The sequence below is a fragment of the Enterococcus sp. OL5 genome, assembly GCF_006491895.1.
GTDB lineage: Bacteria > Bacillota > Bacilli > Lactobacillales > Enterococcaceae > Enterococcus_D > Enterococcus_D innesii.
On sequence record NZ_VHIL01000004.1, the window covers coordinates 1 to 115,343 of the forward strand.

The 115,343-nt window shown below is 43.0% G+C and carries 111 protein-coding genes, 12 tRNA genes, 1 rRNA gene, 4 pseudogenes and 1 riboswitch (1 of these 129 running past the window's edge); of the genes and pseudogenes, 101 read left to right on the plus strand and 27 right to left on the minus strand.

Features of this window, described 5'->3' with window-relative positions; translation table 11 throughout:
* From rrf to FJU10_RS05855, 14 genes and pseudogenes are all read left to right on the plus strand, one after another.
* Positions 1-99 (plus strand): 5S ribosomal RNA (gene rrf, locus FJU10_RS05790); the annotation flags it as partial.
* 11 nt (positions 100-110) lie between these two features.
* A tRNA-Asn gene (locus FJU10_RS05795) sits at positions 111-184 on the plus strand.
* Positions 185-232: 48 nt separating this feature from the next.
* A tRNA-Ser gene (locus FJU10_RS05800) sits at positions 233-321 on the plus strand.
* Between the two features lie 19 nt (positions 322-340).
* A tRNA-Glu gene (locus FJU10_RS05805) sits at positions 341-412 on the plus strand.
* A gap of 23 nt (positions 413-435) precedes the next feature.
* A tRNA-Val gene (locus FJU10_RS05810) sits at positions 436-508 on the plus strand.
* A gap of 4 nt (positions 509-512) precedes the next feature.
* A tRNA-Asp gene (locus FJU10_RS05815) sits at positions 513-586 on the plus strand.
* Between the two features lie 36 nt (positions 587-622).
* Positions 623-698: transfer RNA gene (locus tag FJU10_RS05820), tRNA-Phe, on the plus strand.
* 1 nt (position 699) lies between these two features.
* A tRNA-Tyr gene (locus FJU10_RS05825) sits at positions 700-780 on the plus strand.
* 5 nt (positions 781-785) lie between these two features.
* Positions 786-859: transfer RNA gene (locus FJU10_RS05830), tRNA-Trp, on the plus strand.
* Between the two features lie 27 nt (positions 860-886).
* Positions 887-959: transfer RNA gene (locus FJU10_RS05835), tRNA-His, on the plus strand.
* 10 nt (positions 960-969) lie between these two features.
* Positions 970-1,041 (plus strand) — tRNA-Gln (locus FJU10_RS05840).
* Positions 1,042-1,082: 41 nt separating this feature from the next.
* A tRNA-Cys gene (locus tag FJU10_RS05845) sits at positions 1,083-1,153 on the plus strand.
* 27 nt (positions 1,154-1,180) lie between these two features.
* Positions 1,181-1,265: transfer RNA gene (locus FJU10_RS05850), tRNA-Leu, on the plus strand.
* A gap of 149 nt (positions 1,266-1,414) precedes the next feature.
* Positions 1,415-1,856: pseudogene (locus tag FJU10_RS05855) on the plus strand (HIT family protein).
* Between the two features lie 65 nt (positions 1,857-1,921).
* Here FJU10_RS05855 and FJU10_RS05860 read toward each other — a convergent pair.
* The gene (locus FJU10_RS05860) at positions 1,922-3,919 is read right to left on the minus strand and encodes a beta-galactosidase (RefSeq protein ID WP_140965384.1); all 1,998 of its coding nucleotides are present in this window, start codon (positions 3,917-3,919) and stop codon (positions 1,922-1,924) included.
* 433 nt (positions 3,920-4,352) lie between these two features.
* Here FJU10_RS05860 and arcA point away from each other — a divergent pair, with 433 nt between their 5' ends.
* The 10 genes from arcA (at position 4,353) to FJU10_RS05910 (ending at position 14,483) form a co-directional block, all read left to right on the plus strand.
* Positions 4,353-5,570, plus strand: coding sequence for an arginine deiminase (arcA, locus tag FJU10_RS05865; RefSeq protein WP_140965385.1), 1,218 nt, complete (start codon positions 4,353-4,355; stop codon positions 5,568-5,570).
* A 384-nt stretch (positions 5,571-5,954) separates the two neighbouring features.
* The gene (locus tag FJU10_RS05870) at positions 5,955-6,266 is read left to right on the plus strand and encodes a hypothetical protein (protein WP_081118806.1); all 312 of its coding nucleotides are present in this window, start codon (positions 5,955-5,957) and stop codon (positions 6,264-6,266) included.
* Positions 6,267-8,258, plus strand: coding sequence for a V-type ATP synthase subunit I (locus tag FJU10_RS05875; protein ID WP_140965386.1), 1,992 nt, complete (start codon positions 6,267-6,269; stop codon positions 8,256-8,258).
* Positions 8,242-8,715, plus strand: a complete 474-nt coding sequence (locus tag FJU10_RS05880; protein WP_005237160.1) for a V-type ATP synthase subunit K — start codon at positions 8,242-8,244, stop codon at positions 8,713-8,715. The genes FJU10_RS05875 and FJU10_RS05880 overlap by 17 nt, the downstream gene beginning before the upstream one ends.
* Before the next feature lie 15 nt (positions 8,716-8,730).
* A complete protein-coding gene (locus tag FJU10_RS05885) occupies positions 8,731-9,321 on the plus strand; it encodes a V-type ATP synthase subunit E (protein ID WP_086292904.1) in 591 nt (196 codons plus the stop codon).
* A 14-nt stretch (positions 9,322-9,335) separates the two neighbouring features.
* Complete coding sequence (locus FJU10_RS05890) at positions 9,336-10,337, plus strand: V-type ATP synthase subunit C (RefSeq protein ID WP_140965387.1); 1,002 nt, start codon at positions 9,336-9,338, stop codon at positions 10,335-10,337.
* Entirely contained in the window at positions 10,330-10,644 is a 315-nt protein-coding gene (locus FJU10_RS05895) for a V-type ATP synthase subunit F (RefSeq protein WP_005229240.1), read from the plus strand. Before FJU10_RS05890 ends, FJU10_RS05895 begins: the two co-directional genes overlap by 8 nt.
* 31 nt (positions 10,645-10,675) lie before the next feature.
* Complete coding sequence (locus FJU10_RS05900) at positions 10,676-12,451, plus strand: V-type ATP synthase subunit A (protein ID WP_081118803.1); 1,776 nt, start codon at positions 10,676-10,678, stop codon at positions 12,449-12,451.
* Positions 12,451-13,839 carry a V-type ATP synthase subunit B gene (locus FJU10_RS05905; protein WP_005237151.1) on the plus strand — a complete coding sequence of 463 codons (1,389 nt, stop codon included), beginning with the start codon at positions 12,451-12,453 and terminating at the stop codon, positions 13,837-13,839. The genes FJU10_RS05900 and FJU10_RS05905 overlap by 1 nt, the downstream gene beginning before the upstream one ends.
* Positions 13,839-14,483 (plus strand): V-type ATP synthase subunit D, encoded by a 645-nt coding sequence (locus tag FJU10_RS05910; RefSeq protein ID WP_140965388.1) that lies wholly within the window; start codon positions 13,839-13,841, stop codon positions 14,481-14,483. Before FJU10_RS05905 ends, FJU10_RS05910 begins: the two co-directional genes overlap by 1 nt.
* Before the next feature lie 75 nt (positions 14,484-14,558).
* Here FJU10_RS05910 and FJU10_RS05915 read toward each other — a convergent pair whose 3' ends face one another.
* The 4 genes from FJU10_RS05915 to FJU10_RS05930 all read right to left on the minus strand — a co-directional run bounded on the left by FJU10_RS05915 (position 14,559) and on the right by FJU10_RS05930 (position 18,954).
* A complete protein-coding gene (locus FJU10_RS05915; protein ID WP_140965389.1) occupies positions 14,559-15,365 on the minus strand; it encodes an ABC transporter ATP-binding protein in 807 nt (268 codons plus the stop codon).
* On the minus strand, positions 15,365-16,285 hold the full coding sequence (locus FJU10_RS05920) for an ABC transporter permease (RefSeq protein ID WP_140965390.1): 921 nt from the start codon (positions 16,283-16,285) through the stop codon (positions 15,365-15,367). The genes FJU10_RS05915 and FJU10_RS05920 overlap by 1 nt, the downstream gene beginning before the upstream one ends.
* A gap of 29 nt (positions 16,286-16,314) precedes the next feature.
* Positions 16,315-17,292: an ABC transporter substrate-binding protein gene (locus FJU10_RS05925; protein WP_081118802.1), complete on the minus strand. Its 978-nt coding sequence runs from the start codon at positions 17,290-17,292 to the stop codon at positions 16,315-16,317.
* Between the two features lie 501 nt (positions 17,293-17,793).
* The gene (locus FJU10_RS05930; RefSeq protein ID WP_096742407.1) at positions 17,794-18,954 is read right to left on the minus strand and encodes a hydroxymethylglutaryl-CoA synthase; all 1,161 of its coding nucleotides are present in this window, start codon (positions 18,952-18,954) and stop codon (positions 17,794-17,796) included.
* A gap of 192 nt (positions 18,955-19,146) precedes the next feature.
* Between FJU10_RS05930 and FJU10_RS19005 the strand changes: the two are divergent.
* Positions 19,147-21,622, plus strand: a pseudogene (locus FJU10_RS19005) (hydroxymethylglutaryl-CoA reductase, degradative).
* A 37-nt stretch (positions 21,623-21,659) separates the two neighbouring features.
* On the opposite strand, the gene FJU10_RS05945 reads toward FJU10_RS19005, so the two are convergent.
* The 3 genes from FJU10_RS05945 to FJU10_RS05955 form a co-directional block, all read right to left on the minus strand.
* Positions 21,660-22,370 carry a hypothetical protein gene (locus tag FJU10_RS05945; RefSeq protein ID WP_140965393.1) on the minus strand — a complete coding sequence of 237 codons (711 nt, stop codon included), beginning with the start codon at positions 22,368-22,370 and terminating at the stop codon, positions 21,660-21,662.
* A 113-nt stretch (positions 22,371-22,483) separates the two neighbouring features.
* The gene (locus FJU10_RS05950; protein WP_140965394.1) at positions 22,484-22,765 is read right to left on the minus strand and encodes a hypothetical protein; all 282 of its coding nucleotides are present in this window, start codon (positions 22,763-22,765) and stop codon (positions 22,484-22,486) included.
* A 25-nt stretch (positions 22,766-22,790) separates the two neighbouring features.
* The gene (locus FJU10_RS05955; RefSeq protein ID WP_005229282.1) at positions 22,791-23,636 is read right to left on the minus strand and encodes an aldo/keto reductase; all 846 of its coding nucleotides are present in this window, start codon (positions 23,634-23,636) and stop codon (positions 22,791-22,793) included.
* A 163-nt stretch (positions 23,637-23,799) separates the two neighbouring features.
* Here FJU10_RS05955 and FJU10_RS05960 point away from each other — a divergent pair, with 163 nt between their 5' ends.
* Positions 23,800-24,804: a nucleoid-associated protein gene (locus FJU10_RS05960; RefSeq protein ID WP_140965395.1), complete on the plus strand. Its 1,005-nt coding sequence runs from the start codon at positions 23,800-23,802 to the stop codon at positions 24,802-24,804.
* 126 nt (positions 24,805-24,930) lie between these two features.
* Here the strand turns inward: FJU10_RS05960 and FJU10_RS05965 are convergent, their stop codons facing one another.
* Complete coding sequence (locus tag FJU10_RS05965; RefSeq protein WP_140965396.1) at positions 24,931-25,290, minus strand: YxeA family protein; 360 nt, start codon at positions 25,288-25,290, stop codon at positions 24,931-24,933.
* A gap of 246 nt (positions 25,291-25,536) precedes the next feature.
* On the opposite strand from FJU10_RS05965, the gene tuf reads away from it, so the two are divergent.
* From tuf to FJU10_RS06035, 14 genes are all read left to right on the plus strand, one after another.
* Complete coding sequence (gene tuf / locus FJU10_RS05970; protein WP_005237121.1) at positions 25,537-26,724, plus strand: elongation factor Tu; 1,188 nt, start codon at positions 25,537-25,539, stop codon at positions 26,722-26,724.
* Positions 26,725-26,939: 215 nt separating this feature from the next.
* Positions 26,940-27,569, plus strand: a complete 630-nt coding sequence (locus tag FJU10_RS05975) for a lysozyme family protein (RefSeq protein ID WP_077452682.1) — start codon at positions 26,940-26,942, stop codon at positions 27,567-27,569.
* Positions 27,570-27,727: 158 nt separating this feature from the next.
* The gene (dnaG, locus tag FJU10_RS05980; protein ID WP_140965397.1) at positions 27,728-29,563 is read left to right on the plus strand and encodes a DNA primase; all 1,836 of its coding nucleotides are present in this window, start codon (positions 27,728-27,730) and stop codon (positions 29,561-29,563) included.
* A gap of 23 nt (positions 29,564-29,586) precedes the next feature.
* Positions 29,587-30,693 (plus strand): RNA polymerase sigma factor RpoD, encoded by a 1,107-nt coding sequence (gene rpoD, locus FJU10_RS05985; protein WP_005229298.1) that lies wholly within the window; start codon positions 29,587-29,589, stop codon positions 30,691-30,693.
* 310 nt (positions 30,694-31,003) lie between these two features.
* On the plus strand, positions 31,004-32,890 hold the full coding sequence (locus tag FJU10_RS05990; protein WP_140965398.1) for a cell division site-positioning protein MapZ family protein: 1,887 nt from the start codon (positions 31,004-31,006) through the stop codon (positions 32,888-32,890).
* Positions 32,891-33,009: 119 nt separating this feature from the next.
* Entirely contained in the window at positions 33,010-33,717 is a 708-nt protein-coding gene (locus FJU10_RS05995; protein WP_081118793.1) for an AzlC family ABC transporter permease, read from the plus strand.
* Positions 33,710-34,027 (plus strand): AzlD domain-containing protein, encoded by a 318-nt coding sequence (locus FJU10_RS06000; RefSeq protein ID WP_081118792.1) that lies wholly within the window; start codon positions 33,710-33,712, stop codon positions 34,025-34,027. The genes FJU10_RS05995 and FJU10_RS06000 overlap by 8 nt, the downstream gene beginning before the upstream one ends.
* 34 nt (positions 34,028-34,061) lie before the next feature.
* Positions 34,062-34,925 carry a S1 RNA-binding domain-containing protein gene (locus FJU10_RS06005; protein WP_081118791.1) on the plus strand — a complete coding sequence of 288 codons (864 nt, stop codon included), beginning with the start codon at positions 34,062-34,064 and terminating at the stop codon, positions 34,923-34,925.
* A gap of 109 nt (positions 34,926-35,034) precedes the next feature.
* Positions 35,035-35,487, plus strand: a complete 453-nt coding sequence (locus FJU10_RS06010) for a Fur family transcriptional regulator (RefSeq protein ID WP_005237105.1) — start codon at positions 35,035-35,037, stop codon at positions 35,485-35,487.
* A 233-nt stretch (positions 35,488-35,720) separates the two neighbouring features.
* On the plus strand, positions 35,721-36,611 hold the full coding sequence (xerD, locus tag FJU10_RS06015; RefSeq protein WP_081118790.1) for a site-specific tyrosine recombinase XerD: 891 nt from the start codon (positions 35,721-35,723) through the stop codon (positions 36,609-36,611).
* A 14-nt stretch (positions 36,612-36,625) separates the two neighbouring features.
* Entirely contained in the window at positions 36,626-37,375 is a 750-nt protein-coding gene (locus FJU10_RS06020) for a segregation/condensation protein A (protein WP_005237103.1), read from the plus strand.
* Positions 37,368-37,952: an SMC-Scp complex subunit ScpB gene (gene scpB, locus FJU10_RS06025; RefSeq protein ID WP_005229316.1), complete on the plus strand. Its 585-nt coding sequence runs from the start codon at positions 37,368-37,370 to the stop codon at positions 37,950-37,952. Before FJU10_RS06020 ends, scpB begins: the two co-directional genes overlap by 8 nt.
* Before the next feature lie 2 nt (positions 37,953-37,954).
* A complete protein-coding gene (locus FJU10_RS06030) occupies positions 37,955-38,671 on the plus strand; it encodes a pseudouridine synthase (RefSeq protein WP_077452651.1) in 717 nt (238 codons plus the stop codon).
* Between the two features lie 79 nt (positions 38,672-38,750).
* Positions 38,751-38,875, plus strand: a riboswitch (FMN riboswitch).
* A gap of 149 nt (positions 38,876-39,024) precedes the next feature.
* A complete protein-coding gene (locus FJU10_RS06035; protein WP_016613081.1) occupies positions 39,025-39,618 on the plus strand; it encodes an ECF transporter S component in 594 nt (197 codons plus the stop codon).
* Positions 39,619-39,675: 57 nt separating this feature from the next.
* Here FJU10_RS06035 and FJU10_RS06040 read toward each other — a convergent pair whose 3' ends face one another.
* Positions 39,676-39,891 carry a ferredoxin gene (locus FJU10_RS06040; protein ID WP_077452650.1) on the minus strand — a complete coding sequence of 72 codons (216 nt, stop codon included), beginning with the start codon at positions 39,889-39,891 and terminating at the stop codon, positions 39,676-39,678.
* A gap of 26 nt (positions 39,892-39,917) precedes the next feature.
* Between FJU10_RS06040 and FJU10_RS06045 the strand changes: the two genes are divergently transcribed.
* From FJU10_RS06045 to FJU10_RS06115, 15 genes are all read left to right on the plus strand, one after another.
* On the plus strand, positions 39,918-40,913 hold the full coding sequence (locus FJU10_RS06045; protein ID WP_140965399.1) for a helix-turn-helix domain-containing protein: 996 nt from the start codon (positions 39,918-39,920) through the stop codon (positions 40,911-40,913).
* The gene (locus tag FJU10_RS06050) at positions 40,907-42,289 is read left to right on the plus strand and encodes a RecQ family ATP-dependent DNA helicase (protein WP_081118788.1); all 1,383 of its coding nucleotides are present in this window, start codon (positions 40,907-40,909) and stop codon (positions 42,287-42,289) included. Before FJU10_RS06045 ends, FJU10_RS06050 begins: the two co-directional genes overlap by 7 nt.
* Before the next feature lie 72 nt (positions 42,290-42,361).
* Entirely contained in the window at positions 42,362-42,988 is a 627-nt protein-coding gene (locus tag FJU10_RS06055) for an SAG1386/EF1546 family surface-associated protein (RefSeq protein WP_077452647.1), read from the plus strand.
* A 105-nt stretch (positions 42,989-43,093) separates the two neighbouring features.
* Entirely contained in the window at positions 43,094-43,765 is a 672-nt protein-coding gene (gene cmk, locus FJU10_RS06060; RefSeq protein WP_081118787.1) for a (d)CMP kinase, read from the plus strand.
* 212 nt (positions 43,766-43,977) lie between these two features.
* Positions 43,978-45,192: a 30S ribosomal protein S1 gene (gene rpsA / locus FJU10_RS06065; protein ID WP_005229333.1), complete on the plus strand. Its 1,215-nt coding sequence runs from the start codon at positions 43,978-43,980 to the stop codon at positions 45,190-45,192.
* A gap of 163 nt (positions 45,193-45,355) precedes the next feature.
* Entirely contained in the window at positions 45,356-46,666 is a 1,311-nt protein-coding gene (gene der / locus FJU10_RS06070) for a ribosome biogenesis GTPase Der (protein ID WP_005237082.1), read from the plus strand.
* 234 nt (positions 46,667-46,900) lie between these two features.
* Complete coding sequence (locus FJU10_RS06075) at positions 46,901-47,176, plus strand: HU family DNA-binding protein (RefSeq protein ID WP_003126821.1); 276 nt, start codon at positions 46,901-46,903, stop codon at positions 47,174-47,176.
* Between the two features lie 568 nt (positions 47,177-47,744).
* Positions 47,745-49,433: a dihydroxy-acid dehydratase gene (gene ilvD / locus FJU10_RS06080; protein ID WP_096742425.1), complete on the plus strand. Its 1,689-nt coding sequence runs from the start codon at positions 47,745-47,747 to the stop codon at positions 49,431-49,433.
* 2 nt (positions 49,434-49,435) lie between these two features.
* Positions 49,436-51,136, plus strand: coding sequence for a biosynthetic-type acetolactate synthase large subunit (gene ilvB, locus FJU10_RS06085; protein ID WP_081118785.1), 1,701 nt, complete (start codon positions 49,436-49,438; stop codon positions 51,134-51,136).
* Positions 51,137-51,140: 4 nt separating this feature from the next.
* Positions 51,141-51,617: an acetolactate synthase small subunit gene (gene ilvN, locus FJU10_RS06090; protein WP_077452643.1), complete on the plus strand. Its 477-nt coding sequence runs from the start codon at positions 51,141-51,143 to the stop codon at positions 51,615-51,617.
* A 50-nt stretch (positions 51,618-51,667) separates the two neighbouring features.
* A complete protein-coding gene (gene ilvC, locus FJU10_RS06095) occupies positions 51,668-52,657 on the plus strand; it encodes a ketol-acid reductoisomerase (RefSeq protein WP_140965400.1) in 990 nt (329 codons plus the stop codon).
* Positions 52,658-52,674: 17 nt separating this feature from the next.
* Positions 52,675-53,922: a threonine ammonia-lyase IlvA gene (gene ilvA / locus FJU10_RS06100; protein WP_081118821.1), complete on the plus strand. Its 1,248-nt coding sequence runs from the start codon at positions 52,675-52,677 to the stop codon at positions 53,920-53,922.
* Between the two features lie 168 nt (positions 53,923-54,090).
* On the plus strand, positions 54,091-55,140 hold the full coding sequence (locus FJU10_RS06105) for a hypothetical protein (RefSeq protein WP_140965401.1): 1,050 nt from the start codon (positions 54,091-54,093) through the stop codon (positions 55,138-55,140).
* Positions 55,141-56,400, plus strand: a complete 1,260-nt coding sequence (locus FJU10_RS06110) for a tetratricopeptide repeat protein (RefSeq protein WP_081118782.1) — start codon at positions 55,141-55,143, stop codon at positions 56,398-56,400.
* A 9-nt stretch (positions 56,401-56,409) separates the two neighbouring features.
* Complete coding sequence (locus FJU10_RS06115; RefSeq protein ID WP_081118781.1) at positions 56,410-56,967, plus strand: YpiB family protein; 558 nt, start codon at positions 56,410-56,412, stop codon at positions 56,965-56,967.
* 45 nt (positions 56,968-57,012) lie between these two features.
* Here FJU10_RS06115 and FJU10_RS06120 read toward each other — a convergent pair whose 3' ends face one another.
* Positions 57,013-57,918, minus strand: coding sequence for a YitT family protein (locus tag FJU10_RS06120; RefSeq protein WP_010749295.1), 906 nt, complete (start codon positions 57,916-57,918; stop codon positions 57,013-57,015).
* 136 nt (positions 57,919-58,054) lie between these two features.
* Between FJU10_RS06120 and FJU10_RS06125 the strand changes: the two genes are divergently transcribed.
* The 4 genes from FJU10_RS06125 (at position 58,055) to FJU10_RS06140 (ending at position 60,508) form a co-directional block, all read left to right on the plus strand.
* Entirely contained in the window at positions 58,055-58,405 is a 351-nt protein-coding gene (locus tag FJU10_RS06125) for a nucleotide pyrophosphohydrolase (protein ID WP_016621021.1), read from the plus strand.
* Positions 58,392-59,606: a CCA tRNA nucleotidyltransferase gene (locus FJU10_RS06130; RefSeq protein WP_081118780.1), complete on the plus strand. Its 1,215-nt coding sequence runs from the start codon at positions 58,392-58,394 to the stop codon at positions 59,604-59,606. Before FJU10_RS06125 ends, FJU10_RS06130 begins: the two co-directional genes overlap by 14 nt.
* A gap of 7 nt (positions 59,607-59,613) precedes the next feature.
* Positions 59,614-59,982, plus strand: coding sequence for a thioesterase family protein (locus FJU10_RS06135; protein WP_077452636.1), 369 nt, complete (start codon positions 59,614-59,616; stop codon positions 59,980-59,982).
* A 67-nt stretch (positions 59,983-60,049) separates the two neighbouring features.
* On the plus strand, positions 60,050-60,508 hold the full coding sequence (locus FJU10_RS06140) for a hypothetical protein (RefSeq protein ID WP_008381061.1): 459 nt from the start codon (positions 60,050-60,052) through the stop codon (positions 60,506-60,508).
* Between the two features lie 33 nt (positions 60,509-60,541).
* Here FJU10_RS06140 and FJU10_RS06145 read toward each other — a convergent pair whose 3' ends face one another.
* The 7 genes from FJU10_RS06145 to FJU10_RS06175 all read right to left on the minus strand — a co-directional run bounded on the left by FJU10_RS06145 (position 60,542) and on the right by FJU10_RS06175 (position 65,368).
* Complete coding sequence (locus tag FJU10_RS06145) at positions 60,542-60,817, minus strand: hypothetical protein (protein ID WP_074933093.1); 276 nt, start codon at positions 60,815-60,817, stop codon at positions 60,542-60,544.
* Positions 60,818-60,959: 142 nt separating this feature from the next.
* Positions 60,960-62,354 carry a Y-family DNA polymerase gene (locus tag FJU10_RS06150; RefSeq protein ID WP_081118779.1) on the minus strand — a complete coding sequence of 465 codons (1,395 nt, stop codon included), beginning with the start codon at positions 62,352-62,354 and terminating at the stop codon, positions 60,960-60,962.
* 254 nt (positions 62,355-62,608) lie between these two features.
* Positions 62,609-62,995 carry a VOC family protein gene (locus tag FJU10_RS06155; protein WP_077452634.1) on the minus strand — a complete coding sequence of 129 codons (387 nt, stop codon included), beginning with the start codon at positions 62,993-62,995 and terminating at the stop codon, positions 62,609-62,611.
* A gap of 64 nt (positions 62,996-63,059) precedes the next feature.
* On the minus strand, positions 63,060-63,470 hold the full coding sequence (gene fosX / locus FJU10_RS06160) for a FosX/FosE/FosI family fosfomycin resistance hydrolase (protein WP_081118778.1): 411 nt from the start codon (positions 63,468-63,470) through the stop codon (positions 63,060-63,062).
* A 70-nt stretch (positions 63,471-63,540) separates the two neighbouring features.
* Entirely contained in the window at positions 63,541-63,792 is a 252-nt protein-coding gene (locus FJU10_RS06165; RefSeq protein ID WP_074933086.1) for a hypothetical protein, read from the minus strand.
* 329 nt (positions 63,793-64,121) lie between these two features.
* Complete coding sequence (gene rpmG / locus FJU10_RS06170) at positions 64,122-64,271, minus strand: 50S ribosomal protein L33 (RefSeq protein ID WP_005229384.1); 150 nt, start codon at positions 64,269-64,271, stop codon at positions 64,122-64,124.
* 137 nt (positions 64,272-64,408) lie between these two features.
* On the minus strand, positions 64,409-65,368 hold the full coding sequence (locus tag FJU10_RS06175) for an ABC transporter substrate-binding protein (protein WP_081118777.1): 960 nt from the start codon (positions 65,366-65,368) through the stop codon (positions 64,409-64,411).
* A 202-nt stretch (positions 65,369-65,570) separates the two neighbouring features.
* Here FJU10_RS06175 and FJU10_RS06180 point away from each other — a divergent pair, with 202 nt between their 5' ends.
* From FJU10_RS06180 to FJU10_RS06220, 9 genes and pseudogenes are all read left to right on the plus strand, one after another.
* Entirely contained in the window at positions 65,571-66,362 is a 792-nt protein-coding gene (locus FJU10_RS06180) for an ABC transporter ATP-binding protein (protein ID WP_140965402.1), read from the plus strand.
* A complete protein-coding gene (locus FJU10_RS06185) occupies positions 66,359-67,339 on the plus strand; it encodes a FecCD family ABC transporter permease (RefSeq protein ID WP_077452629.1) in 981 nt (326 codons plus the stop codon). Before FJU10_RS06180 ends, FJU10_RS06185 begins: the two co-directional genes overlap by 4 nt.
* Positions 67,340-67,373: 34 nt before the next feature.
* Positions 67,374-68,314: pseudogene (locus FJU10_RS06190) on the plus strand (FecCD family ABC transporter permease).
* Between the two features lie 90 nt (positions 68,315-68,404).
* Complete coding sequence (locus tag FJU10_RS06195) at positions 68,405-68,944, plus strand: 5-formyltetrahydrofolate cyclo-ligase (protein ID WP_081118774.1); 540 nt, start codon at positions 68,405-68,407, stop codon at positions 68,942-68,944.
* Positions 68,945-68,956: 12 nt separating this feature from the next.
* A complete protein-coding gene (locus tag FJU10_RS06200; protein WP_005229393.1) occupies positions 68,957-69,625 on the plus strand; it encodes a rhomboid family intramembrane serine protease in 669 nt (222 codons plus the stop codon).
* A gap of 30 nt (positions 69,626-69,655) precedes the next feature.
* Positions 69,656-69,865, plus strand: coding sequence for a YqgQ family protein (locus FJU10_RS06205; protein WP_005229394.1), 210 nt, complete (start codon positions 69,656-69,658; stop codon positions 69,863-69,865).
* Positions 69,865-70,836 carry an ROK family glucokinase gene (locus FJU10_RS06210; RefSeq protein WP_005229395.1) on the plus strand — a complete coding sequence of 324 codons (972 nt, stop codon included), beginning with the start codon at positions 69,865-69,867 and terminating at the stop codon, positions 70,834-70,836. Before FJU10_RS06205 ends, FJU10_RS06210 begins: the two co-directional genes overlap by 1 nt.
* A gap of 83 nt (positions 70,837-70,919) precedes the next feature.
* Entirely contained in the window at positions 70,920-71,321 is a 402-nt protein-coding gene (locus tag FJU10_RS06215; RefSeq protein ID WP_016613157.1) for a rhodanese-like domain-containing protein, read from the plus strand.
* A gap of 151 nt (positions 71,322-71,472) precedes the next feature.
* On the plus strand, positions 71,473-71,829 hold the full coding sequence (locus FJU10_RS06220) for a DUF488 domain-containing protein (protein WP_077452625.1): 357 nt from the start codon (positions 71,473-71,475) through the stop codon (positions 71,827-71,829).
* 55 nt (positions 71,830-71,884) lie between these two features.
* Here the strand turns inward: FJU10_RS06220 and FJU10_RS06225 are convergent, their stop codons facing one another.
* On the minus strand, positions 71,885-72,052 hold the full coding sequence (locus tag FJU10_RS06225; protein ID WP_017144401.1) for a DUF3042 family protein: 168 nt from the start codon (positions 72,050-72,052) through the stop codon (positions 71,885-71,887).
* A 150-nt stretch (positions 72,053-72,202) separates the two neighbouring features.
* Here FJU10_RS06225 and FJU10_RS06230 point away from each other — a divergent pair, with 150 nt between their 5' ends.
* The 10 genes from FJU10_RS06230 to argS all read left to right on the plus strand — a co-directional run bounded on the left by FJU10_RS06230 (position 72,203) and on the right by argS (position 83,136).
* Positions 72,203-73,360, plus strand: a complete 1,158-nt coding sequence (locus FJU10_RS06230) for a galactokinase (protein WP_081118773.1) — start codon at positions 72,203-72,205, stop codon at positions 73,358-73,360.
* A 41-nt stretch (positions 73,361-73,401) separates the two neighbouring features.
* The gene (gene galE, locus FJU10_RS06235; RefSeq protein ID WP_081118772.1) at positions 73,402-74,400 is read left to right on the plus strand and encodes a UDP-glucose 4-epimerase GalE; all 999 of its coding nucleotides are present in this window, start codon (positions 73,402-73,404) and stop codon (positions 74,398-74,400) included.
* Positions 74,401-74,403: 3 nt separating this feature from the next.
* The gene (gene galT / locus FJU10_RS06240) at positions 74,404-75,888 is read left to right on the plus strand and encodes a UDP-glucose--hexose-1-phosphate uridylyltransferase (RefSeq protein WP_081118771.1); all 1,485 of its coding nucleotides are present in this window, start codon (positions 74,404-74,406) and stop codon (positions 75,886-75,888) included.
* 32 nt (positions 75,889-75,920) lie between these two features.
* Positions 75,921-76,901 (plus strand): LacI family DNA-binding transcriptional regulator, encoded by a 981-nt coding sequence (locus FJU10_RS06245; protein WP_081118770.1) that lies wholly within the window; start codon positions 75,921-75,923, stop codon positions 76,899-76,901.
* Positions 76,902-77,164: 263 nt separating this feature from the next.
* Positions 77,165-77,890, plus strand: a complete 726-nt coding sequence (gene tsaB / locus FJU10_RS06250) for a tRNA (adenosine(37)-N6)-threonylcarbamoyltransferase complex dimerization subunit type 1 TsaB (RefSeq protein WP_081118769.1) — start codon at positions 77,165-77,167, stop codon at positions 77,888-77,890.
* The gene (rimI, locus tag FJU10_RS06255) at positions 77,874-78,416 is read left to right on the plus strand and encodes a ribosomal protein S18-alanine N-acetyltransferase (RefSeq protein WP_005237007.1); all 543 of its coding nucleotides are present in this window, start codon (positions 77,874-77,876) and stop codon (positions 78,414-78,416) included. Before tsaB ends, rimI (FJU10_RS06255) begins: the two co-directional genes overlap by 17 nt.
* Positions 78,409-78,882: a ribosomal protein S18-alanine N-acetyltransferase gene (gene rimI / locus FJU10_RS06260; RefSeq protein WP_081118768.1), complete on the plus strand. Its 474-nt coding sequence runs from the start codon at positions 78,409-78,411 to the stop codon at positions 78,880-78,882. Before rimI (FJU10_RS06255) ends, rimI (FJU10_RS06260) begins: the two co-directional genes overlap by 8 nt.
* Positions 78,875-79,894, plus strand: coding sequence for a tRNA (adenosine(37)-N6)-threonylcarbamoyltransferase complex transferase subunit TsaD (gene tsaD / locus FJU10_RS06265; RefSeq protein WP_077452619.1), 1,020 nt, complete (start codon positions 78,875-78,877; stop codon positions 79,892-79,894). Before rimI (FJU10_RS06260) ends, tsaD begins: the two co-directional genes overlap by 8 nt.
* Before the next feature lie 135 nt (positions 79,895-80,029).
* On the plus strand, positions 80,030-81,043 hold the full coding sequence (argF, locus tag FJU10_RS06270) for an ornithine carbamoyltransferase (protein WP_077452618.1): 1,014 nt from the start codon (positions 80,030-80,032) through the stop codon (positions 81,041-81,043).
* Between the two features lie 401 nt (positions 81,044-81,444).
* On the plus strand, positions 81,445-83,136 hold the full coding sequence (gene argS, locus FJU10_RS06275) for an arginine--tRNA ligase (protein ID WP_081118767.1): 1,692 nt from the start codon (positions 81,445-81,447) through the stop codon (positions 83,134-83,136).
* Between the two features lie 83 nt (positions 83,137-83,219).
* Here argS and FJU10_RS06280 read toward each other — a convergent pair whose 3' ends face one another.
* Entirely contained in the window at positions 83,220-83,690 is a 471-nt protein-coding gene (locus FJU10_RS06280) for an arginine repressor (RefSeq protein WP_005236999.1), read from the minus strand.
* A gap of 301 nt (positions 83,691-83,991) precedes the next feature.
* On the opposite strand from FJU10_RS06280, the gene rpsB reads away from it, so the two are divergent.
* From rpsB to FJU10_RS06325, 9 genes and pseudogenes are all read left to right on the plus strand, one after another.
* Positions 83,992-84,780: a 30S ribosomal protein S2 gene (gene rpsB, locus FJU10_RS06285; RefSeq protein WP_005229426.1), complete on the plus strand. Its 789-nt coding sequence runs from the start codon at positions 83,992-83,994 to the stop codon at positions 84,778-84,780.
* 110 nt (positions 84,781-84,890) lie between these two features.
* Positions 84,891-85,772, plus strand: coding sequence for a translation elongation factor Ts (gene tsf, locus FJU10_RS06290; protein WP_005229432.1), 882 nt, complete (start codon positions 84,891-84,893; stop codon positions 85,770-85,772).
* 147 nt (positions 85,773-85,919) lie between these two features.
* A complete protein-coding gene (gene pyrH, locus FJU10_RS06295) occupies positions 85,920-86,642 on the plus strand; it encodes a UMP kinase (RefSeq protein WP_005229433.1) in 723 nt (240 codons plus the stop codon).
* 1 nt (position 86,643) lies between these two features.
* Positions 86,644-87,201, plus strand: coding sequence for a ribosome recycling factor (frr, locus tag FJU10_RS06300; protein ID WP_077452616.1), 558 nt, complete (start codon positions 86,644-86,646; stop codon positions 87,199-87,201).
* A 191-nt stretch (positions 87,202-87,392) separates the two neighbouring features.
* Positions 87,393-88,193 carry an isoprenyl transferase gene (locus FJU10_RS06305; RefSeq protein ID WP_081118766.1) on the plus strand — a complete coding sequence of 267 codons (801 nt, stop codon included), beginning with the start codon at positions 87,393-87,395 and terminating at the stop codon, positions 88,191-88,193.
* Complete coding sequence (locus tag FJU10_RS06310) at positions 88,190-88,996, plus strand: phosphatidate cytidylyltransferase (protein ID WP_077452615.1); 807 nt, start codon at positions 88,190-88,192, stop codon at positions 88,994-88,996. The genes FJU10_RS06305 and FJU10_RS06310 overlap by 4 nt, the downstream gene beginning before the upstream one ends.
* A 150-nt stretch (positions 88,997-89,146) precedes the next feature.
* Complete coding sequence (gene rseP / locus FJU10_RS06315; protein ID WP_081118765.1) at positions 89,147-90,415, plus strand: RIP metalloprotease RseP; 1,269 nt, start codon at positions 89,147-89,149, stop codon at positions 90,413-90,415.
* A 69-nt stretch (positions 90,416-90,484) separates the two neighbouring features.
* Positions 90,485-92,194, plus strand: a complete 1,710-nt coding sequence (locus tag FJU10_RS06320) for a proline--tRNA ligase (protein ID WP_081118764.1) — start codon at positions 90,485-90,487, stop codon at positions 92,192-92,194.
* A gap of 107 nt (positions 92,195-92,301) precedes the next feature.
* A pseudogene (locus FJU10_RS06325) lies at positions 92,302-96,650 on the plus strand (PolC-type DNA polymerase III).
* Positions 96,651-96,933: 283 nt separating this feature from the next.
* Here FJU10_RS06325 and FJU10_RS06330 read toward each other — a convergent pair.
* The 3 genes from FJU10_RS06330 to FJU10_RS06340 all read right to left on the minus strand — a co-directional run bounded on the left by FJU10_RS06330 (position 96,934) and on the right by FJU10_RS06340 (position 99,314).
* The gene (locus tag FJU10_RS06330; RefSeq protein ID WP_034872197.1) at positions 96,934-97,875 is read right to left on the minus strand and encodes an AEC family transporter; all 942 of its coding nucleotides are present in this window, start codon (positions 97,873-97,875) and stop codon (positions 96,934-96,936) included.
* A 106-nt stretch (positions 97,876-97,981) separates the two neighbouring features.
* Positions 97,982-98,911: a membrane protein insertase YidC gene (yidC, locus tag FJU10_RS06335; RefSeq protein WP_010749323.1), complete on the minus strand. Its 930-nt coding sequence runs from the start codon at positions 98,909-98,911 to the stop codon at positions 97,982-97,984.
* A 124-nt stretch (positions 98,912-99,035) separates the two neighbouring features.
* Entirely contained in the window at positions 99,036-99,314 is a 279-nt protein-coding gene (locus FJU10_RS06340; protein WP_081118762.1) for an acylphosphatase, read from the minus strand.
* A 95-nt stretch (positions 99,315-99,409) separates the two neighbouring features.
* On the opposite strand from FJU10_RS06340, the gene FJU10_RS06345 reads away from it, so the two are divergent.
* The gene (locus tag FJU10_RS06345; RefSeq protein ID WP_081118761.1) at positions 99,410-100,171 is read left to right on the plus strand and encodes a TrmH family RNA methyltransferase; all 762 of its coding nucleotides are present in this window, start codon (positions 99,410-99,412) and stop codon (positions 100,169-100,171) included.
* 123 nt (positions 100,172-100,294) lie between these two features.
* Positions 100,295-100,804 (plus strand): HD domain-containing protein, encoded by a 510-nt coding sequence (locus FJU10_RS06350; RefSeq protein WP_005236965.1) that lies wholly within the window; start codon positions 100,295-100,297, stop codon positions 100,802-100,804.
* Positions 100,805-100,852: 48 nt separating this feature from the next.
* Here the strand turns inward: FJU10_RS06350 and FJU10_RS06355 are convergent, their stop codons facing one another.
* Positions 100,853-102,052: a YdcF family protein gene (locus tag FJU10_RS06355; protein WP_081118760.1), complete on the minus strand. Its 1,200-nt coding sequence runs from the start codon at positions 102,050-102,052 to the stop codon at positions 100,853-100,855.
* A gap of 124 nt (positions 102,053-102,176) precedes the next feature.
* Between FJU10_RS06355 and FJU10_RS06360 the strand changes: the two genes are divergently transcribed.
* Positions 102,177-102,689, plus strand: coding sequence for a GyrI-like domain-containing protein (locus FJU10_RS06360; RefSeq protein ID WP_140965403.1), 513 nt, complete (start codon positions 102,177-102,179; stop codon positions 102,687-102,689).
* Between the two features lie 57 nt (positions 102,690-102,746).
* Here FJU10_RS06360 and FJU10_RS06365 read toward each other — a convergent pair whose 3' ends face one another.
* From FJU10_RS06365 to FJU10_RS06370, 3 genes are all read right to left on the minus strand, one after another.
* Complete coding sequence (locus tag FJU10_RS06365) at positions 102,747-104,081, minus strand: serine hydrolase (protein ID WP_140965404.1); 1,335 nt, start codon at positions 104,079-104,081, stop codon at positions 102,747-102,749.
* A 239-nt stretch (positions 104,082-104,320) separates the two neighbouring features.
* Positions 104,321-104,485, minus strand: a complete 165-nt coding sequence (locus FJU10_RS19010; RefSeq protein ID WP_170920150.1) for a hypothetical protein — start codon at positions 104,483-104,485, stop codon at positions 104,321-104,323.
* Between the two features lie 214 nt (positions 104,486-104,699).
* Positions 104,700-105,044 carry a DUF4828 domain-containing protein gene (locus FJU10_RS06370; protein ID WP_077452604.1) on the minus strand — a complete coding sequence of 115 codons (345 nt, stop codon included), beginning with the start codon at positions 105,042-105,044 and terminating at the stop codon, positions 104,700-104,702.
* 182 nt (positions 105,045-105,226) lie between these two features.
* Here FJU10_RS06370 and sfsA point away from each other — a divergent pair, with 182 nt between their 5' ends.
* The 11 genes from sfsA to eis form a co-directional block, all read left to right on the plus strand.
* Complete coding sequence (sfsA, locus tag FJU10_RS06375) at positions 105,227-105,952, plus strand: DNA/RNA nuclease SfsA (RefSeq protein ID WP_140965405.1); 726 nt, start codon at positions 105,227-105,229, stop codon at positions 105,950-105,952.
* A gap of 18 nt (positions 105,953-105,970) precedes the next feature.
* Positions 105,971-106,972, plus strand: coding sequence for a Gfo/Idh/MocA family protein (locus tag FJU10_RS06380; protein ID WP_140965406.1), 1,002 nt, complete (start codon positions 105,971-105,973; stop codon positions 106,970-106,972).
* Between the two features lie 14 nt (positions 106,973-106,986).
* Entirely contained in the window at positions 106,987-108,261 is a 1,275-nt protein-coding gene (locus FJU10_RS06385; protein ID WP_140965407.1) for a DEAD/DEAH box helicase, read from the plus strand.
* Positions 108,262-108,327: 66 nt separating this feature from the next.
* A complete protein-coding gene (locus FJU10_RS06390; RefSeq protein ID WP_140965408.1) occupies positions 108,328-111,042 on the plus strand; it encodes a sigma 54-interacting transcriptional regulator in 2,715 nt (904 codons plus the stop codon).
* 133 nt (positions 111,043-111,175) lie between these two features.
* Positions 111,176-111,493, plus strand: a complete 318-nt coding sequence (locus FJU10_RS06395) for a PTS sugar transporter subunit IIB (RefSeq protein ID WP_005229471.1) — start codon at positions 111,176-111,178, stop codon at positions 111,491-111,493.
* 38 nt (positions 111,494-111,531) lie between these two features.
* The gene (locus FJU10_RS06400) at positions 111,532-111,849 is read left to right on the plus strand and encodes a PTS lactose/cellobiose transporter subunit IIA (protein ID WP_005229473.1); all 318 of its coding nucleotides are present in this window, start codon (positions 111,532-111,534) and stop codon (positions 111,847-111,849) included.
* A gap of 102 nt (positions 111,850-111,951) precedes the next feature.
* Positions 111,952-113,367, plus strand: a complete 1,416-nt coding sequence (locus FJU10_RS06405) for a PTS sugar transporter subunit IIC (RefSeq protein ID WP_371179804.1) — start codon at positions 111,952-111,954, stop codon at positions 113,365-113,367.
* A gap of 87 nt (positions 113,368-113,454) precedes the next feature.
* Positions 113,455-113,676: a hypothetical protein gene (locus tag FJU10_RS06410; protein WP_081118753.1), complete on the plus strand. Its 222-nt coding sequence runs from the start codon at positions 113,455-113,457 to the stop codon at positions 113,674-113,676.
* 42 nt (positions 113,677-113,718) lie between these two features.
* Positions 113,719-113,904 (plus strand): DUF3188 domain-containing protein, encoded by a 186-nt coding sequence (locus tag FJU10_RS06415; protein ID WP_010749336.1) that lies wholly within the window; start codon positions 113,719-113,721, stop codon positions 113,902-113,904.
* Positions 113,904-114,317 (plus strand): DUF3284 domain-containing protein, encoded by a 414-nt coding sequence (locus tag FJU10_RS06420; protein ID WP_140965409.1) that lies wholly within the window; start codon positions 113,904-113,906, stop codon positions 114,315-114,317. Before FJU10_RS06415 ends, FJU10_RS06420 begins: the two co-directional genes overlap by 1 nt.
* 77 nt (positions 114,318-114,394) lie before the next feature.
* Positions 114,395-115,343, plus strand: partial view of an enhanced intracellular survival protein Eis gene (gene eis / locus FJU10_RS06425; RefSeq protein WP_140965410.1) — the 5' portion only. 215 nt of this gene lie beyond the right edge of the window; the window shows 949 of its 1,164 coding nt (coding positions 1-949); its start codon is at positions 114,395-114,397; the stop codon falls past the right edge of the window.

The following is a 115,343-nucleotide window of genomic DNA, read 5'->3' on the forward strand; positions in this document are numbered from 1 at the left end:
GAAGGATACACCTGTAACCATGCCGAACACAGAAGTTAAGCTTCTTAGCGCCGATTGTAGTGAAGGGTTTCCCTTTGTGAGAGTAGGACGTCGCCACGCATTTCATTTTTTCCGGCATAGCTCAGTTGGTAGTAGCGCATGACTGTTAATCATGATGTCGTAGGTTCGAGTCCTACTGCCGGAGTTCTCTAATAAGAGAAAACAAGCAAGAGTAATGAGCTTCTTTTAGGCTGGAGAGTTGTCCGAGTGGCCGAAGGAGCATGATTGGAAATCATGTAGATGGCTATCGCTGTCTCAAGGGTTCGAATCCCTTACTCTCCGTTTCTCCGTTTTAAACTTAGGTCCGTTGGTCAAGTGGTTAAGACACCGCCCTTTCACGGCGGTAACACGGGTTCGAATCCCGTACGGATCATTACAATTTAATGAACAACCTTCGGGGGTTTAGCTCAGCTGGGAGAGCATCTGCCTTACAAGCAGAGGGTCAGCGGTTCGATCCCGTTAACCCCCATTACGGTTTGGTAGTTCAGTTGGTTAGAATGCCTGCCTGTCACGCAGGAGGTCGCGGGTTCGAGTCCCGTCCAGACCGTTTCATTAATTTTGTAAAACTTATATTTTCTTATATGGCTCGGTAGCTCAGTTGGTAGAGCAATGGATTGAAGCTCCATGTGTCGGCAGTTCGATTCTGTCCCGCGCCACCATGGAGGAGTAGCGAAGTGGCTAAACGCGACGGACTGTAAATCCGTTCCTTAGGGTTCAGTGGTTCGAATCCACTCTCCTCCATTCATAGGGGCATAGTTTAAAGGTAGAACAGCGGTCTCCAAAACCGTTAGTGTGGGTTCAATTCCTGCTGCCCCTGCCATTATATATTTAACAGTTTCTTATCACGGCGGGTGTGGCGAAGTGGTTAACGCACCGGATTGTGGCTCCGGCATTCGTGGGTTCGATTCCCATCACTCGCCCTTTCATTTTTGGGGTATAGCCAAGCGGTAAGGCAACGGACTTTGACTCCGTCATGCGTTGGTTCGAATCCAGCTACCCCAGTACAATCTTCACTTGATTGTAGATTGCAACAATAGTATAATGGCGGTATAGCCAAGTGGTAAGGCAGAGGTCTGCAAAACCTTCATCACCGGTTCAAATCCGGTTACCGCCTTAGTACTAAATACTAACCTTTCAACATGCCGGCGTGGCGGAATTGGCAGACGCGCTGGACTCAAAATCCAGTGCCCGTTGAGGGCGTGCCGGTTCGACCCCGGCCGCCGGTATCATTGATGTATCAGTCTTTTATAAGATTGATACATTTTTTTGTTTATAAAAGTCTACAAATACGATTTTGGAGGACAACTCATATAGCAAAGATTTTTTTTGTTTTGTTACTATTGAAAGCCTTCCCTTAATCTTTTATAGTTTTTACATGAATAGCTGCAAGGAACAGGAAAGAGGGGGGATCAAATTGAAGCAGTTTTGCTGTTTATGGCGATGTCCAATTTCTTCCTGGATATTGTGTATTATTACCTAAAAGAGAGGTGGCTTCTTTAAATGATCTAGATTTAAATGAGCGACAGGTTTTCTTAACTGATATGACTCTTTTAGGAGATGCTATAATACAGGCTTGTTCTCCATTAAGAATCAATTATGAACTATTAGGAAATACCGATAACTTTCTTCATGCACATCTTTTTCCTCGTTATGAATGGGAAACCGACGAAGCGAAAAAAATGCCTGTTTGGCTGTATGACAAATCCCATTGGAGTAATCCAGAGTATCACTATTCAGAAAAAAGAGATGGAAAGCTAAGACAAAAGATAGCCTCTTGTTTAGAAAATGCCTATCGTTTGTCTAATGAATCTTCTTGAATCTAGTAACGACTATAAAAAGAACCTCCATGAAGCGATCGCTTCATGGAGGTTCTTTCCTTAGATCAATCAATATACTTAAGAACTGCGACTTCTTTTGGTTTCAGAACTGCCAATTGTTTGGTTTCTTTGGTAAGAAGGTCTACTCCAGCGGCTTTCAGCTTCACTTCTGTTGTCTGCTCGGTGTGGTTTAAGAGAAAGACGAGTGTATAGCCATCACCTTTGCGGCAGGTAACAGAGACTCCAGTAGGAGCAGCCAAGAAGTGCTGGGCATGAGTCGTTATTTTGTATTTTTCTAAAATGGTCGCTAAAAATGTGGTCACCCCATCAAGAGACAATTCTGTTCCCAGGTAATACGCATACCCATCATCGATTTGATTCATAGTAATGGCCGGCTTATCGGATAAAAAACCGGATTGGAAGGTTGCTAAAGCTTCAGCACCATTTAGATGGATAACTTCCTCCCAGAGGGAATTGTCGTACCGACGACCTTGAAAGTCAATCTGATGGTAGGAAGCGGCTTTCATTGGGGAAAACTCTTCTACAAAGATCCCTAAGGTGTCTCTAAACAGTCCTGGATAGCCCCCAAGATAGACTTGGTCATATTCATTGACGATCCCACTAAAGAAATTCGTCAAGAAGATGCCGCCTTGTTGCACGTAATCATGGATCTTCTTGCCGAAGGCTTCGGGTGCTGAATAGAGATTCGGAGCGATCACTAAAGGATAGCCGTCTAGGGATTCGGAAGGATGGACAAAGTCTACGCTCAGATTTAACGCCCTTAGCGCGGCATACAGGCTGCGTAACTGATGAATGTACTTTAAGGTGCTTGGTTTGGCATCCAATTCCAGCGCCCACCAATTTTCCCAGTCGAAGACAACCGCGACATCAGCCAAGAAGCGCGTCCCAACGATTTCCGACAGTTGCGAAAATTCGTTGCCTAATTGTGCACATTCACGAAAGATACGGCTTGACTGAGGATCTCCGTGAGACACCATCGCACTATGGAATTTTTCCGCACCGCCACGAGACTGTCGCCATTGGAAGAACATGATACCATCAGCGCCATGAGCGAGCGCTTCATAACTCCAAAGACGCAACTGGTTGGGTGTTTTTGCCCCATTAATTTGCCGCCAATTAACGGCGCTGGTGGCTTGCTCCATGATCAAGAAAGGCTTTTTCTTCAAGCTGCGGGTTAAATCGTTAGCAAGAAATTGCGGGTAAGGAATTTTTTCAAAGGGATTCGGATACGAATTCCAACTGACCACATCCATTTCAGGGGCCCATTTAAATCCATCCACGTATTTGTGTAAGCCCATAAGATTGGTCATATAAGGGATGCCTTGCGAATATTTTGCAATCGCCGCCTTTTCGAGTTGATAAAGTTCCAGATTCATGTCGGAAAGAAACCGACGATAGTCTAATTGCTGCGCAGGATTTTTGAAGGTTGGCATTGCCTCAGGTAAAAAAATTTCCCCCCAGCTGCCATAGGATTGACTCCAAAACTTGGTTGACCAAGCATCATTCAATCCAGCGATCGTCTGATACTTCTCTGCTAACCATGTCTGAAATCTTTTCCGACAATGATCGCAATAACACTCGTGGATGTGACAGGTATATTCATTATTGATATGCCACATGACCAGCCCTGGATGATTAGCATAACGTTTTGCGACTGCTTCAGACAAATCGGCGGCATATTGACGATAGATAGGGGAAGTCGGACAGTAGTGCTGGCGCGCCCCATGAACCAGTCGATTGCCATGAATGGTCACAGGCAGCATCTCAGGATGTTTTTGAACAAGCCAAGCCGGTGGAGAAGCTGTACCATTGGCTAGGTCGATCATGACATTGTTTTTATATAAAAGATCCATCAACCAGTCCAGAAAGTCAAAATCATAGGTGGATTCATCTGGTTGTAGATTGACCCAGCCAAAAATATTGATACTCACATAGTTCACACCTGCTTCTTTCATTAAACGCATATCTTCAAGAATGACTTCTTTAGACCATTGTTCAGGATTGTAGTCGGCACCATAGTAAAGATGACGTTGCGTTTTCATCAAATCGCTCCTTTATAGACGTTTCGCTAGTAACAAGCTACTTGAATCATATCAAACAATCATGCTTTTGATAGCGTTATCATTAAACAAACATGAAATGATCCAAAAAAACAAAGATAGTTCAATCCTTTTTCAGAGCAGCGTCTATCGGCCAACAGTTCTTTTGTCTTGCTGTTTTTTTAACAAAAATATACAATTGAAAAAGGCGGTAAATTAAAACATCTAAACTTTATCTCTCTAATTAGTTGTTTTTTTTATTGATCGTTTCTTTATAAAAAATTGCATGTTTATAACCAACAGATCTAAAAAACTTTTAAACATTAGCAGAAGAACACTATGAGACAAAGAAATGAATAATTATGTGATGAGAAGTCATGAAAAAGGAATGACATAAGTTATTCTACAAAAAATGCGAAAAAGGAGAGACACGTCCATGAACCAGCCAATACAAATCTTTTCTGAGATTGCCCCTTTAAAGCGGGTGCTTTTGCATCGTCCAGGAGCAGAATTGGAAAACTTGATGCCGGATTATCTTGATCGCTTGTTGTTCGATGATATTCCCTTTCTAGACCAAGCGCAAAAAGAGCATGATTTTTTTGCCGAGACGTTAAGAAACAGAGGAGTGGAAGTTTTTTATTTGGAGGATCTAGCTGCTGAAACATTGACAACAACTGGTGCCAAAGAGGCCTTTTTAGAAGACTATTTAAATGAAACTACGATCCTTGATGAAGAGATTCGCAACGAAGTGCGCAATTTTTTCCTTTCGATCGAAGATAATCGCGCCTTTATCGATCATACGATGGCGGGCTTGAAAAAAAGTGAGGTAGAAATTTCAAAAGCCAGTAACTTAACGGCAATCGTTGAAACAGAATATCCTTTCTTGATCGATCCGATGCCAAACTTGTATTTCACGCGAGATCCGTTTGCAACGATTGGTCATAGTGTTTCCTTGAATCGAATGTATTCTGCAACGAGAAGACGGGAAACCCTCTACGGAAAACAAATTTTCACGCACCACCCGATGTTTGCCCGCAATGAGACGAACTTTTTGTATCATCGGGACGAAACGACGCGGATGGAAGGCGGCGATCAACTGATTTTATCTGATAAAATCGTAGCGATCGGGATTTCTCAACGAACCGAAGTTGCCTCAATCGAAAAAATTGCCGAAACGATTTTTGCCACAGAACCGAGTTTTGAACATATCTTGGCCTTTAATATTGGTGAAGAACGAAAATTTATGCACTTAGATACGGTCTTTACGATGGTGGATCATGATAAGTTCACGATCCATCCAGAAATCGAGGGAGAACTTTCGCTGTATTCAATCACTAAACACAAGGACAGTGTTCGGGTATTTGAGGAAAAAGATACATTGGAAAATATTCTTTGTCGTTATTTAGATCTGCCTGAAGTGCTCCTGATCCGCTGTGGTGGCGACGATTTGGCAGCAGCAGCTAGAGAGCAATGGAATGATGGCTCCAATACACTGGCGATCGCCCCAGGGGAGGTCGTGGTCTATGACCGCAACACCATTACCAACCGGCTGTTAAAAGAGGCTGGCGTTAAGTTGAATGAGATCTCCGGCAGCGAATTGGTTCGCGGACGTGGGGGTCCCCGCTGTATGAGTATGCCGTTTATTCGTGAGTAGGACAGTTCTTTGTTATTTAAAAATACGGCAACTTGCTTTGAAATTATGAAAGTTAAGAAATGGAAGAGAAAAAAATAAAAGGAAGATTTGAAACGGAATTCTGTTTCTAATCTTCCTTTTTTGTCCTCATTTAACCCACTTTAAATTGAAAAGGATTTCTTTTTGTGAAAATGTGTAATTTTTGTGACTTTTGTATGTAAAGACTATAAAAAAACGCTAGGAACCTTGTTCTATCGCTAGATTTATGTTACGGTTATATTAGAAAACGGAAATAGGTGAAGGTATTTGCCACTTATTGATTTTTGACACCCTACGATCAGCGAATGCCATATGCTTGATTTGTAGTGGTTTTTTTGCGGAAAAAAAGTGAAAGCAGGTGAGAAAATGACAGTAGATGCCATTCGATTATTACAAGAAGCAGAGCAATTTGCGGAAAATAAAAATAAAGAAGCAGAAGCAGAAAAAAAACAATTGGCACAAGCACGCGAAGAACGGTTGAAGGCGTTTAAAAAAGAGTTGGCAGAAAAAGAGGCCCAACAAAAAGAAGCAATCAATCAAAAAATCGCAGCTGAGTTGGTACAATCAAAAGAACCGCTCATGGCTAAAACGAAAGCAGAAGTAGAAACACTAAGAACGATCCCTAATGAGTTAAAAGAAGAAGCATTAGCAATAATAATAAATAAGGTTGTGACATAAATGGCAATTGCAAAAATGCAAAAGTTCAGTCTGTTGACCTTTTACGATCAGAAAGAAGCTGTTTTAGAGCAGCTGCAAGACTTTCAAGGCGTAGAACTGCTTTCTTCGGAAAAATATTATGATTCTGAAGAAACGACGGGTGTTTTGGCACCGGTTCGCGAGGAACAGTCTGAAGAAGAAATGGAGAACCAGTTTGGTCAAGTCAACTGGAGCTTAAATTTTTTAGAAGAATATGTACCCAAAAAAGGAATGCTGGCACAACTGCGGCAACCAATCAAAAAATATACCCTTCAAGAATTGGCTGAAACAGCCCACACCTATCCTTGGCAAGAATTATGCCAAACCCTTCGTAAACAAGACAAACGTCTTCGCTTGATTGATCAAGAAAAACGCGATGTATTAGCACAAGAAGCAGAGCTGTCGATCTGGAAGTACTTCAAAGAACGGCCGGCTGTTTTAAAAGAATTAAAAAAATCAGGTGGCATGTTAGGATCGATTCCTACTTCTGAAATGGCTGACTTTACGACCAACAGTGAAAAGCTGCCGCTTGTCTATGTCGAAACCATTTATCAATCGCAAACGACAACTTACTTGTTGGTGCTTTTCCATAAAGATGTAAAAGAAAAAGTAACTACTCTTCTAAAGAAAGCAGCCTTTGAGCAATACATCTACCCTTATGAGGGCATTCCAGAAGAAGATCTGCAAACGATGAAAGAAAAATCCCAACGTCTAATTGATGAAGAAAAAGAGATCAAAGCCGCTCTTCGCGCAATGACAAACGAGCAAGAAATGTTGCGGATCGTTGCCGAGTATTTAGATGGAGCGATCACCCGCTTAAAAAGCAATAAAATGCTTTTACGTTCAACTCATGCGGTCTCGATTTCTGGCTGGGTTCCTGTTGATGGGGCGACCGAATTAGAAAAACGTATCAAAAAAGGAACCACAGGTAACTATTACCTCGAATACCAAGAAGTGACGGAAAAAGAGATCGCTGATGTGCCGATTTTATTAGAAAACGCACGTTGGATCAAACCTTTTGAAGGACTTGTTCGGATGTACAGCTTGCCGCAATATGATGAGTTAGATCCGACACCATTTATGGCGCCTTTTTATATGGTGGCATTCGGGATGATGGTTGCCGATTTTGGCTATGGGTTGCTCTTGTTTCTGGCGACATTCCTGGGGAAAAAACTGTTTCACCTCAGCAAAGGGCTGGAACAAAATTTGACCCTCTTTCAGTTGTGCTCGATCCCTACGATTATCTGGGGCTTGATCTATGGCAACTTCTTCGGATTTGAATTCTCATTCCAACTGTTGTCTGCCCAGGATGATGTCAATCAGATCTTAGTCTTATCCGTGATCTTTGGGTACATTCAGATCATGTTTGGATTGGCGCTGAAATTTTATATTTTATGGAAGAAAAAAGACCAGAAACTGGCTGCGATGTTCCAAGCCGGTTCGTGGATCGTCTTTTTGATCAGTGTGGTTTTTGTTGCCGCAGGAATGCTGCTTTTCCCTGATACACCGTTGCAAACGATTGGGATCGTGATGATCGCTGCCAGTCTTTTAGCAGTGGCGATCGGCGGCAGTTTAGAAGGAAAGACCTTAGCTGGAAAAATCGGTTCTGGATTGTACGGATTGATGGATGTGACCAATTATGTTGGTGACTTGATCAGTTACACCCGTCTGATGGCGTTAGGGGTTGCCGGCGGAAGTATCGCCTCAGCCTTCAATTTGATCATCAGCTACCTACCGCCGGCAGCCCGGTTTACCGTTGGTATCTTATTATTTGTGGCATTGCATGGCCTAAATATTTTCTTAAGTTACCTTAGTGCGTATGTTCATGGTATCCGTTTGCAGTATTTAGAGTATTTTGGAAAATTCTTTACGGGGGGCGGACGTGCTTTTGCCCCCTTCAAATCAAATGAAAACTATGTAGAGATCATCTCAGAAGAGAAGTTACAGGAGGACAATAATGGAAAATTGGATTAGTTTCTTTTACGAAAATGGTGGAATTGTTTTTGCAGCTTTAGGTGTGGCGACCGCAACGATTTGCGGCGGTATCGGATCAACGATCGGTGTTGGGATGACCAGTGAAGCAGCGTCAGGCTTGATCTCTGAGCAGCCAGAGAAATTCGGGCAAGCGTTGATCTTGGAATTGCTGTCTAGTACTCAGGGATTATACGGGTTCGTAATTTCCTTTATGATCTTTGGTCAGATCAGCGGTTCGCTCTCATTCGATCGCGGATTGTACTTGTTTATTGCTTCACTGCCAATCGCATTAACAGCAATCGTAGCCGGAAAATGGCAAGGACGTGCCGCAAGTGCTGCGATGCAGATTTTAGCCAAAAAACCAGAACATGTGACCAAAGGAATTATCTTAGTAGCGATGATGGAAACGTATTGTATTTTAGGGTTCGTAATTTCCTTCTTGCTTGTCTTGAATTAAGAGGAGGGAAAGTGAATGTCTGATATTACACGTTTAACTGACAAAATAACCGCTGATGCGGAAAAGAAATACCAGTTGCAAATCAAAGAAGCAAAAAAAGAAAGTGAAAATCAAGAAAACTTAAAGCGAACGCAATTAGAAAAAGAGCTGAACGAACGACTAGCTTTCTACGAAAAAGAAAAACGTGCGGCGATGTATTTGGAAATCTCAGATGTGCATATCCAATCAAGAAACAAGGTCTTGGCAGCAAAGCAGTCTGTCTTAGATGAGCTGTTTTCTGAGGCTCTGACTCGATTAAATACAATGGATCAAGCAGCATTTTATGCGTTTATCGCTAAAGGCTTGGCGAATGCACGGTTAACTGGTGAGGTTGAGTTGCTTTTAGGTGAGAAGACCCGCCATTTAGTAGATGAGGAACTCCTTACTAAGTTGCAAGCATCGGTTCCAGAGGTTCAGCTGAAACTGGTAAATAAAACAATCCCTCGTAAGGGCGGCTTTTTGTTGCGACAAGAAGCGATTGAGTTGAATTTTACTTTTGATGCGCTGCTAGAAGCCAACAAAGAAGAGTTAAGCAATACGTTACTGCAATTGATTTTTGAACAGTAAGCAGGTGCAAACAGATGAATGACATCAAATACAATACCTTAAATACGAGAATTCGGACGTATGAATCGCAATTATTCGATCGCAGCCGCTATGAGCGGATGCTCTCGGCTGCTAGCGCAGAGGAAATCTACAGTATGTTGCAAGAAACGGTTTATGGTGACTTCATCAACGAGGATGATCGTGTACACGACTTTGAACATGTGTTGATGGCGGAGTTGAAACGGGTATACGACACGATGTATCAGCTGACACCGGAAAAAGCGATCGTTGATTTCTTTGCTTTGAAATATGACTATCAAAATCTGAAAGTCTTGGTAAAAGCGGCGTATATGCAGGAAGATTTTTCTGAATACCTTGTCCCAATCGGCACCCAGCCGCTTTCTGTCCTTAAGGATCTAGTCAAGACCAGAAAAAGCAATCTTGTTGCCAAAGAGATGGTTGATTGTGTGGAAGAAGTCTTCTCTTATATTGAGAACTACCATGAGGTCCAATCGATCGATATCATCTTTGATAACCATTATTGGGAACAATTGTGGACCATTGGCAAAGAATACGACGATGATCTGCTGCAAAGCTTGATTCGTCGACAGATCGATATCTTCAACATTTCAACAACGTTGCGCAGTTACGCGATGAAACGCAAGCGCGGCTTTATCAGCGCAGTTTTAGCCGATCATGGGAACCTACCTGCAAAAGAACTGTTAGCTGAGATCACGACTTCCCTTGAGGCATTTGTGGCATATTTGCAAGGAACTCCTTATAAAGAACTGATCAATCACAGCTATGAAGAGTTGGTAGAGAAGAAGACCTTGAATACCTTTGATATACGCAAAGACAATTTTCTGATGGCGAAGCTCAAAGAACATAAAATTGTTCCTTTTGGCCCTTCAGCATTGGCAGGGTACTTGTACGCCAAGGAAATTGAAAGCAAGAACTTGCGAATTCTCTTGATTGGGAAAATCAATAAGGTGCCGGAAGAGATTTTAAGAAGTCGGGTGCGTGATAGTTATGCATAAAAAAATAGCAATGATGGGTGGTAAGAACTCGATCTTGCCTTTCAAAGGGCTGGGGATCGACATCTTTCCAGTCAGCGATTTGGATGAAGCCGCCCAACAACTAGAAGAAATGGCTGAAGCCTATGGGGTGATCTTTTTGACTGAGCGACTGATCGAACAATTAGAACCGATCGTTCGCCGCTATGAAGAAGTACCGACACCAGCAATCATTCCGATCCCAAGTAGTACAGGTAGTCTAGGAATCGGTATGGCACGCATTCAGCAAAATGTGGAAAAAGCGGTAGGAATGAATATTTTAGATTCATAACAGACAAGTCAGCCAGCTAGGAGGAATAAATGTGGCATTTGGCACAATTGAAAAAGTATCGGGACCACTGGTCACCGCCTCAGGATTGAGTGGCGCAAAAATCCATGAAATCTGCAAAGTCAGTGACAAGGGCCTTATCGGTGAGATCATTGAGATCAAAAAAGGGCTGGTTTCGATCCAAGTATACGAAGAAACAGCGGGAATCGGACCAGGCGAACCCGTGGAAACGACAGGCGCACCATTGTCTGTCGAACTAGCACCAGGTTTGTTGACTCAGATGTTTGATGGGATCCAACGACCATTAGATACATTTATGTCGCAAACAGAAAGTGATTTTTTGGAACGAGGGGTCACCATCGATCCACTGAATCGCCAAAAGAAATGGACCTTTGTCCCTCAAGTACAAGTCGGTGATACCGTACAAGGCGGCGACATTTTAGGTTCAGTACAAGAAACGTCGGTGATCGAGCATAAAATCATGGTTCCACCAAACTATGAAGGAACCGTCAAAGAAATCATGGTAGGGAATTTTGCGATTACTGAAGTGATCTGTGTTTTAGAAACCATTGAGGGGGAAAAATCCTTGACGATGGTTCAGAAATGGCCAGTTCGTCAACCACGTCCCGTTACTGCTAAATTAAATCCAGGCGAACCGTTGGTCACTGGACAGCGAGTCATCGACACCTATTTTCCAGTAGCAAAAGGCGGCTCAGCTGCCGTTCCCGGACCATTTGGTGCCGGAAAAACGGTCGTTCAGCACCAAATTGCTAAATGGTCAGATGTGGATATCGTTGTCTATGTCGGCTGCGGCGAGCGAGGCAATGAAATGCGGGATGTTATGAATGAATTTCCTGAACTGATCGACCCAAATACCGGCAAGTCGATCATGGAACGAACGGTCTTGATCGCCAATACGTCGAATATGCCAGTTGCTGCTCGGGAAGCCTCAATCTATACAGGAATCACGATTGCAGAATATTACCGTGACATGGGCTATAGTGTGGCCATCATGGCAGACTCAACATCACGTTGGGCAGAAGCGCTGCGGGAAATGAGTGGCCGATTGCAAGAGATTCCCGGAGATGAAGGTTATCCGGCTTATCTTGGAAGTCGAATTGCGGAATACTATGAGCGAGCAGGGCGTTTCCATTCATTAGGCACGCAGCCTAGGGAAGGAAGCATTACCGCAATTGGCGCGGTTTCACCAGCTGGTGGAGACATCTCAGAACCAGTCACCCAAAATACCTTACGAATCGTGAAAGTTTTCTGGGCATTGGATAGCATGCTGGCGCAAAAACGGCATTTTCCCTCCATCAACTGGATGAATTCCTATTCCCTTTATGAAGATCAAATCAATTCTTATTTAGATCAATTATTAGGCGATCGCTGGTCGGAGCTAGTCAATGAATCAATGGCGATTCTCCAAGAAGAAAGCCGTTTAGAAGAGATCGTTCAATTGGTAGGGATGGATTCTCTTTCTCAAAGAGACCGTTTGACGATGATGACAGCCCGTTCTTTGAGACAAGATTACTTGCAGCAAAACGCCTTTGATGACGTTGACACGTATACATCTCGTAATAAGCAGTTCAAAATGTTAGAGAATATTCTTTACTTTAATGAACAAGCGCAACGTGCACTGCAGCTAGGTGCTTACTTAGATGAGATCACCAAAGGAACGGTTGATCTGCGTGAGCGCATCGCTCGCAGCAAATACATTCCTGAAGAAGAATTGACCCGCTTGGATACGATCAAGCATGACATCAAAGAAATGTTACAACGAATCATTGAAACTGGAGGTGTTCATTGATGTTAAAAGAATATCGTACAGTTTCCGAAATCGCCGGCCCCTTAATGGTGGTTGAGAACGTCAGAGGCGTTAAATTTGATGAACTCGTCGAAGTCCGCATGGACACGGGTGAGATCCGTCAAGGACAAGTACTGGAAGTCAGTGATGACAATGCCGTTGTCCAAGTTTTTGAAGGTACTAGCAACTTGAGTGCCGAAGAAAGTAAAGCAAGATTTCTAGGAACTGGTTTGACTTTGGGGGTTTCTCTAGATATGATGGGTCGAGTTTTTGATGGTTTAGGAAAACCCAAAGATAATGGCCCTAGAATTTTGCCAGAAAAACGCATCGATGTAAATGGTGAAGCTATCAATCCAATGGCACGGGACTTCCCGGATGAATTTATCCAAACGGGAATCTCAACTATCGATCATTTAAATACCCTAGTTCGTGGACAAAAACTACCAATCTTTTCCGCCTCCGGTTTGCCTCATAAAGAGATCGCTGCTCAAATTGCGCGACAAGCAACCGTACCCAGCCAAGAAGGTAATTTCGCGATCGTCTTTGCAGCTATCGGAATTCCATTTGAAGAAGCAGAATTTTTCGTAGATGAATTTCGTAAAACCGGTGCGTTAGACCGTTCTGTTTTGTTTATGAACCTTGCCAATGACCCGGCAATCGAACGGATCGCTACCCCTAAGATGGCATTGACCGCAGCAGAATATCTGGCTTTTGAAAAAGGCATGCACGTTTTAGTGATCATGACCGATATGACGAACTATTGCGAAGCATTGCGAGAAATCTCCGCTGCTCGCCGAGAAGTTCCAGGACGTCGTGGCTACCCAGGGTATCTGTACACCAATTTAGCGACGCTGTATGAACGTGCAGGACGTTTGATGGGCAAAGAAGGCTCGGTCACACAGATTCCAATCTTAACGATGCCTGATGGCGATAAAACCCACCCAATTCCTGATTTGACCGGCTATATCACGGAAGGACAAATCATTTTGTCGCGGGACCTTTACAAACGCAATATCAACCCGCCAGTGGATATTTTGCCAAGTCTTTCCCGGTTGAAGGACAAAGGAACGGGAGAAGGTAAGACCCGTGCCGATCATGCGGCAACGATGAATCAAATTTATGCCGCCTATTCCGATGGGAAAGCTGCCAAAGAGTTATCGATCGTTTTAGGAGAGTCTGCCTTGTCTGATCTTGATAAAAAGTACGCGCGTTTTGCTGATCTTTTCGAAAAAGAGTATGTCAACCAGGGATTTGAAACCAACCGGACGATTGAAGAAACGTTAGATTTAGGCTGGAAGCTATTAGCTACCTTGCCAAAACAAGAGTTGAGCCGTATCAAAGAAGAATTTATCGACGCCTATTACCCAACGGACGAGGATGTGAGTTCTTAATGGCGATCTTAAATGTCAATCCAACTCGGATGGAACTAAGTCGTTTGAAAAAACGGCTGACGACGGCAACCCGTGGTCACAAATTATTGAAAGACAAGCAAGATGAGCTGGTGCGCCAATTCATTCAGCTAGTAAAGAAAAACCAGGAACTTCGTAAAAAAATGGAAACTGCGCTGCAATCAGGGATGGAAGAGTATGTGCTGGCTTCTAGTAGTATTCCCGATGTCGTTTTGCAAGAAGCATTTATGATCCCTTTAAATAAAGTGACCCTAGATGTACAAAGTCGGACCATCATGAATATGGATGTGCCAGTGTTAAATCCTGTTTACGAAGAAGAAAGCTCTGATGATGACTTTTCCTATGGTTTTGTAAGTACCACCAGTGAGCTGGATCTCTCATTGTCTCATCTCGACCAAATGCTGCCAGTAATGCTGCAATTGGCAGAGATCGAGAAAACCTGTCAACTGATGGCCAATGAGATCGAGCGGACGAGACGAAGAGTCAATGCGTTAGAGTATATGACGATTCCCAAACTGACGGAAACCATTCAATACATTGAAAGCAATCTGGCAGAAGACGAACGAGCAACATTGACCCGCTTGATGAAGGTCACAGATATCATTGCGGAAAATGAAGCAAAGTGAGGCTTTTGCAAATCACTTGGAAAAATCAAAAAAGACACGTAGAAGGGGATTCCTTTCTACGTGTCTTTTTGCTTGTTAAGAGCGTAGGAGCAGTTGGTCATCTTTTAATTCAGCACCGCTATTTTGATGGAACATTTCCATCAATTCAGGGACTGTTAAATGTTGCTTTTGCTCACCGGCAATGTCCACGACGATCTTGCCTTGATGAAGCATGATCAGGCGATTGCCATAGCGAATGGCATCTTCCATATCATGAGTAACCATGAAGGCCGTCAACTGTTGTGAACGAATCAATTGATCGGTCAATGCCATGACAGTCAACGAGGTTTTTGGATCTAGGGCAGCGGTATGTTCATCTAATAAAATCAATTTGGGTTGTTGCAATGTAGCCATCAAGAGGGTAATCGCTTGACGCTGTCCGCCTGATAACAAACCGATCTCGGCAGAAAGTCGATTTTCTAAGCCTAAGTTTAGGCTGGCTAATTTCTCTTGGAAAAACGCGCGGTTTTTCGCTTTGACGCCTGTTGCAAACCCTCGGACTTGGCCACGTTTGTAAGCCAGTGCTAAGTTTTCTTCAACAGTCAAACGAACGGCTGTCCCCATACGTGGATCTTGAAAGACTCGGCTAATATCCTTTGAACGTTTCGTAACGGATAAACGGGTGATGTCTTTCCCATCTAAGGTAATTTTTCCTTGTTCTGTTGGGATCGTTCCTGCAATACTGTTTAAGAGGGTCGATTTTCCGGCACCATTGCCACCGATGATCGTAATAAAATCACCGGCATTCATCATCAGGTCAATGCCTCGCAAGACATGGTTCTCATTGATCGTTCCTTTTTCAAAGGTTTGGTGTAGATTTTCGATTGTTAAGACTGAAGTCATTAGGATTGGCCTCCTTTGGTTTTTGGCAGCATCTTTTTAAGTCCTAGTTTTGAACGAAGCTGCGGTAACGAGAGGCAGATGACTAAGACGATTGCGGATGCCAGTTTGATATCATTGGCTTCGACATTGAACTCGAAAACGACGGCCAGGATAAAGCGATAAACGATCGCTCCGATCACGATGGTGATCAACCGTAACAGCAAAGATTTATTGGCAAATAAAACTTCTGCAATAATGATCGATGCCAAGCCGATGACGATCGTACCGATTCCGGAGTTTAGGTCAGCAAAACCGTTGTTTTGGGCTAAAAGAGCACCTGAGAGGGCAATACAGCCGTTAGAGATCATGTAACCGATGATCTTCATGTTATCGGTGTTGATACCGTTGGCTTCACTCATAGCTAAATTGTCGCCCGTCGCTCGCAATGCTAAGCCAATCTCTGTACGGAAAAAGAGGAACAAGCACAAAATGACGACAGCTGCGAAGAGAAAGCCCGCAAGAATCACGGCATTGTTTTTGGTTAGACCCATTGCTTGAAATTGGGTGAAGACCGTGTCTTGTCCTAATAGGGCAATGTTGGGAGCACCCATTACACGATTCGTGATGGAATAAAGCCCAGTCATCGTGATGATCCCGGCCAACAAGGCTGGGATCTTTAGTTTTGTATGCAGTAGTCCGGATACCAAGCCAGCTAACATGCCGCCGCCAAAGCCCATCAAGCTGGATAATATGGGGGAGACGCCATTCGTAATACTGATTGCTGCGATCCCTGCACCCAAGGGAAAACTTCCTTCTGCAGTTAAATCAGCAATATCCAGAATACGGAAGGTCAAAAATACCCCGATCGCCAGCAATGCCCAAAGGATCCCTTGAGAGGTGGCAGATTGTAGTAAGAGCAAGAATGTGTCGACTAAATTCATATGTTTTCCTCAAATCTAAATTAGTATGGTTATTCTGGAGCAGTGATGCTGGCAGGATCAATTCCTAAAGCAGCAGCCATTTCTTCATTGACGACTAACTCTAAATTTTCTGCTGTTTCAACAGGCGTGGTTGCTGGTTGTGCATCACCATCCAAAATTTTCGCTGCTAGTTTCCCTGTTTGAATACCAAGGGATTTATAGTCAATACCATAAGTTGCTAGGGCGCCATCGTCTACTTGTTCCACGGAACCTGCGACGATCGGTGTTTTGGTCTCTTTGGCCACTTCACCAACGATTGCTGAAGCAGAGGCAAAAGTATTGTCTGTTGGGACATAAATGCCATCGACGTCTTTTGCCAGGCTAGTGGTCACTTGCTGCACGTCATTGGTTGTATTGGCTGTCAATACTTTAACATCAACCCCAGCAGCTCTTAAGGCTTCTTCTGCCAAGTCTGCTTGGATTTTTGAATTAGCTTCTCCTGCGTTATACATGATGCCAATCGTTTTGGCGTCAGGGACGATACTTAACAGCAAATTGATCTGCTGCTCGATAGGCACCATGTCTGAAGTACCTGTGATGTTGCGACCGGGTTCTTCATTTGAATCTGCTAATTTTGCTCCAACTAAGTCAGTAACTGCAGTAACCACGATTGGGATATCCGTAGTTTCATTTGCCAATGAAACAGCAGCAGGGGTAGCGATGCCTAATAGAAGATCAGGATCGGCATTCACTAAGCGTTCACTCATACTTTTTAAATTATCTTGGCTATTTTGGGCATTTTGGTATTCGATCGTCAGGTTTTCACCTTCTGTGTAGCCCGCTTCTGCTAAGCCTTCTTTGAACCCTTCATAGGCGGCATTCAAGGAGCCGTGTTCCACGAGTTGTAAAACACCGACTGTTTTTGTTCCATCGTTTTCCTCCGAAGCATTGTTTGATTCGCCACAAGCTGCTAATGCCAGCAAGGAAGCCGTAAGTAACCCAGTTGTGATCCATTTTTTCATTTTCATTGTAATTCCTCCTATAAACGTTTCTTTTTTTTATTGGGGTTTACCTGAACAAAAAAATCCATTCAGACAATCGTCTAAATGGATTCGATCCTATACTAAGCGTGAACGTATATTGGCAACCATTTAGAAGATTTTCTACATGGCTGCAAGTTCAAGTTAAAATGCTTTAGCCATCATAGATACAAACAAAACTTGTTTTGGGGTTTGCATCCATAATGTGATATGAATACAAACTATCTAAAGTAGCTAAAGTAAAAGATATTCAGTTGTGGGGATACGGTCGTTTTTTAACATAAATGTTCCTCCAAACTTGAATTGATTTTAGTATAGACAAAAAAAAACAGACTGTCAAATGTTTTTCCTGAATTATCTGAAAATATTTGAATAACAATCTGAAAAAAGACTGAAAATGCAGATTTGTTTCAATTTTATTGAACAAAAGAAAAAACTTTGTTCTATCAAGCTTTTTTTGCTTGAAAATAAACAAAGTTTTTCTTAGGATCACTCGTTTTCTTCTTTATAATAACGAATGGTATTTTTGATTTCACGAATGCTGTAGAGTAGATCATCCTCAAAGGATTGATCTTGATCAATATCGATGGTCTCATTGAACATCGCTTCGTATTCAGCGATCGTTAGTTTTTGCCGGTCATTGAGTAACGCTTGGTGGGCCGCTTGTGCTAACTGTTTTTCATAGCCAGGTACCAATATGCCGCTGAAAAATTCAGCAACCGCTCCTGAGCCGTAGCTAAATAATCCGATTCGATCATTGGCTTGCAAGCTGGAGGAATTTTCCAATAAAGAGATCAAGCCTAGGTACAATGAACCCGTATACAAGTTGCCGGTACGACGGCTGTAAACGATCGATTCTTCATAGCGAGCCATCAGGCGTTCTTGTTGCGTTTCTTCTTCTTCAGCAAAAACAGCCAACAAGGCTTTTTTACCCATTTTTGTATAAGGAATATGGAAGCTCAATGCAGCGTAATCTTTTGCTGTGCGTTGATTTTTTTCGCAATGGGCTTGCCAAACTTGTTTGAAGGAATCGATATAAACGGCATTTGACAAGTGGCCATCTACCATTGGATATTGATGGCCAACGGGACGCCAAAAATCATAAATGTCTTGTGTCAACATCAAGTTATCGTTATCAAGCTGCAAAATCGCTGGATCTGCAGAGATCAACATGGCAACTGCACCTACGCCTTGAGTTGGCTCTCCACCGGAGGCTAAGCCATAACGGGCGATATCTGAAGCCACCACCAACACTTTGCTTTTTGGATTGGCTTGTACGTGGGCTTTAGCAAACTGCAAGCCTGCTGTTGCGCCATAACACGCTTCTTTGATTTCAAAGGAGCGGGCAAATGGTTGGATACCTAATAGGCGATGCAAAACCACTGCCGAAGCTTTTGATTCATCGATGCCGGATTCTGTGCCGACGATCACCATATCAATTGCTTGTAAATCTTCTTTTGTGAGGATATCTTTTGCCGCATGCATGGCAAAGGTGACGATATCTTGTGTTTTTTTATTGACCGCCATTTGATCTTGACCGATCCCGATCGTAAATTTATTTGGGTCGACCTCTCGGGCGTGAGCTAGATCAACCATATCTATAAAATAGGGGGGGACATAAAAATTTATTTTATCAATACCAACGTTCATTCCGTCGCTCCTTTATGTTCTACGTACTTAGTAGGCTACACGTTCTAAGGTATCATATTTTTTGAAAAAAATGAAAAAGAATTGATTAGAATTTAAACTTTATTAAAGAAAGTAGAAAAGGGCGCAGCAAGCTGATGTGGGGTATTCTTTTTTGGAGGATTTAATGATATATTTCAAGAGGAGGTGACGTACGTGGAAGAAGTTGTCATTATCGACGCACTAAGAACGCCAATTGGCAAATACCATGGGTCATTAAAAGAATATTCAGCAGTAGAATTAGGAACAGTTGCTGCAAAAGCCTTGTTGGCAAGAAACCAACAAGCAAAAGAACATATCGCACAAGTGATTATCGGAAATGTCCTACAAGCAGGCAGTGGTCAAAATCCAAGCCGTCAAGTTTCCCTGCAAAGTGGACTTTCTTCAGATATCCCAGCCTCAACGATCAACGAAGTTTGCGGTTCGGGAATGAAAGCGATTCTAATGGGCATGGAGCAAATTCAGTTAAACAAGGCATCCGTCGTTTTGACTGGTGGGATTGAAAGTATGACGAATGCGCCGCTTTTCAGTTATTATAACAAGGCAGAAGATCAGTATTCAGCCCCAATATCAACAATGATGCATGATGGCTTAACGGATGCTTTTAGCAGCAAACCGATGGGCTTAACGGCTGAAACTGTTGCAGAAAGATACGGCATCACGCGACAAGAACAAGATGAATTTGCCTACCACTCCCAAATGAAAGCTGCCAAGGCACAAGCAGAAAAGAAATTTGAGCAAGAGATCGTACCTTTGACTGAAAAGTCAGGGACCGTTTTACAGGATGAAGGCATTCGCGCCGCTACGACGGTCGAAAAATTAGCTGAACTTAAAACGGTTTTCAAAAAGGACGGTACGGTGACTGCTGGGAATGCCTCAACCATCAATGATGGGGCTGCCATGGTCTTGATCGCCTCAAAAAGCTACTGTGAGGAGCATCAGGTTCCTTATCTGGCAGTGATCAAAGAGATCGTTGAAGTTGGCTTTGCTCCAGAGATCATGGGAATCTCACCAATCAAAGCAATCGATACTTTGCTGAAAAAGCAAGCACTGTCGATTGAAGAGATCGGTATTTTTGAAATCAATGAAGCCTTTGCAGCTTCCTCAATTGTAGTAGAACGTGAACTTGGTTTGGATCCCAAGAAAGTCAACCGTTACGGCGGGGGCATTTCTCTTGGCCATGCGATTGGCGCGACTGGCGCTCGGATCGCAACGACGGTCGCTTATCAGCTAAAAGACACCCAAGAGCGCTATGGGATCGCCTCTTTATGTGTCGGTGGTGGGTTAGGGCTAGCGATGCTGTTAGAAAACCCTTTGGTCACATCAAGTCAAACTGATTTTCATGAGGAGTCAGCATCAGAAAAAACAGAAAAAAAAAAAGTTCTACGCCCTTACGCCTAACGAACGGCTAGCCTTTCTCGAAGCACAAGGGGCGATCGCGGCAACCGAATCCTTGGTTTTTCAAGAAATGGCATTAGACAAGGAAACCGCCAATCACTTGATCGAAAACCAGATCAGTGAAGTGGAAATCCCCTTAGGCGTGGGGGTGAATCTGCAGGTGAATGGCAAGTTATACAATGTCCCGTTAGCCACAGAAGAACCCTCTGTGGTTGCAGCGATGAGCAACGGTGCCAAAATGGCTGGTCCCATTACAACAACTAGCCAAGAACGTTTGCTTCGAGGACAGATCGTCTTTATGGGTGTTCAAGACCCAGATGCCCTTTTGGCAAAAGTCAATACAGAGCAAGCAACGATTTTTGCAGTGGCGAACGAGGCATATCCCTCGATCGTAAAACGCGGCGGAGGACTGCGACGAGTGATTGGTCGGAACTTCTCCCCAGCAGAATCTGAATTAGCAACAACCTATGTCTCAATCGATTTGTTGGTTGATGTCAAAGATGCCATGGGCGCCAACATCATCAATTCGATTTTAGAAGGAGTAGCCGACCTCTTTCGGAAGTGGTTCCCAGAAGAAGAAATTCTCTTTAGTATTTTAAGCAATCTTGCTACGGAATCGTTAGTGACAGCCACTTGCTCCGTACCTTTTGATAAACTAAGCAAGACCGGAAATGGCAGACAAGTCGCAACAAAAATCGTTCATGCAGCTGATTTCGCTAAGATTGATCCGTATCGAGCGACTACCCATAACAAAGGGATCATGAATGGTGTCGAAGCACTGATTTTGGCTACCGGCAATGATACCCGCGCACTTTCCGCTGCTTGTCATGGGTATGCCGCACGTAACGGTCGGGTGCAAGGCTTAACTTCTTGGAAAATCGCTGAAGACCGACTGATCGGCAGTATTACACTGCCGTTGGCGATCGCCACGGTCGGGGGGGCGACGAAAGTATTGCCGAAAGCCCAAGCGGCGTTGGCACTGACTGGTGTTGAAACGGCGAGTGAGTTAGCTTCGCTGGCGGCAAGTGTCGGGTTGGTTCAGAATCTGGCAGCTTTGCGGGCATTGGTTTCAGAAGGGATTCAGCAAGGCCATATGAGCATGCAAGCCCGTTCATTAGCTATTTCAGTTGGGGCAAAAGGAAACGAGATCGAGCAGCTGGCAGCTAAGCTGCGAGCGGCGAGTCAAATGAATCAGGAGCAAGCCCGTAAATTTTTAACAGAAATACGCAACTAAAAAAGGTTCTCTAGGGAATTCCTAGAGAACCTTTTGTTTATCGTTTAGAAATCGCCGTGTGGGCATACGCCTCGATCAATGGAATGACTTCTAATTTTACTTTGTATTTGCGTTCTAGCGCGGTTTCGATAGTAAAAGTATCACTTTCTGTTTCAGAAATTGTTGCTAGAACACGATCTTCTTTCGGGGAAGCTTCGATTACGATCGTTTCTCCTGAAGATTGTTTTGCAGAAAATTTAGGGAATGCTGCGATTTTTTCGGCAAATGCTGAAAAAGTCATGGATTCGTCAGAATCATCAGCCGTTGATTCCGCTGATTTTTCTACTTCTTTAGTTGGTGCAGCCGTTTCGGTTGGTGTTGATTCTTCCTTCACTTCTGCTGTTTCTGTGACAGGAGCGGAAGCAGGCGTCGCACTTACTTGTGTATTGGTCGGCAACCAGTAGGCGGCGATTTCATCGACTAAGTTATCGCTGAAACGATCAAGTAAGCCAGCTTCTAAGCGTTGGATTCGTTTCACGACGATTTTGAAGTTCTCATCTAAAGGAACAGCGATTTTTTGTTCTTTTGGTGTTTCCTTCAACAATTCAATCAATAATTCCTCGTGATTTTTAGGATTGATATAAACAGTTGTCGGAAGGTCGAACTTATCTGCTGTTTTGCGCTCGATCGCTGTAAACAACTGTTGTCGAGCTGTTTCATAAGACGGGCGGAATTGTTGTTTCAATTTTGCTAATTGTTTCTTTTTCATAATCTTCTCCTCTCGATCACTATCGATTATAAGGAAAATTTGCAGAAAAGAACAGTGATTCTCATGAAAAATACAAAAAAAATTATATACTTCCTGAAAAAACGCCAGCGCTGCTAAAGAAGCGGCGCTGGCGTTTCTACTAGATCATTGATTTGATGGTACTTAGGCATCAGGATCAAAAGCTCCTTGTCTCCAGTGGCGACTAAGTAGTTTTCCCAAAGAAAAAAGCATATCTCTCCAGTGAGTTTCTCAGCTAGCATCTGCTGATAGTCGCTGGTTGACCATTGACGTGCCGGAAAATGTTGGACTTTGTCTGGCCATACAAGAAAAACAAAATCAGCATGTAAGGCTTTTTGAACAGCAGGGGAGAGGTGAATCAAATCAGTTGTCTTCATAGGCTTCTCCTTATAGAGAGTAAAATTAAAACCCTGTCGTATCTGGATTGGTCGCTTTCCCAACGACGCCATCTAATTGATCGATCGTTTTCATGTCTTCTTCAGATAGCTCAAAATCAAAGACATGGATGTTTTCTTCGATCCGACTTGGTGTGACTGATTTTGGTAATGGCAAGAAACCATGTTGTAAAGACCAGCGTAATGCAACTTGAGCGATTGATTTTTGATGCTTTTCAGCTAATGCTTTCATTTCTGGTACATCAAATATCTTCCCGGTACCTAATGGGCTATATGCTTCAAGCAATACATCGTGTTCTTGGCAATAGGTCACGACTTCTTCTTGTAACTCGCCAGGTGCAAGGAAAATCTGATTGACCATTGGGAAGATGGTCGCTGTTTTTTTCAATTCTTCAAAATGATGTGGTAAGAAGTTGCTGACGCCGATCGCTTTGATTTTGCCTGCTTGATACAATTCTTCAAAAGCGCGCCATGTTTCTGCATTCGCTGTTTGCCAGTTGTCACGAAAGGCTACTGGGTTTGGCCAATGGATTAAGAAAAGATCGATATAGTCTGTTTGTAGTTTTTCTAAGGACTCTTCAAAAGAAGACATCACAAGATCATAGGAATGGTTTGCATTCCACAATTTTGTAGTCAAGAAAAGCTCTTCGCGGGGAATGCCGCTTTCTTTGATCGCTTGACCAACACTGGCTTCATTTTTATAGCCTTGTGCTGTATCAATATGGCGGTAACCTACTTCCAGTGCTTTTTTGACTGATGCTACGGCAACGTCGCCGTCTGGTGTTTGCCATGTGCCAAAGCCTAGCTCAGGGATGGTCACATTGTTTGATAACGTATAGCTGTTCATGTTCATTCCTCCGTTTTCTGTGATACCTTTAGTTTAGCAGACGAGGCAGGAATTTCCAATGATTGCACCTTTTAAAAAGAAAGCGATTGTTGAAGGAAAATGCCGATTCGCTCTTGTCAGTTCGCCTATTTATTTTGTACACTAGACAAATGGATAAGGAGCGTAACCAATGGATATTTATTTGAAACATGCGATTTTACACATTGTGGACCGTCAAACAGGCGATCCGGTTTTTTCACAAGTTGAACTTGATTTAACAACGGAATACATTCGTGATTATTTGAAGAAAAAAATACAGAAACTTGCAACACCGCAAACCAAAACAGGGCGTTTACTCGAAACATCAACGATCGCTCAACTGGTCAAACAAGCACCTGATGATTTTGTCGCAGCCAGTGAAGCGATCGTCCAACGGTGGTATGAAGCCTACAAGGAAAGTGAAGATGCACCAAGTGCGGATGCCTTTGTCGTCTTGTATGAATTTGATACAAGAATGCAGTTGGCATTTTTGAAGGTCAACTATCAAGACGGCTATACGCATTTTATTGATAATGGGGAAGCTGGGATCGAAAACAATTTGATTTTGCATCGTGCTTTACTAGCAGGTAAAACCCAAAAGGCCGATGAAGGGATCACAATTGATGTGGAGAGCTTAGACTTTGAACTGATTGAAAAGAAATATAGCTTTTCAGGGGAAAAATATGCTTACTTTTCAACGAAAGTCATTGATGCCGAACCGATTCCTTCGTTAGAAGAAAACGTCAAAGTCATCAAAAAAGTGGCGGAAAAAATTGGGCAGAAGTTTGAAACACCTACCTATAACGTTGTTGCCGATTTAAAAGAAGCGGTCTACGACACGATCGAAGAATCTGGTCATATCGATGTCAGCGAAGTAGCGCAAAAAGTCTTTAAAGACAATATTACCGCTCAGCTTTCTTTTCAAGAAGAAGTGGCTGAAAAAGGATTCGTCAATCAGGCGCCAATGATGCGGGATGTCCGTGAGATTTCGGAGAAAAAATTTGGGAAACAAAAACTGAAATTATCTAACGGGATCGAATTGATCGTTCCTTTGGATGTCTACCGAGATCCAAATTTGATTGAATTTATCAATAACCCAGACGGAACGATTTCTGTAACGATCAAAAATGTAGAAGAAGTAATTAATCGGATGTAGGAGAAGAGGCTTCTGTGGGGATGATACGGAGCTAACAACATAGAACAACAAAAAAAAGCAGAGATTCCTCTTTAAGAAATGAGGAGTCTCTGCTTTTTTCTGGATATCTTTGATCAATATCAGCAATTATTGATCGGTCAGTTTCTCAAGGGCGGCTTTAGGAACGTCTTCTTCAGAAACTTCTTCCCAGCTCAGAACACCTTTATTAGGATTGACCAATAATTTTAAATAGGCACCTTCTCTTAAAGGAGCGGAACGGTGCTCATTCATTTTGACCCTTTTGACTTCTCCAGAGGAACTGTAAGCGTCTTGTGTGTAACGGTAGACATCTTCGGCAACCCCGTTATCACTAATTTCTGTATCGTGCTCGCCGGCATCCGTGATGACTGTATAGTACTCATTTCCACCATAGTAATAATGATAAGTAGCAAAACAGCCCCCAAGGAAAATTGCTGTAAAAACCAGCGCTGCCATGATTTTCTTCACATCTCTCACCTCATCTTCTATTATTCATAAAAATTGTCCTACGTCCAATAGATCGCTAAAAAGCAAAGAAATTCTTAGGGATTGGGAGCTGAGTCCTCTGACTTGACTTTGACTAATTTTGACCTATAATAAGAGTAGATTTAAACTTACAAAAAATAAGTTGAGGCTTATGAATTTGGAAGCGTAAATCGCAAAAATATGATTCGAGTCAAACAGCGACTCAACTTTCTCTAGGAGGGAAACAATATGGCAAAACAACATTATGATCGTAGCAAACCCCATGTCAACATCGGAACAATTGGACACGTTGACCATGGGAAAACAACCTTGACTGCTGCTATTACCACAGTTCTTGGGAAAAAAGGGCTTGCCAATCCGCAAGATTACGCAAGTATCGACGCGGCTCCTGAGGAACGCGAACGTGGTATCACTATCAATACTGCCCATGTAGAATATGAAACAGAAAAACGGCACTATGCCCATATCGATGCACCAGGACATGCGGACTATGTGAAAAATATGATTACAGGGGCTGCCCAAATGGACGGCGCAATCTTGGTCGTATCAGCGACAGATGGCCCAATGCCACAAACACGGGAACATATTTTGCTTTCTCGTCAAGTAGGTGTGAAACATTTGATCGTCTTTTTGAATAAAACGGACCTTGTCGATGATGATGAGTTGATCGATTTAGTTGAAATGGAAGTCAGAGAATTGCTGACTGAATATGATTTTCCAGGTGATGACATTCCTGTAATCAAAGGCTCTGCTTTAAAAGCCTTGGAAGGTGATCCAGAAGCAGAAGCAGCGATCTTAACGCTGATGGATACGGTAGATGAATATATCCCAACACCTGAACGAGATACTGACAAACCATTATTGTTGCCAATCGAAGATGTCTTTTCAATTACTGGACGGGGAACCGTTGCTTCTGGTCGGATCGATCGCGGAACAGTAAAAGTCGGTGATGAAGTAGAAATCGTCGGAATCAAACCTGAAACACAAAAAGCAGTCGTAACAGGAGTAGAAATGTTCCGTAAAACGATGGACTTTGGCGAAGCTGGTGATAATGTAGGGGTATTATTACGGGGAATCACCCGTGATGAAATTGAACGGGGACAAGTGTTAGCAAAACCAGGTTCCATCACACCACATACGAAATTCCAAGCAGAAGTCTATGTGTTGACAAAGGAAGAAGGCGGTCGCCATACCCCATTCTTTAATAACTATCGCCCACAATTTTACTTCCGTACAACGGACGTAACTGGGAATATCGTTTTACCAGAAGGAACGGAAATGGTTATGCCTGGTGACAACGTAACGATCGATGTGGAATTGATCCATCCAATCGCTGTGGAAAATGGAACGACCTTCTCCATTCGTGAAGGTGGACGAACAGTTGGTTCTGGTATCGTGACCACGATCGAAAAATAAAAATCAGTGAAACAGTGCTTCCTTTATCTGAAGGAGCACTGTTTCCTTTTTCATGTCAAACCATCAACAATCCCTCCATCAGCTTAGGATTGCTTGTTTTTTTCTAAATAATCTTGTGATTTTATTAAGGATTTTTTAGGAGAGAAAAAATTCTAGTCAGCCTGTTCATTTCATAGTACGATAGATTCTGACTTAGAAAAGATGGGATGTATTTGATGAGAAAAATTCGACGTTTCCTAGGATTTGTACTGAAGCTTGCGCTCTTGCTGCTGCTGATCGGAGCAGGGGTTTGGGGCTATCGGAATTACACGGCATTGAAAGCTGTCTATGCGTATGAAGAGGAAATCGCACAGCAGACACAAGCCCACGACATCTCTGAATATCAGTCTTTAGCAATGAGTATCATGCTGACGGAGTCAAAAGGACAAGGCAATGACCCGATGCAAAGTTCTGAAAGTGTATATGGAAAACAAAATCAATTTGATACGCCAGAACAAAGCATCGAACAAGGGGTTTCTTATTTAGCCGAGTTGATCGAAAAAGCAGAGCAAATGAATTGTGATCTTTGGACCGCGGTCCAGGCTTATAATTTTGGGACAGATTATATTGATTATGTCGCTGAACGGGGTGGCGTGAACACCTTAGAATTAGCTGAAACATACTCCAGAGAGGTTTTATCCCCGTTGTTAGGCAATGATACAGAACAAACCTATCGTTATTGGGGCATCCAATCGGTCTTTTATAATGGCGGTCATTTGTATCACAATGGCGGCAATATGTTCTATGCGGATCTAATAAAAATGAACCGGTGGAAAATCGACGTTACGGCGCGGTTTTTTTCTTGATCGTCAAGAAACAACGCAAGCAAAAAAAGCTTGAAATACAAATAGAATATGGTAAAATCATTATGAGTGATTCTGTCTAATTATTCTTCGCACTGATACCTATTAGTGCGTTTTTTTACCTAGTAAACGATGAATACTTACCAAATGGAGGTGAGTGGATGGCACGAATTCCTCAAACGATCATTGACGATATTCGCGAACGCAGCAATATTGTTGATATCGTGGGACAGTATGTCCAGTTAAAGAAATCCGGAAAGAATTATTTTGGTTTGTGTCCCTTTCATAATGAAAAATCACCTTCTTTTTCCGTTGCAGAAGACAAACAAATTTTTCATTGTTTTGGTTGTGGTCGTGGGGGAAATGTTTACGGTTTTTTACAAGAGCTTGAAGGCATCAGTTTTCCTGAAGCAGTCGTCAAAGTAGCAGAAATGAACGATATTCCTCTTGATCCGCAATATCAACAGTCAGAAGGTATCAATGAGGCGACCTCACAAACGAGTCAACTGATTGCGCTGCATGAAAAAGCCGCCGAGGTCTATCATCACATGTTGGTGAATACGGCTGCTGGACAAGAAGCGCTTGATTATTTGTTGGATCGCGGATTGACGATGGCATTGATTGAAGAATTCAATATTGGTTTTGCGCCGAACGAACGCTCGTTTTTGGAGAAAGTCTTTTTGAATGAACAAGCCAAAGCTGAATTTTTTCCTGATACAGGGCTCTTTGTTCAACGAAACGATGGTTCATTGGCGGATCGCTTTTACCAACGAATCATGTTTCCGATTCGTAATCCTCAAGGAAAAACGATTGGTTTTTCTGGTCGTTGGCTGGCAAGCGAAAAAGTTGGTGATCAAGACCAGCCGAAATATTTAAATAGTCCTGAAACGATCCTTTTCAACAAGCGCGAGGTTCTCTTCAACTTTGACAAAGCACGCCGTGCGATGCGCAAAGATGGCCAAGTGTATTTATTTGAAGGATTTATGGACGTGATCGCCGCTTGGCAGGCAGGAATCGAAAATGGGATCGCCTCAATGGGAACCAGCTTAACCAATCAGCAGATCGCCCATATCGAACGAGTGGCACAAGAAGTGATTCTTTGTTACGATGGAGATAGTGCAGGGGTTGAAGCAACGAACCGCGGGATCGATCTTTTGCAAAACAATAGCCGTTTGAAACTATCGGTGGTTCGAGTACCGGAACGGATGGACCCAGATGAGTATTTGCGCAAATATGGGACAGAAGCTTTTTATAAATTAGCTGTCCACGGCAAAGAAACGGTTTTTGCATTCAAAATGGATTATCATCGGACGAATCGCAATTTAGCCAATGAGAAAGAACAATTGGACTATGTCCAAGTTGTGTTAAATGAATTGCAGCGTGTGGATTCTTTGTTGGAGCAAGACCGTTATTTGACCCAGCTGTCTACAGAGTTCAATTTGAGTCGTGAAACCCTGCAGCAGCAACTCAAGCAAAATCGGCAAGAACAGCGGCCGATGCAAGATATAGCGCCACCACCGCCAGCAGATAATCCTGTGGTCTTTACGCCGCCAACGCGGCAGCAGCCCAAAACACAGGTAGAAAAAGCACAAGAATTATTATTGTACCGTTTGTTTCATGACAGTACATTAAATCATCGCTTTCGAGCGAGTGGCATATCCTTTATCCACGATCGTTATCAACAGCTGTATCTGCTGTTTGATGCGTATATGGAAACAGAAGAACACTTTGTTTTAGCAAAGTTCTTAGATTTTTTAAAAGAAGATTCAATGAAAAAAATGGTGATCGATATTGCAGATCTTAAAGCTTCTGAGGAAGGGACTGAACAAGAATTTCAGGACATTCTGCAGGTCTTTCAAAAGTCGGGCATTGCTGAAGAAATCAATCAAAAACGAATCCAGCAGCAAGAAGCAAGACAAAAAGGAAACCAGCAATTAGAACTTGAACTAGCGATCGAAATCATTGATTTGACCAAACGGTTGAAACAAGCTAAATAGCGAACTGAAAGGGGCTTTCTTTCATGGCAGAAGAAACAAAAAAAACGTATGACAAAGCAGTTGCCGAATACATCCGAGAAAACAAAACAAAGGGGCAAGTTGTTTACGATGACATTACGAATCGTTTAGCAACGCCGTATACTTTGGATGCTGATGCAATGGACAAACTAATTCAAAAACTGGAGGATTCAGGCATCAGTGTCGTGGATGAAAATGGAGAGCCTTCAGTCCATAGTTTAAAGAGTAATGAAAAACGACAAGAAACCCAACCTCAAGAAGATCTGTCTGCACCGACTGGTGTGAAAATCAATGATCCCGTTCGGATGTACTTGAAAGAAATCGGTCGGGTGCCACTATTGACCGCAGAAGAAGAAGTGGCTCTCGCACTGAAAATCGAAGAAGGCGACCAAGAAGCAAAACAGCGTTTGGCAGAAGCCAACCTACGTTTGGTCGTTAGTATTGCCAAACGTTATGTAGGTCGAGGAATGCAATTCCTTGATTTGATCCAAGAAGGAAACATGGGTTTGATGAAAGCCGTTGAGAAATTCGACTACCGCAAAGGGTTCAAATTCTCGACGTATGCGACCTGGTGGATCCGTCAAGCAATCACCCGTGCCATCGCTGACCAAGCCCGCACCATTCGGATCCCAGTGCATATGGTAGAAACCATCAACAAATTGATTCGTATCCAACGGCAATTATTGCAAGACTTAGGACGCGAACCGACACCTGAAGAAATCGGTGCAGAAATGGATCTGCCGACGGAAAAAGTTCGTGAAATCTTGAAGATCGCTCAAGAACCTGTTTCATTAGAAACACCGATCGGTGAAGAAGATGATTCTCATCTAGGTGATTTTATTGAAGACCAAGATGCCACAAGTCCAGCAGAGCATGCGGCTTATGAGCTTTTGAAAGAACAATTAGAAGATGTACTGGATACGTTGACTGACCGTGAAGAAAACGTGCTACGCTTGCGTTTCGGAATCGATGATGGTCGTACTCGGACATTAGAAGAAGTCGGCAAAGTCTTTGGGGTAACGAGAGAACGGATTCGTCAGATCGAAGCAAAAGCGTTACGGAAACTACGCCATCCATCTCGTTCAAAACAATTGAAAGATTTCTTAGAATAATCAAGGTTTTATCGACTTTCCAAAGGTCCTCTTTGGAAAGTCTTTTTTGTTCTGTTTCTGTCATCTCTTCACAGGATCAGTAAAGAACTTAATAAAAACGTAACCAAGCAAGTGTTGGCTAATTGCTTAGAATGTGATAAATTTAATTTTGTGCATCTGCATAATTGAGTAATTAAAAAGAAATGCGAAAAAGACCTATTATTTGTCGGTCTTTGAAATAGGGAGCAGTGGGCGCATCAAGCGTTTGATCTGGTAGGTTACTGCTCCATAAAAAGGAATTGCAAAAAACAAAAGGAGTCAGTTTGAATCAATGAAGAAGACATGTCCTGAATGTGGATTTCAAGCAATAGAAGAAACATCCGTTTGTCCCAATTGCGGGTTTCAATGGAAGGAAGCAAAGGAGAACCAACAGGAACCAGCATCTGACTCTTCCGTTACGCCAGAAGAGCTACAAAATAAAAACGATGATATTCGCTGGTCTGACTTTAAAAATGTTCCGATCGGAAAAATGGAGGAGCATTTAGGTGATCGGCCGTCCTCGAATGAAGAAACGATCGACCTTGCGCAGCAGGAGGCCCTTCCCGATGAGCAAAAAGTAGCACTTGAATCAGAGTCCAAAAAAGAACCAGAAACGGCGGAAAACTCTGGGTCTAAAGAAGACCAAACAACATCAGCCAGCGAAGAAGTAAATGAGACCGATGCATTAAATACGGATGATCAGCATGACTCTGAGATTTTGGCTGCTTATATCCGGCAGCACAAACTTGATGAAGAAGCCAAGGCAGCTGCAGCTTTGGAAGCAGAAGAAACCGCTGTTGATCTATCCTCTGCTGAAGCAGAAAGTCAGGTGCAAGCCAGCGAGGAATCTCTGCCGGCAAGTGAAGAGGAAGCAGTGATGGAGCCAGTTATTGAAGAAGCTGGGAAGCAGCCAGAGCCAGTCATCGATCCAATTCCTGAACCAATCACCATAGCGGAGGAAACACCGCAAAAGGCGACTGCTGAAGAAAAAACACCTGTTTCTACCGAAAACAAGAAGAGCCCTCGTAAAGCACTCTACATTACAGCGGCTTGTCTATTAGTGGCAGCAGGTGGTGGTTGGGCGTATTACTATCAACAACAGCAACAAGAAACTGCCCGACAAACGCAACTGGCACAAGAGAACCGCACGTTAGATCAGATCGAAAATGAGCTGAATGATTTTTATACAGATGATGAGCGTGTGTTCATTAAAAGCGACAAAACAGCAGAACAGTTGGCGGCTGTGACGAATCAGTTGGCAGATTTTCAAGACCACGAACGATACGATGCCTTGTCACAAGAAGCAGAGACGATCGCTGACAAAGTAGCGGCTTTAACAGAGATCAACAGCTATTTCAGCAGTCCTGCCGTTGTGGGGGATCAGTTGGAAGAAGTCCCCTTGAAAGAAGCTGCTGCTGTCACAATGGCGAAGCGTGAGAACGGGGATGCCTTTGATGAGTTGATCAATCAAGCCATCGACATGGGACAAAAAGAGTTCAGCGCGATCGAGGAAGTTCAAAATGCAGTGAAGAGCATGGTGGCTTTAAGTGGTGATGGGGAAGCTCCGGCAAGTGTCACCCGCGAGAACTACAATGCTTTAATGAAAAAAGTCCAAGCATTGTCAATCGATTCATTGGTGGAAAGTCTTACGACTGAACTTCGTAAAGTCGATACTGCCTTGACGAAGCGTGAAACAGCTACCCAACAAGCAGCGGCGCAACAACAAGCCGAACAAGCAGCACAAGCAGCGGCTTCTGAGAACAATTCTTCAGCTTCGAGCGGTGGTTCTTCAAGCGCTGCGGCACCAGCGCAAAGTACTTCTGAAGAAGAGTATGTCCTTTCGCCAAATACGCCAACAAATACTAACAATCAACCAATCATTCCAGCTCGTCAAAGTGATTTGGATGATGTGAACAATAGTGCTTGGGTGTGGGCGGATGGCGTCCAAGAAAAAATCATCGCCACAGCGATTGCCCGTGGTTATGTGGTGGAAGGCGGCTATACTTTTGAACGTGTGCGAATCGTCAATGGTGAAGGCTATTACAATTTTTATGCGACAAATGCCCAAGGTAGCTTGCTCAAAGGAACGGACGATTCAGCCTTCCCGCTATACTTATTTACGGTAAACGCCAAAACCGGCTATTTCAGAGGCAATGGGAACGATCACACCGTTCGCTAAATCCCCTGAGTCACTAGCAAACTTTCAGAGTAATTACATGCACATGTGAAAAACTCTTGTTTCCCCTCCCTGTTTTCGATATGATGAAAGATAATCGTTCAAACAAGGAGGGGTTTTTTGTGCAGAAAATGGAAAGATATGATCGGTTTGAAGATGGAGTCATTGCTTGTGTACCAACGATTCTTGGGTATCTGGGCATTGGTTTTGCGATGGGGGTTGTGGGAAAAGGCGTTGGGTTGTCTATTTTAGAAATTATTTTAATGTCTATTATTGTCTATGCTGGCAGTGCCCAATTTATCATTTGCGCGTTACTAGCGATTCAAGCACCCTTCATGACGATCGTCGCAACAGTTTTTTTAGTGAATTTACGACACTTTTTGATGAGCTTGTCAGTAGCTTCCTATTTTAAAAAGACACCTTTGCTTTCTGCTATTGGGATTGGGACGCTTTTGACCGATGAATCTTATGGTGTTTTGACGACAGCACTGCAACAAGACAAACCAATCACAGCGAAATGGACCCATGGGTTGAACGTGATGGCTTATTTGAGTTGGATCTTCGCAACCTTCTTAGGCGGATTATTAGGCTCGTTTATTCCAGATCCGGAAGCGTTAGGCTTAGATTTTGCCTTGGTAGCCATGTTTGTTGGTCTTTTTTTATTTCAAGTAGAGCGACCGCTTAAGAAGAAAACCCAGCAAACCCTCTTAGTACTAGGGGCAGTTGTGGGGACATTGATTTTATTTATGCGTTTTTCGACAGCTGAGATTGCGGTAATTGCGGCGACCTTGGCAGGTTGTTTGGTTGGGACGGTGACACATCATGACTAATTTTGTTATACTAATGCTAGCATGTGGGTTGGTTACATGGATTCCGCGGATCGTTCCTTTTTTATTTTCTAAAAAGCTGGTCTTTCCGAAGTCCTTCACCATCTTTTTGAGTTATTTACCTTTGTGTATTTTGGCGGCATTGTTGGTGCAAAATTTGTTGATCTTTCGTGAAGGGCAATTTCCCCTCTTGAAAGTCAAAGAAGCTGTTGCCTGTATCCCAGCATTGTTGGTGGGGTATTATACCAAAGATTTGATGAAGATCGTTATTACAGGCGTTATTGCTATGGCACTGCTGCGTTTCTTTGTATAGCAACTGGCAGTTTTTATGAAGAAGGAGAGAATAGATGAAAGACTTATTAGCATCCGTATTTAGCGGATTGATCATTGATGAAAATGAACAAAATTATTTTGTTCAAAAAGGCGGGGTTACCTTCCGACTAGCCAAGGAAGAAGGCGAGCATCATTTAGGTGAAGCAGTCGAAGGGTTTGGCTATCAAAATCAAAAGCAAGAAAATGTGCTCACTACGAACATTCCGAAAAGCCGCAAAGGGCATTATGCCTTTGGTACAGTCACAGGAAGCCGTCGCGACTTAGGCGTTTTCGTCGATATCGGTTTAAAAGACAAAGATATGGTGGTTTCATTAGATGAATTGCCAACGATGCGGGAACTTTGGCCTAAAAAAGGCGACCGCTTGATGGTCAGCTTGCGGGTCGATGACAAAGAGCGCATTTGGGCTTCATTAGCAGATGAGAAAATTTTTAAGGCATTGAGCAAAAATGGTACGGAGCAAATGAAGAATCAAGATGTTACAGGTACCGTGTACCGTTTGAAGTTAGCGGGTACTTACTTGCTGACGGATGATTTTTATATTGGCTTCGTCCATCCATCAGAACGGTATCAAGAGCCGCGCCTTGGGGAAGTGGTCAAAGGGCGAGTGATTGGGATTCGTCCAGATGGTGTCTTGAACCTTTCATTGAAACCAAGAGCCCACGAAGCGATCTCAAATGATGCCGCCATGGTTCTAACCTTTTTAGAACGAGCACATGAGAACAAAATTCCTTTCACCGACAAATCAGCACCGGAAGAGATTTTACAAACATTTGGTATTAGTAAAGGCCAATTTAAACGGGCATTAGGAACCTTGATGAAACAGCGTTTGATTGAGCAAAAAGACGGCTTTACGATTCTTATCAAAAAACCTAATTGAGAATACTTGTTTCTTTTATCGTTCTAATTTATAATGATTACAATGTTTGTCTTGAGTGATTCTCACTCAGATTAGAATCGTTATAAATTAACGGCATACGGAGGCAACTATGAACACAACAGCAGCGTTAAAAAAGACCAAGAAACAATTGCACGAGTCGGGGTTTAAATTAACTCCTCAGCGAGAAGCGACGTTATTGGTCTTATTAGAAAATGAGAAAGACCATTTATCCGCCGAAGAGATTTTCTTTTTTGTGCGAAAAAAAAATTCTGAGATTGGCTTGGCAACCGTCTATCGAACGTTGGAGATCTTAACGGATTTGAAAATCGTCGATAAAGTCAGCTTTAATGACGGTGTCGCTCGCTATGATCTACGCAAAGAAGGTGCCAAACACTTTCATCATCACTTGTTGTGTTTGGAATGCGGCAATATTGAAGAGGTTGAAGAGGATTTGCTGGGCAGTGTCGAAGAGATCGTTGAACAAAAGTACCATTTTTTAGTAAAGGATCATCGGTTGACATTTCATGGTGTCTGCCAAAAATGCCAAAGCAAAGCCGAGTAATTGTACTTTGGCAATTTTAAATAAACGTTTGTTATCACCCGAATGATAGTCAGATGGTTTCCAATAGGAAGAGCGCTATTTTTTCCAATTTGAAAGAAACCGAAAAATCTGCTATGATTCGGGTGTTTCCTTGGGCAAACGATATGGGTAGGTGCCTCTTTTTTATTGGCAAGCTACTATCTTAACGAGCCAGAATTTGATATGATAAAAAAGCTGAAAGTAGAGGGAGCCCCATGAACGAACAAATCATTGATTATCTTCATTATTTGACCATTGAGCGCGGGCTATCCCAAAATACCCGTGCCAGCTACCAACGAGATCTGCAACAGTATCTTGCGTTTTTACAAAAAAAACAAGTCACTCAGTGGCAGCAGATCGACCGAGTAATCGTTTTGTCTTTTTTGCAAAGTCTGCAAGAAGCGGGAAAATCCTCGGCGACCGTGATTCGGATGGTCTCTAGTTTGCGAAGATTCCATCAATTTTTGCGTCAAGAACGGTTTACCGATCATGATCCAATGCAGCATATTGATTCACCGAAAAAACAGCAGAAGCTGCCTGATACCTTGAGTTTACAAGAAGTGGAGCGGTTGATCGAAACACCGGATACGCGAGCGGTGTTGGGCGTCCGTGACCGAGCGATTTTGGAAGTGATGTATGCAACGGGCTTACGTGTCAGCGAGTTGATCGGTTTGAAATTAAACGATTTGCATTTAAGTATGGGGTTGCTGCAAACAACCGGGAAAGGCGACAAAGAACGGATCGTTCCATTAGGGGATCTAGCGATTCAATGGATCGAAACCTATCTCAGCGATGCGCGTCCATATTTGACGAGAAAAACGCCAGATGAAAGCCATCTGTTTGTGAACAACCACGGCACGCAACTGTCTCGTCAAGGGATCTGGAAAAATTTAAAGGCCTTGGTTCGACAAGCTGGGATCACCAAGAATGTGACTCCCCATACGTTGCGCCATAGTTTTGCGACCCATCTATTAGAAAACGGGGCAGATCTGCGAACGGTTCAAGAGTTACTAGGACACGCAGATATCTCGACTACTCAGATTTACACGCATATAACGAAGAAACGGATGACGGAAGTGTACAAGCAGCACTTTCCGCGCGCCTAGAAATCGAGGATGGAATGGAAGAAATCAAAATAAAATTGGCTGTCTTTGAAGGACCGCTGGATTTGCTGCTTCATTTGATCAAAAAACTGGAGATCGATGTTTATGATATTCCAGTTGCTACCATCACCGAACAATACATGCAGTACATCCATGCCATGAAAATTTTAGAATTAGAAGTCGCTGGAGAATATTTAGTTATGGCGGCGACTTTGATGGCGATCAAAAGCCAGATGCTATTGCCTAAACAAGAATTGATTGCTGAAGTCGAAGAGTACGAAGAAGATCCGCGGGATATGCTGGTGGCACAACTGCTAGAATACCGGAAATTTAAGTACGCAGCCGAACAGCTTTCAGAAAAAGCGGAAGAGCGCAGTTTGTATTACACGAAAGATCCAATGGATGTCGATGAATACAAAGAGGAAGAAGATCAATTAAGAGCCAATCAATTCAACACGATCGATCTCTTTTTGGCTTTTCAAAAAATGGTCGAGAAAAAGAAAAATCGCCAAGTACTAGAAACCAAGATTTCTCCTGATGAAAGCACCATCGATGAAAAGATGGCGGCGATTCAGTTGGAGATGCAGCATGTCAGTGCCAAAAAAGGCCGCAGCTTCGATTCGTTTTTTACCTCTTACAATAAAACAGAAGTTGTGGTAACCTTTATGGCACTATTAGAATTAATGAAAAAAGGAACGATTCGAGTAGAGCAAACAGACAATTATGCGTCGATTCTGCTCTATCCAACAGGTAAAGAAGATGAGTAAATATAGTGAATTAGAAGCGATCTTATTCGTCGTCGGTGATGAGGGGATCGGACTTGAAGAACTAAGTTATTTAGTCAAAAGTAATACTGCCAGTGTCTATCAGCATTTGCAGGAATTAAATCAGCAATATGAAGAAAATGAACATACTGCGTTGCACATTCTAGAAGTCGGCAATCATTTTATCTTAACCACTAAGAAACAATTTGCCCCTTTATTGAAGAAATATGCCGAATCACCGATGGGCAGTTCATTGTCGCAAGCGGCTTTGGAAACTTTGTCGATCATTGCTTACAAGCAACCGATCACTCGGATGGAAGTAGAAGAGATTCGCGGCGTCCAATCCAGCGGCTCGGTTCAAAAACTGGTGGCAAAACGGCTGATTGAAGAAAAGGGCCGCGTGGACGGACCAGGACGAGCGATCTTATACGGTACGACGGAATACTTTATGGATTATTTTGGCTTAAAAAGTTTGGCTGAATTGCCTGACATCCAATCAATGGAAGATGAACTTGAAGAAGATGCACCGTTTGATCTTTTTTACGACCGCTACAAACAAGCAGAAACAGAAGGAGAATGAAGATGGAACGTTTGCAAAAAGTGATTGCCCATGCCGGCATCACCTCAAGAAGAAAAGCTGAAGGATTGATAACCGAAGGCCGAGTGCGAGTTAATGGACAAGTAATCAAAGAATTAGGGGTCCAAGTCAGTTCAAAAGACGTCGTTGAAGTCGATGGCATACCGATCGAACAAGAACAACACGTCTATTATTTGTTCTACAAACCTCGTGGCGTGATTTCAGCTGTTACGGATGATAAAAAGCGCAAAGTCGTTTTGGATTATTTTGCTGAAGTGCCTGAACGAGTGTATCCAGTCGGACGCTTGGACTATGATACCTCCGGTTTACTGCTCCTGACAAATGATGGGGAATTATCACAGACACTGATGCATCCAAAACACGAAGTCGACAAAGTGTATGTTGCCAAGGTCAAAGGCATTGCGGATAAAAAGCAGCTGCTCCCATTGACAAAAGGGATTCGGATCGAAGGCCGTAAGACGGCACCTGCTCGCTTTGAAATCTTATCGACAGACCAAACAGCGCAATCTAGTATTGTGCAATTGACGATCCACGAAGGTCGCAACCATCAAGTCAAAAACATGCTAAAAGCAGTTGGTTTGCCTGTGCAAAAACTAAAACGGGAAAACTATGGTCCGTTAGATCTGAAAGGACTTCGTCCAGGGGAATACCGAGAATTGTCGAAGAAAGAAGTCAGCCAGCTGAAAAATAGTGCAAAATAGTTGAAAAGTATCTGAAAACGTAACTATTGTTAATTTTTAGATTTTGTGTATAATAGAACATGTAATAAATAGAATAAAGGTTCGTCTTCAGGGGCAGGGTGCAATTCCCGACCGGTGGTTATAGTCCACGACCTATTTCTTCGGAAATAGCTGAATCGGTGAAATTCCGATACCGACAGTACAGTCTGGATAAAGAAGATAGAGCGTATTTGATTTGCTTATGGCTATTTCGAATGCCCTCTTTTTCCTCGTGGAAAAAAGAGGGCATTTTTTGTCTGGCGCCGACAAGAAAGCCGAGGAAATTTAATAGGTTCGTTTGAAGAGGAATCCTGAACTTAGGAGGATTTATACTGATGAACAACAAAACAAGAAAAATGGTGACAATCGCCATGTGTGCTGCTATGGGAACAATTTTGCAATTTATCGCTTTTCCAATTTTTCCGGCATTCAGCTTTCTAAAGATCGATTTTAGTGATATTCCCGTGATGATCATGATGTTTTTATTTGGTCCTTGGAGTGGGGTAGTGACTGCCTTCATTCGTTCGGTCCTACATTTGTTCTTATCTGGTTTTTCACCTGCTGATATGGTGGGGGATACGGCAAGCTTTTTAGCATCATGTGCCTTTACTTTACCAATGTACTACTTTTTCCGCAAAGGTATCCACACCAAAAACAAAATGGTTGGTGTCATCAGCGGTATCTTGTCGGTAACGATTTTTATGAGTGTGGCGAACCTATTTGTGATCACACCGCTTTACCTACGCTTTTTCGGGGTCACAGCCGATCAATTTTTAGGAATGTCTTTGCCGCAATATGTGGCGATCGGGATCTTACCTTTTAATTTGGTTAAAGGCGCAATCGTCAGTGCCGTCTTTTTAGCACTACATGCCAAACTGCTGCCATGGTTGGCTCGTAAGCAGCCCCATCATTCTGCTATAGGAAAATAAAAAATGAGCCGACTTGCTGTTGCAGACGAAAGGTCTGTCAATGGCAGGTCGGCTTTTTTATTTTTCCATGATAATCGCACGGGTAGGGCATTTGCGATAAGCAGTTTTGACTTTTTCTTGTTGTTCTTCTATGATAAACTGTTGCCGAGCACTCGGTTCTTGGGCAAATAAAACGATCCCATCTTCATCATAATCGAAGATCTCGGGGGCATAGATCGCACATAGGCCACAAGCAATGCAGCGCTCAGGAACAATTTTACAGCGTTGTGACATTTTTTAGTCCTTTCTGGAGGGAAGATATGGATTCTTTTATTTTAGCGCTGTTTTCTGATACTGACAAGCTACGCCCATCGACACTTTATCAAATTCTCATTGGAAAGCGTACTAGCTCTGTTTTGAGTTATGCCTTTTTTTATGATCGCTTAGGTCTTTTTCAAGCGATGCCACAGTTGAATGAGTGGGAGTATCAACAGACGATCGCTGACTTGATCCAACAAGGGATGTTAAGTCGGGATTCAGATGGTCTGCTGCTCAAAAGGACCGTTGCAAATTATGAGCAGTCCAGAGAAATGTTGTTGCATCAGATGGATTATTTTCGGTATGGACGAACGACGGAGGAGGCTTGGCGTTTTGTCCGACTGTTGGTTCAAGCAGCTGCATATCAAGGGGTGACTAATCAGTATATTCCTGTTGAGAACACGCCCTTATATACAGAACCTGTGCGTCGACTGATCCATCAATACCCTGAAATCAAAAAGATCACTCATCGAGAACTTTCGGCAGTTTTTGACCAGCTTCCCGCAGAAGTTGCAGATTTTTTAGCGGGCACCTTATCTGGTCCTGATCTTCTTGGGCAGGCGTTTTTCCAACTTTTGCCAGAATCTGTACAAGGTAAGCCTTGGGACAATCTTTATGTAGGAGCTGCGATCCATCAATTTTTAGCCCTGGTCGAAAAAGAGCCGCAGATGGTACTGTTTCAAGGATTATCGCCTTTTCTAAATAGGAATCTGAATCAAAGTATGCTGGAAAGTCGTGCATTATTCTTGCAAGGAGCTTCTGTTGAGCAGATCATGGAAAAAAGAAGGATCAAACGAGGAACCGTTAATGATCATTTGATTGAATGGGCACTGCTTGATCCGACATTTCCTTATCAGCGCTTTGATACAGCGTTGCTGAATAAGCTGTCAGTAACTTCTTGGAAAAACAGCTATCAAGAATTACAGGAACTTCTGGCGACAGATTTTTTGACGATCCGTTTGTTACAGATTGCTCAGAAACGGGGGATTCGATGTTAGAAAACGCACTGAATCAGTACTTTGGCTTCAAAACATTTCGTCAAGGACAAAAAGAAGTCATCGAAAGTGTTTTAGCGCAGCAAGATACGTTAGCGATTCTGCCTACCGGGAATGGCAAAAGTCTCTGTTATCAGCTACCAGGGTACCTCATAGATGGCATCGTGATCATTATCTCACCGCTTGTTTCTTTAATGGAAGATCAAGTCTATGGCTTACAAAAGCAAGGGGAAAAACGCGCGATTGCATTTAATAGTCAACTGGACCTTGCCGATCGTCACTACGTGATGCAGCACTTGCAGAAGTACAAATTTTTGTTTTTAAGTCCAGAAATGATCGTGCAAGAAGCCATTTTGCAACAACTCGAACAAGCTAAGATCGCTATGCTCGTGGTGGATGAAGCTCATTGTGTTTCCCAATGGGGCATTGATTTTCGACCAGAGTACTTGCAGCTTGGTGAAGTAAAAAAACGCTTGAAGACACCCGTCACATTAGCTTTGACGGCTACTGCTACGGCACAAGTGGAAGCAGATATTCGACAGGTGTTGTTAGCAAAGAACGCCAATGTCTATCGTTATTCGATGAACCGCAGCAATATCGGCTTGTTCGTAGAGCAAACAACAGACAAAGATGCGGCATTAGCAGACTATCTCAGCCGCTTAGGCGGGGCTGGGATCATTTACTGTTCCACAAGAAGCAAAGTCGAAGAAGTCTATAATAAACTGCGTCAGCGCTATTCGGTAGGTTATTATCATGGTGGTTTAGCGAGTGATCAAAGAAAAACGTTGCAGCAGCAGTTTTCTCAGAATAAATTAAAATTGCTCGTCGCAACCAATGCGTTTGGGATGGGGATCAATAAAGAAGATATTCGTTTTGTGATCCATTATGACTTGCCTGATTCGCTGGAAAACTACAGTCAGGAAATCGGTCGAGCAGGCCGCGATGGCAAACAAAGCAGTGCGATCTTGCTTTATCAGGAACACGATGAGCAGATCCACTACTTCTTTCAGCGAGAAAACAAAGAAGAACGCCGTGCTTTAGAACGAATGGTTCAGGAAAAGAGGAAAGAACCCTTGACACCGCTGCAAGAAAAATGGCAGCAGAAGATGAAGGAGTTGGGGGCTGCGTTTTGGCTGGAAACGCTAAAACAAAACGAACAGCAAAAGCAAGAACAATTACAAAAAATGTTGGCTTATATTCATTTTGCCGGTTGCCGCCGTCAGTTTTTATTGGCGCATTTTGGAGAAGAAGTGCAACAGAATCCTTATTGTTGCGACAATGACGGGATCGAATTGGCAGTAGAAGAAGAGCTTTTAGAAAAAAAAGTCATCCTTCATTGGCAAGAACGTTTAATAAAAATTTTTAAAGATATAAATTGAATCGTATTTTGCAGGACAGTTTTTATTTACCTATGGTATAATACATCGGAAGGAAACTAGGAGGGAATACGAGTGAGCAAGAAAGACAATGACTACAATTCAGAAAATCAAGAACCGTGGGAACAACCAATCTATGATACAGAATACGATGATTCTGCATCAAGATCCCAACAAAGAAAACAAAAGCGTGGGAATTCACTCTTTTTGACGATCGTTTTAGTTTTGCTTTTCTTGATCGTGGCAATTCCGGTTGGTGCCGGTATTTGGGTATTGAATCATAACAGTGATGCCCCGACCGCAGCAAGTTCAAGCAGTACAGTAGAAAGTACGACAGAATCTTCGACAACCGAGTCATCAACAACGGAATCATCCACTACTGAATCGACAAGGGAAACGAGTTCGTCAACAAGTGAATCAAGTTCTTCATCAAGCAGTAGCAGTTCTGCACCAGCTTCAACGACGCCATCAAGTAGTAGTGAGCCGGCTCAACAAGAAAACAATGCAGGACAAGACACTACGCAAAATAATCAAGGGCAAGGAGCGACTGGTACCGAGGAATATACGACGGTGCAAGCAGGTGAAGGTCCTGAACAAGTGGCAGCTCGTACAGGCATCTCAGTTGAAACCCTATATCAATTAAATGGGATTGATCCAAACAACTACATGCTATACCCTGGCGACACATTACGAATTAAATAAAAAACCGCTTTGGCGGTTTTTTTTCTTGGTAGGAAGAAGCCAAGGTGAACGATAAGCAGAAACGATGAAGGAATACACATCGTTGGGAAACGAGGAGTAAGAAAAATGAAAAAAATCAACATCGCTATTGATGGTCCTGCGTCATCGGGAAAAAGCACAGTGGCAAAAATCATTGCCAATGATTTAGGGTTTATTTATACAGATACCGGTGCCATGTATCGCAGCATCACGTATTTGGCTTTAAAAAGCGGCTGTTCACTAGAGGATGAAACGGCGATCGCTGCTTTGATCGATCAATACCCCATCACTTTTGAACCAACTGAACACGGTCAAGAGGTCTTTGCAGGAGGAGAGCAAGTCACAGAAGCGATCCGTCAGCCAGAAGTAACCAACGCAGTTTCGAAGGTGTCGGCATACCCTGCGATCCGCGAAAAACTCGTCCAACAACAGCAGATGATCGCTAAAGATGGCGGTGTCGTGATGGATGGCCGCGATATTGGTACGGCGGTTTTACCACAAGCAGAAGTCAAGATTTTTCTGGTAGCAAGTGTGGAAGAACGGGCGCAGCGCCGTTTCAAAGAAAATCAGAAAAAAGGGATCGGTACCGATTATGAGACCTTGAAAGAAGAGATCCAGCAAAGAGATTATTTGGATTCCCATCGGGAAGTCTCGCCTCTGAAACAAGCAACAGATGCCGTTCGAATCGACACCTCCGGTTTAACGATCGAGCAAGTCGTAGAAGCAATCAAAAAAACGATCCAAGAAAAGATCAACTAACGAAAACAGTGGGTGTTCCCCATTGTTTTTTTATTTTTCCTACGAAAAAGATGAAAGCAAGCAAGAAAACAGACGTGAAAAGACTTTTTCAACGAAAAAACCGTAGTTTTTTAGGAAAATAAGAGAAATCGCTTTATTTTTTTTTCATTCTATTTTAAACTAAAAGATGTAGTGCAATTATTGCAGAATTGTTGGTTAGGAGGACATGAGAGATGACAGAATTTGAAAATAATCAGGTTGAGAGTGGAAATGAATCAATGGAAGCCGCTTTAGACAATTTCCAAGAAGTAAAAGTTGGAGATATCGTTAAAGGCGAGGTATTAGCCATTGAGGATAAACAAGCGATCGTAGGGATCGAAGGCGCCGGCGTTGAAGGCGTTGTTCCTGCAAAAGAATTATCGACTTTACCTGTTGAAGACATCAACGAAGCAGTCAAAGTAGGGGATGTCTTAGAATTAGTTGTGATTTCAGCAATTGGTAAAGACAAAGAAAACGGCAGCTATCTCCTTTCTAAACGTCGCTTAGATGCGAAAAAAGTTTGGGAAGATATCGAAAAAGATTTCCAAGAAGGAAAAATCATCGAAGCACCAGTCACCAACGTCGTTAAAGGCGGGTTAGTGGTTGATGTAGGTGTTCGTGGTTTTGTTCCGGCATCAATGGTCGAAGATCATTTTGTTGCGGATTTTGAAGATTACAAAGGGAAAACATTGACCTTTAAAATCGTTGAGATCGAGCCTTCTGAAAACCGCTTGATCCTTTCTCATAAAGCTGTTGTTGAAGCAGAAAAAGCAAAACAAAAAGAAGCGTTATTAGCTGATTTATATGAAGGACAAGAAGTAGAAGGAAAAGTAGCTCGTTTGACTGATTTTGGTGCCTTCGTAGACCTAGGCGGCATCGATGGACTTGTCCATGTCTCTGAAATTTCACATGGGCATGTGGGCAAACCGAGTGACGTTTTGTCTGTTGGCGATACCGTCAACGTCCGTATCTTATCTGTTGATGCAGACAAAGAACGTGTGTCTCTTTCAATCAAAGACACATTGCCTGGACCTTGGACCAATATCGAAGAACAAGCGGCTGTTGGCAGTGTCTTAACTGGGACTGTTAAACGTTTGACAAGCTTCGGTGCGTTTGTGGAAGTCTTCCCAGGTGTTGAAGGGCTGATCCATATTTCACAAATCTCCCATAAACACATTGCGACACCACATGAAGTCTTACAAGAAGGCGATGAAGTGCAAGTGAAAGTGCTCGAAGTGAACCCTTCAGAACACCGAATCGCATTAAGCATCAAAGCATTAGAAAAAGCCGAAAACACCAATGAAACACAAGAAGTTTCAGAGGATGATTATCAATTGCCAGAAGAATCAACCGGGTTTACCATGGGTGATATCTTAGGCGATGCCTTAAAAGACAGCGACGAAGAGTAATTGTATGCCATCAGCTTATAACGATTCGATGTTTGAATTTGTTATAAGCTGATTTTTTGTTTGCCGGGAAAGCTTGCAACTTTCCATGGCTTTAGGTAAACTAAGTAAGATTGAATACAAGAAGCAGCGTACAAGGACTGCTTTTTTAAATGGAGGGTAAAAAATGTCAAATCCAACAATAGCGATCGTTGGACGTCCGAATGTGGGGAAATCGACCATTTTCAACCGGATAGCTGGAGAACGAATTTCGATCGTTGAGGATACTCCAGGAGTGACCAGAGATCGTATTTATGCCACTGGCGAATGGCTAGGCCGTGAGTTTAGCGTAATCGATACAGGTGGGATCGATTTAAGTGATGAGCCGTTTATGGATCAAATCAAGCATCAAGCAGAAATCGCCATCGATGAAGCAGATGTCATTGTTTTTATTACGAGTGCTCGTGAAGGAGTAACAGATGCGGACGAGCTTGTGGCTCGTTTGTTATACAAAAGCAACAAACCCGTGATTTTAGCGGTCAACAAAGTTGATAATCCCGAGATGCGTAACGATATCTATGAATTCTATGGTTTAGGTCTGGGCGATCCATACCCGATCTCAGGAAGTCATGGATTAGGGATCGGTGATGTTCTTGATGAAGCAGTCAAACACTTCACCAATGAAGCGGAAGAAGAAGACGATTCCATCATCAAGTTTAGTTTGATCGGTCGACCAAACGTCGGGAAATCCTCTTTGATCAATGCGATTCTTGGAGAAGAGCGAGTGATCGTTTCAGATATCGAAGGAACGACTCGTGATGCGATCGATACCCATTTTACTAGCGAAAGCGGTCAAGAATTTACCATGATCGATACCGCCGGCATGCGTAAAAAAGGGAAGGTCTACGAATCTACTGAAAAATACAGTGTCATGCGAGCAATGCGGGCCATTGAACGCTCAGACGTCGTCTTGATGGTCTTGAACGCCGAAGAAGGAATTCGCGAGCAAGACAAACGGATCGCTGGCTATGCCCATGAAGCAGGCCGTGGAATCATTATCGTTGTCAATAAATGGGATACATTGAAAAAAGAAACGAATACGATGCGTGATTTTGAAGAAGAGATCAGAGATGAATTCCAATATTTGGATTACGCGCCAATCATTTTTGTTTCCGCAGTGACGAAGCAGCGCTTGAATAAGCTGCCGCAATTGATTGAAGAAGTCAGCATGAATCAAAACATGCGTATTCCATCTGCGTTGTTGAATGACGTCATTATGGACGCTGTGGCGATCAACCCAACACCAACAGACAAAGGCAAACGTTTGAAGATTTTTTATGCGACGCAAGTAGCTGTCAAACCGCCAACTTTTGTTATTTTTGTCAACGAAGAAGAACTGATGCATTTCTCTTATGCACGTTTTTTAGAAAATCAAATCCGCAAGGCATTCACTTTTGAAGGAACGCCGATTCGGATCATTCCTCGCAGAAGAAAATAGAGATTTTATCATACTTTGTTTCTTTTTACAAAGAAATCTGTCCTTTTCTAGAAAAATGGGAAAAAACCAAAAAAAAACCCCCTAAAAACGTTAAAATCCTTGATATTACAAGGTTCTTATGATAACGTTATATCAGAATATTGATGGTAATCAATATTTGACAAAAACCTTGGACCACTCAAGATTTTTGTTGATGCATGACATCAAAAAAAATATCAGGAGGTGAAACCATCCATGGCAAATAAAGCAGAATTAATCGAAAAAGTTGCAGCAGCTACTGACTTAACTAAGAAAGACGCAACTGCAGCAGTAGACGCTGTATTCTCAACAATTCAAGACGCTTTAGCTAACGGTGAAAAAGTTCAATTGATCGGCTTTGGTAACTTTGAAGTTCGTTCTCGTGCAGAACGCAAAGGACGCAACCCACAAACTGGTGAAGAAATCAAGATCCCTGCTAGCAAAGTACCTGCATTCAAACCAGGTAAAGCTCTTAAAGACGCAGTGAAATAATTGAGTCTTGTAGAAACCCTTGAGTAATCAAGGGTTTTTTCTTTTGCTTAAATATTGGTTGTTGCCATGCGGTTGTCATCTGGAAAGTAAGCAATCACATTTTATTGTCAGAAAATTCAAAATAATAGTGTGTTTTTCTTTTGATCTAAAAAAAACACTTAGCGCCAATGCTTACTCACTTTTGGATATAATCAACCTTGATACAAAAGAGATCTTAACGAAAAGGGGAGACCGATTAAATGACATCCAATGTTAGAATAGTCTGGATAGAATTGTCATTATTGAAAAAAAATTCAGAAAATTCGTTGACAAGTATTTTTCCAAAGGGTATATTGGTAAACAATTACAAGAACGTTACTATTTCTAATGAAGGAGCCATTTTCTATGCGTAATTTTAATCAATATTTATTAGTCATTATTATTGATACCAGGACTTAGAACACGGAAGCAAAAATTATCCGTTTGTTTGAGTCCTATTTGCGTAAGTAAAATGGGATTCTGGCAAAGCATCCCAGTTTTTTATAACCGGGATGCTTTTTTTTATTCCAAAATGCAGGAGATGATGAGTGTGAGAAGTGATCAAATTAAAAAAGGGATCGATGCAGCGCCAGCTAGGAGTCTGCTCTATGCCACAGGACAAGTTAAAAATATCCATGATATGAACAAACCATTTATCGCGATATGTAATTCCTATATCGATATCGTACCCGGACATGTGCATTTACGGGAGTTAGCAGATATCGCTAAAGAAGCGATTCGTGAAGCTGGCGGCATCCCTTTTGAGTTCAATACAATCGGCGTGGATGATGGCATTGCGATGGGACATATTGGCATGCGTTATTCGCTACCTAGCCGAGAATTGATCGCTGATTCTGCAGAAACCGTCATCAATGCCCACTGGTTTGACGGCGTATTTTATATCCCAAATTGTGACAAGATCACTCCTGGCATGATTTTAGCAGCGATGCGGACCAACGTACCAGGAATCTTTTGTTCCGGCGGTCCGATGAAAGCCGGCATTGATCCTCGGGGACATCAAATAACCTTATCTTCCATGTTTGAAGCCGTTGGGACGTACAAGACGGGGAATATGACAAAAGAAGATTTTGAGTTTATGGAACAAAATGCCTGTCCGACTTGCGGCTCCTGCGCAGGGATGTTTACTGCCAACTCGATGAATTGCCTCTTAGAAATCTTAGGATTGGCAATGCCAGGCAATGGCACGATCCTCGCTGTGTCTCAAGAGCGACGAGAACTAGTTAGACAAGCCGCCTTTAAGTTGATGGATCTTGTTGAAAAACAAGTCAAGCCTCGCGACATCGTGACCAAAGAAGCTATTGATGATGCCTTCGCTTTAGACATGGCGATGGGGGGTTCCACCAACACAGTGCTGCATACCTTAGCGATCGCCAATGAAGCAGAGATCGACTATGACTTAAGACGGGTCAATGAAATCGCTAAAAGAGTGCCTTATCTCTCAAAAATCGCGCCATCATCAGCCTATTCGATGCACGATGTCCATGAAGCTGGCGGCGTTTCGGCAATCATAAGGGAGCTTTGTGATATCGAGGGAGCGATTCATCCCGATCGACCGACTGTTACCGGTAAGACGTTACGAGAAAATGTCGCTGAAGCGAAGATCCACAACGAAGAAGTCATTCATCCCAAAGAAAACCCGTATAGTCCTGTGGGCGGTCTATCGATCTTGTACGGCAATATCGCCCCAGAAGGCAGTGTCATCAAGGTCGGTGGGGTCGATCCAAGTGTCCAAGTATTCAAAGGGAAAGCGATCTGTTTTGATTCTCATGATGAAGCAGTTGCTGCCATCGACAACCATACCGTACAAAAAGGACATGTTGTAGTGATCCGCTATGAGGGTCCAAAAGGAGGACCAGGTATGCCAGAAATGCTGGCGCCTACCTCAAGTATCGTTGGTCGTGGGTTAGGCAAAGATGTCGCCTTGATCACCGATGGCCGCTTTTCAGGAGCGACCCGAGGAATCGCGGTTGGCCATATTTCGCCAGAAGCTGCAGCCGGGGGCCCACTAGGGCTAGTCAACGACGGTGATGAAATCATAATTGATTTGCCAAATCGGACGCTAAATCTGCAAGTTTCAGAAGAAGAACTTGCCACGCGTGCGCAAGAACGACCAAAGTTTCGTTCGAAAGTGAAGAAAGGCTGGCTTGCACGTTATACCGCTTTAGTGACCTCTGCGAATACGGGCGGGATTATGCGAGTACCTGATGAGGAGGAGTAGCAATGGAAAATATCGAGTATCAAGCATCGCATCTAAGGACTGGCGCGCAAGTGTTAGTGGACAGCCTGCAAGAGCAAGGCGTCGAGATGATCTTTGGCTATCCGGGTGGCGCCGTCTTACCGTTATATGACCAATTATATGATGCAGCGATTCCAAATATTTTGACGCGTCACGAGCAAGGGGCGATCCACGCCGCTGAAGGCTATGCCAAAGCTACTGGTAATGTGGGGGTCGTTTTAGTGACTAGCGGACCAGGTGCTACGAATGTTGTTACGGGCATTGCCGATGCCATGAGTGATTCCGTACCGTTGGTGGTTATCACGGGGCAAGTGGCGGTACCAGGAATTGGCAAAGATGCTTTTCAAGAAGCGGATATTCTAGGTATCACGTTGCCGATCACGAAATACAACTACCAAGTCCGCTGTGTCGATGAGTTGCCGAAAGTGATCGCTGAAGCCTTTCACATCGCTTCAACTGGTCGTAAGGGCCCAGTTGTCATCGACCTTCCGAAAGATATTACCCTACAAGAAACCGCCGAAACCTGCTCGTTGCCGATCACAAGGAAAAGCTATCAACCGACTGCAGAGCCATCTCGTCTGCAAATCGAAAAATTGATGCAAGTTCTAGAAAAAGCACAGCGACCAGTAGTACTGGCGGGTGCAGGCGTGATCGCTGCCGAAGCTGCGGCTGAACTAAATGCATTTATTGCCAAGTACAAGTTGCCGACAGTCACAACGTTGCTCGGCTTAGGCTTGCTGCCAAGTGATCATCAATTTTTCTTGGGCATGGGCGGTATGCATGGCACCTATGCGGCGAACATGGCTTTATCGGAAGCCGATTTGATTATCAATATCGGCTCTCGCTTCGATGATCGTTTAGCAACGGCCGGCAGTCAGTTCGGCAAGCAGGCGATCGTTGCTCATATCGATATCGACCCAGTAGAGATCGGCAAGATCGTAGAAACTAAGATCCCAATCGTTGGCGATGCCAAGGCTGCTTTGCAACAAATGCTGCGCTATAAGCCAACAAGAGGAACATGGTCTGACTGGTTGGATCTATGCCAAAAACGGAAAAAGGAAAAACCTTATCGCTATGATCGCACCCAGACACAAGAAATCAAACCGCAAAAGGTCATCGAAGAAGTAGGACGTTTGACCAAAGGAGAGGCTTACGTCATTACCGATGTTGGGCAACATCAAATGTGGGTCGCGCAGTATTATCCGTTTCGCTTTCCTAAACAATTGATTACCAGTGGCGGACTGGGCACGATGGGCTATGGGATCCCTGCGGGAATTGGTGCCCAATTTGCTCATCCAGAAAAAATGGTCGTGGTGTTTGTTGGCGATGGTGGATTTCAAATGACGAACCAAGAATTTGCGATTTTGAATGAGTATGGCTTGAATGTCAAATTTGTTTTGTTGAACAATCGTTCGTTAGGAATGGTCCGTCAATGGCAAGAAACCTTTCATGGCAAACGACGCTCTGCCTCTGTTTTTGCACAACAACCTGATTTTGTTAAACTGGCACAAGCTTACGGCATCGAAGGCTGTCGGATCGATGCCCCAGAGCAACTGGCAGATCAATTGGCAGCAGCTTTTTCTCAATCAGGACCGCAGCTGATCGAAGTAATGGTCTCGCCCTCAGAGCACGTGCTGCCGATGATTCCACCGGGGAAAGCCAATCATGAAATGATGGGGGTCTAAGGAGATGAAACGGGTATTAGCAGCAATCGTTCATAATGAAGCAGGTGTTTTGAGCCGCATTACGAGTGTCTTAAACCGCCGACAGGTCAATATCGAGAGTATCTCTGTCGGCACAACGGAACGGCCAGAATTTTCACGAATGACGATCATTGTCAACGTGAACGATTTGGCAGAAACAGAACAAGTGACTAAGCATCTGAACAAACAGATCGATGTCTTGAAGGTTTCTGATATCACAGAAATTCCTCATATCGAACGGGAGCTGGTGCTGATCAAAGTCAATGCACCAACTACCAGCCGCTCGGAGATCCAAGCAGTGATCGATCCGTTTCGAGCGCACATTGTCGATGTCGCACTGAAAACGATCGTTGTGCAAGTTGCCGGCGATACAAAAAAGGTAGAAGCATGCATCGAAGTTTTGCGTCCCTACGGGATCAAACAGTTGGCACGAACAGGGGTCACGGGTTTTACAAGAGGGTAAGTGCAATTTTGAATTGCTTAAAATAAAGAAAGAATTCGGAGGAAACAAGTATGGTAAAAGTATATTACAACGAGGAAGTTACAGATAATCTAGGAGACAAGAAGATTGCGATCATCGGCTATGGCTCTCAAGGGCACGCCCATGCGCAAAATTTACGGGACACAGGCCATGAAGTCTTTATCGGCATTCGTGAAGGAAAGTCAGCAGAAGCCGCAAGAAACGACGGGTTCGAGGTCTTTCCAGTAGCCAAAGCCACACAAAAAGCGGACGTAGTCATGATCTTGGCACCCGATGAGATCCAAGGATCGTTGTATAAAAATGAGATCGAACCGAATCTTTCTGCCGGCAATGCATTAGTATTTGCGCATGGTTTCAATATTCATTTTGATGTGATCGAGCCGCCAAAAGAGGTGGATGTGTTTCTAGTTGCGCCTAAAGGACCGGGCCACTTGGTGCGTCGAACCTTTACCGAAGGGTTTGCGGTGCCAGCCTTGTTTGCAGTCTATCAAGATGCAACTGGCAACGCACAAGCGACAGCTTTATCTTATGCAAAAGGCATTGGTGCCACACGGGTCGGTGTTTTGGAAACCACCTTTAAAGAAGAGACCGAAACCGATCTTTTTGGGGAACAAGCCGTACTTTGTGGCGGTTTGACCAGTATGATCGAAGCTGGCTTTGAAACATTGGTAGAAGCCGGGTACCAACCGGAATTGGCGTATTTTGAAGTTTGTCATGAATTGAAACTGATCGTTGACTTGATTTATGAAGGAGGCTTCAAAAAAATGCGTCATTCGATCTCAAATACGGCAGAGTATGGCGATTACGTTTCCGGTGCACGGGTGATCACCGCGCAAGCTAAAGAGAACATGAAAGCCGTATTGACAGATATCCAAAATGGTCAATTCGCGAAAGGATTCATTGAGGATAATCAAAATGGCTTCCCTGAATTCCATAAAATGCGTGAAGAAAACGGCAACCATCAAATTGAAAAAGTCGGTAGCGAATTACGGAAAATGATGCCGTTTGTTGCGAAAGATTAGGGGGGACGCGTTTGTTGATGACAGTTTCTGCAATCGAACAAGCCTACGAGCGACTGCGGGGAGCAGTTAGTCATACACCGCTGCAATATGATCGCTTTTTATCTGAAAAATACCAAGCGACGGTTTTATTGAAACGAGAGGACTTGCAAAAAGTCCGCTCCTTCAAATTACGAGGTGCCTACTATGCGATCACCCAGGCAGATCCTGTACAGACCAGTCGTGGGGTTGTCTGTGCCAGTGCTGGGAATCATGCCCAAGGCGTTGCTTATACCTGTCAAGAACAGCAGATCCATGCGGTCATTTTCATGCCGACAACGACCCCGCAACAAAAAATCGCGCAAGTCCTCTTTTTCGGCGGTGACTACGTCAAGATCGAATTGGTGGGAGATACCTTTGATGCGGCGGCGCAGGCTGCCAAACAATTTGCCAAAGAAGAACAAATGGCTTTCATTGCTCCTTTTGATGATCCCAATATTATCGCAGGACAAGGAACAGTAGCCGTGGAAATGTTGGCTGATGCTGAAAAGAAACAAGTAACGATCGATTTGGTGGTGGCTGCCATTGGCGGTGGTGGCTTGATCAGCGGAACCGCAGCCTATTTGAAAGAAAAGCAACCGAAGATAAAAGTTGTTGGAGCAGAACCTGTAGGGGCAGCCTCGATGCAAGCAGCCTTTGATCACCAAGGACCAGTGGCTTTAGAGCATATTGAAACCTTTGTGGATGGTGCGGCAGTCAAACAAGTCGGAGCTCAAACCTATGCCCATGCCAAACGCTACGTGGATCAATTGGTAACGGTGGAAGAAGGTGCAATCTGCCAAACGATTTTAGAATTATACAGCAAACAAGCGATCGTCGCTGAACCAGCTGGTGCCTTGAGTGTGGCAGCTTTGGATCTGATCAAAGAGCAAATCAAAGGCAAAACAGTCGTCTGTATTGTGAGTGGCGGCAACAATGATAGTTCCCGCATGGCTGAGATCGAAGAGAAATCACTGATTTATCAAGGATTGAAACATTATTTTATCGTCAACTTCCCGCAACGTCCCGGTGCGTTGAAGGAATTTGTTAGCCATGTATTAGGGCCTGATGATGATATCACGAGGTTTGAATATACGAAAAAAATCAATCGTGGAACAGGACCAGTAATGCTGGGAATCTTGTTGAAACACAAAAAAGATCTACCCGCATTACTGTCACGAATTGAACAGTTTGACCAAAACTATATCAACCTTCAGCAAAATCAATCACTTTACTCGCTTTTGGTTTAGAAAAAAACATGGTTTCCTTTGTAATAACAGGAAATCATGTTTTTTGCTTTTTGGCATAGAAAGATGGGACAAATCGGCGAAAAATACTTCCTAATGGTTAGCGATTTAGTAGGTGTTTCAGCGGCTTCTTGCTATAATAGTAAGTAGTAGCAACAAAGGAGTGAGCCGATGGAAGCTGTTTTTTACAGAAATGAGCAAGAAACTCAGATTTCTTACGGTGAAACACTGGCATCGGTCATGAAAGAACAGTCGATCGAGCCGCAGCAGGTGATCATTTTGACGAATCAGCGTTATTATGACCGCTTTTCAGAAAAAGTAACACGCCTGTTTTTGCCGCGCGAGGTCAATTGGTATATTTGTACCAACCAAATGTATTGCAACAACTTTAGCGAATTTAAGGCCGCAATGGATTTCTTCGGTCGCTTTTCTAAGCAAGAGTCCTTGTTGATCGTCGGATTTGGGAATGAAGGTGTATTGGCACTGAGCAGTTTTATCCATGCGACTTCGGTTCTAACGACAAAGCTTTGGCTGATTCCCGTCTCCTTGCGGGCTTTAGCTAAAAGTGTCAAAGAAACAGCGATCGTTGTGAAAAAGCCAGATATCCCGATGTTGGAAAACCCTAACACACCACAATTTGTTATTTTCGATCAGACGATTGCCGAAAAGCAGATCGATGGGAAACTGGTGGACTTTTTGACCCTGATCCGTGGTGGCGTGCTTTCCGATAGCGATTTTTTAAAAGAGCTTTATCGAACGTATTCCAGTCATCAGGCGTTGATGAGACACTCATTGGCAGCATATACCAATCAGCTGATCCAATTGTATCAGCAGTCGGGCGGCGAATTGGAGGAGTTTGGGCAACTCTTTGCCGATGCTGCTTATCGAACGGAAAATGGTCACTTACTGTCTGATGCGATGAAATTGTTCTTTGGCTTTTTGTTTCATTTTATTTGGACAGTCCAGCAGCAACAGTTGACTGTCGATCTGCCGGTGTTTTGCCAATGGCTTACCCGATTAGGCTTTCCTATCGAATTGCCCGAATCTTTTTCCTTAAGCGAGTATTTCAGCCATGTACTAGAATTGCAGCAAAAAGAAAAAAAACTGTTATTTTTGGCAAAAGTTGGTACAATAGGGGGCAGAACAGAAATCGAGGAAAAAGATCTTGTCCAGACGATGGAGACTTATCAGCGATTAATCAATGAGATTCGAGGGGTCTAGATGGAAACTTATAGTGAAAAAATGTTAAAAGCACTAGCCGCAGAAGAGTTGGCAGAAGCACAATTGAATTTTACCGAAGCACTGCAAAAAGATGATGATGAAACACTCGGCGCTTTGGGCGATGAATTATTGCAGATCGGTTTTTTAGAAGAGGCAAAAACGTTATTTGAAACCCTGCAGCAGCGGCATCCTGAAAATGAAGCTTTGCTGCTTCCTTTAGCAGAAATTGCGATGGAAGAAGACCAGATCGAAACGGCCTTTGCCTATATCGATCAAATACCACCAACGAGTGAAGCGTATCTGCAAGCCTTGTTATTGAGTGCGGATCTCTATCAACTGATCGGTATCCCGGAAGTCAGTGAAGCCAAATTAAAAGAAGCGCAAAGCCTTGTGCCAGAGGAACCCTTGATTCGCTTTGCCTTAGCTGAGTTAGCTTTTTCAACGGATCGCTATCAAGAAGCTGTTGACCTTTATCAAGGATTGTTGGAAGAAGAAATTACGGATATTTCAGGGATCTCAATCGTTGAACGGACCGGGACTTCATTGAGTATGGCAGGTAAGTTTGAAGAGGCGTTAGAATACTTTGAAGCAAGCTTAGAAGACGAACAGACGGATGAGCGTCTCTTTCAAACAGCTTTAGTCTATTTGCAGCTGAAGGAAAATGAACAAGCGATACGCTACTTGCAGCAGTTGCGGGTCATGAATCCCCAATACCGGGCCTTGTATCTCTATTTGGCTGAAGCATTGCAAGAAGAAGAGCAGCTGGAAGAAGCGCAACGTGTGATCGAGGAAGGAATTCATGAAGATCCATATCAAGTAGATTTCTATCATTTTGCTGCCGAGAATGCTTACCGACTTCATGACAGTGAAGCAGCCGAATCATTTTTACTTAAAGCACTGGAAACTGGTGAAAAAGAAGAGGATACCTTGCTGACCTTAAGTAATTTATACTTGAACGAAGAGCGTTGGCAAGAAGCGATCTTGGCGATCGAGCGAATGGAAGACAATGAACAGCCTCACGCTCTATGGAATCTGGCGCAAGCCTTCAATGCGTTAGAAGATTTTGACAAAGCAGCAAAATATTACGAAGCAGCCAATGTTGATTTGCACCATGAACCAGCGTTTATGAAGGAATACGGCATTTTCTTACGTGAAGAAGGACGTTTGTCTGAAGCACTTCATTTGCTGCAACATTATTTGGCACACGAGCCAGGTGATTTAGAAGTACAGTCGATCGTGGAGGACTTATTAGAAAGATAGGTGAGAGAAATGAACGTCAATGTACAAGAAAAGAAAAAGTTTCTTAATTGGTTAGTTTCGACCGTTTCCTTCAGTCGTCGTGAAGTCTCTTGGGTGTTGAACTATCTGGCGAATCATGAAGCGATCTTGACCAATGTTCATTTTGTAGAAGGGGCCGCTGCAGCCAAACGAGGGTTAAGTGTCCGCAGTACGGAAATTGGAGGCGAACCCTTTGTCTTGAGTATCGAGGAACAGACCTTTTATGACATTGATCAGATTTTTCATGAGATTCGCATGAATTGGAAACAACCGTTGTATCTTGAATGTCTCTTCCCAGATTCTTGGTCGCAATCCCTATATTTAGCTGTTCTGGAAGACAATCCCTATGAACGGTGGAACGACCACTTGGATCAAGAAATGACCCAACATGTTACCCAGTACCTTGAAAAAGAAGAAGCAAAAACCAAAATCGATACCTTGTATCGGCAGATCGATCGAGCATTGGAAAACGGGGATCGTGATGCCTTCTTAGAACTTTCCGATGAAGTAAATCGGCACTTGCTCCAGCAAAAAGAAGAAAGCCGTTAACAAGCAAAAAGCAGTCCTTTAATCGGGGCTGCTTTTTTTATGTCATTATTTTGTTTTAGAAACAGCGGTTTTGCGCTGTAAGAACCGCGACTTAGGCCTTAAATAGGTAAAGCCTTCGCCTTCGACTTCATGGACATTGATGACCGAAACAAACGCTTGCGGATCAAAGTCATGAACGATGCGCTTGACTTCAGAAATCTCCCGTCCACTGACCACCATATAAATGATTTGTTTCGATACTCTTGAGTAAGCCCCTTCGCCCTGTAAAAACGTGACACCGCGTTCTAATTCATCCATTAAAACAGGAGCCATCTCTTCGCTGTGATTGCTGATCACTAAGATCCCTTTCGCTGAATAGCCGCCGTCTAGGATCGAATCGATCACACGCGTGAAGACATAAGAAAAAATCAACGTATACATCATGCGGTTCAAATCTATATAGGTCAAAGAAAGCAACAGGACGAACACATCAAAGATCAAAAGCGACCGCCCGATCGTCACCCCAAAGTTTTTCTCTAAAATACGTGCCAATACATCGACGCCACCTGTTGTTCCACCAACTTTGTAGACGATCCCACTACCGATTCCTGCAATCAAACCGGCTAAGAGTGCGACGATCAGTAGATCGTGCTGTAGATCGATCAACAGGGGAACACTCTGCCAAAAGGCCAACCAAAAAGACAAACCAAAGGTTCCTAAAATCGTATACACTAATGAGCGTCGACCAAGAATTTTGCCACCGATCAAAATGATCGGAATATTTAAGATCAACGTACTAATGGCAGGATTGATGCCCCATAAGGCTCGCAGGATCAAGGTAATCCCTGTCACACCGCCTTCTGCTAAATCATTTGGGATATTTAGATAGACTAGACCGAAGCCATAAATACTCGTACCGAAAATAATCAAAACAATGTCGCGAATCGTTCGCCATGAAAAAAATGCCCGCATCCTGTTTCCTCCGTTATTCAACTTCCACAAGTATCAATGTAGCACGAAATCATTGAATGTACAACAAATCCTGAGGGGGCTCTATCTAGGCAGGCAGCCATTCTTTTGGTAAGATAAACGAGAAAGGGTGAAGAAGATGACAGAAAAACGTTCTTTGGCATCGATGCAAGAAGAAGTCGATGCCTATATTCAACAATTTAAAACTGGCTATTTCAGCCCCCTCGCCCAAATGGCTCGTTTGACCGAAGAAGTTGGCGAATTGGCGCGAGAAGTGAATCACTATTACGGGGAAAAAAATAAAAAAAGCGATGAAGTTGAAAAGACCGTGGCAGAAGAACTCGGTGATGTACTCTTTGTGACGATGATCATGGCTAATTCACTAGACATCGACCTGACTGAAGTGTTTGAGGAAAATATGGCAAAATTCAATCAGCGGGATGCGTATCGTTTTGAAAGAAAAGATGGGAAAGTACATGAAGCTGACTAAACTACCAAAAGAATTTGCAGAAGCTGCACCACTCCTAAAAAAAATCGAAGCCGCAGGCTATGAAGCCTACTTCGTTGGCGGCAGCGTGCGGGATACGATCTTAGGCCAGCCGATCCATGATGTCGATATTGCTACCAGTGCATTTCCAGCCGAGATCAAGGCGCTTTTTCCTCGAACCATTGACATTGGTATCGAGCATGGGACGGTGCTGGTCTTGTGGGAGCAGGCGCAATATGAGATTACCACGTTTCGAACCGAAGCCGCCTATCAGGATTATCGTAGACCTGACAAAGTCGATTTTGTCCGTTCCTTGAAAGAAGATCTAAAGCGGCGGGATTTTACCATCAATGCATTGGCACTTCAAGAAGATGGGGTCATCATTGATCTTTTCGATGGACTTGCAGATATCGAAAATCAAATTTTACGAGCAGTGGGTCACCCACAGGAACGGTTTCATGAGGATGCGCTGCGAATGATGCGGGGGCTACGTTTTGTCAGCCAATTAGGCTTTGTTTTGGAAAAAGAAACGTTGGCTGCTATCCATGCGAATCATGCCTTGTTAGGAAAAATCTCTGTTGAACGGATCATGATTGAATTCGTCAAATTACTGTTAGGCAATCATCGTAATCAAGCATTACAGGCTTTCGTAGAAACCGAATGCTATATCTACTGCCCAGGCTTACGGGAATATGGCGAAGCGTTGTTGCGGATGGCAGACTTGCCCGCGATTCCTTTAGAAACCGAAACGGCTGCTTGGGTTTTGCTCATTGACCAAATCGGTTTAGCTCCTGAGGCAGTCCGCAGCTTTTTAAAAGCTTGGAAATGTTCCAATGACTGCATCCGCCAAGTACAAACGGTCTATCAAGCACTGCTAATGCGTCGAAACGGCGAATGGAACGATCTGCTGTTGTATCAGTTCGGTCTCGAAGCGACCTATTTAGCCGAGGGATTATTGCGTTATGACAAGCTGCCCAATGATCCTGCAAAAATCAGTCAGCGGTATCAGCAACTACCGATCCATTCTTTGAAGGAGCTGGCGATCAATGGACGCGATTTGCTGCAGACAGTTGATCGTTCTTCTGGGCCGTGGCTCAAAGAAGTCTTGGCTGCTGCCGAAGCTGCAGTCATCACACGGAAAGTTCCTAATGAGAAAGAAGCACTGTTGGCATTTGCCCAAGCATATTTAGCGAAGGAGGGATAACTGAAGAATGGAAAGTAAAAAAGACTTTCTCGTTGACCTTCAAGACACTGCGGCTGTTATGGGTTCTGGGGGCTTGGCAGTTTTAGCAACCCCTCGACTGGTAGCAATGGTGGAAAACACCTGTTGGGAAGCACTTGAGCCTACTTTAGATAAAGGGTTTACTACCGTGGGTACAAAGTTTTCGATCGATCATTTAAAACCTTCCCCAGTCGGAGCAACAATCACTGTTTTTGTCCAATGGGAAAAAGAACAAGGATTCCAGTTTGATTATCAGGTGACCGATGGGTCTCAACAACTCATTGCCAAAGGGACTCATCAACGAGCGGCGGTGGAAATCTCTCGGTTTATGAAAAAAGTCAACGAAAACCAAAGTTAATTTGTGTCCCAGTAGCGACTATGTGTTAGAATTAAAATGTATTATTAATAAAAAGGAGCGTTTTGTCATGGCTAGAGAAATGAAAGCTTTAAAATTTTATTTCCGTAATGGAGAAACATGGACGATCGAGCGCCGTTACATCGGTGACTTGTGGATCAAACAAATCACGACCAGTTTTGGCCGTATCCACGGAAGTGAATTTGTTGAGATTCATCCATGTGCTGGGTTCAAAATTGAAATCTTCCAAGAAGGCGATCATGTGGCAACACATGACATCAACTTAGGCGGACTTGAATTAGGGATGTTTGCTCGTGCGTTGAAATATGAAGATATTGAACGGATGGAAATTCTTTACCGTAACGGTACACCGGATCTTGTGTATTTCCCATACAAGGACAAAGATACGGAAGGATTGGATAATGTATACCAATCAACAAAAATCAGTGAAAAAACGAAGAGTCTGTATATCGTGATCGACCCAAATCAAACGGTTGATGACGTTTATCAAGAACATTTCGAAGAATAAGAAAAACGCAGAACCAGCTGGTTCTGCGTTTTTTTAGAATGATTCTTGGAACATATCCGTATACTTTTTTAATAAAAGATAATCTTCGGCATATTCATCTTTTAAAACGATCGTATCGCCAAAAAAACTTTTACGAGCATGTTGAATGATCCGATGCTGAATGTCTTTTTCCAGAAGGTAATCGATCTCAGACTGTTTCAGGTTTTGTGCAGCAGTCGCCCGATTCTTTTCTACATATTGCAGCAAATCGTACTCAAGGTGTCCTGCACCATTGATGACTCGTTTGTATTCGATTTTGTCAATTTTCATCTGCTCACACTCCTTGCTATTAAAGTACCTTAGAAAGGAACAAAGGGGGAGATGAATGAATCGAAATTACATAAATCTTTAAAAAATAGACCATTTGTTAATGTTATCTTAAGAATTGTGATCACAAAAGAAAGAAACAAATTTATGTAACTGTCGTTTGCGAACCATTAGCTATCGATTCTTTCTCCGTTTGCTGATGGACAGGTCCTATGTTGGCAATCCCATCTAGACCACCAGCATGACCACCAACTAATTTGCTACGGGCAATGGCACGAGCACCTTCCATCCGGCTTGTGGCGTGAACGATCGAAGTGAAGCCGTATTTTTCACGAATCTTATCGATGATCAAATCTAATTTACGTTGGCGCAACTGCGTTTCTGCTTGCTCAAAAAGATCCAACTGAACATTTTCTGTATAAACCAATTTTGAATAGGTAATACCAATGTGGCGAACGACTTGCCCGGTATAAAATTTTCGAAAGAGAAACAGGCAATGAGCAACAAGCTTGCGGGTATTGTCGGTTGGTGGGATCTTCATTTGCCGGGAAAAACCAGAGGCAGTTTCCCCAAAGGCTACGCCGATGTAAACATTGATACAAGCGGTCTGACAATGATGGCGGCGAATTCGGGCGGCAACTTGCTCCGCCATTTCCTTGATGACGATCTCGATTTCTTCTTGCAAGTAATAATTGCGGTGCAGGACCTGACTGTTGCCATAACTTTTTTCCATGACCTGCGGTGTCGGTTCAGATAAAATCGTGCGATCAATGCCGTGAGCGTGATGGTAGAGCTGCTCACCAATGATCCCCATGCGGCTGCGCAAAAGATCAGGACTGGCATGAGCCAATTGTTCGATCGTTTCAATCCCCATCAAGTGAAGTCGTTTTTCTGTGCGTCGACCGATTCCCCAAAACTCCGTCATAGGGGCGATCTGCCAAACTTTTGTCGGTACATCTTCGTAGGTCCATTCGGCAATCAAGGAACGGTTGTGTTTGGATTCGTTATCCAAAGCCAATTTTGCTAACAAAGGGTTGTCGCCAATACCGATGGTGACATACAATTTCGTTGTTTCGTAAATGTCTTTTTGAATTTGCTGGGCAATCAGCCATCGTTTTTCTTCGCGAGAAATGGTTTTATCGGGAATGAAAAGATCCAGTGTACGGGTCAGATCCATCATCGTTTCGTCAATTGAATAGATCAGTAAGTCGTCTTGTCCAACATATTTGCGAAAGACATTATTGACTTTGGTATTTTCTTTGATATAAAAACTCATACGTGGCGATGCTTTGTATAAATCGGGATGCGTCGGCAGATTGTCATTGCGAGTCACGTTTGAGATTCCTAATGCCGATTTTGCCTTGGGGGAAGCCGCTAAGATTAAGCCATTTCCAGTATTGTCAGAATGAGACATGACGACCAGCATCGCTTGGATAGGGTCTAATCCGCGCGAGATGCATTCGACAGAAGCATAAAAACTTTTAACATCGATAAATAAGATATCGCGTTTTGGCTCGAGCGCATAATTAAAACCACCCATTTTTATCACTCCTTACCGAGATTATACGAACGTTTGTTCTTTTTTGTCAAGCGAACAGGAGCGGATGGGTTAATTTGTTTTTTTATAGAGATATTATTTTCGTTTCTAATTGAGGAGAAACGTTGGTTTATAAGAAATACATTCAATTCAGATTGTCAGAATTCGATTGGACATTAAAACGGGATTTTGTCTTTTTACCCGCCGGAATGATTAAAAAAACAGCCGATCCATTGGATCGACTGTCGCTTTATGGATCAATTTTCGGCAGGTAGCGTTGCAAACAAACTTAAGAGATTGCCGTCTATATCTTTGACGATGGCATAGCGTTGCCCCCAAAAGGCAGACCAGGGTTCTTTGAAAGACTGATACCCGGCAGCTACGACTTTTGCATGAAGGGCATCAACTTCTTCAGGGGAATCACATAAAAAGGCTAATTCAATCGTATCACCCACAGTCATTGGTGGATGTCCGTAGATCCCGGCAACCATTTTGCGACTATTCAAGGAGATGCGAACACCATCATTTGCTAATTCCATATAATCTTCTGAGTGCTGACCTAATGGCGTGAAGCCAAGTACTTGATAAAAAGCCAGTGCCTGTTCCATGTTCTTTGTGATAATACCGACCATATCTAGTTTCATTTTTTTCTTCCTTTCATGTGGGAATTCTTTACATAACAGTCCATGCAGTTGCGAGCAATGAAGATTACTTAATTTCTGTCAGACGGTAATGGTGCAATCGTTCAGCCAACGTACCAGTATGCAGTTCAAACAAATGGTTGTCATCGTCGTAAAAATAAATAGAAGCACCTTCGCCTTTGATACGAGAACGATCTTTTTCAATCTTCAATCCTAGTCCTTGGATGCGCGTAATCAAGGAATCGATTTGAATTGGATCGATTTTAAAGGCAATATGGTTATACGTTTTCGGCAGCTTCTGGGAGGTATCCTCCATAACAGCAAGCCATAAGCCATCGATCAAAAAGAATTTTTCTGGGAAGTAAGAATGAGACTGGTCTCGGCTATCATAAATTTCCTCTGCTTCAAACAATGTTTCCAGCATCGTTGTCGTCTTTGCTAAATTCTGTACGATCAACGTGATATGGGAAATCTCCATCGCATCAACACTCCTTTGTTATGACGAAATAGGGGAAAGAGAAACAATTAGTATCAAAAGAAGCATTATGTTAGTGATTGTGAAATACCAAGAGGAAGAGCAGAACATAAAACAGTGCATCTGTTGCGCAAGGAATAAGTTTCTTCTTGTATTTTGTCCAAAAGAAGACATTTATTAAGAAGAGGACAATCACCGTCGGTAGGCTAAAGGTCCAAGCAGGGTGTTTGATGAAAATGAAAAGCATATTTCCAATAAGAGCAAAAAGAAAAGCACCATAAAACAGACGATAGTTACTAGGTAGATACGTAAAATTGCCAAGCATGGGTTCACCTCCTATAGGCAGTATAGCATGAAAGGGGCGGCTGGTACTCAAAGTATATTGAAAGGACAGCTAGAAGAAAAAGCTGGTTCACGTTCTATGTGCCGCCTTTGTTGAACATTAGTTTCTTTTTTTCATTATACATTAAAAGTTATTTATACGTCGCTTCAAAGAAAAAGTTGGTTCAAAAGTTCAAAGCAAATAAGTGAAAATAGGGGAGTGGTTGTGTAAAGAGGGAAATAAAAATGCAGCAGCTATCATTGCAAAATGTCTGAAAAAAAGAAGTTCGCAAACGCCTTGGTTATCAGCGTTTGCGAACTTCTTAAATAGTATTATTTTGTTTCGCGGTGTAAAGTAACTTTTCTTTCACGTGGGCAATATTTTTTCTTTTCCAAACGATCAGGATTGTTACGTTTGTTTTTGTTTGATAAGTAGTTGCGTTCTTTACAAGAAGTGCACTCTAATGTGATGTTTACGCGCATGATTTTCCCCCCTAACGATACAAGAATCCTCTAAGAAATCTCTCAGACTAAAATATAATAGCATGTTTCGTGAGGGAATGCTAGCTTTTTCCTGAAATTTGTTAAGTAGTTTTACTTGACGAATTTCTTGAAACCCATTAGTCCAATTTGCTCTGGATATCTTCGATCATTTTGGTATAGGCGATCGGACCGTTGTAGAGCCAGCTTGATTCAGGGCCGAATTCCCATAAATGATTGTTTTTGACTGCATCGAGATTTTGCCAGACTTGTTCACTGAAAAAATCAGCGCCTTTATCACTATTCACTAAAATCAAGTAATCGGCATCCAATTCTGCCAGCTTTTCAAGAGAAACTGCAGACCAATCGGCAGTGGCACTTTCACTGATTTCTGAAACTAGTGTGGGAACTTCAAAACCGAGTTCATGATAAAGTAGCTGACCACTTGATTTTGTTTCTGAAACCATAAAGACGGAATTATTGACCACCCATAAAACAGCGATCGACTTGCCTTTGATTTGATCAGCATAAGCTTCTTTGGTAGCAGCGACTAAATCATCATAATCGGCTTCTACTTGGGCAGCTTGCTCTTCTTTGTGTAAGACCTTTGCGATATCTGTCAAGCGTTCACGCCAGGTCACGTCTTCGCCATTTGTGACCACATAAGTTGGCGCGATCTTGCTGTATTGTTCATATTTGTCACCTTCCACCATGGAACTGCTGTCCATCAGTAGCAGGTCTGGTTCAAAGCTCAAGACATCTTCATAGGGCAGATCATAATTGATTCTTGGCACATCTGCTAGTTTGTCTTGCAAGTATGCTTGATCACTGTCATTGCCGACGGTCCATTGAGCAACCGGTGTTACCCCTAAAGCAACCAAATAATCTTCCAAATAACTACCGATCACCCGTTGTGGGTTTTCGGGAACAGTGACTTCATTTCCCATCGCATCGGTAAAGGTTGTTGCTATTTCTGAAGAAGTAGTGGCTGATCCACTGCTATCCGTTGAGTCATTATTCGTGCCGCAAGCACCCAGTAGGGTAAGGGAGCAGGCAGCTAGTAGGGTAAGCCAAGTACTTCTTTTTGACCATTGTTTCATAAAAACACTTCCTCCTTTGTTACATGTTGAGCACTTATTGCTTTAATTGAGAATAGTTCTCATTTGCTGATAGCTATTATCACGAAGAATCCCTCGTTTGTCAATCATATTTTTTTATTTCCTTTTTTTAGAACTATTGACGAATAGCAGGATTACATTCATAATTGATAAGCATTATCAATCAATTATTTTGGGGACGAATATGGCGAAATTACGAACAGTTGACTTGAGTGTCGGCTATCAAAAACAAAAAATTGTGCAAAATCTAACAATCGAGATACCAGAAGGAAAAATCATCGGGTTGATTGGTCCGAATGGCAGTGGAAAATCGACATTTTTAAAGGCACTCGCCCGAATTTTACAGCCTTTGTCTGGTGAGGTCCTATTAGATACCCAAAACCTACAGAACATTAAAACCAAAGAAGTGGCTAAAAAGATTGCGCTGCTTTCTCAAGTTAGCGACTCATCGATTGGCTTGACGATTCGCGAAATCGTTTCTTACGGTCGTTTTCCCTATCAAAAAGGACTGAATAGTCTATCGGAACAAGATCTTGCAGCGATTGACTGGTCCTTGCAGGCAACGGGTTTGACGCCACTGGCAGATGAAACGATCAGTACGCTGTCAGGGGGACAAAAACAGCGCGTATGGATTGCCATGGCACTGGCGCAAGATACGGATATCGTGATTTTAGATGAACCAACGACTTTTTTAGATCCTGCGCATCAATTAGAAATTTTGCTCTTATTACAGCAAATCAATAAAACCTACGGAAAAACGATCATTATGTCGATTCATGACCTGAATCATGCGTCACGTTTTTCTGATTATATTTACGCATTAAAAGGTGGAGAGCTTTTGGTTTCCGGTACACCGGAAACAGTGCTGACCAAAGAATGGCTGCAACGTTTGTTTGAAATCGATGCCGTGTTAAGTACCTTTCCTAATAGTACAAAGCCGTTGGTCTTGACCTATGAGTTAGGAGCCCAAGCATGAAAAAATTTCCTTGGTTGCTGCTGCTTTTTAGCGGCTGCTTTATTATCTGTTTCTTTTTAGCGATCACTCAAGGAGCGGCCAACCTTTCTTTTGAAACGATTGGGGATGCTGTCTTTGCTTTTGATTATGAGAATCAGCTGCATCAAGTCTTGCGCAATATTCGGTTGCCGCGTGTTTTGGCTGCTTTTCTAGTAGGAAGCTGTTTTGCTGTTACAGGAGCCATCATGCAGGGGATTACGAGAAATCCCTTGGCAGACGGTGGTCTTTTAGGTGTCAATAGTGGGGCTGCCTTGGGACTAGCGATCGCATTTATCCTCTTTCCTAGTGTGCAACCGAGTCAAGCGGCGCTGTTTTCCTTTTTTGGTGCGTTTGCGGCAACTGGGCTGCTTTTTTTACTGACCAGATACGCCAAACTAGGCATGTCGCCCACGGGACTGATTTTGGCTGGTGTGGCATTAAGTTCTTTTTTCTCAGCCATTAGTCAAACTCTGTCATTGCAATTTGATTTAAACCAAGAGCTAGCCTTTTGGTTTATCGGTGGTGCGGCGAATGTGACTTGGCAACAGCTGCGTTTTGTGGGACCCATCTATCTGATAGCCATCGTTTTTGTGCTACGTCTAGGAAAAGCCCTCAATCTGTTAGCGCTAGGAGATGACACCGTTATTTCATTAGGGAAGTACCCGCATCTGATTCGGGCATCTGCCTTACTGTTAGTCGTAGTTTTGGCGGGAATGGCGGTTTCGCTTGTTGGACCGGTCAGTTTTGTCGGCTTAATGGTTCCTCATGTCGTGCGAGGAATGGTGGGTAAAAACTATCAACTGATTTTGCCTTTGACGATCATCGGAGGCGGGACTCTAGTGATGGCCGCTGATCTGGCAGGTCGCTTGATCAATCCCCCTTTTGAGACGCCATTTGGGATACTGATGGCGTTGATCGGTGTGCCTTTTCTATTGGTCAAGATACGGAGGGAAGACTGATGAAAAAACACTCTTTGTTTTTTTTCTACTGGTGATGGCCGCTTTTTTAGGAAGTGTCATGGTAGGAAAAACAATCCTAACCTTTCAAACATTAGGCGCAATCTTTCAAGGAACGGCGTCTTCAAGTCAAGTACTGACGTTTACTGAGTTTCGACTGCCACGGGCTTGTCTGGCATTGATCGCCGGCGTGCCTTTGGTTTTTCTGGGTTTGTCTTGCAAGGGGTGACGAGAAATGAGCTGGCTGATGCAAGTATCGTAGGAATCAACAATGGCGCGGGTCTCTTTGTAATGATCTACTTAGGGTTTTATACCCAAGGATCGCAGCTCTTGCCTTTTGTTGGGATCGTCGGTGGTTTATTAGCTGCATTACTGGTCTATTTGATTGCCTATAAGCACCACCAATTGTTGTCGATGGAGCGAGTGCTGCTGGCGGGAATCGCTGTCAATGCAGGGTTGGCGGCGGCTACCTTACTTTTTACGGTGGAATTATCAAAAGATCGCTATCGCTTTGTAGCAGCATGGCTTTCAGGTTCGATTTGGGGAACTTCTTGGCAGCAAATCACCAGTCTGCTTCCTTGGGTCATCGTATTGTCTGCCGCAGCGTTCTGGACCGTACCAAGGCTTAATTTACTTGGCTTTGGCGAGGAGCAGGCAATTAGCTTAGGGGTTTCTTTGACCCGTTTGCGGACGTGGTTTTTAGTGATCGCGGTTGGTTTGGCTGCCAGTACGGTTGGCTATACCGGTAATTTAGCCTTTGTTGGCTTATTAGCGCCTCATATCGCCAAGGGGCTCATCGGCAGAGAATCTCGCAGTGCCTTTTTCTTAGCCGGAATGATCGGCAGTCTGCTAGTCTTAGTCAGTGATACGATCGGCCGTTTACTATTGACAAGCGGTGAGATCCCAGCTGGTATCATCATTTCTATCGTAGGGGCACCGTACTTCGTCTACTTACTGATCCGACGCAAGGGGCGATAAGCAAAAAGTCATGATCATGCCAAGAAATCTGCGATTCTAGTTTGCTATTTGGACACAGTTTTTGGTACTATTTCTGAGAGGAGTGATCCAATGGAAAAACCAGTCATTAGAGAGCACATGATCCAAACATTAAAAAAAATGCCGATCAAGCAAAAGCAGCAGAAAGAAACGGTGATTTTGCAGTTGCTGTTTTCTTCTCAGATTTGGCAAACGGCTGAGTCAGTAGGTGTGATCCGTTCGTTGCCATTTGAATTTGATACAGCGGCTATTTTTGCTAAAGGATTTGAACAAAACAAACGAATCGCAGTGCCGAAAGCACAACAAAAAAAATTGCAGTTTTATCATGTGGAGCCGGCAACGCGTTATGAAACGTCGGCATTTGGGGTTGAAGAGCCGATCAGTGAGCAAGAAGCCCATCACTTGGATTTGCTGATTGTTCCCGGTTTGGCTTTTTCGAAAACAGGCTATCGCATCGGCTTTGGCGGTGGCTATTTTGATCGTTTCTTATCAGCTTTTGATGGCAAGACCGTTTCTTTGGTTTTCGGAGAACAATTCAACGATCAATGGACACCAGATGTATTCGACATCCCAATCGATAAAATCTATACGGATTCGCTTATTCGCACGTAAAGGAGCACGTCAATGAATTCTCAAATGAAAAGATGGCTGAATCAGCCGGTCTTCACGTATCTGTTTTTAGCTATCCAAACAATTGTGTTTATCTTAGGTTATTTTAGTCCCTCTATTCAATCAGGCGGGGTGATGTTTGGTCCGTTTGTCGTCTATTTAAATGAATATTGGCGTTTCGTTACCCCAATTTTTCTACATTTCGGGTTGGCACATTTTGCGATCAACTCTGTGATTCTCTATTATATGGGGCAGCAAGTAGAAGCCATCTATGGTCATAGCCGCTTTTTTGCCTTGTATTTACTAAGCGGCATCATGGGCAATACCATGAGTTTCGCATTCAACCAAATAGGGGTTCAATCAGCAGGCGCTAGTACTTCTTTATTTGGACTTTTTGGGGCATTTTTGATCTTAGGTTGGCATTTTAGAAATGATTATCGCATCCAAGCAATGGTACGGCAATTTGCCTTATTCGTTGGATTGAACCTAGTTTTTGGGGTGTTTGATCAAACGATCGATATGTGGGGACACATTGGGGGGATCCTCGGTGGGTTATTGTTAGGGAATCTTTTGGCATTGCCAAAGAACTACGGAAAATATTCGATCCACACCAGAATCCTTTCTGGCGTACTCTTTGTTTTCTTATTGGCTATTTTTGTGATATATGGTTTTAAAAAATATTAATTACTTGTATAATAAGCAGGAAGTGGTTAAATGGAAACGTTATATGACGTACAACAATTACTGAAACAATTTGGTGTTTACGTATATGTCGGCAAGCGGATCTACGATATAGAACTGATGCAAATCGAGCTGAAGAACTTTTATGACAGTCGCTTGATAGATCGGGATGTATATCTGACTGCCCGGCGAATTCTTACGCGGGAGCATCGAATTGAAGAAAGCCGGGAGGAAAACAAGTGATGGACAAAAAAATCATCGGAATTGATTTAGGCGGAACAACTGTGAAATTCGCTATTTTAACGAGCGAAGGCGAGATTCAGCAAAAATGGAGTATTGACACCAATATTCTTGATGAAGGCTCACATATCGTGCCAGAAATCGTGGCATCGATCAATCATCGCCTAGAATTATATGGTTTACAGCCAGAAGCATTTATCGGTATTGGTATGGGGACACCAGGAAGTGTCGATCGTGACAAAGGAACCGTCATCGGTGCCTACAATCTGAACTGGAAAACACTTCAGCCAGTCAAAGAACTGATTGAAAAAGGCACAAAAATCCCATTTGCCATCGATAACGATGCCAATGTAGCAGCTTTAGGTGAGCGTTGGAAAGGGGCAGGGGATAACAATCCTGATGTCATCTTTATCACACTAGGTACAGGTGTTGGCGGCGGTATCATCATGGAAGGGCAATTGCTTCATGGGGTTGCTGGTTGTGCTGGAGAAATCGGTCATATCACTGTTGATCCTGAAGGGTTTGAATGTACTTGCGGCAAACGTGGTTGTTTAGAAACGGTTTCTAGTGCGACGGGTGTTGTGCGAGTTGCTCGACAGCTAGCAGAAGAATATGCTGGCGACTCGGCATTGAAACAACAGCTGGACAATGGGGAAGATGTTTCAAGTAAAGATATTTTTGAAGCGGCTCAAGCAAACGATCCATTTGGCTTGATGGTCGTTGATAAAGTGTGCTTCTACCTTGGGTTGGCATGCGGAAACCTAGGAAACACATTAAATCCATCAAGTATCGTTTTAGGTGGAGGCGTATCAGCAGCCGGTGAATTTTTACGTGAACGGGTTGCTGCCTACTTTGCTCAGTTTACCTTCCCACAGGTAACGGAAAGTACCGAAATCAAATTGGCAGAACTTGGGAATGACGCCGGTGTGATCGGGGCAGCATCATTAGCTTTGCAATTTGCAGCAAAAGCATAGATGACAAGCTGCTAGGCAATGATACATTCAAGCAGCATACATCAAAAAAAGAATGATTGTTACAACAGAGAGGAATAGAAGAAATGACACCAATTATGTGGCTAAACTTGGTTTTGGCATTAATTATCTTAGCAATCGCTTTGAACTGGGCGTATTTTCAAATCATGGGACGCCGTTCAGCAACGATCATCTCAGAAGATGAATTCAAAGCAGGAATGAAGAAAGCCCAAGTGATCGATGTTCGGGAAAAAAATGAGTTTGACAGTGGACATATTTTAGGGGCGCGTAATATTCCCTTTACTGTTTTGACGAATTCCTTCAGCGCATTTCGTAAAGATCAACCGATCTACTTATATGACACGCGTAAATCGTTGAGCATTCGGGCAGCAAATAAATTACGCAAAGAAGGCTTTACCAACGTCTATATCCTAAAAGAAGGGTATGAAGGCTGGAGCGGCAAGACGAAAAAGAAAAATAGTTTATAAAACAGAGAACTCAAGGCAAAAGAACACAAGCAAATTTGAATGAGCGACGAAACACCAAACGGAGTGTTTCAAGTAAGTCATTGTTCAAGTTACATTGTGGGCTTTTGCCTTTATTTATAGAACTTAGGTCTATCAGTAAGGAGAGTGTGCATTGATCAAGCGAAAAAGAATTTATGAAGCGGCGGAAACGACAGATGGCTATCGGGTATTGGTGGATCGCATCTGGCCCAGAGGAATGAAAAAGGAGACAGCACAGATCGATCTATGGCTTAAAGCAGTCGCACCAAGTACTGAATTGCGCAAATGGTTTGGGCATGATCCTGAACGTTTTGATGCGTTTAAAGACCGCTATCTACAAGAATTAGAGAAAACGCCAGCCAAAGATGCCTTGGCACAGTTAAAAACGTTGGTTGCTGAACAAGAGACCGTGACCTTACTATACGGAGCGAAAAATGAAGAACAAAATCAAGCCGTGATTTTGCAGGACTTACTGGAGAAGGAAGAATGATACCTAAAAGAGCCGCCAGCCTATTGAAGGCTGACGGCTCTTTTGTAGCAAATGATTAACGGGCAACGCTTTTACGCATCGCACGTTTCCGTTTTTCATCATGATCCGCTTGTTGTTCATCAATTGGATCAATCACTTGTTTCTTGACCGTCATAACAACACTTGCAGCTGCAGCAACCGTTGCGACTGTTCCTACTAAAAATCCTGAAAGAAATCGTTTCATCATTAAACACCTCGCCTTTAGTTATAGGTTCATTATGAATGAAAACGGAAAAAATATCAAAAAAAATCACTTTTGGGATTGAAAACGCTTGAAATGATTTAGTAAATATTTTACAATAAGTTTACTAAAAAGAAAGTAGGAGTGAGAAAAATGGAGCAATTGCAACAGATCTTTATTGATAAATTTGGAACAGCAGGCACAGGCATGTATTTTGCGCCAGGGAGAATCAACTTGATCGGTGAACACACAGATTACAATGGCGGTTATGTTTTCCCGGCGGCAATCACATTAGGGACGTATGCAGTAGCACGAGAACGTGAAGACCAGTTGATCCAACTCTATTCAGAAAACTTTCCAGAAAAAGGCGTAATTTCCTTTTCGTTAGATGAGCTGGATTACCGAAAAGAAGATGATTGGACAAACTATCCAAAAGGGGTCGTTCGTTTCCTAAAAGAAGCGGGGCAAGGGATCGATCGTGGCTTTGACATCGCTTTTTATGGCAACATTCCCAATGGCGCAGGTCTTTCTTCCTCTGCATCGATTGAATTGCTGACGGGGGTTTGTCTAAAAGATCTCTTTGATTTAACCCTGACGACCTTGGACTTAGTTAAAATCGGCAAAAAAGTCGAAAATGAGTTTATTGGCGTTAACTCAGGGATCATGGATCAATTTGCGATCGGAATGGGTCAAAAAGACCATGCATTGCTTTTAGATACGAACACTTTAAATTATGAAGTCGTACCAGCGGCATTTGGCGATTATGTCGTAGCGATCATGAATACCAATAAGCGCCGCGAATTGGCTGATTCTAAATACAATGAACGACGTGCAGAATGTGAAGAAGCATTAGCTCGTTTGCAAAAATCATTAGCCATTGATTCATTGGGCGCATTAGACGAAGCAACCTTTTTTGCAAATACAGCATTGATCGATGATCCACTCTTGATCAAACGGGCGAAACATGCAGTGACGGAAAACCAACGGACATTAAAAGCAAAAGCCGCTTTGACTGCTGGTGATCTTGAAGAATTCGGCCAATTGTTAAATGCCTCCCATGCTTCATTGCGGGATGATTATGAAGTGACAGGGCGTGAACTAGATACATTAGTCGCAGCTGCTCAAGCGCATCCTGCTGTTTTAGGTGCGCGGATGACTGGTGCGGGCTTTGGCGGCTGCGGGATCGCATTGGTCAAAGCAAGTGAATGGGCTGATTTTGAAGCGTCCGTCAAAGCAACCTATTTAGCAGAAATCGGCTACGCAACCGACATTTATCAAGCAAGTATTGATGATGGTGCACGAAAACTGTAGAATAAGAAACGATGAAGGAATGAAGAAAGAAGGCTGAAAATATGGCGATTTTAGTATTAGGAGGAGCCGGCTATATCGGTTCTCATGCAGTCGATCAATTGATCGGACAAGGAAAACAAGTCGTTGTCGTTGACAATTTGCTGACAGGACATCGCCAAGCGATCCATCCAGCAGCAACCTTTTATGAAGGAGATATTCGCGACAAAGCATTTTTACAATCGGTATTTGAAAAAGAAACGATCGATGGCGTGATTCACTTTGCTGCCAGCTCTTTGGTGGGAGAATCCGTAGAAAAACCATTGAAGTATTTCAACAATAATGTGTATGGGATGCAGGTCCTCTTAGAAGTGATGAAGGAACATCAAGTGAAACATATCGTCTTTTCCTCTACAGCAGCAACTTATGGGGAACCTGACCATAGTCCAATCACGGAAGAAACCCCAACAAATCCTAAAAATCCATATGGCGAAAGCAAGTTGATCATGGAAAAAATGATGCGTTGGTGCGATGAAGCCTATGGAATGAAGTATGTCGCATTGCGTTATTTCAATGTGGCTGGCGCGAAGTCGGATGCTTCGATCGGTGAAGACCATGATCCAGAAACACACTTAGTACCGATCATCTTGCAAGCTGCTTTAGGACAACGTAAAGAGGTAGCGATTTTTGGGGAGGATTACGATACTCCAGATGGTACTTGTGTCCGCGATTATGTTCATGTCGAAGATCTGATCGCTGCTCACCTGTTGGCATTAGAGTATTTACAAAAAGGCAATGAGAGCAATGTCTTCAATCTAGGCAGCAATCATGGGTACTCTGTGAAAGAAATGGTGGAAGCTGCCCGCAATGTAACGAAAAAAGAGATCCCAGCCAGAGTGGCGCCGCGCCGTGCCGGTGATCCAAGTACCTTAGTGGCATCGAGTGAAAAAGCACGAAAGGTTTTAGGCTGGAAACCAGTCTATACCGACGTCGAAGCAATCATCGAAACTGCTTGGAATTGGCATGTCAGCCATCCAAATGGGTATCAAGGGCAGGAGGAATAACCAATGACGATCAGCCAAACAATCAGCGATTTCGTCACTTTAGCAATCAAGGCTGGCGGCTGGATGGAAATGGATCGTATTTATTTGCAAAACCGAGTACTAGCCATGATCGGGGAAGCTGTTTTTAAGCCCAGCGAAATTCGTTCTGTTGCTCGTTCCTCGATTGAATTGATGGACGAACTAGTGGCATGCGCTTTGAGCAATCAGCAAATTGGTGATTCTCAAGCAGAAAGAGAAATCTTTGAAGCCCAGTTGATGGACTTTTTGACGCCACCACCTTCAGTAGTCAATGCTTTTTTTGCGCAGCATTATGCCAATGATCCTAAAGAAGCGACGGATTATTTCTTTGAGCTGTGCCGTCAAAATGATTACATCAAGACCCGGGCCATCGCTAAAAATATCGTCTTTCCTGTTGATACGGAGTATGGGGAGATCGAGATCACGATCAATTTGTCAAAACCTGAAAAAGATCCCAAGCAAATTGCCCAAGAAGGTGCCGCTGCTTCTGTAGATTATCCGAAATGTATGTTGTGTTTGGAAAATGAAGGCTACCAAGGACGAGTCAATTATCCAGCACGGACCAACCATCGGATCATTCGCATGAATTTGGATAATGAAGCATGGGGCTTTCAATATTCTCCATACGCCTATTACAATGAGCATTCGATTTTTCTCTCTTTAGATCATCGTCCTATGAAAATCAATTTGCAAACCTTTGCTCGCTTGTTGCAGATCATTGAAGTGATGCCGCATTATTTTGTCGGGTCCAATGCCGATCTGCCGATCGTTGGTGGTTCGATCTTGTCTCATGACCATTATCAAGGAGGACGGCACACGTTTGCCATGGCAAAAGCGCCGATCGAGCAACGCTTTTCTTTGACTGGTTTTCCTGATGTCGCTGCGGGGATCGTGAAGTGGCCAATGTCGGTGATACGACTACAAGCGAAAAACAAACAAAAATTAGCCGCCGCTTGCCAATATGTGTTAGCACAATGGCAACAGTACTCAGATCCAAGTGTTTCGATCAATGCCTTTTCAGAAGATGGAACGCCTCATCATACGGTGACACCGATCGCACGCAAGCAAGGAGAGCTGTTTGAAATGGACTTAGTCTTGCGGGATAATAATGTTTCCGAAGAACATCCTGACGGCATTTTTCATCCGCATCAAGAAGTGCAGCATATCAAAAAAGAAAATATCGGATTGATTGAAGTCATGGGCTTGGCAGTTCTCCCACCGCGTTTAGCTCCGGAACTAGAAGAAGTGACTGCTTATCTATTGGATCAGCCCAATCAGATCGCGGCATACCATATTCCTTGGGCAGATGCGATCAAAGCCCAGTACCCAGAATGCAATGCCGAAAACGTGTCGCAGATTTTACGTCATGCATTAGGGGAAGTCTTTACACAAGTATTGACGCATGCAGGCGTCTTCAAACGAGACCAGACAGGACAAGCGGCCTTTGCTCGCTTTATAGCTACTTTATAAAAAAGTTCCCCGCAAAAAAAGGAGGCTGGAAGATGGCAACGATCAAAGATATTGCACAACAGGCTGGCGTCTCGCCAGCCACTGTATCACGGGTGCTGAATTACGATTCAGAATTATCGGTCAGCTCTGAAACCAAAGAGAAAATTTTTAAAGCCGCAGAAGCACTCAATTACACAAAACATAAAAAGAAGAGTCAGCCGGAAACCAGTAGTATGCGCTTGATCCAATGGTTTGATACCGAGGAAGAATTAGCGGATCTTTACTACTTAGCGATCCGTATCGGGATTGAAAATAAAACCGAAGAATTAGGGATTCGGTTGCTGAAAGAACCTTATGAAGGATTGACTGATACCGCCGTCGATGGAACGATTGCACTAGGAAAATTCGATGATCACCAGATTCGACAATTGAAAAAAAGCCAATCCAATTTGTTGATGGTCGATTTTGACGCATTGTCCCAGGGCGTCAATTCTCTGGTGGTGGACTTTCAACAAGCGGTGGATTTAGTGATCGATGACTTTATTGCAAAAGGCCACCAAAGGATCGGTTTGTTATCAGGCGTTGAGTTTACCAAGGATCATCACCAAGAAATCGAAGACCCTCGGCGCCGGATTTTTGAGGAACGGCTCCGCCGGTTGAAGTTGCACCACCCGCAATATCATCTCAGCGCACCCTTTACAGTAGAGGGCGGTTATGAGGCGATGAAAGAGTATTTGCAGCAAAACAAAGAGTTGCCAAGTGCTCTATTTGCTTCCAGTGATGCCTTAGCGATTGGCGCTATGCGTGCTTTGCAAGAAAAAAACATCAAGATTCCTGATGAGATTGCAATTATTGGCTTCAATGATGTCAGTGTTGCAAAGTACGTCTTTCCGACTCTGTCAACTATCAAAGTTCATACGGAATGGCTGGGAGAGTTGGCAGTAACGACCTTGCTGGATATAATTACGAATGCAGCACCCGTTCCTCGCAAAGTTACGATCGCAACGGAACTGATTACGCGCCAATCTTCCTAGCAACCAGTTGAATCAACGAAGGATGTCGTTACACACGCAACTGAGTTTTAATGGAATAACAAAAAAATGCATATCGCCTTACCCGAACCTTTAAACAGCCTCGTCGGTTTGCAGCTGCAGCCGCGCTTGCTTTTTTCAAAGGTTCGGGTATTGTTGTCCTATTGCTTTTTTTCTAAACGCAGGCATCTTTTTGGAGACTTGGTTGGGCATTTGATTAGAATATGGTAGAATATGAGAGAGTTTTTTGAATGGGGAGAAGATAGATGAAAACATTAGCGATTGATACCTCAAACCAGACACTGGCGGTTGCGGTGGTCGATGGTCAAGAAGTGTTGGGACAAAGCCAGACGATGGCGATCAAAAACCACAGCACAGCATTGATGCCTGCCATTGATGGATTGATGCAAGCGGTGGGGATGGCACCTAAAGAGCTGGAGCAAATCGTTGTTGCGAAAGGTCCTGGTTCGTATACAGGTTTGCGAATCGGCGTCACAACAGCAAAAACGCTGGCACAAACATTGAACATCCCGCTGATTGGTGTTTCTAGTTTGAAAACAGTCGCTGCCAATTGCGTGGGCGTATCTCAAGTGATCGTTCCGTTGTTTGACGCTCGCCGTCAAAATGTCTACGCAGGTGCCTACCAATGGCATAATGGGACCTTAGAAACAAGGATCAAAGACCAGCATATCTCACTGTCTGAGTTATTGACCCAGCTAAAAGCAGTCGATAGTCAAGAAGTGCTATTTGTCGGCGCCGATACCATCAAATTTAAAGACATGATCGAGGCGGAGCTGCCGACAGCCCATATCAATCAAGTGTCGTTATGGAATTACCCGAATGGCGTGGTTTTAGCTGCTATTGCGAAAGAAGAAGCGCCGGTAGCTTCGATCCATGATTTTGTACCAGACTATTTAAAATTAGTTGAAGCCGAAGAAAAATGGTTAGCCTCGCATGAACCGGGAGTGGATGCCTATGTTGAAAAAATTTAAAACGATGACGGGAAAGCTGGCTCTTTTCCGTCAGATTCAATACCCAGAGCGTAAAAAAGAGATACGAGGGGAAACATATGTTGTTCGTGAATTAGTCGGTGATGACATTAAAGAGCTGTTGCAGGTGGAGCGTCTCGTGTATGCTGGGGAACTGCCTTGGACCAAAAGCGCCTTTTTGTCAGAGCTTTATTCACGGGTCAAACATCTTTATTTGGGCATCTTGCATAATGAGCGGATGATTGGGTTTATCGGGGTGCGGATTTTAGGCGCTGATGCCCATATCACCAATATCGCGATCATTCCTGATTATCAAGGAAAAGGGATCGGTTCTTTCTTGCTAGGAGAAATCGAACGTTATGCAAGGAAAAACAAATGCGACCGTTTGACATTAGAAGTTCGCCTGGGCAATCGTGATGCGCAACGTTTGTATCGGACCCTCGGGTTTGTTTCACAGGCGATCAAAACGGCGTACTACACCGAAGGCAATGAAGACGCATTGGATATGGTGAAATTTTTAAATGACTAACGAACAAGCAGATCAAACGATCCCGACACCGCAAATGCTTTGGTCATTGGCAGATCAGAGCTATCCCTTTGGCTCGCCTTGGAATCTACAGCAATTTCAACAAGATTTGCAAAACAGCAACAGTCGCTATTTGTTCCGTTATGGAAAAACTAATCAAGAGCTGATTGGGTTTCTCTGTTTTCAGCAAGTGCTGGATGAAGCAGAGCTGTTTAATGTAGCGGTTTTACCAGCATATCAAGGGCAAGGTTTGGCGAAAGAATTGTTGAAACGAATGGAAACGATCGTGGAACAAACTGATGGTCGGCGAATCTATCTTGAAGTGCGCGTGTCGAATTTGCAAGCACAAGCTCTTTATTTACGTATGGGCTATACAGTCATCGGTCGTAGAAAAAAATATTACAGTCATCCTGAAGAGGATGCGTTGATTATGGAAAAGAAAGTAGGCGGACAAAAATCAAATGAATGAGTTGATTTTAGCCATTGAAAGCAGTTGTGATGAAACAAGTGTGGCAGTGATTAAAAACGGTGACACCATTTTAAGTAACATTGTTGCTTCGCAGATCAAGAGCCACCAGCGCTTCGGCGGTGTCGTACCAGAAGTCGCTAGTCGTCACCATGTTGAACAGATTACTTTATGCATCGAGGAAGCATTGACACAGGCTGACACACAGCCTGAAGAATTATCAGCTGTTGCTGTCACCTATGGTCCAGGGTTGGTTGGGGCATTATTGATTGGACTTTCTGCAGCGAAAGCCTTTGCCTGGGCCCACAGCTTACCACTGATTCCGGTCAATCACATGGCAGGACATATTTATGCAGCTCGTCTAGTGAAGCCATTGGTTTTTCCTTTAATGGCATTATTGGTCAGCGGTGGCCACACCGAATTGGTGTATATGGCAGAAGATGGCTCTTTTGAGATCATCGGTGAAACGAGAGATGATGCCGCTGGAGAAGCCTATGACAAAGTCGGTCGTGTTCTGGGTTTGCCTTATCCTAGTGGAAAAGAAATTGATCGCCTTGCGCATCTAGGCAGTGATACGTATCACTTTCCTCGAGCAATGATACAAGAAGATAATTTTGATTTTAGTTTCAGCGGCTTGAAGAGTTCCTTTATCAATTTTGTGCATAATGCACAGCAAAGAGAGGAAGCTTTGTCAGTAGAAAATCTAGCAGCTAGTTTCCAAGCCAGCGTTGTCGAAGTATTGGTTCATAAAACGTTGCGGGCATGCCAAGCCTATCCAGTAAACCAGCTGATCGTCGCTGGCGGGGTCGCCGCGAATCAAGGGTTGCGTGACGCTTTACAAGAAGCGATGCAGGAATTGCCGGAAGTGGAATTGTTGATTCCACCATTGCGTCTTTGCGGAGATAATGCGGCCATGATTGGTGCCTATGCCCATGTTGCGTTGAAAAAGCAGCGCTTAGCAGACCTTTCATTGAATGCTGATCCAAGTGTCAGCTTTGCCCATCCGATTTCTTAAGATGATAGCACCTAAGATCCGTTCTTAGGTGTTTTTTTGTTTCATTTATGAGCAAACAGAAGATTTCGTTGTATTTTATTTCATCATTTGATATCATTGTGTATATTTATTAATTAATGGAGGGGCGGGTATGCAATGACATCGGTTTTTAAAGGACGCAGTTTTTTAGCAGAAAAGGATTTTACTAAAGAAGAACTACAATATTTGATTGATTTTTCCCAGCACTTGAAAGGGATGAAGGCCAACAATCAACCACATCGTTATTTAGATGGCAAAAACATTGCACTTTTGTTTGAAAAGAATTCGACACGGACGCGAGCAGCCTTTACGGTTGCAGCGGTAGATCTGGGGGCGCATCCGGAATTTTTAGGGGCCAATGATATTCAGTTGGGGACTAAAGAATCCGTTGAAGATACCGCCAAAGTATTCGGCCGCATGTTTGACGGGATAGAGTTTCGCGGCTTTAGTCAGCAAGTTGTCGAAGATCTGGCCAACTATTCAGGCGTACCTGTTTGGAATGGCTTAACGGATGAATGGCATCCAACACAAATGATCGCTGATTTTTTGACTATTCAAGAAAACTTTGGTGAGCTGACTGGCTTGACCATCGCATACTGTGGGGATGGGCGCAACAATGTCGCCAATTCTTTGTTAGTGACTAGTGCGATTTTAGGGGTCAATATTCATGTCGTCACCCCAAAGGCCTTGCAGCCAGAAGCAACCATCATCGCACAGGCACAAGCCTATGCCAAGGAATCTGGGGCAAAGATTTTGGTGACTGATGATGTGGATCAAGGTGTTCTAGGCGCCGATGTCGTGTATACCGATGTTTGGGTATCAATGGGTGAAGAAGAAAAATTCCAAGAACGGATCGAACAGCTGCTGCCGTATCAAGTAAACCAATCGTTGATGAAAAAAACCCAAAATGATCAAGTGATTTTTATGCACTGTTTGCCGGCTTTTCATGATGATCAGACCACGTATGGCAAAAAAGCAGCGCAGGCGTATGGAATTTCTGAGATGGAAGTCACTGATGAGGTCTTTCGCAGTAAGTATGCCCGTCAATTTGATCAAGCCGAAAATCGTTTGCACTCAATCAAAGCAATCATGGCAGTGACTGCCGGAGATCTATTTATTCCTAAAGTATAAAATAATTTTTTTTGAAAATGCCAAAATCTCGCTAGCCAAACAAACATTTCTTTGCTATACTTTCTGGGAAGTAAATAGCCTTGATTTGATGAAACAAGAGAAGTAGCGATTCGAGTATCAGTTAGCGAGTTCGGGGTGGTGGAAGCCGAATTGATCAGATTGTGAAACGCACTTGTGAGAATTTGCCAAGCAAACGGAATTCTGCCGTTATCAGAAAAAAGTGGGTCCGAAAAGGACAATCAGAGTGGTACCGCGGGAAATCTCGTCTCTAGTGCATGTTATGCGCTAGAGGCTTTTTTTGTTTTTATCAATCATTTCTTGCATAAAAAACATACAGCTGTTTGCTTGCTTCAAACAACTTTTCATCAAAACATGGGCTCAGTCATTATAGGAGGGATACTATGAATAACAAAGAAATCGTCGCACAAGCGATCCATCAAGTAGTAAAAGAAGATCTATCGATCGAACAAGTTCAGCAATTACTGGAAAATCCAAAGTCAGCCGACCATGGGGATGTGGCATTCCCAGCCTTCTCGCTAGCAAAAGTCTATCGGAAAGCGCCGCAGCAAATTGCCGCAGACTTAGCAGAAAAAATCGATCAAGCGTCTTTTGAAAAAATTGAAGTGGTCGGTCCATATTTAAACTTCTTTATGGATAAAAAAGCAATCTCTGCCCACGTCTTAGAGCTGGTTCTCAAAGAAAAAAATCATTTTGGCGATCAAACCATCGGCAATCAGCAAGCAGTACCGATCGATATGTCTTCACCAAATATTGCCAAACCCATCTCAATGGGGCATTTGCGTTCCACTGTGATTGGTAACTCGATCGGCTTTATTTTAGAAAAAATCGGTTATCAGCCAATTCGCATCAACCATTTAGGCGACTGGGGCACACAATTTGGGAAATTGATTGTTGCCTATAAAAAGTGGGGGTCAGAAGAAGCGGTCAAAGCGGAACCAATCAACGAACTATTACGTTTGTATGTTGATTTTCATGAAGCAGCCGAGACAGATAAGCAATTAGAAGATGATGCGAGAGCTTGGTTCAAGAAACTAGAAGATGGTGACCAAGAAGCAATGGATTTGTGGCAATGGTTCCGTGATGAATCATTAAAAGAATTCAATAAAATCTACGATATTTTGGAAGTTTCCTTTGATTCATTGAATGGCGAAGCTTTCTATAATGATAAGATGACAGAAGTCGTGGAATTATTAGAAGAAAAACACTTGCTGAAAGAAGACCAAGGGGCAGAAATCGTTGATTTGGCTGCCTATGACTTAAATCCAGCCTTGATCCGCAAATCCGATGGTGCGACCCTTTACATCACACGGGACATGGCTGCCGCACTGTACCGCAAACGGACCTACAACTTTGCAAAATCATTGTACGTGGTAGGGAATGAACAAAGTTATCACTTCAAACAATTAAAAGCTGTTTTGAAGGAAATGGGCTTTGAGTGGGCAGATGATATGACCCACGTACCATTTGGGTTGATCACCAAAGATGGGAAAAAACTGTCTACAAGAAAAGGCAAGATCGTTCTTTTAGAAGAAGTATTGAATGAAGCGATCGATTCAGCAAAAGAACAAATCACTGAAAAGAACCCAACCCTTGAAAACAAAGAAGAAGTAGCAAAACAAGTTGGTGTCGGGGCAGTCGTTTTCCACGATTTGAAAAATGACCGTTTGAATAATTTCGACTTTACGCTAGAAGAAGTTGTCCGTTTTGAAGGAGAGACCGGTCCTTACGTGCAATACTCTCATGCCCGTGCCATGAGCATTCTTGAAAAAGCCAACTTTGATCCCGCTGCTGTCAGCAGTCTGGCGTTGGCAGACGCTGAGAGCTGGGAAGTTATCAAATTGATCCAACGCTACCCAGAAACGGTCATGCAAGCGGCGGAAAAATATGAACCATCCGTCATTGCCAAACATGCCATCAAATTGGCACAGGCCTTTAATAAGTATTACGCCAATGTGAAAATCTTGGCTGAAGATGCGGAAAAAGACGCACGTCTGGCTCTAGTTTATGCAGTAACGACCTTATTAAAAGAAGATTTACGGTTGCTTGGTTTACATGCACCCGACAAAATGTAACAAAAAAAGCTGTATCCTTGTTTCGACAAGGACACAGCTTTTTTTGTAGTAAAAATACAGATAGGTCACATTTGTTCAGTGTTTTATAAGACCGCGTGGTTTCTGATAAATTGATAAAATGTTTCGGCGTCTTCGTCGCTGCGGGAAATCACCGCTACTGTATCAAAGCCCGCCAACGAGCATACTTTTTCTGGCATGGTCACTTCATCGATCGCTGCCGAAAGCAAAGGCGCATTGTCCGCAACGGTATGGATCAAGGTCATGAATTGCACACGATCTACTTTAGTGACAACGTCTTCGATCATCTGTATCAAGCGCTGCTCTTCTTCTTTTTCATCCTCAGAAGCTTGCATTCCTTGAAAAATGACAAACTTTGTCTGACCTGACTCATCAGGTACTTTCACGATTTTCAAATCACGAATATCGCGAGAAATGGTCGCTTGCGTGGCGGAGACTCCTTGGACTTCCAATTGCTGCAATAATTCTTCTTGCGTGCGTACAGTATGTTCAGTAATGATTTGTCTAATAAGTAAATGGCGATCAGCTTTTCGCATAGGTAAACTCCTTTAAGCATGATTGATTAAGTCAGCCTTATCATAGCAGATAACACCGAAAAAACCTAGATATAATAAGAAAAGAATTAGAACGTTAAAAAAAAGCCGAACCACGAATCGTAGTTTTTCATTTGAATCAGTTGCATTTCTTTTTTAGCTACTGTATACTGTTTAAGGCGTGAGTTTTTCACGTCAATCCCACATCTTGTTCCATCTGCGAAGCGGTGCTGATCGATTCAGTTCTTCAAGGAGTAAAAGAGCAAGAGAGGAAAACAAAAAACCAAATTGGAGGAAACACAACATGGCAGTAATCTCAATGAAACAATTACTAGAAGCCGGCGTACACTTTGGTCACCAAACTCGTCGCTGGAACCCAAAAATGAAGAAATATATCTTCACAGAAAGAAACGGCATCTACATCATTGATTTGCAAAAAACAGTGAAATTAGTAGACGCAGCTTACGACTACATGAAAAATGTTGCTGAAGAAGGCGGCGTTGCATTGTTCGTAGGTACTAAAAAACAAGCACAAGAAGCAATCAAAGAAGAAGCAATCCGTTCAGGTCAATACTATGTTAACCATCGTTGGTTAGGTGGAACTTTGACAAACTGGGAAACAATCCAAAAACGTGTTGCTCGTTTGAAACAAATCAACAAAATGGAAGAAGATGGCACATTTGCTGTTCTTCCTAAAAAAGAAGTCGTTGGCTTGAACAAAGAGCGCGAACGTCTTGAAAAATTCTTAGGCGGTATCGCTGATATGCCAAGAATTCCAGATGTAATGTACGTTGTTGACCCACGTAAAGAACGTATCGCGATCCAAGAAGCACGCAAATTGAATATCCCGATCGTAGCGATGGTCGATACAAACTGTGATCCAGACGAAATCGATGTTGTTATCCCATCAAACGATGACGCTATTCGTGCCGTTAAATTGATCACTGCGAAAATGGCAGATGCTTTCATCGAAGGTAACCAAGGCGAAGACCAAGTAGCAGAAGAAGATTTTGCTGCTGAATCAACAGAAAACGCAACTTCAATCGAAGAAATCGTTGATGTTGTCGAAGGCGACAACGCATCAGCTGAATAATAAATGATGGAGCTGTTTCAAAGGCTAGGCGCCAAGCCTCACTCTCCTTTGAAACAGCTTTTTTTAAAGACAAGCAATCTTGTTTAAAAACATTTAGGAGGAAACAAAAAATGGCAGAAGTAACAGCTAAATTAGTAAAAGAATTACGCGATATGACTGGTGTAGGAATGATGGACGCAAAACGTGCATTAGTTGAAGTAGAAGGCGACATCGAAAAAGCCGTAGACTTATTACGTGAAAAAGGTATGGCAAAAGCTGCGAAGAAAAACGACCGTATTGCTGCTGAAGGATTAGCATCTGTAGCGATCAACGGCAACACAGCAGCAATCGTTGAAGTGAACTCAGAAACTGACTTCGTTTCTAAAAACGAAATGTTCCAAGACTTAGTAAAAGAAATCGCTGAAGTAATCGCAGCGAACAAACCAGCTGATATGGATGCTGCTTTAAAATTAGAAACTTCTAAAGGCACAATGGATGCTGCGTTGATCGAAGCAACACAAGTAATCGGAGAAAAAATCAGCTTCCGTCGTTTTGAAGTTGTTGAAAAAGATGACAATGCTGCTTTCGGCGGTTACCTACACATGGGCGGACGTATTGCTGTATTGACTGTTCTTGAAGGAACAACTGACGAATCAGTTGCGAAAGATGTTGCGATGCACGTTGCAGCGATCAACCCTCGCTACGTGAACGAAGCACAAATCTCTCAAGAAGAATTGGATCATGAAAAACAAGTCTTGACAGAACAAGCATTGAACGAAGGCAAACCAGCGAACATCGTTGAAAAAATGGTTGAAGGACGCTTGAAGAAATTTAAAGCAGAAATCGCTTTGGTTGACCAACCATTCGTTAAAGACCCAGATATGACAGTTGAAAAATATGTTGCATCAAAAGGCGCAACTGTGAAATCTTTTGTCCGCTTTGAAGTCGGCGAAGGTATCGAAAAACGCGAAGACAACTTCGTTGAAGAAGTAATGAGCCAAGTGAAAAAATAATTCTGTTCCTCGAACAGATGGGAACGCATGGAAGTGCGCTCCCTTTTTTTAAGCAAAAACGGTTTTTGAAGAAATAGTGTAGATAATTTTCAACGAAAGAGCACCAATATGCTACAATAGTATTGGAGAATGTACGGAGGAATCATGATGGGCAAACCAAAATATCAACGTGTTGTATTAAAATTAAGTGGTGAAGCATTAGCGGGTGACGAAGGCTTTGGGATCAAACCACCGACGATCCAAGAGATCGTTAAAGAGATCAAGGAAGTCCACGAATTAGGTGTACAGATGGCAATCGTGGTCGGCGGCGGAAACATTTGGCGTGGACAAATCGGCGCGCAAATGGGGATGGAAAGAGCCCAAGCTGATTACATGGGCATGTTAGCGACTGTGATGAATGCTTTAGCATTACAAGATACACTAGAAAACGCTGGTGTACCAACGCGTGTCCAAACTTCGATCGAAATGCGTCAAATCGCAGAACCTTATATTCGTCGCAGAGCAGAACGTCACTTAGAAAAAGGGCGGGTCGTCATTTTTGCCGGCGGAACCGGAAACCCTTATTTCTCAACTGATACGACCGCAGCCTTACGGGCAGCTGAAATCAACGCCGATGTCATTTTGATGGCAAAAAACAATGTTGATGGCGTCTACTCAGCAGATCCTAAAACGGATCAAAGTGCTGTGAAATTTGAAGAATTGACTCATTTAGAAGTCATTTCTAAAGGATTGCAAGTAATGGATTCAACCGCAAGTTCATTAAGTATGGACAACGATATTCCATTAGTCGTATTCAACTTGAATGAGCATGGAAACATTCGCCGCGCCATTTTAGGTGAACATATTGGAACGACAGTAAGGGGGAAATAACATGGCTGACAAAATTTTAACAGAAGCAAAAGACAAAATGAAAAAAGCAGCAGAAAACTTGCAGCGGGAATTAGGACAAATCCGTGCTGGCCGCGCGAACGCGAGCATCTTAGACCGCGTAATGGTTACTTATTATGGTGTACCAACACCCTTGAACCAAATGGCTTCAATTACGATTCCAGAAGCAAGAATTTTGATGATCACACCTTTTGACAAAACAATGATCCAAGAAGTAGAAAAAGCTATCATGCAAAGTGATGTAGGGATTACACCTGCCAATGATGGAACGGTGATTCGTTTGGTGATTCCTCAATTAACGGAAGAACGTCGTAAAGAATTAGCAAAAGATGTGAAAAAAGAAGCTGAAAATGCGAAAATCGCCGTCCGTAACATTCGTCGGGATGCCATGGAAGCTTACAAGAAACAAGAAAAAGCTGGCGATATCACAGAAGATGATTTGCGAGAATCTGAAAAAGAAGTGCAGACTGCTACAGATAACAGCATCAAAGAAATCGATGCCATCGCAGCTGAAAAAGAACAAGAATTACTTGAAGTTTAAAAGGAATGACGAAGAGTCGCTTCAGCGGCTCTTTTTTTATGGGCGAAAGTAGCTCATGTACTTGAATATGACAGCTGTTTTTTTGTTTTTTCTTAATATAGAAATCTTTTCTTGGTTTTCATAGGCAAGAAATCTGATTATTGTTATAATGTAAAAGATGAATTTCAAGAATTGGAAGAGGAGCGAATACGATGCTGCGTTTTTTTCCACAAAAAGACAAATATATCAAAGAAGCGGCTGAACATGAATTTGATCCATCACTGCCGATTCCCCAACACATCGCGATCATTATGGATGGCAACGGCAGATGGGCGCAAAATCGGCGCTTGCCAAGAGTAGCTGGCCACAAAGAAGGCATGGAGACGGTAAAGAAAATCACGAAACACGCTTCACACTTAGGTGTGAAGGTATTGACGCTTTATGCATTTTCGACAGAGAATTGGAAACGGCCGAACGAGGAAGTAGACTTTTTGATGCAACTGCCCGTCGACTTTTTCGACACCTTTGTTCCTGATCTGATCAAAGAAAATGTTCAAGTCAAAGTGATGGGGTTCACGGATTCTTTACCCGCGCATACACAAGAAGCGGTCAAGCGAGCGATCGACCAAACCAAAGATAACACCGGGATGATCTTGAATTTTGCTTTAAATTACGGCAGCCGCGCGGAAATTTTGACAGCTGTCCAAGCACTTTATGAAGAACTCTCAGCTTCCGGCGAAGCTCTACCAGAGCTCACGGAAGACATGCTGGGGACGCATTTGATGACTGGTTTTTTACCAAACGCGTTACGTGATCCTGAATTGGTGATTCGAACGAGTGGTGAGGAACGTATCAGTAATTTCTTATTATGGCAGATTGCATACAGCGAGTTATTCTTTACAAAGGCGCTCTGGCCTGATTTCGATTCTGCGTTATTAGAGGACGCGATTGGGAGCTTTCAACAACGAAACCGGCGTTTTGGCGGTTTGAAAACGAAGGAGGAAGAAGAGTGAGACAACGTGTAATCACTGCGGTCGTCGCATTAGCCTTTTTCCTGCCAATTATTTATATTGGCGGCATTGCCGTCGAATTGCTGGCAGCAGCAATGGCAGGAATTGGTGTTTATGAATTATTTCGAATGAAAGGATTAGCTATTTTCAGTTTTGAAGGAATTCTTTCAATCCTCGGAGCGGTAATCTTAGTTTTGCCTCAAGAACGCTGGTTTTTCTTTTTGCCAGAGGGGACAGATAAAAGTGCCTTGTTTTATCTGATCGTTCTTTTGTTACTAGGGATCGCGGTTATTTCGAAAAATACGTATACCATCGATGAAGCTGGCTTTCCGGTGATCGTTAGCTTATATACCGGTGTCGGGTTTGAACGTTTTTTGACGGCACGGTCAGCAACGGATGGCTTAGTCGTTTTAGTTTTCGGTCTCTTTATCGTGTGGGCAACGGATATTGGGGCATACATGGTGGGACGACGTTACGGTCAACGAAAATTATGGCCGGAGATTTCTCCTAATAAAACCATCGAAGGGGCCCTAGGCGGGATTGCTGCTGCGGTGGTCGTAGCTGGTTTGTATCTATTAGCATTTCCTGGGAAAGATTATTTTGGACACGGTAGTGCCATGATGATTTTATTGACGGTCCTCTTTTCGATCGCTGGGCAATTTGGTGATTTAGTGGAATCGGCGATCAAACGTCATTATGGCGTAAAGGATTCAGGGAATATCCTGCCAGGTCACGGGGGAATCTTAGATCGCTTCGACAGCATGTTGTTTGTGTTTCCAATCATGTATTTATTTGGCGTCTTTTAGAAAATATTTAAGAAGTGCAGGCTTGGCTTGCGCTTCTTTTTTTAAATTCTTGTTACAACGGGAATGTGAGTTCCTCAACGGGAACCGGTGTGATAAAATAAGGAAAGGCTGCCCTGAATGAGAGGGATGCTGTGAAAGAGAGGAACGAGCATGAAAACGATACTTGTATTTATCATTATCTTTTCCGTGGTGGTAGTGATTCACGAATTCGGACACTACTTCTTTGCAAAACGGGCAGGTATTTTAGTAAGAGAGTTTGCCATCGGTATGGGGCCTAAATTGTTCGCGCATCAAGCGAAAGATGGGACGACCTACACGATTCGGATGCTGCCATTAGGCGGGTATGTCCAAATGGCAGGCTGGGGCGAAGATGAAACCGAATTAACGCCTGGTATGCCAGTCTCCTTGGTTCAAGATGCAACTGGTAAAGTCATCAAAATCAATACGAGCAAAAAGATCCAATTGCCGCAAGCGATCCCCATGGAAGTGACCGACTTTGACTTGGAGGAGAAGCTGACGATCACTGGCTTCATCAACGGCAATGAACAAGAAGCAGTTACGTACGCTGTGGATCATGACGCAACGATTATTCATGAAGATGGCGTTGAAGTTCGGATCGCACCAAAAGACGTTCAATTCCAGTCCGCAAAGCTTTGGCAACGAATGCTGACGAATTTTGCCGGACCGATGAATAACTTTATTTTATCCTTGGTTTTATTCACTGGGTTGGTGTTTGCGCAAGGTGGTGTCGCGAACCAAGATGCAACCATCGTGACAGGAATCGAAGCAGGAACCCCGGCAGCTGAAGCCGGACTGCAAAATGGCGACGAAATCCTAGCAGTTGAAGGCGTCGATGTTTCCAACTGGTCAGAATTGACGACAGAGATCCAAAAGTATCCAGATACTCAGATTGCTCTCGAAGTTAAACGAGGAGCAGAAACACTTGATTTGACGGCAACTCCTGCGAGTCAAGAATCTGGGGAGACTACGATTGGTTTCTTAGGGATCACGGCTTCGTTAAAAACTGGCATCGGAGACATCTTACTTGGCGGCTTGCAAACGACCATTGACAATTCATTGGTGATTTTTAGAGCAGTCGGCAACTTGATCGCCCAACCAGATATCAATAAATTGGGTGGACCGGTAGCGATTTTCCAACTGTCTTCTCAAGCCGCATCGCAAGGTGTCACAACGGTGATCGCCATGATGGCGATGATTTCCATCAACTTGGGGATCTTTAATTTATTGCCGATTCCTGGATTAGATGGTGGGAAACTGGTTTTAAATATTTTAGAAGGTGTGCGAGGCAAGCCAATCAGTCAAGAAAAAGAAGGCATCATTACCCTGATTGGGTTTGGGTTTTTGATGCTGCTGATGGTTCTCGTTACCTGGAATGATATCCAACGTTTCTTCTTTTAAAAATAAGACGCACAAGCAAATCAATTGTTGATCGGGTGAACATGATTTTTTGTAGCAAAGGAGAAAAAAATGAAACAGTCAAAATGTTTGATTCCGACATTGCGGGAAACCCCCAGCGATGCGGAGACGTTAAGTCATCAACTGTTAGTTAGGGCCGGGTATATTCGACAAGTGGCGGCAGGCATCTATGTCTACTTGCCGCTAGCACAAAGGGTGTTAGAAAAGATCAAGCGGGTCATTCGTGAGGAACTGGCACAAATCGATGCCGTAGAGATGGCGATGCCTTCTTTGCTTCCGTATGAACCATGGAAGGAGTCTGGACGGGCCTCATTGTATGGTGAGTCTTTGTATCGGTTGACAGATCGAAACGAACGAGAGATCGTTTTAGGGCCCACTCACGAAGAGCCGTTCACGACATTGATCAAAAACGAGATCACGTCTTATAAGCGGCTACCCTTGAGCTTGTATCAGATCCAAACGAAATATCGGGACGAACAGCGGCCGCGCTTTGGATTGATTCGCAGCCGTGAATTTATCATGCAAGATGGCTATTCTTTTCACGCCGATGAAGCCAGCTTAGATCAAACCTATAATCGCTACGAAATGGCTTACCATGCCATTTTGAAACGCTGTGGGATCGAATATCGGACAGTGGTCGGGGATAATGGCTTGATGGGTGGCCGAGATTCAAAAGAGTTTTTGGCATTGTCTGGAATCGGCGAAGAGCTGATCTGTTATTCGACTGAAAGCGACTATGTCGCCAATTGGAAACTAGCAACTAGTCAGTATATCGCTAAAAAATCTCATGAGACCTATTTAGAGTTACAAAAAGTCGTTCATGAAGAGTCTCTATCGTTAGAGGAACTGGCGAAAACATACGAAACGGATTTGCAAAAAATCGTTCAAGTATTTTTGCTACTCGTTGACGAGCAAGTCATTATGGTATTGCTTCGAGGTGATCACAGTCTTAATGAAACAAAGATCAAGCATTTTTTAGCCGCTGATCAAGTGAAGATCTTGACTGCTGAAGAAGCCGAGTCCTATCTGACCAGTGACGCACAACTTCGCAGCCCCATTGAGCTTGCTGATTCGATCCAATTGTATGCCGATCAGCATGTCCAAGATATGGCGAATCTGATCGTACCAGCGGCAGAAAAACAGAGCTATTTTCTTAATGCAAATGTAGGCCGTGATTTTCAACCACTAGCCTTTGCCGATTTTCGCTTGGTTCAAGAAGGCGATCCTTCCCCAGATGGAAAAGGGACCTTAACCTTTACGCGAGGAATCGAAGTTGGGCATATCTTCAAGTTAGGAACCAAGTACAGCGAGGCGCAAGAAGCGACGGTTGTCGATGAAAATGGCGATGAACAACCAATCATCATGGGCTGTTATGGTCTGGGGGTTTCTCGGTTGCTATCAACGATCGTTGAACAATATGGCAATGAGTTTGGGATCGATTGGCCCCAAGAAATTGCCCCATTTGATGTGCATATCATCCAAACGTCGATTGAAGATAGCTATCAAAATGCCTTAAGTGAAGAAGTAGAAGAAATGATGAACCAAGTTGGCTATCAAGTATTGGTGGATGACCGCAATGAACGTGCAGGGGTCAAATTTGCAGATGCCGATTTGATTGGTTGTCCGATTCGCTTGACCATCGGTAAAAAAGCCGTAGAAGGCATCGTGGAGATCAAAATCAAGCATACTGGCGCAACCGTTGAAGTGAGGAAAGAAGAAGTCGCTTCGACCCTAACGATTTTGTTAGCCAACCAAGAATAAATCGAAACAATGGTAGATCGAGAAAGGAAATCCTTTCTCGATTTTTTAATGAAAGTGAAGACAAAAAGAGGTATACTAATGAGTACTGAGAAAAGGAGGATCTTCAATTGTCAAAAGAAAGAGAGACCTTTGAGATATTATTAGACCAAATTGCAGCTGCCCAAAATCTTCGGCAGCATCCATTGATGCAGACTGCCCAAATCAGACAAGTAACCGTGCATCGACAATCAAAAGCCTGGACGTTTTATTTCCAATTCGAACGTTTGTTGCCGGTGATGGTGTATCAGTCCTTTAAACAACATATTGAATTGGCATTTAAAGAGATTGCGGAAGTTCGCATTGTCATTGAAGCTCAAGACGGTTCCTTTGATGAGCAGTTCATTCAAGAATACTGGCCATTAGCGTTAGCCAATCAAAATTGCGATCGGCCGTTAGTTCATCAAGTGATCAAAAATCAAATGCCTATGATTCAAGAGAACAAGGTGATTTTACCCGTCAACAATGATGCGGTCATCACGATTTTGCAGCAACAGTACTTACCGATCATTGAGGAAAATTATGGGACTTTCGGGTTTCAAAAATTTCGGATCCTGCCACAGCTAGACAAAGAACAGGCTGAGGCAGCCTTGAAAGAACTTGAAGCACGAAAAGAAGAACAAACGGCAGCCTTCCAATTGCAAGCCGCTGAGAACTTAATGGCGCACGAGCAACGCAAAAAAGAAGTCAAAACAGTCGAATTTGACGGACCAATCGCCTTGGGACGTAATATTCCTGCTGATGAACCTGTGACACCGATGATCAATATCATCGAGGAAGAACGCCGAGTTACGATCCAAGGGTATGTCTTTGATAAAGAAGTCCGCGAATTGCGTTCAAAACGGAAGATTTTGATTTTGAAAATCACCGACTATACGTCGTCGTTTAGTGTGAAAAAATTCTCCAACAATGAAAAAGATGAACAAGTCTTTGATGCCATTGCTAAAGGTAGTTGGGTCAAAGTGCGTGGTAGTGTTCAAGAAGATACCTTTATGCGAGATCTCGTTATGAATGCGCAAGATTTGCTGGAAGTCAAACACGAGGCCCGCAAAGATTATGCACCTGAAGGCGAAAAACGGGTCGAACTTCACCTGCATTCCAATATGAGTACGATGGATGCAACCAACAATGTGGCAGACTTTGTCGCTCAAGCTGGCAAGTGGGGACATAAGGCGATTGCGATCACCGATCATGGTGGAGCACAAGGGTTTCCTGATGCCCATCACGCCGGAGAAAAAGCCGGGGTAAAAATTCTTTACGGTGTGGAAGCCAATATCGTGGATGACGGGGTAGCGGTTGCCTATAATCCGCAGCCTGTCCCACTGACTGATGCCACGTATATCGTGTTTGACGTGAGACCACCGGATTGTCTGCAGTGTACGACACCATCATTGAATTGGCCGCTGTGCGGATGCATAAAGGCAACGTGGAAGGTTCCTTTGATGAATTCATCGATCCTGGCCATCCTTTATCACGAACGACCGTAGAATTGACGGGAATCACCGATGAAATGGTTCGGGGGTCAAAATCGGAAGAAGAAGTCTTACGTTTGTTCCGTGAGTTTTCTGAAGGAGCCATTCTAGTTGCCCACAATGCGTCATTTGATATGGGCTTCTTAAATACCAGTTATCGAAAATACGGTATCCCGGAAGCAGAAAATCCCGTCATTGATACATTGGAACTCGCTCGTTATTTGTATCCAGAGTTTAAGCGATTCGGTTTAGGTGTCCTTTCCAAAAAATTTGGCGTTAGTTTGGAGCAACATCACCGAGCGATCTACGATGCCGAGGCAACCGGTCATTTAGCGTGGATCTTTGTCAAAGAAGCGATGGAAAAACATGACATGCTACTGCACGAAGATTTGAACCGACACGTGGGGGGTGAGAACTCCTATAAAGCAGCTCGGCCTTTCCATGCCACGATCTTAGCCCGAACACAGGCGGGATTGAAGAATTTATTCAAGCTGATCTCGATGTCGAATGTGAAGTACTTCCATGATAAAGTTCCGCGGATCCCGCGCTCAGAATTGGTGAAATTGCGGGAAGGATTGTTAGTCGGAACCGCTTGTGATAAAGGAGAAGTCTTTGTCGCAATGATGCAAAAAGGGGTCGATGCAGCGCGGGAACTTGCCAAGTTTTATGACTACATCGAAGTCATGCCCAAAGCAGTTTATGCTCATCTTCTCGAAACGGAACTCGTGAAAAGTGAAAAAGATCTAGAAGACATCATTCGGAATCTGGTAAAGATGGGGGAAGAGTTAGGGAAAATCGTTGTTGCTACTGGGAATGCCCACTACCTGAACGAAGAAGATGCCATTTATCGTAAGGTCTTGATCAATTCGATGGGGGGCGCCAATCCCTTGAATCGACATAGTTTACCGGATGTACATTTCCGAACAACCGATGAGATGCTGACCGCTTTTCAGTTTTTAGGTCCAGAAGTAGCGAAAGAAATTGTAGTGACGAACCCGAATAAAATCGCTGATCTCTGTGAAAAAGTCATTCCGGTAAAAGATGATTTGTATACACCAAAGATTCCCGGATCTGAACAAGAGATCACCGACTTGAGTTACAACCGTGCCAAAGAGCTATACGGTGATCCATTACCAGAAATTGTGGAAAAACGTTTGAAAAAAGAGCTTGATTCGATCATTGGGAATGGGTTTTCCGTGATCTATTTGATCTCACAAAAACTGGTTCATAAAAGCAATGAAGACGGCTACTTAGTAGGGTCGCGGGGATCAGTCGGTTCTAGTTTTGTCGCAACTATGACTGGGATCACTGAGGTCAATCCATTAGCCCCTCATTATTATTGTCCCGATTGCCAGTATTCTGAATTTTATGAAGACGGCTCGTATGGTTCTGGTTATGATATGCCAGAGAAAAAATGTCCAAAATGCGGCACCCGTCTGAACAAAGATGGCCATGATATTCCTTTTGAAACCTTCCTTGGCTTCCATGGCGATAAAGTCCCCGATATCGATTTGAACTTTTCAGGGGAGTATCAGCCAGAAGCCCATAACTATACGAAAGTGCTCTTCGGTGAAGAGTATGTCTATCGTGCCGGAACGATCGGTACCGTAGCGGACAAAACAGCCTTTGGGTTCGTAAAAGGCTTTGAGCGCGATCATAATCTTCATTATCGTGCAGCCGAAGTCGATCGTTTGGCAAAAGGCGCCACTGGCGTCAAACGGACGACTGGTCAGCATCCGGGGGGGATTATCGTTATTCCAGACTATATGGATGTCTATGATTTCACCCCGATTCAATACCCAGCAGATGATCAAAATTCAGAATGGAAAACGACCCACTTTGATTTCCATTCGATTCATGACAATATTTTAAAACTGGATATCCTGGGACACGATGACCCAACGGTGATTCGGATGCTACAGGATTTATCAGGAATCGATCCTAAAACGATCCCCACGGATGATCCGGAAGTGATGCGTATTTTTGGTGGTACGGATGTGCTAGGTGTAACTGAAGAGCAGATCTACTCAAAAACAGGTACATTAGGCATCCCAGAATTTGGTACCCGATTTGTGCGAGGGATGTTGGATCAAACCCATCCATCGACCTTTGCAGAGCTCTTGCAGATCTCTGGTCTTTCCCATGGTACCGATGTATGGCTGGGCAATGCCGAAGAACTGATTCGTCGTGGAGATGCCAGTCTAGCAGAAGTAATCGGCTGTCGGGATGACATCATGGTGTATTTGATCCATGCTGGCCTAGATGACGGGATGGCCTTTAAAATCATGGAGACGGTTCGTAAAGGGCAATGGAACAAGATCCCTGACGACTTGCGGGACACTTACTTGCAAGCGATGCGGGAGAACAATGTCCCTGAATGGTATATCGATTCTTGTTCGAAGATCAAGTACATGTTCCCGAAAGCCCATGCGGCGGCGTATGTTTTGATGGCGTTGCGGGTGGCTTACTTTAAAGTGTACTTCCCAATTCTCTATTACTGTGCTTATTTCTCTGTCCGGGCGGATGATTTTGATTTGATTGCTATGTCAAAAGGAAAAGACGCCGTAAAAGAACGGATGCAAGAAATCACTGACAAAGGATTGGATGCGTCAACGAAAGAAAAGAATCTGTTAACGGTTCTGGAGTTAGCCAATGAAATGTTAGAGCGCGGTTATGAATTTGGGATGATCGATCTGTATAAATCGGATGCGGAAAACTTCGTGATTGACGGAAAAAAATTGATCGCACCGTTTCGAGCAGTGCCGAGTTTGGGACTAAACGTAGCGAAACAAATCGTGGAAGCACGAAAAGACGGTCCCTTCTTATCGAAAGAAGACCTCGCCAATCGCGGGAAAGTTTCTAAGACCTTGATTGAATACATGACGGATAACGGTGTTCTTAAAGATCTACCAGATGAAAATCAGTTGTCGTTGTTTGATATGTTATAAGTCAACAGCTGTTCACTAAAAAAAAGCACATCATCGCAGCATCTAGTATAGCTAGTTTCTGCATGATGTGCTTTTTTGTCTTGTTTGTGAGGGCAACCTAAGCAGCCACAATCTTGCGAAAATCAAAAGGATCGTGGCTTTATAGTGAGAAATCATAAGGGGGGTGCCGTTTGGATAGCGAATCAATCGAACCATTGGCTTACAAAGAGGAGAAAAATACTCGTTACCGAAAGAAGCGAATGTCTTTGGTAACGAGTATTTTTCGACAAAGTTCGTTAAATAGCTAAAAAAAGAAAAAAAGCAAAACAGGCAAATACACCATGTACAGTAAGACGGAATACCCTAAACATGAAGTTGCAAATTCTTCGTCCCCTTGGTAGTTTCGTACAAGAATCGGGACAGAGTTTTGGACGGGCATAGAGGCTTGAATAATAAACACAGAAAGCATCAATTCAGGAACAGGGATGATTCTGCTTAACAGCCACACAACGAGGGGCGAAAGAACGAACCGACCAAACAAGACACCGACAATGTCTTTGGTCATTCGCAAGTTCTTGAGTCCCCCAAAGTAGACAATGATCCCGATGATAAACATTGATAGGGGCGTCGTTAAATCTGCTAGGTAGCTTCCAAGGCCATCAACAAATGAGGGCAGCGGTAAGGTGAACAGCATCCAGATCAAACCGATGATGAAACCAATCAAGGCTGGTGAAAAAATCTTTTTTAGCATGACCAATGGATGAAAGGAAATCCGGGCTTCACCAAAATCAGGATTGTCTTTTGCTAACTCAAAAATACCGATGGTCCAAAATAATGTCGTATTTACAATATAGTACAACAACACATAAGGAACGGCTTTTTCACCAAAAATGGCTAAATTGATCGGTAAGCCGATGAAGATCGTATTGGAAAAGGTAAACATGGCGGAAAATGCCCCTTGGTGTTTGGCTTCAACTTGGGCGAAACGGCGCCATAAATAACCAGCGAAGTAAGTGATCATCATGGAAAGTAAAGGGATGATCATCCCGGAAACTAATGAAAGAAATTCATCTTTCGTAAAGTTTTTAATGATCGTCAAAAACATATTGGCTGGTAATGAGACATTCAATACCAATTTTGAAAACGTATCGGCGGTTCGATTAGAAAACCATTGTTTGTAAGACAACCAATAACCGATAAACATGAGACTGAAAATGACAAAAATATTGATATATGCTTGAAACATGCGCTCACCTCTCATTTACTATAGCGAAAGGCAATAGAAGAAGCAACTGATTCCCATTTGAAAACAACAAAAAACCAAACCGCCCAATGAGCGATTTGGTCAAGAATTACTTCCGTTGCTGCTTGCCAGCGTTACGACCTTTTCCGTTAGGTTTTGTCGTGTTCAACGCTTTTTTGACAGCTTCTGTTTTTTCAGGCGTTACGTCTTTACGAGGGGTAACTACCGTTTTAGGCGGATTGGCTTTCATTTCCGCTTCGACTTGGGCACGAATTTTTGGTTTCATGATGACATTCGTGATAAACGTTTGGATACAACTGAAGACCCCACCAACTACCCAGTAAAGTGTCACACCAGCTGGTGCACTCATGGACATGAAAACGATCATCAATGGAGAAACGATCAACATGGTTTTCATCGTTTTTTTCTGTTCTTCAGGAATCCCGATGGTTGAGATATATCCTTGTGCCAAGTATGAAAGACCAGCAATCGCCACAAAGAGAATGCTTGGGTCGCCTAAAGATACGCCAAAGAATTCAGAGTTTTGGATTCCTTGTGTGTAACGAGCGGTGAAATAAAGAGCAGAGAAGATCGGCATCTGAATCAGCAAAGGGAGACATCCGATACCGCCAAACATACTGACGTTGTTTTCAGAGTAAATTTTTTGCATCTCCGCTTGCGCTTGCATTTGTTCTTCCCGAGTGGTTGCTTTTTTCAAATTGGCTTGCGCAATATCCACTTGGGGTTTCAGAAACTGCATTTTTTCACTTTGAACCATCGTTTTTCGAGACTGATGGATCCCTAATGGTAAGATAATGACACGGACAACGATCGTTACGGCGATGATCGCCCAGCCGTAAGACCAGTTGAAGTTTTCAACGAGCATCGTGATCATATCACCTAATGGTTTCACCAAAAAGCGATAAATCATTCCTGTTTCTTTCGGCGTACCATCAGCATTGGTACTGACACAGCCTGATAATGCTAATAACAGGCCAAATAATCCTGATGAAAGCAGCCATTTATTCATTTTAGACATTCTATTCTTCCTCTTCACAATAAATTTAGACAAAAATAACTATACTAAAAAAGACCGACTATTTCAATGTACAAAGAGAAATTCATTGAAAAATCAATCTTTCGACTTAGAAAACATTCAATTATCAATAATAGACTACGTCAAAGCTAGTACGTTCTTTAATGGTATCGTCTGGTTGGATGTCGATTTGGTTCACTTTCCCAGCGGGAGAAGGAGAATCTTTCACTCCGGCAACAAAGGCATCGATGATTTTTTCATCTCCCATCGCTTCAATCGAAACAGAACCATCTGACTCATTTTTTACAGATCCTGTGACCCCCAACTGATCGGCAAGCATTTTCGTGGTATAACGAAAGCCGACACCTTGGACACGCCCTTGAACATGGATTCGTAGTTTCTTCATGGACAATCCCTCCTCTGCTTATAATGATAGCGTTTTTTCAGCAAAAGAACAAGTTAGATCGATTGACTCATGCTATAATAAATCGAGGTGACCACATGAAAGAAATTCAATCGAAAAAAAATACCTTTATCAAGGAAATCAAAAAACTAACACAAAAAAAACACCGTACACAGACCAATTCCTATTTGATTGATGGCTGGCATTTAGTGCAAGAAGCGCTGCAGGCCAAAGTACCTATCAAAGCGTTGTTGGTAACACCGCGAGGGTTAAGCGAAGCCAACGGGCAGCTTGATGATTATCAGGAAGATAGCTATTTGATTACAGAGGAGATCGCAGCGATGCTTTCTGATTTACCAACTCCACAAGGAATTTTTGCCGTGGTGGAAAAGCAAGAGCAAGACTTACAGACATTGACGGGCAACTGGTTGATTTTAGATAATGTGCAAGATCCCGGGAACGTTGGCACCATGATTCGAACAGCAGATGCCGCTGGGTTCAGCGGGGTATTTCTCGGTGAAGGAACAGCAGATCTTTACAGCACAAAAGTCTTGCGCAGTATGCAAGGAAGCAACTATCATTTACCAATATTAGAAGGAGCGATCCCGCCATTTCTCCAACAGCTACGCTCAGCTGGCGTGGCGATTTATGGCACCGAATTAAATAAAGAAGCCGTTCCTTATACCGAGCTTCCTAAACAACAAACAGCTGCCTTCATTTTAGGTAACGAGGGACAAGGGGTTCACCCAGAACTGTTGGCTTTGACTGACAAAAATGTGTATATTCCCATCTATGGTCAGGCAGAATCATTGAATGTCGCCATTGCAGCCGGGATTTTGATGTATTTTGCTGTCAGTTAGATTTTTAAGGAACTGTTAAACTATTTGAATCTGTTGCACCTCACCTAGAATCTTCGATGAATAGGTGCTATACTTTGTCTTGTAACAATCAAGCAGATCAAAAAAGGTGGCAGACAAAAATTTATGACAGAAAAATGGCAAGAAGATAGCGAATATATGTCTTACGTGGCTGACCTGTTAGAAACAGAAGCTGTAAAAAAATTAGCCAACTTTGTGCAGCATATGAACTCCACACGTTTGGAACATTCGATCAGCGTCTCTTATTATAGTTACAAATTGGCCAAGAAATGGGGCGGCGATGCTCGTGCAACAGCTCGTGCAGGACTCCTTCATGATTTATTCTACTATGACTGGCGTACCACAAAGTTTGATGAAGGTACCCATGCGTATATGCATCCACGAATTGCAGTAAAAAATGCTGAAAAAATCACTGAACTAAGTGATCTAGAAAAAGATATCATCTTGAAACATATGTGGGGAGCAACGATTGCGCCGCCACGTTATAAAGAAAGCTATATTGTTACGATGGTTGACAAATATTGTGCGATCAAAGAAGCATCAGAACCACTTACAGAAAGTATGAAAGAAAAATGGCAACAACGTTTCTGGAAGAAACATCGTACGATTCAATAAGAAAAAAGTTCTTCGAACCAGCCGGTTCAAAGAACTTTTTTTGTTTGCTTAGCCAAAAATAAGTTGGAGGATCGCTGCACCTACATAAAGGATCAGCAAGGTGATCAATACCGTTAAGTGTCGTCTTTTGTGCATAAAAAGGATCGCTACGAATTCTCGTAAGAAGGCATTGGGTAAATAGTAAAAGGCGGTAGGTGCTCCGATACCATCTGCTTTAAGTTTTGCTTGATCTGCATAGAGACCGGCACGAAAAATATGGTAATTGTTGGAGGAAAAAATTACTTTGTAGCCATTTGGCTTTAAGGAATCCATGATTTCTTTCGAAAACTTCATGTTTTCATAAGTAGTCGTGGAATTTGTTTCTACTAAAATCTCTCCTTCGGGCACTCCTTGCGCAACTGCATATTCTTTCATCGCGACAGCTTCTGGCAGCTTTTCATCGCTTCCTTGGCCGCCTGACATCAGTAACCGAGGAGCCGTTTTTTTCGCTTTAAATTGCGCTTCGTAGAACGAGATTGCTTTATTGATACGCTTGGCCAATAAAGGGGAGACCGTGGTGCCATTCAAAAGACCTGCTCCTAAGACGATGATAAAATCTTGATTGTAACGAGGATGATTGAACTGATAAATGACTGAAATCGATAAAAAGTTCAAAAAGACCACAAATAGATACATCAGACTTAGGGGAACCACGCCAAATAAGGTTCGGATCCAATCCGGGAAAAAGTGCAAAAGGGGATCTGAAAATAATAAAACGGTCAAAACTACCGCTAAGATCAGGGTCAATAGATTGGCGATCGATCGCGATTCTCTTCGTAAAACAATAATGGAATTCCAGTAAAGAAAGACCACGAGGATGGCCAATCCGAATAATAATACAGCAAGGAAAATCGCTAGTAAAACAGCCAATAGACCACCTACAAGAATATCTTGTGTTCGGTATAGATTAATGACTAAGTAGCCACCAAATGCTAAGACAAACAAATTAAAGAGCAAGCCATTTACGAGTCGGTGCTTGTTGCGCCGATAAGAAAATAAAAAAAGGCCGGCGAAGGCGACTGGTATTAGAATAAAGAAACTGCCTGTCCGTAATTCTGAGACGGCTAAATAAATCAGCAGGGCTAAAATCGTCCAACAGCACTCAAAAAAGAAAATATCTGGCTCATCTTTTTTCTTGCGCCATTTTTGAACGACGATCACACCCGTCAAATAGCTGATAGCAAAAATCAGCAATTGCGTAAAATCCATGTTTTTCACTCCTTTAACGATACACCTAGTATACCGAAAAATGACAAAAATTGCTTGTTGCTAAGGTCAAAGTTGCTGAATTTCTTGCAATTCGCTAAAATGAAGAAAAGAAGGAGGAAGGAACATGCAATTAGGTGAAGTGATTCGCGTTGAACGGCCCGCTTTTTATGTGATCGGAAAAGAAGGCAAGGGATTAGCGGAAGAAGGAGCTTCTTGGGTACCAGCGCTATGGGAACTTGCAACAAAGGATTTTGAAGAGATCGAATTTCTAGTGAGCGATCAAAAGGCAGAAGAACTGGAATTTTGGGGCTTAATGAGTGATGGCACCAATTGGTTAGAGCCTTGGCAAGAAACCGGCCGTTATTTGGCAGGCGTTCAAGTCCATACAGAAAATTTTCCTCCCGTCGGTTGGGTCCGTTGGGAAATGCCCGCAATGACCTATCTCGTTGTCAAAACGGATGAAAAAAACTTGACCATGATGACTGAAAAAATGTTGATGGAAGTTTTACCAGAAAACAACGTCTACTTGTCAGCAGCGATCCAAGAAAGATATCTTCCTCATTTTAAAGAAGGGGAAGTTGAATTGTTTTTCCCTGTTGAGCCTTTGGCAGCAGCAATGGTGGAAACGGTAGAATAAAAAAAATCTGTCCGAGAAGCAGTCTTTGCTCAGGACAGATTTTTTCTTTGGTTTGGATTAAAAAAGATTCTCGAAAAAGTTAGACACACCGCGCCAAGCACGAACAAAGATGTTGGCTTTTTCCACCGTTTGTGTTGTAACTAATCCTGCAGTTTCGTCATGATCAGAATCATCAATATAACCAAGCGTATCAGCTGGAATCGAAGCACTTACAGTACCGACTTCTGTACCCTCAGTCAATGGCGCTTGCAAGGCAGAATCACGATAATGCTCATTAAAGTCAATGGTTGTTTCAAAGGCTGTTGCATCCATATCTCCACGTACCCATAAGGTCAAACCTTGATTTAAGGCAACGGGAACACTCAATTCTTTCCCATCTTTGACTGCCACCGTCTGTGTATCTTCTAACTGTGCATTTTTTGGTAAAATTTCTACTTGTTCCCAAGCGTCGAAGGAGTAGTCCATCAACCGACCTGTTTCGATAAAGCGTACGCTTGGATTTTCCGCATGACCATTGACGTTTAGCACTACGGTGATAATTCGTTGACCATCCTTGACGGCGGTTCCGACAAAGCATGCCCCTGCCATATCTGTCGTACCAGTCTTAAGACCATCAACACCATCTTTCGTATTCGTAAAACCTGGAAGCATCCAGTTCCAATTGACCATCTCGACAGGCGAATAGGAACCTTCACCAAATTGTTTGGTGGAAAGACTCGTTACTTCTAAAACGTCTGGAAAGTCTTGCAGCAAATGACGAGCAATCAGGGCGACATCTTTTGCGGATAGTTCGTTTTCGTCAGTGGAAGTTGACCCGGGATAGATATTGTCCCCTAAATAAGTATTGTTCAAGCCAGAAGCATTAACGATCTTTGCATCGGTAATGCCCCATGATTGCACTTTTTCTTGCATTTGATCAACAAAGGCACTTTCAGACCCAGCAATCAGTTCCGCGAGTGCGACGATTGCAGCATTTGCAGATTGGATATAACTGGCATCATACAAATCTTTTACTGTATAGGTGACGTCTTGATGCAAAGGGACATTCGATAAGTTTGGCGACACGCTGAGATTCGCGGCATAATCTGAAATAGGGACAGGATCATCCCAAGCGATGGTTCCTTGCTCTACTTGCTCAGCTACGAGGTAGAGACTGATGATCTTGGTAATGGAGGCGATGCCCATGGCAGTCTCACCATCTTGATCATACAACACTTTGCCTGTGTCAAAATCAATGGAGTAAGCGGCTTTTGCATCGACTGAAAAATCTTGGATCTCTTCGGCGCTCATAGCTGTATCATCAGCATACGAAACGAGGGGTAAGCCGGCAGCAGCAAAGAGGATTGCCAAAGCAGCAACGAAGGAATACCCGAACTTGGTTATTTTCTGCATATATGTAGTAGCTCCTTTAAAGTTGTATCTAAGCAAAAATTTTAACAAAGAGTATCCACCGTTGCAATACTCTAAGAGAAAACTTAGCATTTAATTGCGTAAGACCGATCCTTCAGTAGACAAACTGAGACGTTACGTGACTAAGGTTGTTTACTGTAAATACCAGCAAAAAAAACTTGCCTTCCTATATTATATAGAAGGCAAGTTTTTTGAATTGACATAGGGTCAAACTATTTCCCTTAGCGACGATTGGAATGGATTCTTGGGTTTTGATTTTGGGCTCTGACGGGAACTTTCACCGCCTTCGTTTCTTGTTGCATGGCCAATTTTGCTAAAAAGAATGTCCCAGCTAACAATGCAGCTAAAGCAAAGATGGAAAAGAGTGAAATAAAGGTCGTTAACATAAAAATCCCTTCTTTCTATTTAAAATAAATGTGGAAGGTAGGAATCGAACCTACACCTTAATCTATGAACGATCAAACATCACTCAACGGAACACCTTGTTCAACCACTTGTTAAGTTAATGATAGCATGGATTGCCAAGAAATGCTGATAAAAAGTCTGAGAATTGACCGAAGAAAATGTGAAGAAAACATGAACTTGGCTTTCTCAGCGATCTTATATGATTTTTGTCAAAGAATAGTGGCAATCTTCTGCTTCATCATATAAAGTAATGACGGAGCCTTTTTGTTCAAGAACTAAATGATAGCCAAATGTGTCCAGTAAAACTAACCGCGTCGGAGTCAATTCAACGATGGAAGCAGTCAAAGGCTTGCCTTCGATGGTCAATGAATAGTCATTGGCTATTTCTAACGTGACATCTTCTTTTGTCTTGGAAGTAAAACGCCAATTACCAATGAAATTCTGGCGATTCTCATTTTTTTGTTTTTCTTTTCGCAGCAGCAAAGAGCTGACCACGCCCGTTGCAAGAGATAAACCAATCAAAATAGACCTTTTCTTCATTTATACACGTCCTATCATTTACGATTCATCAAGTTGCGCCTTGTGGACAGGTGTCCACTTTTTCGCACTAGAAAATAATTGCCATAAGTATACCATGAGAAGGTAAAAAAGCATGGTACTTTAGTTTGAAGTTTAGAAGTTTTTATCAAAATATGCTATGATTCAAAAGAACAGGTGAGAAAATGAATTATCCGAATACCCTTTTAGCCACGTTTCTCGTGCGAGACAACCGGTTCATTGCCCGATGTCTCGTTGACGATCAAGAAGTAATCGTCCATGTAAAAAATACCGGACGAGGAAAAGAGCTCTTGCACAAAGGTGCGCTTGTTACCCTGCAATATTGGGACAATCCGAAACGCAAAACCAATTACGACTTGATCTCAGTCAAGAAACAAGACCAATGGATCAATATTGATAGTCAAGTACCGAATCGATTAGGCTATGAAGGCCTCTTGGATGGCACAATCCAGTTGCCGAATATCAAAGGGAGAATCTCGCTTTTGCGAAGGGAAGTTGTCTATGGGACATCAAAATTCGATCTTTATTTTGAAACAGATGAACAAGAAAAAGGCTTTTTGGAAATCAAGGGAATGACCCTTGAAAACAAGCAAGTCGGTGCTTTTCCAGATGCACCAACCATTCGCGGCTTGAAACACGTCAATGAATTGATCCATGCCAAAGAAGCTGGCTATTATGCGGCGGTTTTGTTTATGATCCAATTTGAAGCGGTGCAAATCGCCACGATCCATCGACAGATGCAGCCGGATCTGGCCGCTAAAATCGCCGAAGCGCAAAGCAAGGGTGTCGAAGTGTTTGCCTATAATTGCCAAGTAAACCAAGGGATGATCACGGTCAAAGAACCGATCCCTTTTGATTTGAATGTCGTCTTTGACGACCCTAATCTATAGAAGAAAGAAGGAAAAAACATGATTCATTTAGGGATTATCGGCACAAATTGGATCACCGATCAATTTGTACAAGCAGCCCACGAAACAAAACGCTATCAATTGGTTGCTGTATACTCAAGAAAGTTAGCAACGGCACAACGCTTTGGAGAAAAATATGGGGACATCGAGTATGCGACCGATCTGGACACTTTTTTTGGCTTAGCTCATATGGACACGGTCTACATCGCGTCACCGAATAGTTTGCACTTTGAACAAGCCAAGCAAGGTATTTTAGCAGGAAAAAATGTCATTGTGGAGAAACCAGCCTTTTCAACGCCTGAGGAAATGGCGGAGATCATCGAATTGGCAAATCAGCAACAGGTATTATTCTTTGAAGCAGCTCGCAACATTCATGAAGCAAGTTTTTCGACCGTAGCCGAATTCTTACCCACACGGGGTGCCATTCTTGGGGCGAACTTTTCTTATATGAAATATTCGTCTCGTTATGACGCTGTATTAGCTGGGGAGGAACCAAATATCTTTTCTCCACATTTTTCTGGTGGTGCTTTGGCGGATTTGGGCGTCTATCCGATTTATGCCGCGGTTGCTTGGTTTGGCAAACCGCAAGATGTTCATTATTTTGCCCGTAAATTACCGACTGGTGTAGATGGTATCGGGACTGCAGTGTTGCGCTATGCTGACTTTGATGTCACGATCCAAACAGGCAAAATCGCTGATTCAGAGTTGCGTTCAGAAATCTATTTTGAGGACGGTACATTAGACCTAAATGCCGTCAATGCCATCGAAGAAGCCGCATTTTATGAGCGAAAAACAAAACAAACCCAGGTATTAGCAGTAAGTGCCTTAGAAAACCCGATGATTGAAGAAGCACAAGATTTTGCAGACATCATCGAAAACAAAAATGATCCCCAACAAGGACAACGCTATGAGGAATGGGTAGAACTTGCACGCAGTGTCAATGAAACCGTTGCTCTCATGCGTAAACAAGCAGGCATCGTTTTTGATGCAGATAAAAAATAAGGAATGGAACATTTATGACAGTATTTGAATTGACACAACTGCCAGACATCTGGCAGGAAAAATGGCAAGCGGCAGGGTATCACGCACCGTCCTTGATCCAAGAAAAAACCTTTGGTCCTTTAAAAGATGGCGAGTCTGTCATTGGGGTCTCACCGACCGGTTCTGGTAAAACATTGGCATACCTTTTGCCACTGTTAACAAAGGTCGAAGCAAAGAAAGGCAATCAGCTGTTGATTTTGACTTCTTCACAAGAATTAGCGATGCAAGTCACAGAAGTAGCACGAGAATGGGCTCAAGCCATTGGACTGACCGTTCTGCCACTTATTGGCGGCGCGAGCACGAAACGACAAGTGGAAAAATTAAAAGACAAACCTGAGGTCTTGATCGGTACCCCAGGCCGTGTGTTAGAATTGATCAAAGCAAAAAAAATCAAGACCCAGCAGTTGCAATCGTTGGTATTAGATGAGGTTGACCAATTATTGAAAGAAGGGGCCTTCACGCTAGCTGCCAAAATCAATCAAACATTGCCAAAACAAATCCAGCGTAGTTTCTTTTCAGCAACCGCTAATGAAGTAATTGATGAGATTCGACCATTGGTGACAAAAGAGCCACTGATCATTGATGTTACCCAAGAAGATCAGAGCAAAGGCGTGATCCATCACTACTATTTGAATTATCCGCAACGACGAATTGTGGATGCTTTAAGACGCTTTGCTCATTTACCAAACTTTCAAGCCTTGGTTTTCTTCAATGAATTAAGCGCAATGGGGAATGCGGAAGAAAAACTACTGTTTCATGGCTTACCGGTGGCATCATTAGCATCTGATCAAAACAAACTTGCCCGAAAAGGCGCACTGGAGAGCTTCCGTCAAGGAAAACTAGTAGAATTATTGACGACTGATGTCGCTTCTCGTGGCTTAGATGTCGTGGATCTGCCTTATGTTATCAATACGGAAGTCCCGTTAGAAAAAGAATCCTATTTACACCGAGCTGGACGTGTCGGAAGAATGGGCAAAGAAGGAACCGTCATCACGATTGTTCAAGACCATTCGGTGAAGGATTTGAAAAAAATCACGAATCAATTGTCCATAGAGCTTAAAGAAGTCTTTTTACACGGCGGTCAGTTACACACAGAAGCACCTGTTATCGAAAAGGAAAGCAAGAAAGAAACCAAAACAGCAAGTGTGCAGAAAATTTCCAAGAAAACGCCTGAAAAATTACACACTCCTGTTAAAAAGACCAAGAAAAAGACGAAAAAGCAAAAAGACAAAGGAAAAAGACGCCATTGAGCGTCTTTTTGTGTTACCATTAACGTTGTTTATCGTTAGTGTGTAAAAAAATGAGGGGGCTATTGAATGAATTCGCGAAAAGAAGAGATTTTTCAAACGATTGAACTGCATAAGCAAGGGTTGACCGCAGTTGATGTCGCTAAAATCTTACAAATCGATCGCAGCAATGCAAGCCGTTATCTCAGTGAGCTTCATAAAGAAAAGAAAATCGGCAAACGTTCCGGCCGTCCGGTCGTTTATGAGCCATTAGAAGAAACGGTGCATGTGGATGTTTCCTCTGAAGTGAGTTTTGAAAGTCTTGTTGGGGTTCAAGCTTCTTTAAAAGTAAGTATCCAGCAAGCCAAAGCAGCAATTTTATATCCGCCTAGAGGACTTCATACTATCATTTTTGGAGAGACAGGTACGGGTAAATCATTATTTGCTGAATGTATGTATCACTTTGCGGTTGAATCAAATATGTTAGAAAAAGATGCTCCTTTCGTGTCCTTTAATTGTGCGGATTATGCACAAAATCCGCAATTATTGTTTGGACATATCTTTGGCATCAAAAAAGGCGCCTACACAGGTGCTGCAGAAGATAGTCCAGGACTGATGGCAAAAGCCGATGGCGGTATATTGTTTTTGGATGAGATCCATCGACTGCCGCCAGAAGGCCAAGAAATGCTCTTTACCTTCATTGATAAAGGGATCTACCGCCCATTAGGGGAAAGCAACCAAGTTCATGAAGCCGCTGTGCAGATCATTGGTGCTACCACGGAATCATCAGAAACCTTTTTGACGACCTTCAATCGGCGAATTCCCATGGCTATTACTTTGCCAAATGTGGAAAGTCGTTCCCTAGATGAACGATATGAAATCATTTCCTTGTTTATCAAGCAAGAGGCGACTCGTCTAAATCAGCGGATCGATGTCGAGCGAGATGCGATATTGGCCTTTATGCTCTATGATGCAGAAGGCAACATCGGTCAAATCAAGCGCGACCTGAAACTCGTCTGTGCGAAGGCATTCTTACATTATCGGACCTATGGAAAAAAACACCTGCTGATTCGAAAAGGCGATTGCTCCTTGCAAGTTCAAAAAGGCTTGTTGAAGATCAAAGAAATGTCGGAACGCTTGGATCGGTTTTTGGATGGTAAAGGCGACTTTCTGAGTTTTGAACCTGGCGACCCAGATGTTGTCTGGTCTCGTGATCCGCAACGGAATATGCAAGTTTACAACGAGATTGAAGAAAAAGTCAGCTCACTGATTGAAACGGGCGTAGCCAATGTCGATTTAGAAAACTTGATCTCTAAGGATGTGGATGCCTACTTTGAAAAATATGTCGAAGAATTGATCCAAAACCCTGTTCATAAAGAATTGATTCCAGAAGACATTTGGAAACTGACAAATGTTCTTTATGACTTGGCAGGACAGAGGTTAGATCGAACTTATAGTGAAAAAGCCCGTTTTGCCTTTGCGTTGCATTTGCAAAGTACGCTGGAACGTGTTAAAGAGGGACATATGATCGTTCATCCGGATTTGAACACGGTTAGAAAAAACTTAAAATCCGAATTTCAAGTGGCAATGGATTTATCGACGATCATTGAAGAGGAACGTCATGTCGAGATCCCATTTGATGAAATCGGCTTTATCAGTATGTTTTTAGCGATTCAAGTCAAACAGCCTTCGCCATTGCCCCTTGAAAAAATCGAGATCATTGTCTTGATGCATGGCAAGGCAACTGCCAGCAGTATGTTGGAGACAGCCCAAGAGCTGCTGGAGACCGACCATGGCAAGGCAATGAATATGTCTTTGGATATGGAAGTCGGGCAAATGTATGACCAGCTGTTGAATTATATCAATGAAAACAAAGAGAAGATGAGCAATGGCTTATTGCTTTTAACCGATATGGGCTCCCTCAATTCCTTTGCGAATTTGATTTCCGAAGAGACGGGGATTCGTACGAAAGCTATTTCGATGGTCAGTACGATGATTGTTTTAGAAGCCTTGCGGATGGCAGAGAGTGGGCGCAGTTTAGAAGACGTCTACCAAAACATTCAGCGTTCTTTTGAAACCATCGTACAAGAACAGTTCCGTACGGTTCGTGAAGCAAAAGGAAATAAAAAGGCAGTCATCGTTACTTGCTTTACTGGGGAAGGTGTCGCTGCCAAACTTTATCAACGAATTTATCCCGTCGTTGATCAGTCAAAAGTCGAGATCATCCAAATGCAGTTTATTGAAAAAGAAACCTTCAAAAAACATATTGACGGCTTGCTAGAAGAATATGAGATCAAAGCCATTGCCGGCACCGTCGAAATCGATTATCAAAACATTCCGTTTTTCTCCGCCTATGATGTTTTTGATGACAATCGCTTGAATGTGCTAAAACGAATCGCTTCAGATGAAGTGCCGATCGAAAAGATCGTGCGTTCATTGGAAAATACGATAACTCATGTTGGGTCCGTCTATCATCTGATCGAGAGCCTGCAACGCATCGTTCATCAAATTCAAAATCAATTGCATGTGATTGTAGAACCAACCGTCGATGCAGGATTAGTCATTCATTTAGCCTTTTTGGTAGAAAGTTTATTGAAGAAGGAACCTTCCCGTACTTTCGCCAACCTGACTACTTTCCAAAAACGGTACCGAATCGAAATGGATGTTTTACGAACCCATTTATTACAAATTGAAAAAAATTACCAAATCAAATTTTCTGAAGATGAGATCGCCTATTTAACCCAAATGTTTTTAGAAAACAAAATCAAAAATTATGATGAATCCGCACACAATCTTAGTGTGTAACAGAAAAAATGTGAGTGTGTAAATAAAAAATTGGTTCAGACCATTGATAGATAAAGGTCTGAACTTATTTTTTTTGGCACGCTTTTTGCTTTATAGTAAAGTGTAACTTACAACAGAAAGGAGCAGATACGCGATGGCGAAAAAAACGATTATGCTAGTTTGTTCAGCAGGAATGAGTACCAGTCTATTGGTGACAAAAATGCAAAAAGCAGCCGAAGCTAAAGGAATGGAAGCAGATATCTTTGCTGTTTCAGCTTCAGAAGCCGACCAACATTTGGAGTCAAAACCAGTCGATGTTCTATTGTTAGGACCACAAGTACGTTTCATGAAATCACAATTTGAACAAAAATTAGCACCAAAAGGCATTCCTTTGGACGTGATCAACATGGCAGACTATGGCATGATGAACGGCGAAAAAGTATTGCAACAAGCAGAAACATTAATGAACTAAGATTTTTTAGGATCGAAGTGTAAGGAGGATTTTTAAAGATGGATGAGCAAAATTTGGAAGCCATTATGGGATTGATCATGTATGGTGGTAATGCAAAAAGTGACGCAATGGAAGCAATCGCGGCAGCAAAAGAAGGGGACTTCGAATTAGCTGACCAAAAAATCAAAGATGCTGAAGCATCTCTTGTGGAAGCGCATCATTCGCAAACAGGATTGTTGACACAAGAAGCGCAAGGCAATCATATGACTGTGACATTGTTGACTGTGCATTCACAAGATCACCTAATGACGTCAATCGCATTTACCGATTTAGCGAAAGAAATCATTGATGTCTATCGACGTCTAAATAACGAATAATCTTTGAACGGATAGAAGTAGTTATTGTCGATGAATCAAAAAATCTTCTTTGACGAATAGAACTTATAGGAGGAATTAAGAATGGATGGATTAACAAGTTGGATGGAGAAGTACATTCTCCCTGTAGCTGCAAAAATTGGAGCCCAGAAGCACTTAGTTGCATTACGTGATGCCTTTATTGGAACAATGCCTGCTACTATGGCTGGTTCGATCGCAGTAATGATCAACGCGATCATTCGTGACTTACCACCGCAATTTTGGCCGAGTTATGATGCCAGTACCATTCCAGTTATTCGTGAAATTATTAGTATCAATGGCTTCGTATGGAATGGTACATTGGCTGTTGCTGGTTTAGTATTTGCCTTTTCTTGGGGATATAATCTGGCTCGTGCTTATCGAGTGAATGATCTCGCAGGTGGGATCGTTGGAGTAGCGACACTGATTCAAGGAATTGCTTTTTCATACAGCACTTCTGTGGCGACAGCTGTTCCAACAGCTTTGATGGATGAAATCAATGCTGGGTCAGCAACTTCCGGATGGTCTGCAACAGCAGATGCAATTACAGCAGGTGGATGGGGTTGGTTGAAACTCGATCATCTAAACGGAAACGCTTATTTTACCGTAATGATCATGGGGGCTATTTCAGTTATTATTTTCTGTAAATTGATGTTAGCTGATATCACTATCAAAATGCCTGATTCAGTACCGCCAGCAGTATCGAAAGCGTTCGCTGCGATTTTGCCGGCAACAATTGCCTTATATGTCATTGCTATTATTAACTTTATTGTCGGTAAACTGACTGATGGACAATTAATTATTGATCTTGTCCAAAAATATATTGCAGAACCATTCCTAGGCTTGTCTCAAGGGCTTGGTGCAGTACTGATCGTAACTGTTTTTGTTCAAATTTTCTGGTTCTTCGGAATCCATGGTCCAAACGTACTAGCTCCAGTTTTAGAAGGTATTTGGGGACAAGCGCAGTTGATCAATATCGATATTTTCCAAAAAGGATATGAAGGACAAACCGGTACTAACGCGGTTCTTGCCGCAATCGAAGATGGCAAGGCATATATGTGGGTACGCGGATCCTTTGACTCATTTGCTTGGTTTGGCGGTTCAGGCGGTACAATTGTATTGCTGATTGCTATTTTGATCCTATCAAAACGTGCGGATTATCTAACTGTTGCAAAATTGTCAATCGGACCTGGTGTGTTTAATATTAATGAGCCGGTAATGTTCGGTCTGCCAATCGTATTGAATGCGATCATGTTTATTCCGTTCATTATTGCTCCGCTAGTAGCCACTTCAATCGGTTGGTTAGCAACGTACTTTGGTTTAGTAGCACCTGTTTCACAACAAGTAACGTGGGTCGTTCCACCAATGTTGCTATCATTCTTGGCAACAGGAGCTGACTGGCGTGCCCCAATCGTAACGTTGGTATGTATGGTCGTTACATTCTTCATTTGGGCGCCATTCGTTATTTCAGCAAATAAAATTGATCCAAAACTAGGCGAATAGACCTGTAGATTGTGAGGAACTGCTATGGCTTCGCTTGAAGTAAAGCAGTTCCTCCTTTTATTATTGATTATTTAGGAGGAAAAGAATATGATTTCAATAGCAAGTGCAATGCAGCAAGATGCCATCAAAGAATTACTTGAAGGATATAACGAAGATGGAATGTCTTTTACATTCAAAGAAAAACAAGGAATTAAACTTATTTTTACTACGACAGCTTCCGATTCAGAAGCGGCGGCAAAAAAAGCAAAAGAATTGATCAAAGCACAGCCTTGGGGTTCTGTTTTATACTTTCAAGCAGTTAGTGTTTGAGTAGGTTCTCTGTGGATCAACGAATAGATAGGATGATTGAAAATGATAAAAAACGGCTTGTTTATATGTAGTATCGGTCTACTCGTAGTCCTATACAGTATGAATCCAAGTAATCAGCAGTTAGATATATTCAGTTTTACAACAGGTATTTTCTTGCTTATTTCTGGCAGTCTTCTGTTCATGAAAGGAAAGAAGAAAGCCGAAGAGTCAGATAGGAGGAAGTCTTAATGAGAATTGAAAAAGATTTATCGATTCCAGCAAATGTCTTTTACGATCAAATTATGGATTCTGTTATCTTTGACATACGAAAAGCAACTGGAAAAACACTTTCTAGAAAGCAACTGGAAGGATTTCAATATGTAAAGGAATTTTCTACTACGAGTCGTGCGAAGATCGAAATCGAAGAAATCATTGAAAATCAAGTTTATCAATTCAAAACAGAAACGACAAAAAATGAATTTGTCGCTCGCTATGAAGTAACGCCACTTGATGGAAAGAGTAGCAAAGTCATTTATACGGAAACCATGAAATCACATGGCTTCATGCAGCAATTAAATGACATGCTCTTAGGCACGATTCTAGGATATTTCAAACGCAAGCAGTTTAAAAAAATGTTGAGTATGATGGAAGAAGCATATTAAGGGGTCGACTGACGCCTTTTTTGCGTTTCTTGCGTGTTTTTAAGTAGAGGAGATGAAGGAATGACAGATGTCAAAAAATGACCGAATTCGGTTCGCAAGAAGTACTGGACTTGGTTTCTTATGCCTTTCAGTGGGAATTGAATGAAACAAATATCAAGCGCTATCGCAAGCTTGCGGAAAATTCTTGGAATTATGGTTCCTACGATGGGGATGGAAAATTAGCGAGCCAAATCATGGCAACGATTTTTGATGTGAATTTTCATGGAACGACCTATCCAATGGCTGGGATCGGCTTTGTGGCTTCGTATCCAGAGTATCGCAGCCAAGGTCGGATCGATCGGATCATGAAACAAATCATTAAAGATTGCTATGAACAAAAAATCGTTCTTTCCTATCTGGCACCTTTCTCCTTTGCGTTTTATCGTAGATATGGGTATGAGTACACTTTTGAACGGACGGTTTATGAAGTCGATGCGCATCAATGGCCCGATGGTAAGAAAGTGAATGGAACGATTCAACGCATGAATTGGGAGGAAGCACAGCCGATCATTCACGAGATTTATCATCAATTGCCGCGCCATCAAAAGGGCGGACTGATTCGCCAACCCTGGTGGGAAGAAATCAAGTTTGTTTTGCGCCGACCGTATACGTTTGCGATTTATCGCAATGAAGCAGGGGTCCCTGAAGGCTACTTGATTTACTTTATCGATGGGGGACGTTTCGATATTCAAGAGTGGGGCTATTTGAACGCTGACGCGTATCAAGGATTTAATCGCTTTATCGTCTCTCATGCAGATTCAGTAGCACAGATTAACTATCGACCAGGGTTTGATGGGGAAGTCCTACAAGCAAACGCGGCCAAACCATTGGCTCACTACCAAGTGCGCCCGGACATGATGGCGCGCGTCATCGATGTGGAAGGGTTTCTAAAAAGTTATCCATTCACATTGAAAAAAGCCGGCGGTTTTGCCATAGAAATTCAAGGGGATGAATATGCCCCATGGAATAATGGCTGTTATGAAGTGA

Excerpts from the sequence above, each read along its gene's own strand:
- FJU10_RS06370 (WP_077452604.1), bottom strand. The coding sequence starts at position 105,044 with ATGAAGAAAAGGTCTATTTTGATTGGTTTATCTCTTGCAACGGGCGTG.
- FJU10_RS06210 (WP_005229395.1), top strand. The coding sequence starts at position 69,865 with ATGGACAAAAAAATCATCGGAATTGATTTAGGCGGAACAACTGTGAAA.
- FJU10_RS05895 (WP_005229240.1), top strand. The coding sequence starts at position 10,330 with ATGCATAAAAAAATAGCAATGATGGGTGGTAAGAACTCGATCTTGCCT.
- FJU10_RS06345 (WP_081118761.1), top strand. The coding sequence starts at position 99,410 with ATGAAAGAAATTCAATCGAAAAAAAATACCTTTATCAAGGAAATCAAA.
- FJU10_RS05890 (WP_140965387.1), top strand. The coding sequence starts at position 9,336 with ATGAATGACATCAAATACAATACCTTAAATACGAGAATTCGGACGTAT.
- FJU10_RS06200 (WP_005229393.1), top strand. The coding sequence starts at position 68,957 with ATGAATTCTCAAATGAAAAGATGGCTGAATCAGCCGGTCTTCACGTAT.
- rimI (WP_005237007.1), top strand. The coding sequence starts at position 77,874 with ATGTTGAAAAAATTTAAAACGATGACGGGAAAGCTGGCTCTTTTCCGT.
- FJU10_RS05885 (WP_086292904.1), top strand. The coding sequence starts at position 8,731 with ATGTCTGATATTACACGTTTAACTGACAAAATAACCGCTGATGCGGAA.
- FJU10_RS05945 (WP_140965393.1), bottom strand. The coding sequence starts at position 22,370 with ATGAAAAAGAAACAATTAGCAAAATTGAAACAACAATTCCGCCCGTCT.
- rseP (WP_081118765.1), top strand. The coding sequence starts at position 89,147 with ATGAAAACGATACTTGTATTTATCATTATCTTTTCCGTGGTGGTAGTG.
- FJU10_RS06120 (WP_010749295.1), bottom strand. The coding sequence starts at position 57,918 with ATGCGGGCATTTTTTTCATGGCGAACGATTCGCGACATTGTTTTGATT.
- FJU10_RS06040 (WP_077452650.1), bottom strand. The coding sequence starts at position 39,891 with ATGTCACAACGCTGTAAAATTGTTCCTGAGCGCTGCATTGCTTGTGGC.
- FJU10_RS06410 (WP_081118753.1), top strand. The coding sequence starts at position 113,455 with ATGATTTCAATAGCAAGTGCAATGCAGCAAGATGCCATCAAAGAATTA.
- FJU10_RS06420 (WP_140965409.1), top strand. The coding sequence starts at position 113,904 with ATGAGAATTGAAAAAGATTTATCGATTCCAGCAAATGTCTTTTACGAT.
- FJU10_RS06035 (WP_016613081.1), top strand. The coding sequence starts at position 39,025 with ATGAACAACAAAACAAGAAAAATGGTGACAATCGCCATGTGTGCTGCT.
- rimI (WP_081118768.1), top strand. The coding sequence starts at position 78,409 with ATGACTAACGAACAAGCAGATCAAACGATCCCGACACCGCAAATGCTT.
- FJU10_RS06245 (WP_081118770.1), top strand. The coding sequence starts at position 75,921 with ATGGCAACGATCAAAGATATTGCACAACAGGCTGGCGTCTCGCCAGCC.
- FJU10_RS06165 (WP_074933086.1), bottom strand. The coding sequence starts at position 63,792 with ATGCTTGGCAATTTTACGTATCTACCTAGTAACTATCGTCTGTTTTAT.
- FJU10_RS06395 (WP_005229471.1), top strand. The coding sequence starts at position 111,176 with ATGGCGAAAAAAACGATTATGCTAGTTTGTTCAGCAGGAATGAGTACC.
- FJU10_RS05930 (WP_096742407.1), bottom strand. The coding sequence starts at position 18,954 with ATGAACGTTGGTATTGATAAAATAAATTTTTATGTCCCCCCCTATTTT.
- FJU10_RS06130 (WP_081118780.1), top strand. The coding sequence starts at position 58,392 with ATGAAGCTGACTAAACTACCAAAAGAATTTGCAGAAGCTGCACCACTC.
- der (WP_005237082.1), top strand. The coding sequence starts at position 45,356 with ATGTCAAATCCAACAATAGCGATCGTTGGACGTCCGAATGTGGGGAAA.
- FJU10_RS06110 (WP_081118782.1), top strand. The coding sequence starts at position 55,141 with ATGGAAACTTATAGTGAAAAAATGTTAAAAGCACTAGCCGCAGAAGAG.
- frr (WP_077452616.1), top strand. The coding sequence starts at position 86,644 with ATGGCTGACAAAATTTTAACAGAAGCAAAAGACAAAATGAAAAAAGCA.
- FJU10_RS05910 (WP_140965388.1), top strand. The coding sequence starts at position 13,839 with ATGGCGATCTTAAATGTCAATCCAACTCGGATGGAACTAAGTCGTTTG.
- FJU10_RS05915 (WP_140965389.1), bottom strand. The coding sequence starts at position 15,365 with ATGACTTCAGTCTTAACAATCGAAAATCTACACCAAACCTTTGAAAAA.
- rpsB (WP_005229426.1), top strand. The coding sequence starts at position 83,992 with ATGGCAGTAATCTCAATGAAACAATTACTAGAAGCCGGCGTACACTTT.
- FJU10_RS05920 (WP_140965390.1), bottom strand. The coding sequence starts at position 16,285 with ATGAATTTAGTCGACACATTCTTGCTCTTACTACAATCTGCCACCTCT.
- rpmG (WP_005229384.1), bottom strand. The coding sequence starts at position 64,271 with ATGCGCGTAAACATCACATTAGAGTGCACTTCTTGTAAAGAACGCAAC.
- galT (WP_081118771.1), top strand. The coding sequence starts at position 74,404 with ATGACGATCAGCCAAACAATCAGCGATTTCGTCACTTTAGCAATCAAG.
- FJU10_RS06140 (WP_008381061.1), top strand. The coding sequence starts at position 60,050 with ATGGCTAGAGAAATGAAAGCTTTAAAATTTTATTTCCGTAATGGAGAA.
- FJU10_RS06330 (WP_034872197.1), bottom strand. The coding sequence starts at position 97,875 with ATGTTTCAAGCATATATCAATATTTTTGTCATTTTCAGTCTCATGTTT.
- FJU10_RS05975 (WP_077452682.1), top strand. The coding sequence starts at position 26,940 with ATGAGAAAAATTCGACGTTTCCTAGGATTTGTACTGAAGCTTGCGCTC.
- ilvN (WP_077452643.1), top strand. The coding sequence starts at position 51,141 with ATGAAACGGGTATTAGCAGCAATCGTTCATAATGAAGCAGGTGTTTTG.
- FJU10_RS06305 (WP_081118766.1), top strand. The coding sequence starts at position 87,393 with ATGCTGCGTTTTTTTCCACAAAAAGACAAATATATCAAAGAAGCGGCT.
- FJU10_RS06350 (WP_005236965.1), top strand. The coding sequence starts at position 100,295 with ATGACAGAAAAATGGCAAGAAGATAGCGAATATATGTCTTACGTGGCT.
- FJU10_RS06360 (WP_140965403.1), top strand. The coding sequence starts at position 102,177 with ATGCAATTAGGTGAAGTGATTCGCGTTGAACGGCCCGCTTTTTATGTG.
- FJU10_RS06150 (WP_081118779.1), bottom strand. The coding sequence starts at position 62,354 with ATGGGTGGTTTTAATTATGCGCTCGAGCCAAAACGCGATATCTTATTT.
- FJU10_RS06340 (WP_081118762.1), bottom strand. The coding sequence starts at position 99,314 with ATGAAGAAACTACGAATCCATGTTCAAGGGCGTGTCCAAGGTGTCGGC.
- FJU10_RS06230 (WP_081118773.1), top strand. The coding sequence starts at position 72,203 with ATGGAGCAATTGCAACAGATCTTTATTGATAAATTTGGAACAGCAGGC.
- FJU10_RS06205 (WP_005229394.1), top strand. The coding sequence starts at position 69,656 with ATGGAAACGTTATATGACGTACAACAATTACTGAAACAATTTGGTGTT.
- arcA (WP_140965385.1), top strand. The coding sequence starts at position 4,353 with ATGAACCAGCCAATACAAATCTTTTCTGAGATTGCCCCTTTAAAGCGG.
- FJU10_RS06365 (WP_140965404.1), bottom strand. The coding sequence starts at position 104,081 with ATGCAGAAAATAACCAAGTTCGGGTATTCCTTCGTTGCTGCTTTGGCA.
- yidC (WP_010749323.1), bottom strand. The coding sequence starts at position 98,911 with ATGTCTAAAATGAATAAATGGCTGCTTTCATCAGGATTATTTGGCCTG.
- FJU10_RS05925 (WP_081118802.1), bottom strand. The coding sequence starts at position 17,292 with ATGAAAATGAAAAAATGGATCACAACTGGGTTACTTACGGCTTCCTTG.
- argS (WP_081118767.1), top strand. The coding sequence starts at position 81,445 with ATGAATAACAAAGAAATCGTCGCACAAGCGATCCATCAAGTAGTAAAA.
- ilvB (WP_081118785.1), top strand. The coding sequence starts at position 49,436 with ATGGAAAATATCGAGTATCAAGCATCGCATCTAAGGACTGGCGCGCAA.
- dnaG (WP_140965397.1), top strand. The coding sequence starts at position 27,728 with ATGGCACGAATTCCTCAAACGATCATTGACGATATTCGCGAACGCAGC.
- FJU10_RS06380 (WP_140965406.1), top strand. The coding sequence starts at position 105,971 with ATGATTCATTTAGGGATTATCGGCACAAATTGGATCACCGATCAATTT.
- FJU10_RS06105 (WP_140965401.1), top strand. The coding sequence starts at position 54,091 with ATGGAAGCTGTTTTTTACAGAAATGAGCAAGAAACTCAGATTTCTTAC.
- argF (WP_077452618.1), top strand. The coding sequence starts at position 80,030 with ATGACATCGGTTTTTAAAGGACGCAGTTTTTTAGCAGAAAAGGATTTT.
- FJU10_RS06320 (WP_081118764.1), top strand. The coding sequence starts at position 90,485 with ATGAAACAGTCAAAATGTTTGATTCCGACATTGCGGGAAACCCCCAGC.
- FJU10_RS05955 (WP_005229282.1), bottom strand. The coding sequence starts at position 23,636 with ATGAACATGAACAGCTATACGTTATCAAACAATGTGACCATCCCTGAG.
- FJU10_RS05905 (WP_005237151.1), top strand. The coding sequence starts at position 12,451 with ATGTTAAAAGAATATCGTACAGTTTCCGAAATCGCCGGCCCCTTAATG.
- FJU10_RS06400 (WP_005229473.1), top strand. The coding sequence starts at position 111,532 with ATGGATGAGCAAAATTTGGAAGCCATTATGGGATTGATCATGTATGGT.
- FJU10_RS05870 (WP_081118806.1), top strand. The coding sequence starts at position 5,955 with ATGACAGTAGATGCCATTCGATTATTACAAGAAGCAGAGCAATTTGCG.
- FJU10_RS06405 (WP_371179804.1), top strand. The coding sequence starts at position 111,952 with ATGGAGAAGTACATTCTCCCTGTAGCTGCAAAAATTGGAGCCCAGAAG.
- FJU10_RS06135 (WP_077452636.1), top strand. The coding sequence starts at position 59,614 with ATGGAAAGTAAAAAAGACTTTCTCGTTGACCTTCAAGACACTGCGGCT.
- FJU10_RS05880 (WP_005237160.1), top strand. The coding sequence starts at position 8,242 with ATGGAAAATTGGATTAGTTTCTTTTACGAAAATGGTGGAATTGTTTTT.
- scpB (WP_005229316.1), top strand. The coding sequence starts at position 37,368 with ATGAGTAAATATAGTGAATTAGAAGCGATCTTATTCGTCGTCGGTGAT.
- pyrH (WP_005229433.1), top strand. The coding sequence starts at position 85,920 with ATGGGCAAACCAAAATATCAACGTGTTGTATTAAAATTAAGTGGTGAA.
- FJU10_RS06180 (WP_140965402.1), top strand. The coding sequence starts at position 65,571 with ATGGCGAAATTACGAACAGTTGACTTGAGTGTCGGCTATCAAAAACAA.
- FJU10_RS06185 (WP_077452629.1), top strand. The coding sequence starts at position 66,359 with ATGAAAAAATTTCCTTGGTTGCTGCTGCTTTTTAGCGGCTGCTTTATT.
- FJU10_RS19010 (WP_170920150.1), bottom strand. The coding sequence starts at position 104,485 with ATGTTAACGACCTTTATTTCACTCTTTTCCATCTTTGCTTTAGCTGCA.
- FJU10_RS06225 (WP_017144401.1), bottom strand. The coding sequence starts at position 72,052 with ATGAAACGATTTCTTTCAGGATTTTTAGTAGGAACAGTCGCAACGGTT.
- xerD (WP_081118790.1), top strand. The coding sequence starts at position 35,721 with ATGAACGAACAAATCATTGATTATCTTCATTATTTGACCATTGAGCGC.
- rpoD (WP_005229298.1), top strand. The coding sequence starts at position 29,587 with ATGGCAGAAGAAACAAAAAAAACGTATGACAAAGCAGTTGCCGAATAC.
- FJU10_RS05960 (WP_140965395.1), top strand. The coding sequence starts at position 23,800 with ATGGATATTTATTTGAAACATGCGATTTTACACATTGTGGACCGTCAA.
- FJU10_RS06355 (WP_081118760.1), bottom strand. The coding sequence starts at position 102,052 with ATGGATTTTACGCAATTGCTGATTTTTGCTATCAGCTATTTGACGGGT.
- FJU10_RS06280 (WP_005236999.1), bottom strand. The coding sequence starts at position 83,690 with ATGCGAAAAGCTGATCGCCATTTACTTATTAGACAAATCATTACTGAA.
- FJU10_RS06005 (WP_081118791.1), top strand. The coding sequence starts at position 34,062 with ATGAAAGACTTATTAGCATCCGTATTTAGCGGATTGATCATTGATGAA.
- tsaB (WP_081118769.1), top strand. The coding sequence starts at position 77,165 with ATGAAAACATTAGCGATTGATACCTCAAACCAGACACTGGCGGTTGCG.
- FJU10_RS06050 (WP_081118788.1), top strand. The coding sequence starts at position 40,907 with ATGTTAGAAAACGCACTGAATCAGTACTTTGGCTTCAAAACATTTCGT.
- FJU10_RS06115 (WP_081118781.1), top strand. The coding sequence starts at position 56,410 with ATGAACGTCAATGTACAAGAAAAGAAAAAGTTTCTTAATTGGTTAGTT.
- FJU10_RS05950 (WP_140965394.1), bottom strand. The coding sequence starts at position 22,765 with ATGAAGACAACTGATTTGATTCACCTCTCCCCTGCTGTTCAAAAAGCC.
- FJU10_RS06155 (WP_077452634.1), bottom strand. The coding sequence starts at position 62,995 with ATGAAACTAGATATGGTCGGTATTATCACAAAGAACATGGAACAGGCA.
- FJU10_RS06415 (WP_010749336.1), top strand. The coding sequence starts at position 113,719 with ATGATAAAAAACGGCTTGTTTATATGTAGTATCGGTCTACTCGTAGTC.
- FJU10_RS06000 (WP_081118792.1), top strand. The coding sequence starts at position 33,710 with ATGACTAATTTTGTTATACTAATGCTAGCATGTGGGTTGGTTACATGG.
- ilvA (WP_081118821.1), top strand. The coding sequence starts at position 52,675 with ATGACAGTTTCTGCAATCGAACAAGCCTACGAGCGACTGCGGGGAGCA.
- FJU10_RS06030 (WP_077452651.1), top strand. The coding sequence starts at position 37,955 with ATGGAACGTTTGCAAAAAGTGATTGCCCATGCCGGCATCACCTCAAGA.
- FJU10_RS06390 (WP_140965408.1), top strand. The coding sequence starts at position 108,328 with ATGAATTCGCGAAAAGAAGAGATTTTTCAAACGATTGAACTGCATAAG.
- FJU10_RS06145 (WP_074933093.1), bottom strand. The coding sequence starts at position 60,817 with ATGAAAATTGACAAAATCGAATACAAACGAGTCATCAATGGTGCAGGA.
- fosX (WP_081118778.1), bottom strand. The coding sequence starts at position 63,470 with ATGGAGATTTCCCATATCACGTTGATCGTACAGAATTTAGCAAAGACG.
- tuf (WP_005237121.1), top strand. The coding sequence starts at position 25,537 with ATGGCAAAACAACATTATGATCGTAGCAAACCCCATGTCAACATCGGA.
- FJU10_RS06010 (WP_005237105.1), top strand. The coding sequence starts at position 35,035 with ATGAACACAACAGCAGCGTTAAAAAAGACCAAGAAACAATTGCACGAG.
- galE (WP_081118772.1), top strand. The coding sequence starts at position 73,402 with ATGGCGATTTTAGTATTAGGAGGAGCCGGCTATATCGGTTCTCATGCA.
- FJU10_RS06215 (WP_016613157.1), top strand. The coding sequence starts at position 70,920 with ATGACACCAATTATGTGGCTAAACTTGGTTTTGGCATTAATTATCTTA.
- cmk (WP_081118787.1), top strand. The coding sequence starts at position 43,094 with ATGAAAAAAATCAACATCGCTATTGATGGTCCTGCGTCATCGGGAAAA.
- rpsA (WP_005229333.1), top strand. The coding sequence starts at position 43,978 with ATGACAGAATTTGAAAATAATCAGGTTGAGAGTGGAAATGAATCAATG.
- sfsA (WP_140965405.1), top strand. The coding sequence starts at position 105,227 with ATGAATTATCCGAATACCCTTTTAGCCACGTTTCTCGTGCGAGACAAC.
- FJU10_RS06175 (WP_081118777.1), bottom strand. The coding sequence starts at position 65,368 with ATGAAACAATGGTCAAAAAGAAGTACTTGGCTTACCCTACTAGCTGCC.
- FJU10_RS06075 (WP_003126821.1), top strand. The coding sequence starts at position 46,901 with ATGGCAAATAAAGCAGAATTAATCGAAAAAGTTGCAGCAGCTACTGAC.
- ilvC (WP_140965400.1), top strand. The coding sequence starts at position 51,668 with ATGGTAAAAGTATATTACAACGAGGAAGTTACAGATAATCTAGGAGAC.
- FJU10_RS05990 (WP_140965398.1), top strand. The coding sequence starts at position 31,004 with ATGAAGAAGACATGTCCTGAATGTGGATTTCAAGCAATAGAAGAAACA.
- tsf (WP_005229432.1), top strand. The coding sequence starts at position 84,891 with ATGGCAGAAGTAACAGCTAAATTAGTAAAAGAATTACGCGATATGACT.
- FJU10_RS05860 (WP_140965384.1), bottom strand. The coding sequence starts at position 3,919 with ATGAAAACGCAACGTCATCTTTACTATGGTGCCGACTACAATCCTGAA.
- tsaD (WP_077452619.1), top strand. The coding sequence starts at position 78,875 with ATGAATGAGTTGATTTTAGCCATTGAAAGCAGTTGTGATGAAACAAGT.
- FJU10_RS06125 (WP_016621021.1), top strand. The coding sequence starts at position 58,055 with ATGACAGAAAAACGTTCTTTGGCATCGATGCAAGAAGAAGTCGATGCC.
- FJU10_RS06385 (WP_140965407.1), top strand. The coding sequence starts at position 106,987 with ATGACAGTATTTGAATTGACACAACTGCCAGACATCTGGCAGGAAAAA.
- FJU10_RS06195 (WP_081118774.1), top strand. The coding sequence starts at position 68,405 with ATGGAAAAACCAGTCATTAGAGAGCACATGATCCAAACATTAAAAAAA.
- FJU10_RS05875 (WP_140965386.1), top strand. The coding sequence starts at position 6,267 with ATGGCAATTGCAAAAATGCAAAAGTTCAGTCTGTTGACCTTTTACGAT.
- FJU10_RS06020 (WP_005237103.1), top strand. The coding sequence starts at position 36,626 with ATGGAAGAAATCAAAATAAAATTGGCTGTCTTTGAAGGACCGCTGGAT.
- FJU10_RS06045 (WP_140965399.1), top strand. The coding sequence starts at position 39,918 with ATGGATTCTTTTATTTTAGCGCTGTTTTCTGATACTGACAAGCTACGC.